We start from the raw sequence: 114857 nt of genomic DNA on the forward strand, positions 1-114857 counted from the left end.
CGCCGCCTCGAACCTCTGGAAATCCGCGCGCGCGCCGTAGGAGACGGAAAGCCGCCCGGTCAGATCCTGCCGTGCCTGCGCGAAGACACCGATATCATACAGAACTTCCTCGCCGGAACTGTCGAACGGCCCGGGACCGCGCCCCTCGCCCTCCGCCGTTTCGCGGAAGAAGTCGATACCGGTCGAGACCATGCCGCTGGCAACGCTCCAGTCGTTTTTGAACACACCGCTCAGGCTTGTGTTGGTGCCTGTCACGCCGACAACGTCGATTTCCTGTTCGTTGTAGCTCAACTGCGCTGTCGGTGCGAACCAGCCCTCCGGTTTCTCGTCGGTGTAGGTCAACGTGAAGGACTTGCGCCGTGACAGCGCCGCAATGCTCTCACTCGTCGCACCCACGACCTCGCGGAAATCGGGCCGTGAAATCAATATTCCGCCCGGCCCCGCCTGAGCAGAGCGCCGGCCATTGTCCTCGGTCTGCGACGCCGAGAACGACAGCCTTTCTCCACCCTGCGCCGTAAACGCCAGCTTGACCATGTAATCCGTCAGGTCCGCTTCCGTGCCCGGCACCTCGATGCCGTCACCATCCTCGTAATCATCGCTGATATGGCGGGTACCGCTCAGCAGCCATTCGAACCCACCGGTCTGTCCGAACAATGCCAGCGTGCTCCGAAGTGCCACGCCGTTGTCCGATCCGGAGATGGAGGCAAATCCACCGAAGGGATCGCCGGGGTCGAGAAAATCGCGCGCGTCCTTTGTCTCATAGGCAAGGGAGCCCGCCAGCGCACCCGCGCCCGCACCGGAATCGGCGGGTGCTATCCCCTCGCTGACTTCCACAGACTTCAGCATCGCGGGATCGAGCAGGACGTTCCCTGTATGGTGAAAGGCCGACTTGTTCTGTCGCGCTCCGTCGATGGTCACAGACAGCAGGCTCTCCTCGAGACCATTCACGTAAACTTTCTGGGCAATACTTGCCCCGCCACTGGCCTTCACGGAGGATTCCCCGGCAAACACATCCTTCGTGGTCACAGGATTGCGGTTCTCGATGTCCTCCTCGTCGATGACCTCGTTCCCGAGCACCGACTGCGCGCCCGTCGATTCGATTCGCAACGTTCCCAGATCCACGGCATTCTGTGCCTGTACCGCCGTCGGCAATACGGCCAGACACGCCGGCAGAAGCAGGTAACCCCCACGCAACTTTTCCATAATTTTCCCCTGATCAATGGCGCTTGCTGGATGGCACGTCAGGGACGTGTGGTCTGGCTGTGGCCGCACACATTTTCACGCATCCGTTACCTTACTAATTTAGTCAAATCAACGCGCCGCCTTAGCCTGTTTCGTGCCAGTTGCCAAAATGAACCGTTTTCGACACCGATACGGGGTTTCCATCACCAAATAAGTTGATAAAAGGAATCGGGATTTATCCTGACAAGTAAAGTCAACAATGATGAAAAACCACGCACTTCCATCCCGGGCGAGCCGCATTTGCGGTGCCGCCGTCTTCGCCGCCGTCAGTTGCGCCCTGCCCGCCCACGCACAGGACGACACGTCCGGCGGGACATTGTTGATCGAACTCAACACCGTCAGCGACAACAACGGCAACTGCCGTATGACCTTCATGGCTCAGAACCAGTACGAAACGGAGATTGAGCAAGCCGTATTCGAAACCGTCATCCTCACCACTACCGGTGAAGTCGCGCGTCTTTCGCTCTTCGATTTCCAGTCGCTGCCGGCCGCCAAGCCGCGTGTCCGTCAGTTCGACCTCGCTGACATGGCCTGCGCCGACATCGGCCGCGTCCTCATCAACGGCACCGCCACCTGCACTGTGGAAGGCGCTGCCTCCGACGCCTGCGAAACCGGTCTCGAGCTCAAGAGCCGCATCGACGTGGAACTGCTCGGATGAATGCTTTCACCGACATCACCGAAGTTCTCCGCCGCATAATTGATCTCGGTGGCCCGGTCGTCGCCATCCTCATCGGCATGTCGGTCATCACCGGCGCCGTGACCCTCTATAAGCTCTGGCAGTACCGCGCCGCCGGCGTAGGCCGCCATCTCGTGCTATCCGAGGCCATGGGCATCTGGGATTCCGGCGAGGCCCGCGCCGCCAGCCGCCGGCTGGACGACAGTCGCAGCTACCTGGCGCCGATGATCGCGTCTGCCATGCGCGGCAAGGGCGGCAAGCATCTGCCCGACCGTCTCACCGCCGAAGCCGGCGCCGCGTTCGAAAGGCTGGAAAGCGGTTTCCGCATTCTCGACAGCATCGCCCAGCTTGCCCCCCTGCTCGGCCTTTTCGGAACCGTGCTCGGCATGATCGACGCCTTTCAGGCGTTGCAGAATGCCGGCAGTTCCGTCGATCCGTCAATTCTCGCCGGCGGCATCTGGGTGGCGCTCATGACCACCGCCGTCGGTCTTGCCGTCGCCATGCCCACCTCGCTCATCCTGACGTGGTTCGAAAGCCGCATGGCCAAGGAACGCGCCTTCGCGGAACTCGCCCTCAGCACCATCCTGGCCCCACGCGGCGAGGCGCAGACGGCAGAGGTGCCCGCAGGTGTACCCGCCTATGCCGGCTAGCAAACCCTTTCAGCGCCGCCGCCTGTCGATGACGCCGCTGATCGACGTCATCTTCCTTCTGCTGCTCTTCTTCATGCTGTCCTCGACCTTCTCAAAATTCGGCGAGATCGAGTTGACCCATGCCGCAGCGGGTGCCGGCACGCAGGCGGAAAAGCCGTGGTTTCTGCAACTGTCAGAGGATGGGCTGCGGCTCAACGGTGCCGACACTCCGCTGGAGGCAGTGGCCGAGACTGTTGACACCGGCATCATCCTCGTCAGCCTCGCCGCCGGGACATCTTCCCAGCGACTTGTTGATTTGCTCGCGCAGCTGCGCGGCAAACCCGGCCTCAGCGTCACAGTTCTGGAATAGCCCCATGATTCCGCGCCCCGCCCCCAGACCGAAGAAGGATGCGACCATCGCGCTGATCAACATCGTCTTCCTGATGCTGATCTTCTTCCTGATCGCCGGCACCCTCGCCGCGCCGCTGGATCCGGATCTGCAACTGGTCGAGACGGGCGATCTCGAAGGCCGCGAGCCGCCGGATGCCTTGGTCCTCAAGGCCGACGGCAGTCTCACCTATCGCGGCGAACCGGTCACCGCCGAGGCGCACATCGCCGGGCTGGAGGACCTGTCCGCCATTCGCATCGTGCCGGACCGGGCGGCTGCGGCCGAAACCCTCGTCTCCGTCGCGGCCACCTTGCGCGACGCCGGGGCCGGAAAGGTCATTGTCGTGACAGAAAGGGCCCTGCAATGATCCCAGCCTCACGTCGTATCGCTACCGCCGCTCTGCTTGGCTCCGTCGCCCTCCACGCCTTCGGCGCCACACTCGGTCCGGGTCCGGACCCGGTTCAAATCGAAGGCGGCTCCGGTGCCGCAGTCGCCATGCTGGGCGACAATTTCGCCGATCTGACAGCCGGAACCGAAGCACCGGTAGAACCTGACGTGGCAGAGCCGTCGGAAACGCCGGAGACAACCGAGCACACTCAACCCGATCAGGTTCGCCCCGTGACCGAACCAGTGCAGCCCCGGACCCCGACACCGCCGACCGTCACGCCGCCCGCCGAGGCGCCACCGGTGGAGGTCACGGCGGCCCAGCCGGAACGCAGCGTCCCGGTGACCGCGGCTGAGCCGGTAACGGCCGTGGAAACCGCGCCGGTGGAAACAGTGCAACCGGCAGCCAACCAACCGGTCGAACCGGAACCGCAGGTGGCAGAACCGGTGACACCGGAGACGACCGTAACCGCCACCGATGCCCCACCCCGTCCGCGGACACGGCCGAAGGACTTTGCCGAAACCCTGCCCGAGCCTCCACCCGAACCGAAACAAACGCCCAGACGTGTCGTCGAGAAGCCGAAGCCACAACCCGCGGGCAACGCCCAGGCCAACGCCACGCGCGGCAGCACCCAAGGTGCCAGCACTGCCCGTGAAGCCAATGCCTCTACTGGCCAATCACGGGCGCAGGCGCAGGGCAATGCCGCCGCCTCCAATTATCCGGGTCAGGTGATGCGCAAGCTCACCGGCGTGCGTAAACCGCGCCTGCGGGCGCGCGGTACTGCCGTCGTGACGTTCACCGTTTCCAACAGTGGCGGGCTCGCCGGCCTCAGCCTCGCCAGCAGTTCCGGCTCCGGCGCACTGGACGAAGCAGCACTCGGCTGGGTCCGTCGTGCCGCGCCCTTCCCGCCACCTCCGCCCGGCTCTCAGCGTTCCTTCCGCGTCAGCATCAAGGGTACCTGAAAACCGCCGTAAGCCCGGCAGCCTTCAGACCTGCACGACCGGTTTGCCATTCTGGACGATAACCGCCGCATCGGTGCCGAACACGTCGCGCAGCAGGCCGGCATTGACGATTGCCCCCGGCGCACCCTGTGGCCCCAACCTCCCATTGCGCATGGTCACTATGTTGTCGGCGTAGCCACTTGCATAGTTGATGTCGTGCAGCACGATCACCACCGTCCGGGAGTGCTGCTCCGCCAACTCCCGCAACAGCGCCATCAATGCACGCGAGGCAGCGATGTCCAGGTTGTTGAGCGGCTCGTCGAGCAGAATGTAGCCGGTGTCTTGCGCGTAGGTCATTGCCACCAGCGCCCGTTGCCGCTGTCCACCGGAGAGCGTCGTCAACCGCCGCTGCGCCAGGTCTGTCAGGTCGAAAGTGGCCAGTGCCGCCTCGACAATTGCCCGATCTTCCGTCGATGGCCGCCCCTTGTGATAGGGATAGCGCCCGAAACTCACCAGTTCCCGAACCGTCAGCCGCAGGCCGATCTCATGGCTTTGCGGCAGGATCGACAGTTTCCGCGCCAACACGTCGCTGGCACAGACGCCAACTTCCAAACCGTCGACCGTGATGCGTCCCGTCTGCAGTGGCAGCAGGCGGGCGATCAGCGACAGCAGGGTCGACTTCCCGGCGCCATTCGGTCCGATCAGTGCCGTCACCTGCCCCTTCGGCAAGGTGAGGTCGATGTCGGCAAGAATGGGCTTGCCCTCGATTTCATATCGCACACCCTCAATCTCGATCATCGCACCCCTCTCCGCATCAGCACCACCAGAAACACCGCCCCGCCAATCAGGTCGATCACCACTGACAGCGGCGTCGCCAATCCAAGTATCCGCTCCAGAACGATCTGCCCGCCGACCAGCGTGATCCCCGCGATGAGCGCCGCCGCCGGCAGCATCACCGCGTGATTTGCTGAAGGCACCAGCAGGTACGCGAGGTTGACCACCAGCAATCCCAGGAACGCAACCGGCCCTACCAGCGCCGTCGAGGCAGCCACCAGCACAGAGATCAGCAGCAGTGCCTCCATCTGTCGCCGGCGCGGATCCACGCCGAGATTGATGGCCGCGTCATTGCCCAGCGCCAGTACGTCCAGCACATGGCGCAGCCGCCAGGCTCCGAAGACCGCAACACCGCAGACCGCGGCCGTTATTCCCAGCAACTCCGTCTCGATGGCATTGAACCGTGCAAAACTGTCCACCTGGATGACACTGTACTCGTTCGGATCGATCATCCGTGCCACCAGACCGCTGAGAGACCGGAACAGAACCCCGACGATCACCCCGGTGAGCACCATTCGCATCAGGTCCTCGCGGGAGCCTGACAGCAGGGTCGAGAACAGCGCGAGTGCACCCACTGTCAGCGCCACCAGCGTCACGAAGAACAATGTCAATTGCGAAAGGCCCAGATAGCTCTGCGCTCCGAGGAAGAACACCGCCAGCGACAGCAGCAGCACGTAGAGCGCATCGAACCCCATGATCGAGGGCGTCAGGATGCGGTTGCGGGTCACCGTCTGGAACAACAGCGTTGACGTCGCCACCGCCACGCCCACCACCAACAGTGCCGCCAGCTTTGCCCCTCGGAACGGCAGCACGAAACTCCAGCTGCCCCGTGCTCCGATCGTCATATAGAGGACGGAACACACAGCCAGCATCGCGGCCAGCACCAGCAGGCGCCTACCCTGCATCGCGCGCGGGCCTGTACAGCAACCAGAGGAACATCACCGTGCCGACCACGCCGAAGACGGTACCCACCGGAATCTCGAACGGGAACCGCAATACCCGCCCGATTACGTCCGAAACCAGTACCAGTGTGGCCCCCATCCAAGCCGTGACGGGCAATGTTGCCCTCAGGTCATCGCCCCATATCCGCGAGACAATGTTCGGCACCACCAGCCCGACGAAAGGGATCATGCCCACTGTCACCACCGTCAGTGCAGTGACGATGGCGATTGCCACCAGCCCCAGCAGCATCACCTGACGGTAGTTCAGGCCCAGGTTCACACTCACCGTCTGCCCCATGCCGACGATGGAGAATTGATCGGCGGCGAAATAGCTGATCAGGGCGACCAGCGCCGCCAGCCAGAGTAATTCGTACCGCCCCTGCAAGACGCCGGAGAACTCGCCGCTCATCCACACGTCGATGTATTGCAGCAAATCGGCCTGATAGGCGAAGAACGTCACAACCGCGCCAATGATCCCGCCGTAGGCCAGCCCCACCAGTGGAACGAAGAGCGGTTCTGTCGGCGGCAGGCGCCGCACGATCGCCAGGAACCCGAGGCTGGTTACCAGCGCGCAGGCCGCCGAAACCGCCATCTTCACCAGGATGGCTGCTCCCGGCGCGAACATCGTCACCAGCAGGATGCCCAGCGCCGCGCCCTGCCCGGTACCTGCGGTCATCGGTTCCACGAAGCGGTTGCGGACCAGCATCTGCATGATCGTGCCACAGATCGCCAGCGCCGAACCGGTGATCAGCACGGCGAACAGGCGCGGCGCCCGGCTCTGGATCATCAGCGGCAGTGCATCCGGGTTGGTCAAGAGATCGCCGGGGGTCAGATCGATCACCCCGACGAACAGGGACAGGATCGCCAGCGCCACCAGTCCTGCCACCGACAGAAGCTTGGAAAACAAGGGTCAGTTTCCGGGGAAAGCCGCCTGAATTTCATCCATGACAATGTTGAGGGACTGAATGCCACCTCCGGAAATGTAGACGGGCGCGGCACTCAGGAACACCACTTGGCCGCTCTTCCACGCCTTGGTGTCACGTATCAGTGCGTTGTCCAGGGTCGTCGCAGCACTGTCGCCCTCCTGCCCCGTGGCCGACAGGCGGTCGATCACCAGCAGGATGTCGGGATCGACCTCGCGGATGAATTCGAAGCTGATAGCCTCGCCATGTGTCGTCTGTTCGACAGCTTCCACGGCTTCCGGCAATTCCAGCGCCGTATGCAGCCAGCCGAACCGGCCCGCCGCGCCGTAGGCGGAAATCTTCGGCCCGTTGGTCAAAACGATCAGCGCGTTGCCCTTTCCGCCAACGGCGGCCTTTGCCGCCTCCAGCTTCGCCTCGAACTCCGCGTGCAATTCCGCCGCCTCATCTTCCTTGCCGAAGATCTTGCCATAGGCTTCCAGACGCGCCAGTCCCTGGCCGATCGTGTCCTCCCAGATCGTCATGTCCAGCGTTGGAGCCAGCTTCGCCAGATTCGGCACCTGTTCCTGCGAACGCCCGCCCGCGATGATCAGATCCGGCTGCAAGGCGTTGACCGCTTCGAAATCCGGCTCGAACAGCGAGCCGACAGGCTCCGTCCCCTCGGCGGCATCCTCCAGAAATGGCAGGTAATACGGCCGCACCAGCCCTGTCGGCTTCACCCCCAGCGCATCGAGCGTATCGAGCGCAGCGATGTCGAACACGGCAATTGTTTCGGGTGCCGTCTCCACCGCCACTGGTCCGGCATAAGTTTCGACGGTTACTTCCTCGGCAACCGCGGGTGCGGCAGCCAGCGTCAACGCAAGCGCAAGTTTTCTGAGCATATCAAGGCTTCCCCATGGCATTGGATGGCTCGTTTGCACTGGCTCTCCGGTTTGGGTCTTCCTACTGCCGCCTTTTTGCGGAGTCCAGCGTACCTGATAATTTCAGTCGGAAAAGGTAGTGTCCGCCCCTCCGGATTCGCGGTCACGTCCAGCGGCGCACGGGAAAAACCGTTGGATTCAAATGTGAGAATGCGGCTTTCCCTACGTCCGCACTCCGTCACCCAACTGTCATTCAACCGTCATCAAAGCTTCCATCAGCCCTCGTATTGCGCCTAAGATCAGGCACCATTCAACATGAGGGGGATTCCATGCCAATCACACGCCGTTCCGCAATGAAGCTCACGGCCGTTGGCGTCGCCACACCTGCCGTTCTGCGCGCCACGGACGCGCTCGCGTCATCGGGCACCGTCAAGGTCTTCGCTTGGCAGGATTACGTCCAGCCCAACATCGCCGAGAAGTTCGAGGCCGATACCGGTATCACGCTGGAACTGACGACATTCGGTTCCAACGATGAAGCCGAATCCACCGTCCGCGCCAACGGCGGCAAGGGCTTCGATGTCGTTTTCCCGACGATCACCAACGCCGGCAACTACACTGATGACGCCGGTGAGAGCTTCTTCGCCCCCATCCCCGCCGCCGTCAACAGCGGCAACGTAATACCCTCCTTCCTGCGTGACAGCGCCGGTCTCGGCGGTGTGCAGAACGGCGAACAGATCGTGCTGCCGTTCGACTGGGGCACCGAAGGCATCACGCTCAACCGCGCCGAACTGAACATCTCGGACGCCGATCTCTCCTTCGGTGATCTATGGCGTCCGGAGGCGGCCGGCAAAGCTGCCTTCCGCCAGAAATCCGCGCTTTTCGGTGCCGGCCTCTACCTAGACGCCACGGGCGAGGTGCCTTCCAACCGGATGCTGGATGTCTACAAATCCGAGGAAGATGCCCGCCGGGTCTTCGGCGACATCGCCCGGTTCATCGTCGCCAACAAGCAGAACTTCGGCGCCTTCTGGAACAACGCCACGGAGGCCACGTCCGCGTTCAAGGAAGCGGGCTGCGTCATTGGACAGACATGGGACACAACGGGTCTCCTGCTCAGCCGCGAAAACAGCGATTATGTTTATCGCGCGCCCAAGGAAGGCATCATCACCTGGCTCGACAGCTTCGGTATCCTCAAGGGTGCGGATAACTACGATCAGGCCGTCGAATTCATGAACTTCATGCTTCAGCCCGAAGTAGGTGGCATGTTCGCCAACAACACCGGCTACAACTCCGCCGTCACCGGCGCGGCGGACTTCGCATCTGACGAGTACAAGGCGCAGTTCAACGACACCTACACGCAATCGGTGCTTGGCAACATGTGGTGGTGGCAGGCAGAACCACCGTTCCTCGCACCCGTTCAGAACGAGTTCGTCGAAGTCATCACCAACGCCTGATCCACACAGGTTCAGGGTGGCCCGCAAATAGGGCCACCCGTTTCACGTCAGGGGGAGCCATGCACGGCAAGGATGTGCGCCTTGAGGGCGTTTCCATCACCTATCCCAACGGGTTCACGGCGGTTCAACCAACCGATCTCGAAGTCCGCGCCGCCGAATTCTTCTCCATCCTCGGCCCCTCCGGCTGCGGCAAGACGACGATCCTGCGCACCGTCTCGGGCTTCGTCGAGCCGACGGCGGGCCGCGTGCTCATCGGCGGCGAAGATCAGGCCGGAATCGGCCCCAACAAGCGCCCCACCGCGCTTATCTTTCAGAATCTGGCGCTGTTCCCACTCATGAAAATCTGGGAAAACGTCGCCTTCGGTCTGGAGGCCCGCGGCGTTTCCCGCCGCGCCCGCCGCGCCAAGGCCGAAGAATTGCTCAGTCTCGTTGCCCTCGCGGATCAGGCCGACAAGACACCGGGTGAACTTTCGGGCGGTCAGCGACAGCGCGTCGCCATCGCCCGTGCCCTCGCCGTCGAACCGGCAGTGCTGTTGCTGGACGAGCCCTTGTCTGCACTGGATCTGAAGTTGCGCCAGCATATGCGGGCGGAATTGCGCGCGATCCAACAGAAGACCGGGGTCACTTTCATTTACATCACACACGATCAGGGTGAGGCACTGACAATGTCGGACCGGATCGCCGTCATGAACAACGGCGTGGTCGAGCAGGTCGGAACCGGCGATGACGTTTATGCTGCCCCAACCTCCGCCTTCGTCGCCTCGTTTGTGGGCGAGGCCAACCAGTTTCCGGGCCGTATCACAGCCACCGAAGGCGGCATGGCGCAGATTGAAACCGCCCACGGCCAATTCACCGGCCGAAACACCACCGGTCTGCGAGAGGGCGATGCCGCGATCCTGTTCGTCCGGCCGGAGCGTCTGGGCTTCGGCGGCGACTTCTCCAACACGCTTCACGCCCGGATGGAGCGGCGCGACCTGGAGGGTGCCTTCGTCAACTATGCTTTGCGCACGGACACCGGCCACAGCCTCATGATGCACCAGACAAACGCGGGCATGACCACCGCTCCGTCCGATAGCGTCACCAGAATCGGCTTTGACGCAGACAGTGCCCTTGTTCTGCCCGAAGGGCCTGTCGCCCGCACCGGCGCGGAGATCGCAGCGCAATGAGTGGGCTGCTGCGCGGCTACGGGCGTGGCCTCACCGCCACTTTCTTCGCCCTCGTGGCCGCCTGGGCGCTGCTGCTAATCGCCTTCCCGCAAATTACCATGCTCGAACGGGCACTCACGGCTCCGAAACGCCAACTTGACAGTTCCATCGCCCTGCAACTTTCCCGCGATGCCAGCACCTGCATATCCGTACTTGAAACCAATGCAGCGGCAGCGGCGGCACCCGCTCCGTCCGGCGGCCTCACCGTCCCTTCGCCATCGGGTGTGGCCGTTCCATCGCCGTCCGGCATCGGCGTTCCGTCGTCCTCCGGCATGGCGGTCCCGTCCGCCAGCGGCGGCAGCGATCGTCCTTATGTCCTGCAATGTGACCGCGCCAGCACCCACACCCGTCTCGTGCGGGATGACGGCATCATCGCCTGGCTGGACGAAACCTATGACATTCCCACACTCACCGTTCCGCAGGACGCCTCCGTCGAGGAGCAGAAGGAAGTCGCCTCTGAAATCTCCGCCCTGAGCCAAGACCTCTACAGCACGTTGCGTCAGAGGGAGGCCAACGCCTTTCCCTTCACGCTTGCAAATTTCAACGCTCTCACAGCCCCGCGCCTCATTCCGATCTCACCTGAACAGAAGGCAGTGGAGGATGCGCAATTCGGCACCCGCCTCCTCTCCCTCTCGGGGCTGAGATATGAGCGTGACGGCGAGGTCTACATGCGCCTCGGCCTAGTGACCCTGGCCCGTACACTCGTCTTCGCCATTCTCGCCACCGCCCTCGCCCTCGTCATCTGCTACCCCATCGCCTACAAGGTCGCGCTCGCCACCCCGCCAAAACAAGCTGTCTGGCTGTTTCTTGGCCTGATCATCCCCTATGCCATCGTCGAGTTGATGCGCATTTACGCTTGGACAACGATCATTGACACTCAGGGGCTTATCAACGGCCTCCTCGGCAGTCTCGGCCTGATCTCGGAGCCGATACCGTTCAAGCGCTTCCCCGCTACGGTCTTCGTGGTAATCGTCTACACCTATGTGCTGTTCATGGTCTTTCCGATCTACAACGTGATGTCGACGCTGGACAGAAACCAGATCGAGGCCGCCCGAGACCTCGGCGCCACTTCCCTGCGTGTACACCGGCGTATCGTCATTCCCCACGCCAAGCCCGGCATCGCCGTCGGCTGCATCGCCACTTTCATGCTTGCCGCCGGTGCCTTCTCCGTTCCGCGCATTATCTCGCGCGGGCTGCAGGCGGAATGGTTCAGCCAGACGATCTACAGCAAGTTCTTCGAGAGCGAAAACTCCAACATCGGCGCCGCCTACTCCTTCGCCTACACCATTCTCTGCTTCGTTATCGTCGGCCTGTTCATGTGGATCATGCGCACCCGCCTGAAGGACTTCGCGAGGAGCCAATGACGTCCGACCGCCTCCTTACCCTCTACACCTGGGCCTTCCTGATCTTCATGTTCGGGCCGCTGATCCTGATGATCATCTCGTCGTTCAACGACATCTCACCCCCCTCCGTCACCGACTGGCAGGGCCTGACCGGCAAATGGTACGCCTATTTCTGGATGCCGGAGGAGGCACTGCGGGCAGACCCCGTGCTGCGCTCGCTCGACCGGCCGCGTTTCATCGCCTGTTTCGGAAATTCTCTGAAAGTTGCGGCTATTGTCGTGCCTTTGGCCCTGGCACTGGGGCTCGCTGGCGCTGTTCTGCTCACCCGCTGGCGCAGCCGTGCCAACGGTGTACTCTGGTGGGTGCTGCTGTCGCCGATGCTTGCTCCCGGCATCGTTCTCGGCCTTTCCGCCCTCGTCTTCTGGGGGCGTCTCGGCGTCAGCGCCGGACTGTTCACCATCATCATGGCGCAGGTCACCTTCATCGCCGGCTACCCGATGCTGATCCTCATGGCCCGTCTTCAGCGTCAGCCGGTGGAGCTGGAGGAAGCGGCACTGGATCTCGGGGCCACGCCCATGCGCGTCTTCCGCCGCCTCACCCTGCCTTATCTCTTCCCGGCACTCGCCTCCGCCGCCGTCATCGCCTTCATGGCGTCGATGGAGAATTACAACACCACCATGTTCGCGAAGGGCGGTGCCTGCACCTTCGCCACCGAGATCGGCGCGATGGCCCGCAATCCCAACGGTCACCCGCCGGTAATCAATGCCGTTGGCACCGTCATCATCCTGCTCACCGTGTCCGCGGCCCTCGCCCACACATTCCTTCTGTCGCGTGAGGCGCAGGACAAGTGATCCGCGCCCGCTGCCACCCCGCACTGGAAGCCATACTGCCAAAGCCGGTACCTGCGAAGTCAGCCCTACCCGACTGGTTTCGATCCATGCCCTCTGAATCGGTGGCGGACAGCCTCGGGGGCGCTTCCGTCCGCACCCTCAAGCATTGCCCGCCCTTCATCGACGCACTCTCCACCGGCATTCTGATGCCCCTTGCCGCCGACCTCCGGTTCGACGACGGACATGTTTCGTGGGACTGGGATCCACCGTTCCTGCCCGACACCGCCCTCGCCCGCGCACCCGTCTCCGTCCACGTGCCGGAACAAGCCAGCGGCGCGCCGCTCGAAGACACCATTCTCAAGTTCATGAATTTCTGGGCTTTGGAGACCCCGCCCGGCTGGTCGCTGCTCTTCACGCATCCGCTCAACCGAGAGGACCTGCCGTTCCGCACCCTCTCCGGTCTCGTCGATTGCGATAGCTTTGCTGACGGCTACGTGCATTTTCCGGCACTTTGGCTGCAACCCGGCTTCTCAGGCATCCTGCCCGCCGGCACGCCGGTCGCACAGGTCATCGCCGTCCCACGTGACGGCAGCGGGCTGATCGTCGAAACCATGACCGATGGCCAGATTTCCGTGAACCGACAGGTGCAGGAAGCCATAGGCGCCGAACCCGGCGTCTACCGCAAACGCTTCCGCCACTAGAAGCGGAGCGGCAACCGCCCCTTGGAAGCCCGCACAGACGCAACGATCGCGTGTTGCCGCCGCGCCGGATCATCCCAAAGCTCCGCCCGCAGGCTCTCGGCCTCCGGCTGCCTCCCCTCTGCCGCCGCCCGGTACAACAGCATATCCACCTCCGGATCCGTGCCCTGCAACGGCAGCAATGCTTCCCATGCGTCCGCCACCCGGCCCAGCCGCAGCGCCACCCGGCCGAAATTGCGCCGCGCGTCACCATCCTCCGGCACCAACATCAGGGCACGCCCGAACGCATCGGCCGCCTCCGTCAGATCACCTGCTTCCAGGGTAGCGCGGCCAAGCTCGAACCATGCATTCGCGTGCCCGGGTTCCACCTCCACCGCCTGCCGAAGCCTCTTGCGGGCCGGCGCCCACTTACCCTGCTCCATCATCACCTTGCCCAGATTGTAGAAAACCGCCGCCGGTGCGTCCTTTCGCTCCGCCGCCCGTTTCAGCATCCGTTCCGCAGCCGGCCAGTCGTGTCGCGCCAGCAGGTCCGGCAATTTCTCCAGTCCTTGCATGGTGACGACAATGTTGCATCCGTTTCCGCTTGGCAATGGCGTCACAATAGCATTGCAATACCACGGTAGTTACGGTCGCCAACGGAAAGCCTGCGATGATACCCTCTGTCTTCACCAGTCCCGGTCGCTTCTGGCGCGGCAACCTTCACACCCATTCGACCCTGTCGGACGGCGTACTCGACCCGGCCGAGGTCTGCCGTCGCTATCAGGCCGAAGGCTACGACTTCATTGCCCTCACCGACCATTTCATCGGCTGTTTCGGATATCCGATCGCCGACACGCGTCCTTGCAGAAACGATGCCTTCACCACATTGCTCGGGGCAGAAATCCACTCTGGCGCCATGGAGAACGGCGATCTTTGGCACATTCTCGCCGTTGGCCTGCCGCAGGACTTTACCCCGCCCGATGCGCCGGATTTTCAGGCCACCGCGGATCAGGAGTCCGGCCCGGCCATCGCCGCGCGCGCCCGCAAGGCCGGGGCCTTCGTCGCCATCGCCCACCCGCAGTGGTCCGGCCTGACACTTTCCGACGCCGCCAGCATTGAGGCCGCGCACGCTGTGGAGGTCTACAACCACGGCTGCGCGATTGGCGCCGAACGGCCAGACGGCTTCCACACGCTTGACCTTCTGCTCTCGCAGGGGCGCGACCTGACGCTGATCGCCACCGACGACGCACATTTCACCGAACCGGATCATTTTGGTGGATGGGTAATGGTCAAGGCGGAGCAGAACACGCCAGAGACACTGCTCACAGCGCTGAAGTCCGGCAACTTCTATTCCTCGCAGGGTCCGGAACTGCGAGGAATCGAAGTCAGCGCCGATACCATCACGGTCACGTCTTCAGCTGTCAGCCGCGTCATCGTTCAGGGCCATGGTTGCGCCGCCGTCGCTCATCACGGCCACTCGCTCACCCGCGCCGAGATCCCTCTCGGCCGCTTCACCGGCAGCCCGTGGCTGCGCGTTACCATCGCGGACGCCGCCGGGCGTCGCGCTTGGAGCAACCCGCTCCACCTCTGACGACACAAACGCCGGAAATTATGCACTCCTCAAGCGCGGCCTTGAGGCCTTTCTTTTCCGATCTTTGCGGGCATTCACGCTTGCATTGCCGCCACATCACTGCATAATCTTCACCAATAAGCGGAATCAACGCAATCAGGGGGAAATTTTGCAAAGTGTTGGCGAGGCCTTTTCCCTGGCAATATCGCTGGTCCTTTCCGGCGATCCCGACCTGCTGGAAATCGTCCTGCTGTCCCTCCGCGTCAGCCTCACCGCCACCATCGTCGCCGCCGCGATAGGCCTGCCGCTCGGCGCCCTAATCGCCATCAGCCGTTTTCGCGGCCGGAACGTCCTTCTCATCCTGATGAACGCCCTCATGGGCTTGCCGCCGGTGGTTGTCGGCCTCCTCGTCTACATCCACTTTTCCCGCGCCGGACCGCTCGGCTTTCTCGGCCTGCTCTACACCCCGACAGTGATGATCATCGCCCAGACGATCCTGATCACCCCCATCGTCGCCGCTCTCTCGCGACAGGTGTTGGAGGATTTGCATGCCGAATACGCCGAACAGTTTCGCTCGCTCTGCCTCGGTCGCTGGCAATCGGTTCAGGCTTTGCTCTGGGATGCCCGTTACTCTCTCCTCACCGTCGGTCTTGCCGGCTTCGGCCGCGCCGTGGCGGAAGTCGGCGCTGTCATCATCGTCGGTGGCAACATCGACCATCTGACCCGTGTGATGACCACTGCCATCGCGTTGGAAACGTCCAAGGGTGATCTTCCACTGGCTCTCGCTCTCGGCATCATCCTCATGACAATCGCCCTTGGCGTGAATGCCGCCGTGCAGGCTGTGCGCCTGACAGCGCTGAGGCAGGCCTATGTCTGAGGTAATCTCCCTGCGCGTCGCCGCACCGGGCACGCAGCGCGCGTCTGAGCTGCTGCCTCTCACGGTTGAGGGATTGACCCTCGCGTTCGGGGCTGAAATCGTACTCAACGCTCTGGATCTGGAACTCGGGCCCGAAGGCTGCACCGTCATCATGGGTCCGAACGGTGCCGGCAAGAGCCTGCTCCTCAAGGCCCTCCACGGCCTCATCCCCCCGACCGCCGGGCGGATCGACTGGAATGGTACGCCCGCAGCGCAGGCCACGCGCAGACAGGCGCTCGTCTTCCAGAAGCCCGTGCTCCTGCGCCGCTCCGTTGCGGCCAACCTTGATTTCGTCCTCAAGGCCCGCGGCAAGGATCCGGCCCGCCGCGCCGAACTCCTCGCCCGCACGGGCCTCGCCCACAAGGCCAGCCAGCCTGCGCGCCTCCTGTCCGGCGGTGAAGCCCAGCGCCTCGCGCTCGCCCGTGCCCTCGCCACCGATCCGGAGATCCTCTTCCTCGACGAACCCACCGCCAGCCTCGATCCGGCGTCTGTGCTGGCCATCGAAGGTATGGTCACCGCCGCGCGGGATCAGGGCACCCGTATCATCTTCGTCACCCATGATATCGGGCAGGCCCGCCGCATGGCCGACGATGTCGTCTTCATCCACCGAGGCCGCGTTGCCGAACACCGGCCCGCGCCCGCCTTTTTCAACGCCCCGCACAGCGAGGCGGCACGCAATTACGTCAATGGCAGGATCGTCGTCTGAACGATCGAATTAGGGAGATACCAGACATGAGAACCACATTTGCGGCAGCGGCCATGCTCGCCCTCGCCACCGCGGCACCGGCGCAGGACACCTCGATCATCGTCCAGTCGACGACATCCACCGCCAACTCCGGCCTCTATGATTACCTCCTGCCGATTTTCACCGAAAAGACCGGCATCACCGTCAATGTCGTCGCTGTCGGCACCGGTCAGGCGATCAAGAATGCCGAGAACTGCGATGGTGACGTGTTGCTCGTCCACGCCAAGCCGTCGGAGGAGAAATTCGTAGAGGCCGGCTACGGCACCCACCGCACTGATCTGATGTACAACGATTTCGTCATCGTCGGTCCGGAAGCAGATCCGGCCGGTGTCGGAGGTTCGAACGATGTGCAGGCCGCGCTGGCCAGCATCGCCGAACAGCAGGCCCTCTTTGCCTCCCGCGGCGACGATTCCGGCACCCACAAGAAGGAAGTTTCCCTCTGGTCCGCAGCCGGGGTCGAACCGACCACCGGCTCCGGAGACTGGTATCGCGAAACCGGCTCCGGCATGGGCGCCACCCTCAACGCCGGCATCGGCATGGGCGCCTACGTGATGACCGACCGCGCCACATGGATCAGCTTCGAGAACAAGCAGGATTACAAGGTTCAGGTCGAGGGCGATGAGGACATGTTCAACCAGTACGGCGTCATTCCGGTGAACGCCGACAAGTGCCCGACCGTAAAGGTGGACGCTGCTAACACCTTCGCCGACTGGCTGATCTCGGATGAAGGTCAGGCCGTCATCGCTGCCTACAAGGTCGCCGACCAGCAGCTTTTCTTTCCAAACGCACCGGAAGACTAATAGACTGCGGGGGCGGCGACATTCGTCGCCCCCACAGATCGAGCCAATGAACCAGATCACCAGCACGGCCCCGGAGTTTCTGACTGTCCGCGAACTCGCCGACCTCCTGCGCATCAAGGAACGCAAGGTCTATGACCTTGCCGCCAACGGAACCGTTCCCTGCTCACGTGCAACCGGCAAACTGCTGTTTCCCACCGCCGAAATACGCGACTGGATCGAAGGCGCGAAGTCCGGCGGCACCACCGCCCCCACGCCGCGCCCGCCAATCCTGCTTGGCAGTCACGATCCCCTGCTCGACTGGGCGATCCGCCAATCCCGTTGCGGTCTCGCCTCCTATTTCGACGGCTCTCTTGATGGTCTTGCCCGCTTCGTGCGTGGCGAGGGTATCGCCGCCGGTCTGCACATCTATGATGGCCCAGACGACGCCTGGAATACGCCTGCCGTTGCGGCTGCCGCCGCAGACGCCAACGCCGTTCTCGTCACCTTCGCCAGCCGCAAGCGTGGTATCCTGACCTACCCCGGCGGACACGAACCAACCGGTATCGCAGATCTGGCCGGGCTCACTCTCGCACCAAGGCAAGCCGAGTCGGGCACGGCCATCCTCTTCCGCAACCTCGCGGAAAAGGCCGGGCTGGACCTGACGCAAATGAAGTTCACCGAGGTCGCCCGCACCGAGGACGAGGCCGCACAGGCCGTCGGTCGCGGCGAGGCTGACGCCACCTTCGGGTTGGAAACCGTCGCCCGCACCTACGGTCTCACCTTCCTGCCGGTTCTCGAGGAACGCTTCGACCTCCTCGTGGACCGCAAGGCGTGGTTCGAGCCACCCCTGCAGGCCCTCGTCACCTTCTGCCGATCCCCTGCCTTTCGCGAACGTGCGGACATCATCGGCGGCTACAATGTCGCCGACTTCGGCACAGTGATCTGGAACGCCTGAACGAAAACCTGCACCTGCAAGGGGCGCAGGCGCAGGCTCGACTTCGCAATCACGCTGGCAGCCAGGATCGGGGCAAGGCCGCCCTACTCGTTAATCCCCCCTCACTCCCGGAATGGGAGCGAACCCTACTTGACCACGTGCCAGACACCGCCGACACCGTCGCCCGACGTATCGCCCGGTGCGGAATCTCCGGCCCAGTAATACAGCGGCATGCCGCCAAACGCCCACTGCATCTTGCCATCCTTGCGCTCCACAAGCGTGAAGTCCCCGTCGGCGGCCGCTCCGGCGGCAGCAAAGAACGGTGGCCAGGCCTCGGCGCAGTCATCGTAGCAATTGCTCACGCCCTTGCTGTCCTTGTCGAAGATGTACAGCGTCATCCCCGCCTCGTCGGCCAGCACGCCGGCGCTGTTGCGACTTACGCTCGCCGCTGTCGCCATGCTTGCCAACAGTGCCAGCCCCGTGGCGGCAATCATCGTCTTCATCTTCATCATCCAGTCTCCTGATCTCGTACGCCGCCCGTGTCCGGCCCGGCCATTGCATTGCGCAACGTGCCCCCAGACGGTACCGCGCTGCCGCCTCTCTTGTGACCGGCCATCGTTGGCATGAGCGTTGAAAGATCAGTGGTATCGGGCCGGCGCGACCGTTGTTTTTCCCGCGCGCGCCATCCGAAGTGTGACAGAAGTTACACTTTTGCGAACCTTTCCATAATCTTACCACGGACGGCCAGGTATTTTCTTGTTATCTTACAACGCTCACTCACACGCCGCACGCCTCATAGTATCGTCTCTGGCTGCATCCATTCGGGACGCCGCCCATTGCAAAAAAAAGGCGCCGGGAACTGTGCGCCATGAACAGGAGAATACCCAATGCCAATTCTAATCGGCGACGGAACGGACCCGATCGTAATCAATGATCCCGACCTCGATTTCAAACTCATCACAGGTGCACTGCTGGACACGGGCACATCCGACGCCTTTTTTGTGACCGCGGATGATGCCACCATTACGATTGACGGCACTGTTCTGTCGGAAGATGACGGCGTTGACGGCGGCGGCAACAGGCTCCTCCTGCACGTTGGCACCAATGGCGTTGTCAACGTAGGCTCGGACGGATTGCGTACCGTTGGCACCAACGCGACCGTCATTGTCGAGGGTACGGTCAACGCCGTCGATCAGGGCATAGAGATGGAAGGCACCAACGGCACGCTCCTCAATTCCGGTTACATCTTCAGTGCCGAAGAGGCCGTGGAAATCGCGACGACCGGCGCCACGGTCTTCAACTCCGGAACCATCGAATCCACAAACACGGCCTTCGATGTCAACGGCGGGAACGCCGTCATCACCAACACCGGTACCATTATCGGTGGTTCGGAGGCGATGGACTTCTCCGATGTCGCGGCGGAAAGCTCGATCACCTTCTTCAATTCGGGCACCGTGGAGTCGACGTTCGGCCCCCGCGCAATTCTCGGCAGCGCTGGTCGTGACTTCATCTTCAACACCGGCACGCTCGATGGCAATGTCGCACTCGGTGGCGGCAATGACGTTTTCGACGGCCGCGGCGGCACCGTGATCGGCACTGTCTACGGCCAGGGTGGCAGCGACACCATCTATGCTGGCGCTGGCGGTGGCGAAATCAATGGCGGCGGCGGCGGCGACAGGCTCATCGGCGGCGCGGGCGAAGACATCCTTGCCGGTGCCTCCGGCGCGGACGTGCTTCGTGGCAATGGCGGCAACGACGATCTGCGCGGCGGCGGCGGTGATGATCTGATGTTCGGCGGCGCCGGGAGCGATTTCCTGAAAGGCTTTGGCGACGACGACATCATGGACGGCGGCCGCGGCAACGACAACCTCAACGGTGGCGCGGGCGACGATACGTTCGTGTTCCAGCTCAACGCCGGTGATGACAGGATTTTCGCCTGGGAGAACGGTGCGGATGTCATTGACCTCTCGGCTTACGAACTCGGCAGCATCTTCGACGTCTCGGCCGCGATCACCGATGTCGGTGCCGATGCTGTCGTGGACCTTTCCGCCCTCGGCGGCAATGGGTCGATCACCATCGTCGGCCAGGCCGGCAACATCGATGCCTTCGATTTCATCGTCAACGACGATCTGATCCTCGTACTCGCATGATCTCTTGGACAGCGCGGCCGGTCGGCCCGCGCTGCCCAACCTTCGGGCAAATTGATGGCCTGCCAGTTTCGCGGAGCTGGCAGGCTAAACTTTTCTGTAAAATTTTTTAAACTTTGCGAATAAAGAACGGGGGAGATGCGTAATCCCTTCAGCCGCCAGTTCTGCGCAGTTGCCGCTCCGGTAAGCCAGTTCCCGTGACTCTCAGCCCAAAGGCTCGAATATTCGCTCATGATCTCCATCCAGACACTCGGACCGCTGCGCATTTCCTTCAACGGCAAGGACCTCCCGCTGCCCAAATCCCGCAAGACGCGGGCGCTGCTCGGCTATCTCGCCCTGTCCGGCGCACCCCAGCGCCGTGACCGTCTGTGCGAATTGTTCTGGGATGTTCCAGACGACCCGCGCGGCGCCCTGCGCTGGTCCCTCAGCAAGCTCCGCCCGATGCTCAACATCGAGGAGGAACGGCTGACCGCCGACAGGGAACGGGTGCAGATCGACAGCACCAGGTACACCGTCGATTTTCACAGCGTCCGGGCTTGGGCCGACAGCGACGAAGCCCCGGTCGCCGATCTGGAGGAAGCATGGGAACTCGCCAACCATGTGCTGATGGAAGACTGCGAAATCCCCAATCAGTCGGATTACACCGTCTGGCTTGAACAACAGCGCAACGAACTGGCCCGCCTGCGCATCCGCCTCGCCCGGCGATTGGCCACCCTGCCCGATGCCAATACCGAATCCGCCGAACGCTGGGCGGAACGTTGGCTGATGGATGCACCGTTCGATCCCGATGCCGCCCTCTACGCCGTCTCGGCAAAACGCCGTCTCGGCCGCCAGCGAGAGGCCATGGCCCTCGCCGAGTCACTCGAACTGGCATTCACCGAAGCGTCGATCACCCCGCCAGACTGGTCGCATGACCCGAAACCGGACGCCCCGGCAATGCAACCAGCAGCCTTGCCGGACCTCGCTCCGGCACCGCGCCAGATCGTCCGCTTCCTGCAGACGGACGACGACACCTCCCTTGCCTGGGCCTCCACTGGCGATGCCGCCAACCCGCCGCTCGTCAAGGCGGCGAACTGGCTCTCGCATCTGGAACTGGACTGGGAGGCCCCAATCTGGAGCCCCCTCTTCCGCCAGCTCTCCCGCACCCACAACTTCATCCGCTACGACGAACGCGGCTGCGGCCTGTCCGATTGGGACGTGCCGGAAATCAGTTTCGAAAGCTTCGTCAACGATCTCGAACTGGTTGTCGACGCCGCGGGGCTGGACAGGTTTCCGCTGCTCGGCATCAGTCAGGGCGCCGCGGTGTCCATCGAATACGCCGCCCGTCATCCTGATCGGGTGTCCCACCTCATCCTGTTCGGCGGCTACTCCGCCGGCTGGCGCCACCATGCGTCGGAGGAGGAGGTGCGTGAACGGGAGGCGGTAATGGTCCTGACCGAAACCGGCTGGGGCCGCCCCAACCCCGCCTATCGCCAGATCTTCTCCCGCAGCTTCATGCCGGATGCGACACCGGAGGAACTCGAATGGTTCGATGAATTTCAGCGCCGCACCACCTCGCCCGCCAACGCCGTCCGCTTTCTGGAGGCCTTCGCCGATCTCGACGTCCGCCACCGTCTCACCGACGTAAAGGCTCCCACCCTTGTACTGCACAGCCGCGGCGATCTGCGCATCCCCATGTCCTCGGGCCGGGAGCTTGCTTCCCAGATCCCCAACGCCGAATTCACGGGCCTCAACAGCAGCAACCACCTGCTGATCGGTCGCGAGCCGGCATCGGCGGAATTCATCGCCGCCGTCACCGGCTTCCTGAAAGCTCACTGACAGCGCCGCCCGTCGCCGTCTGCGACCATTTCCCACGCGCGAGATCGTCCAATCCAACGGTGCCTACAACGGTCGGTCCCACTTCACGGCCTCATGGTGCGAAGTCCAGGCACCGTTGAAAGGACCCTGCGATGAATTTTGCCGAGTATATCTGGCTGGACGGCACAGCCCCGACCCGGCAACTCCGCTCCAAGAGCCGGATCGTGTCTCTGGACAAGGAAACACCCGGCGCGGACGATTTCCCGCGTTGGAGTTTCGACGGTTCCGCCACCGGACAGGCCGAGGCAACGGACAGTGATTGCGTACTCAAACCTGTCGCCGTCACTCGCGATCCGCTGCGCCCGGAAGGCAGCTACCTCGTCCTCTGCGAAGTGTTCGACCCGGACGGCTCTGCCCATATCACCAATTCACGCGGCACCCTGCGCGCAATCCTCGCCGCCGGCGCGGACGAGCACGAACCGTGGATCGGTTTCGCACAGGGATACACCCTGATGCAGCACGGCCGCCCGTCTGGCTTCCCCGCCGAGGCCGGACCCGCGCCGGAAGACGGATGCTATTGTACCGTCGGCTCGGGCAAAAGTTTCGGTCGCCACGTCGCGGAAGATCATGCCCGCCTTTGTATCGACGCCGGTCTGCTCTTTTACGGTCTCAACGCCGAAGTCATGCCGGGACAGTGGGAATTCCAGATCGGTTACCGCAGCATCGAGGGCGACGACCCTTCGATCCTCAACGTCTGCGACCATCTCTGGATCGCCCGTTACCTCCTTCATCGCGCATCCGAGAACGCGGACATAACCGTGTCTTTCGACAGCAAGCCGATGGCTGGCGACCGGAACAGCGCCGCCATGCACACCAGTTTCTCCACGATGGCCACCCGTTCGCCTGATGGCATCGCCGCCATCCACGCGGCAGCCCCCCTGCTCGCCGCCAGTCACGACGCCCATGTCGCCGTCTATGGTCACCGGCCGGAGGCACAGCTGGCCGCCTGTGACGAAACCTGCGCCGTCGGAGAGTTCCGCTTCGGCAACGCCGACCGCGATGCCTCCATCCGCATTCCCGTCGGTGTGGAGGAAGCCGGCTGCGGCTATTTCGAGGACCGCCGCCCCGGCGCCAACGCCGACCCTTATATGGTTGCCGCCCGCCTCGCCGCGACCGTCTGCGGCATTGCCGAGGAAAAGCTCAACCGCGGGCGTTCCGCCGCCTGATTCTACCCCGTCATCGGATTGTACCCGGCGGTGCTCCCGACAAACGTGCCATCTGTCCAACACACGCGGCCACCCTTCAGTGTCCACGAACAGGCCCCGCCCTAGGGCGGATTGCCTTCCATCTGCGCTGCGGTCCCATCCACCCCCCGGGGCACGCAGTGGCAGGGGCGGGCTCTCCTTCTGGGGGGCCCGCCTGTTCCGGGAACTACCGCCACAGGTATCGTTGTCAGCCGCCCGGGCGTGGGCTAAGAGGCGAGAAACCGGCAACAGGAGATCCGCCCCGTGACGACACTCGACATCATCAAAGCCTACTACGCCGCCTTCAATCGCGGCGACACCGACGCGATGCTGGACTTGCTCGCCGATGACGTCGAACATCATGTCAATCAGGCTGGCATCCGGCGCGGAAAAGCCGCCTTCGCCGAGTTCAACACCCACATGACCCGCTGCTATCGCGAAGAACTGACCGATCTCGTGCTTTTCGCCGAGGGTGATCGCGCCGCCGCCGAATTCACCGTCAACGGCACCTACCTCGCCACCGACGAGGGCCTGCCGGAGGCCAACGGCCAGACATACCGCCTCCCCGCCGGCACCTTCTTTGCCCTGAAGGACGGCCACATCACCCGCGTCACCACCTATTACAACCTGACCGACTGGATGGCTCAGGTCGGCGCATGATCAGGGTGGAGGTCTTGGAGGGCGCAGCGCTCGACGCGGTATTGGACGATCTCGCCCGCCTGCGCATCGCCGTGTTCCGCGACTTTCCCTACCTCTACGAAGGCGACATGGCGTATGAGCGCAAATACGTGCAGGTCTACCGCGACAGCGCCGACGCCATTGTCGTCGCCGCCTACGACGGCCAGCGCATGGTCGGCGCGTCCACCGGCCTGCCGCTGGAAGATCACGAGGATGATTTCGGCGCACCGCTTGCCACTCACAACATAGCCGAGGAGACTGTATTCTACTGCGCCGAATCCGTCCTCCTGCCGGAGTATCGCGGCCACGGCCTCGGCCATGCCTTTTTCGACCGTCGCGAGGAAAAGGCCCGCGCGCTGGGTCGCAGTCACGCCATGTTCTGTTCCGTCGTCCGTCCAGAAGAGCACCCCGCCCGCCCGGCGGACTACCGCCACCTCGGCCCTTTCTGGCGCAAACGCGGCTACACTCCTCTTGACGGCGCGGTCGTGACGTTCGACTGGAAGGATATCGGCGACGCCGAACAATCCGCCAAACTGCTGCAAGTCTGGATACGTGCTCTATGAAAATCGCCGCCGCGGCCTACCCGATCGACTGGCTGGATAGCTGGGATGCCTATGCGGCCAAGCTTGAACGCTGGGTCGCGGAAGCACAGGCCGACCTGCTGGTTTTTCCGGAATACGGCGCGATGGAACTCGCCTCCCTTGCCGGACGCGAAGCCGCTGCCGATCTCGACGCCTGCACGCAGGCGGTCTCAGATCTCCTGCCGGAGGTCGACGCCCTCCACGCACGCCTCGCATCCAGATACGGCTGCCACATCGTCGCCGCCTCCGCCCCGGTAGCGACATCGGAGGGTTTCGTCAATCGCGCCCGCCTGATCTCGCCCGACGGCGGAATTGGCATTCAGGACAAGCAGATCATGACACGATGGGAGCGGGAGCCGTGGGGCATCCTGCCGGGCGGCCCCTTACGCGTGTTCGAGACGGCACTAGGCCGCATCGGTATCCTGATCTGCTACGACAGCGAATTTCCGTTGCTCGCCCGTGCCCTGTTTGAGGCCGGAGTGGAGATCCTGCTGGTACCCTCCTGCACCGAAACCCTGTCAGGCTACTCACGCGTCCGCATCGGCGCGATGGCCCGGGCTCTGGAAGGTCAGTGCGTCGCCGCCCATTCCTCCACCCTAGGCGATGTACCATGGTGTCCCCCGGTGGAGGCCAACACCGGCATGGGCGGCATCTTCGGTCCGCCCGACAACGGCATGCCGCCCACCGGTATTCTCGCCGAAGGCACACTGAATCGGTCCGGCTGGACCACGGCCGAGGTCGATATCGCGGCTCTCCGCGAAATCCGCCGCGATGGCCAGGTCCTCAATCTCGCCCACTGGCCAGAGCAATCCGGCCGCATCACTGCCGTAGAGGCCGTCACTCTCTGAGCCATGTCCCCTTGGCCATCGGCCCTCTGCTCGGCGTTCCTCACGAATCCACGGAAAACAAAAGTTCCACGTACCGCCGCAGATGCCGCACGCTCTCCCGCGCGGCCTCCACGTTCCCCGTTGCCTTTGCGATCACGAATGACCCCTGCAGCACCGCCTGCGTGTGCAGCGCCAGGCTCTCCGCTGTCCAGTCGCCCGCCAAATCCCTCGCCTCCATTGCCGCCGCGATGTCCGGCACCAGCGTCGCCGCATGGCTGGTGATCGCGTCGCCACAGGCATCACGCACCGCCGGATGCAGTTCATGCACCTCCTGCGCCATCGTCCCGGCGACACAGGTGAAGGCGGCCATCTCGCCACCGATCATTTCCATCCGGAAATCGATATAGGCCAGCACCCGGCCCAGCGGGTCTTCCGACTCGTGATACGGCGCCCTCGCGAACAGGGCACCGGTCGTGTCCCGCCAGTCCTCGGCAGCGGCGATACCCAACGCTTCCTTGCTGTCGAAATGATGAAAATAGGCGCCTTTGGTAACCCCCGCGGCCCCGCACAGGTCCGCGACAGTCGTGGCAGTGAACCCCTTGCGGCGAATGATTTCGCGGGCCGCGTCAAGCAGACGGGTCCGGGCATCCCCCTTCTCGGGGTCTTTCAATGTTTTTCTCGGCATGGCGCAAGGTACAAACCATCCGGTATGTTCGTCAAGCGCCGATCGTCGCAACGTGACATGCCCCGGCATACCTGACACTCTGCCGCCAAATCACATCAACCTGACGGAGCTTTCATGTCCGCCTCTCCCGCAATCGGCACCGACGATCCCGCAACCTCGTGGCTGGTCGATCCGCAGCACCTCGAGTGGTTGCGCGCCGAAGCCACTGCCCAGCTCGATTTCTTCCGTCCCAGCCTGCGCAGCGATGGCGGTTTCGACACCCTCGCCCGCTCCGGCGCTCCCCTCCCCCGCGGCCCACAGGAACTGCACGTTACCACCCGGATGATCCACTCCTATGCCCTCGGCAAGGCCTTCGGCGCCTCCGACTGCGATCCGATCATCGACGCCGGCATGGCCTATCTCTGGCAACATCACCGCGATCCCGAGCACGGCGGCTACGTCTGGTCCACCGGCCCGCAAGGCGATGCGACAAAGCTCGCCTACGGCCATGTCTTCGTCCTTCTCGCCGCCGCCTCCGCCAAACTTGCCGGCCACCCCGACGCCGACCGCCTGCTTGCCGACATCGCCGAGGTTCTCGATACCCGTTACTGGGAAGACTCCCACGGCCTCTTCGCCGATGAATTCACCCGTGACTGGCAACCTTTCTCCGCCTATCGCGGCATGAACGCCAACATGCACGGCACCGAAGCCCTGCTCGCCGCCTTTGAAGCCACGGGAGAGCAGATCTACCTTGCGCGCGCGGGCCGCATCCTCGATTTCTTCATCACCCGCATGGCCCCCGCCCATGCGTGGCGCCTGCCCGAACACTACACGGTTGCCTGGCAGGTAGACCCCGACTATGCTGGCAACCCGATGTTCCGCCCTGCCGGCACGACGCCCGGCCACTCGCTGGAATTCGCCCGCCTCGCCCTGCAACACTGGGATCTCTCCGGTCGCCCCGGCACGCCGCCCGATGGTCCGCGACGACTGATCGAACAGGCCCTGGCCGATGCCTGGCTGCCAGACGGCGGCATCGCCTACACGCTCGCCCATGACGGTTCCGTCGCGATTGCGGATCGCTACTGGTGGCCGGTCACGGAGGGCATAGGTGCGCTCGCCACCCTGCTCAAACTCTGCCCGGAACCACAGGACGAAGCCACCTACCGCCGCCTCTGGCACTTCGCCGACAGCCACTTCATCGACCACGCCAACGGCGGCTGGTATCCAGAAATCGACGCCGAGGGCCATGCCACCGAAACCCAGTTCACCGGCAAGCCGGACATCTACCATTCGCTGCAGGCGACACTCTTTCCGTTGGTGCCCGAAACCACCCGTTTCATGGCCGCCCTCGCCCGCGCTGACACCACCGGCTGAGCCGGCCAGGCGGGCAGCGCAGCCAATACAGCCCCAACGGTTTCGCCGCCATACCGAGTTTGGCCAAATCGGTGTCCCCGCCACCTCACGTTCCCGCCATCCACAGGAACAGCCGCTTCCGGTGCGCGTTCATCTGTCAGGCAGGGCCGCAACTCGGTCTGCGCAAGCGTAAGGAACAGGAGTACTGACAATGACCACCGCCCATCTGCACGTCGAGGACCGTGTCGGCACCGGCCGCCCGATCATTCTCATCCACGGCTGGCCCCTCTCCGGCGAAGCCTGGAAAAAGCAGGTTCCTGCCTTGCAGGAGGCTGGCTTCCGCGTCATCACCTATGACCGTCGCGGCTTCGGCCGCTCCGACAAGTCCACCTCCGGCTACGACTATGATACGTTGGCCGCCGACCTCGCCGGCCTCATCGAAGAACGCGACCTGCGGGATGTCACCATCGTCGGCTTCTCGATGGGCGGCGGCGAAGTTGCCCGCTACATTGCCAATCACGGCGAGGACCGGCTGCTTTCCGCCGTCTTCGCCTCCGCCGTGCCACCCTACATGATGCAGACGGAAGACAACCCCGATGGTCCGCTCACCAGCCAGGCCGCCAAAGACATGGAGAACAAGCTCCGCGCCGGGCGGGAAGAGTTCTTCGATGGCTTCACGCGCGACTTCTTCACCGCCAACGGCGAACTGAAAGTCACCGAGGAAGAACGTCAGAAAGCCGTTGCCCTCTGCCTCCAGTCCAGCCAGACCGCAGCGCTCGGCTGCATGGAGGCGTTCGGCACCACCGACTTCCGGGACGACCTGAAGAACATCACCGTGCCCACGCTCGTCCTCCATGGCGATGCCGATGGAATCGTGCCCATCGAAGGTTCCGGCCAGCGCACCCACGCCGCCGTGGCGGGCAGCCAACTGGTCACGGTCTCCGGCGCCCCGCACGGGTGCAACATCAGTCACCCGCGGGAATTCAATGCCGCCTTGCTGGGTTTCCTGAACGGCTGATCCGCCTGATTGCCCGGCAGAAATCTGTTCCGGGAACCTGTTCCGGGGCAAACCGTGCCCCGGATAACTCTCACGCCAACACCATCGTTCCGGTCGAAAGAGAGGACGGCGCGACAGGCAAGAACGTCGCATCAATCCAAATGGCTCAGTGCGAAATCACCCGGCACGCCTTCGCGGAAAACGGCTTGATACCGCCCTTTTTCAACGCCTGCCGAAGTCGGTCAGAGAGAAAAAAGTTATCTACGACTCTTTCTTCAATCCAAAGATCCACGCCCTTAAGCGCGCCCGCCGTCATCGCCGTGTCATCGTCACTCGGCATGAACTTGGGCCACCATTCCCCTGGCCGGTTTGCAAAGAGTTCATACTCACGGGATTCCTCCGGAACAAAACAGTTTTTGACCTCGGCAATGTTTAGAATGAAGTACCTTTCTTCCAATTGCGACTTGCGGTCATAGCGCATCAGCGGGATCTCGACGAAATGCGAGCGCCCGAGATCGAACTGCTCCATCACCACCTTGCAGGCTTCCGACACGAGAATGTAGGTGGAACAGGTGATCGGTTTTGGCGGCTTTTCGTGGGAATCGTGGTATCGTTCGACCGCAATGTTCGGCATGTCTTCAGCGGACACGAACTCACCTGCCAGATACCGATGCATCTGTGATCGCCGAACCTCATAGGGAGGTTCCGGATCCCATGTTATCACAAATTTCAGTGAGTATCCGGAATTTCGTGGAATATCGCTGATCCAGACGTCAACTTTCTTGGCCAAATCTCTTTCCTTCTCGAAATCGGGTCCAACTGAAACCCAACGCACCCTATCGTTCGACCCAGCACAAGAGACCGGAGGGCATCGCCCGAACCGAGGGGTGGGAGCGCTAACGGCTCAGTGCGAAATCACGCGGCACGCCTTGGCTGAAAACGGCTTGACGCCGCCCTCCCGCAGCCCCTGCCGCAGCCGGTCCGACAGGAAGAAATGGCCATAGACAAGCGTATCCCACCAGAGATCAACACCCTCGAGCGCCCCGGCGCTCAGTGCCGTTTGCCCGTCGTTCGTGTCCGACGAGACGGGCCGCCATTCACCCGGTTTCTGCTTGAACCTCAACTTCCAACGCTTCGACAGCTCGGGCAGCAAGCACGTCTTCACCTCGGCGATGTTCAGGATGAAATACCGCTCCTCCAATTGCGACTTGCGGTCATAGCGCATCAGCGGGATCTCGACGAAATGCGAGCGCCCGAGATCGAACTGCTCCATCACCACCTTGCAGGCTTCCGACACGAGAATGTAGGTGGAACAGGTGATCGGTTTTGGCGGCTTTTCGCGACGGTCATGGTAAAATTCAACTGCCAAGTTCGGCAAGTCTTCCGGTGCAACGAATTTGCCCGCCTTATATCGATTTATCCGTGACCTCACAATTTCATGGGATGGTTTCGGGTCGAACTTCAACTGGAATATTGGATCGTATCCGGAATTTCGTGGAATGCCGCTGATCCAGACGTCAACTTTCTTGGCCAAATTTCTTTCCTTCTCGAAATCGGGTCCAACTGAAACCTAACGCACCCTATCCTTCGACCCAGCACAGCAGACCAGAGGGCATCGCCCGAACCGAGGGGAGGGCGAAATCGCCCGCCCCGTGGGGGCGGTTCGGGCGATGCCCGGCGGTGCCGGGCAGGTGCCAGGCCGGAGCGGTGTGCGGTGCCAGACTGCCTCCGGCACGAGGCCATCTGGCCACCCACGGAAAAGAAAAAGGGGCGCCGCAGCGCCCCGTTCCCTCACCCGATGATCGCGTTCAGCGTCGCGCTCGGCCGCATCACCGCGGCCGTCTTCGCCGGGTCGGTGTGGTAGTAACCGCCGAGATCCGCCGGCTGGCCCTGAGTCGCGCCAAGCTCGGCAAGGATCGCATCCTTGCCGGAGGTCAGCGCCTCGGCCACCGGCTTGAAATGCGCCGCAAGCTCCGAATCAGCCGTCTGCGCCGCCAGCGCCTCCGCCCAGTACATGGCGAAGTAGAAATGGCTGTCGCGGTTGTCCGTCTGGCCAACCTTCCGGCCCGGAGAGTTGTCGTTCTCCAGCAGCTTCTGCGTCGCCACTTCCACGCCTTTGGCCAGCACCGCGGCCTTCTTGTTGCCCTTGGCATTGGCGAGGAAGTTCAGGCTCTCGCCCAGCGCGCAGAACTCGCCCAGCGAGTCCCAGCGCAGGTGACCCTCCTCCACAAGCTGCTGCACATGCTTGGGCGCGGAGCCGCCGGCCCCCGTCTCGAACAGCCCGCCGCCCTGCATCAGCTTGACGATGGACAGCATCTTGGCTGAGGTGCCAAGCTCCAGGATCGGGAAGAGGTCCGTCAGGTAGTCGCGCAGCACGTTGCCGGTGATGGCGATGGAGTTTTCGCCCTTGCGGATCGTCTCCAGCGTCTGCCGTGTCGCCTTGGCGGGCGAGAGGATCTGGAACTTGTCCGCCACGCCCGCGGCTTCGAGGATCGGTTTGACGTAACGGATCAGTTCCGCGTCATGCGCGCGTGCCTCGTCCAGCCAGAAGATCGCCTCGCAGCCTTCCGCTGCCTGCCGCTCGATGGCAAGCTTCACCCAGTCCTCAATCGGCGCCTTGCGCGCAGAGGCGGAGCGCCAGATGTCACCGGCAGCAACCTTGTGCTCGTGCAGCACGTCGCCATTCTCCAGCACCATCCGTACAGTGCCCGCCTTCGGAATTTCGAAGGTCGTGGGGTGGGAGCCGTATTCCTCCGCCTTCTGCGCCATCAGGCCGATGTTCTGCACCGTGCCGGAGGTGGATGGATCGAGCGCGCCGGTTTGCTTGAAATACTTGATCGTCTCGTCATAGACGGGCGCATAGGAGCCATCGGGGATGACGCAGTTCACATCCGCCTCTTCGCCATCCGGCCCCCAGCCCTTGCCGCCCGCGCGGATCACCGCCGGCATGGATGCGTCGATGATCACATCGGAAGGCACATGCAAGTTGGTGATGCCCCTGTCGGAGTTCACCATGTACATCGGCGGCCGCTCGGCCGTCACCTTCTCGATCGCCGCCATGATCTCCGGCTTGCCCTCGACCCGCGCCAGCAGATCGCCCAGCCCGGAGTTTGGCGTCACGCCCAGCGCCTTCATCTCCTCGCCGAACTGCTCGAACACCGGCGCCAGCCACGCCTTGACCGCATGGCCGAAGATGATCGGGTCGGAGACCTTCATCATCGTCGCCTTCATGTGCAGCGAGAACAGGATACCGTCCTTCTTCGTCTCTTCGATTTCCTTTGCAAGGAAGTCGTCCAGCGCCGCGGCCGACATGAACGTGGCATCCACCACCGTCCCCGCCGGATAACTCACACCGTCTTTCAGCACGGTAACGGAGCCGTCTTCGCCCACCAATTCGATCTTCGCCGTCGCCGCAGCGTCAAGCGTCGCCGAAACCTCGTTGGAGCAGAAATCGCCGCCGTCCATGAACGAGACATGGGTCTTGCTGTCCGCGCTCCACTTGCCCATCCGGTGCGGGTTGGCCATGGCATAGTTCTTCACGGCCACGGCCGCGCGGCGGTCGGAGTTGCCCTCGCGCAGTACCGGGTTCACGGCAGAGCCCTTCAACCCGTCATAGCGCGCGCGCACATCCTTTTCCGCCTCGCTCTCGGGCGTTTCCGGATAGTCCGGCAACGCATATCCCTGCCCCTGCAATTCCTTCACCGCCGCCACAAGCTGCGGCACGGATGCGGAGATGTTCGGAAGTTTGACGACATTCGCATCAGCCGTCTTCACCAGTTCACCAAGCTCTGCAAGATGATCGGCCTGTTTCTGATCGTCTGAGAGATAGTCAGGAAACGCCGCGATGATCCGCCCCGCCAAAGAGATGTCCCGCGTGCCGACCGTCACGCCCGCCGCACCGGCAAAGGCCTGGATGATCGGCAGGAACGAGGCGCTGGCAAGTTCCGGCGCTTCGTCTACCTTTGTATACACAATATCGGGCGTGTTGTTGTCTGACATCTCTCTAAAGGTCTCCCCAATCTGGAATTCTGGCCGAATTCGGCGCGCGGGATACTGCGCTGGCACCGCATCTGGCGGGCTCCCGGGCCGTTAAATAACGCTCCATCGCCTAAATCACCGAGGCCATGAAGGCAACCCAATCTTGGCCCGCTGCCTGCTCACGTGCCACTCTCCGCCGCCAGAACGGCCCGCGCACCGGCCCAGATCAACCGCGCCGCCAATAGCGCCAGCACGCAGTTCAACACCAGCCGGAACCGCGCCTCGTCAATCCGCATCAGGATCTGCTTGCCCGTCAGCGTCCCCAGAAAACCGGCCGCCACCAGCAGAACCACGATCCCGGCCCAGCCCGAAAACGCGAACCCCAGCAACCCGAACACCACCGATTTCAGTAGATGCTGCACCGTCATCAGGCCCGCATGGGTGGCGACATACTCCATCCGCCCCAGTCCCAGCGTCTTCACATAGGCCGCCACGAACGGGCCCGTCGCCCCGAAGAACATCGTCAGCAAACTGGAAATTCCACCCGACAGCGCCGCCGATGCCCGCAGAAAGGCCGGCGGCCTGAAAAAGATCGACCACAGGATGAATACCCCCACCCCGATCTGCACCAGTCCCGCATCCATTTGCACGGCAAACGCTCCGCCCGCCGCCACGCCGATTGCCGCGCCCAGCAGGAACGGCAGAAACACCGGCTTGTGAAAATGGCGCAGCAAGATGGCCGCTCGCCCGCAATTGCTGCCCAGTTGCACCAGGCCATGCACGGGAATGATCGCCGGCGGCGGCAGCAGCGAGGCCAGCACCGCAAGCATGATTGTGCCGCCACCGATACCGAACGCCGCCGTGATCAGCGACGAGGCGAAGCTCACCGCCAGCAGCAGCCCGGCAATTCCCCAGCCAAGTCCGCCATGCAGCAGGTCCGCCGTCAAACCACGGCCACCGCCAGCGGCGCAAGCCCGGCGATGCGCACCTCCAGCTTGTCACCGCGCTGCACCGGGCCCACCCCCGCCGGTGTGCCGGAGAGGATGACGTCACCTGCCGCCAACTCGAAATACTCCGACAGGTAGGCGATCATCTCCGGCACCTTCCAGATCATCTGGTTCAGATCGCCTTCCTGCCGCGTCTCGCCATTTACCGTCAGCGTAATTGCCCCCGCTCCCGGATGTCCAACTTCCGTCGCGGGATGCACCGGCCCCACCGGCGCGGAGCGGGAGAAGGCCTTGCCAATCTCCCACGGCCGCCCGGCCTTCTTCATTTCGCCCTGCAGGTCGCGCCGCGTCATGTCCAGCGCCGCCGCATAGCCGTAAACGCATTCCAGCGCCGCGCTCACCGGGATATCCGTCCCGCCCGCGCCCAGCATGACCGCCAACTCTGCCTCGTAATGCACGTCCGCACTCTTCGGCGGATAGGGAAACTGTCCGCTGACGTCGAGGTCATCTGGGTTTTTCTGAAAGAAAAACGGGGCCTCCCGATCCGGGTCATGCCCCATCTCGATGGCATGTGCCGCGTAGTTGCGGCCGATGCAGTACACCCGGCGCACCGGAAACCGCGCGTCGCTTCCCGCCACCGGCAGCGCCACCCGCTCCGGCGGTACGATTGCAAATTCCATGGCACACCCTCCTGTTCAGGCGCACCATAACGCCGCCTCAGACGAAGTCGATATGTCTCGCGAACGGCATTTCCCGCAGGCGTTGGCCTGTGGCAGCGAAGATGGCATTGGCCAGTGCCGGCGCGGCAGGCGGCACCGGCGGCTCGCCGATACCCCGGATCTTCGCACCATTCTCCAGCCCGCGCACGACGATCTCCGGGCACTGGTACAGCCGCAGGCCCTCGGCGTCGTAGTAGTTGCGCTGCTCGGCCATGCCGTCGGCATAAGTGATCTCGCTGTTGATCGCGTGACCAAGGCCCCAGATCACCCCGCCCTGCACGAGATTCTCGAAGTTCACGGGGTCGACCACCCGGCCGACATCGGCGGCGACGAACACCTTGTCCATGCGGATGCCCGCATCCGTCGCCGTCACCTCCACGACCTCCGCCACCGGCACCCCGAAGGACAGTACGAACGCCACGCCACGGCCGCGCCCCGCGCCCATCGGCGTACCCCAGCCGCTCATCTCCGCCACCGCTTCCAGCACCTTGCGGGATGTCTCGTCCTGCACCATTCGCAACCGCTCTGCCATCGGGTCGGCGCCGGCGGCATGGATCAACTCGTCTAGCATCCCGTCGGCGAAAAATCCGTTTGATGATGCCCCGACCGAACGCCACGAACTCGCCGGTGCCAGCCCCTCCACCGCATATGCCCGCATCCGGTAATGCTCCGGCAGGTAAGGCATGTCCCATGCCCCCGCAGCCAGTTGCGCATCCGGTCCCGGTACCGGCTGTCCCAGCCGTTCTGCCTGCGACCGCGCGGCCGACACGCTGGCGATTTGCAGATCCAGCGCGGCCACCTGCCCGTGCCGCACTATGCCGCGCCCCCGCGCCATTGCGATCTGGCGCGGGTGATCCTGTGCAAAATCCTCTTCCCGGCTCAGCGTCGTCTTCACCGCGACGCCCGGCATCGCCAGCGCCACTTCGACAGCCCGGTCGATGAAGTCGAACTCCAGCCGATGCCCGAAGCTTCCGCCCGCAAACTGGTTGTGAAACCGCACCCTCCCGGCCTCCACCGCCGCAAGTTTCGCAACCCGCTGCTCGACAAAGCGCGGCATCTGGTGGCCGGCCCAGACATCGACCGTATCATCCGCCACCCGCACCACCGCACTTAGTGGTTCCAGCGGCTGATGCGCCACATAGGGGGCACGGTACTCCGCTTGCCAAATGTCGCCCTCCAGTACCGCCTCCACGTCGCCCTCGCTCCGCCACTCCTTGTCCAGCGCCGCTGCGGTGAACGACCTCGCCACCGCCGCCCAGTGGGCCTCCTGTTCCGCCGGGTACGGCGCAGGCCCCCAGTCATACGCAATCTCGTCAAGCGCCCGCATCGCGTACCAGGTGTTGGAGGCAATGACCGCCACACCGCCACTCACCGGCACCACCTTCTCCACCCCCGGCATCGCCTCCGCCGCACTGGCAGCGTAGCCGAGCATGTCACCGCCCTTGCGCGGATTCATCCGCACCGACGCGTGGCGCATGCCATCCAGCCTCAGGTCGATGCCATAAATCTGGGTACCCGTGGATTTCGCAACGATGTCCAGCCGCTGCATCTGGCGGCCGAGCAACCGCCACTGCTCCGGCCGTCGCAGTGCCACCTCCCGCACCGGCTCCTTCCCTGCGGCCCGCGCCGCCAGCGCCGGGTAGTCGATCCGCCCGCCATCCGGCAACACCACCGCGCCAGCCTCGGTCCGCAGCTCGGCCACCGGCACGCCCGTCTCCGCCGCCGCCGCCGCCTTCAGCGTCTCCCGCGCCACCGCCCCGGCCTCGCGCAACTTGTCGAAACTGTCGGGAACAGCGCTGGAGCCGCCGGTCACCTGCAGGCCCAGCAGCTTCACAGCCGCACCGGCGGCCCCGCGCAGCGTTTCCGCAAGAAACGTGTCGTCGGTGGACAGGAACGGCACGGCTTCACCCGCCAGCGCCCGGTTGTAATAGGCCGCACCGGGCACACCGAAATCCGTCTCGAAGCCACCGAACTCCAGATCCATCTCCTCGGCGATCAGCGCGGCCTGCATCGACACCACACCCTGCCCCAGATCCGCATGCGGTGTGATCAGAACCACCTTCTCCGGCGTCACCAGCACCCACGGATTGAAGGTTGCCGCGTCAGGTTCCAGCCCTGCCGCCAGCGGGTTGTCATGCGGTGTCCGCACCTTCCATGCGCCGAAGGCCACGCCCCCGGCCACGGCGGCGGAGCCGATCAGCAGCGTGCGTCGTGCAATCTTCCCTGCCCGCCCCATCACGTGCCCCGCAGGTTCTTGGCCGCCGTGTGCACCGCAGCCCGGATCCGCGGATAGGTGCCGCACCGGCAGAGGTTGCCGGACAACGCGCGATCTATGTCCGCGTCCGAGGGTTCCGGGTTCGCCGCCAGCAAAGAGGCCGCCTGCATCACCTGCCCGCTCTGACAATAGCCGCACTGCGCCACCTGATGCGCGATCCACGCCGCCTGCACCGCGTGCAGCGTCTCGGGTGTGCCCAGCCCCTCGATCGTGGTGATCTCGCCATCCACATCACCCACCGGGTACTGGCAGGCCCGCACCGCCAGCCCGTCCAGATGCACGGTGCAGGCGCCGCATTGCGCCACCCCGCAACCGTACTTGGTGCCCATAAGTCCCAGTTCGTCGCGCAGCACCCACAACAGTGGCATATCTTCGGCGACATCGACCTCGTGTTCGGTGCCGTTGACGATCAGCTTCATCCCGGCAACCGCGCTCCCGCCGCTTCCGGCGTGTATATCACCCGGGTATCGTCCCGGAAGTCATCCAGCCGCATCGCCCATTTCGCCTTCGGCCAGCGCAATTCCATCTCGCCCAGCCGCGGCCGGTAGACCGCCGTGAACAGCGTCCCGAACCCCTGATCGAAAGCCGAGGAGTACAGCGGAGGCTTCAGGAACGCGCCAATGAATTTCTCTTCCGGCTCCACATGCAGTGTCAGGCGCTGCAACAGAAACCGCTCCCGCTCCACCGTCGCGGTGAAACGCGCGTGGCTCGACCATTCGACCTTTTCCTGGTGGTTGGTGGCCACTGCCGCATGAGTGATGCTCGCCGGCCGGTCAGGCGCCATCATCGCCGTCAGATAGTGCCGCTGCGCATCGAGGACGGTGACATTGTAGCTCATGTGGGTCGGCACCCGCGCCAGCACCGCCCCGGCCTCCTCCGCCGTCTCGCAGGTCTGCAACACATAGCGCAGGATCAGCGGCACCCCGAACCCGTCGCCCACGACCCGGCGTCCCCCGAATGTCAGCGAAACCGCCAGTCCCGCATCGTTCATTCCGTCCACCAGCCCCCACAGCCCGTCCGAAGTGCCGATCACGTTGCGCCCCTGCCAGCCCGTCCGCAGAACGAGGCTGTCGAACGCCTTGGCGTCGTAATCGTAATTGCGCACCAGCACCGGCTCCTTGCCGGGCCAGATCGCCTGTGAACAGGCACTCATGTACGGGGGCGGACAGTGAAAACTCAGAAATCGGGAGGCGAGGTCAGTGCCCCCCGCAAGCTCGCACAACCGGTCGTAGAGAGGTACGATCTCGGGCATGTGCGTCGTCAGCGCCTGCCGTCCCTGCCAATAGGTCGGCCGGGCCGCTTCGCCTTCCTGCAACCACCAGCGCTGGTAATCCGGCCAGTATTCCGCAAACAGCCCCGCCCATTTCGGGCCCGGCTCGTCCTCTCCCACCGCACGCCAGTGAAGTTCCATTGCAGCCTTTTCGTCCGGTCTTGCCCGGGGCACCGGCGCACCGTTGCCCCGGAAGTCTCTTACATGATCTTGAATGCCGGGTCGGCAAGGGCCGGACCCGCCTCGGCCGACGGCAGCGGCTTCGCCGCGAAACTCGCCTTGATGCCGTGGATCCACTTCTTCGCCCGTTCATTGAGCTGGAACGAACCCGTCATCGACCGGCCGCGCGTCACCAGAATGCCAAGGTCGGCCCCCTCGTAACGATAATCGCCCGGTTTCTGGATACGCAGGAAGAACGCCTCGTTCTCGCTCTCAACCGCCCGGCGGTGATAATCGAACCGGTCGAACACCACGCGCCCGTCCTCCAGCATCTTGTAGATGCCCGTCTCCGGCGCCTCGGTGATGATATCCACACTGTCCTCGGTGTGCTTGATCACCATCTGCGACCAACTGTCGATCATATCCGGATCGGCCCAGCGCGCATTCAGTTCCTCGACATCGAGGCTGAACTTCTTGCGCGAGAACTCCAGCAGGTGGAACAGGAACAGCGGCGCATCCGCATGGGCGAAGGCCGCGTGGTTGGTCATCGAAGAGGCCCCGGTGATCCGCGGGTTCAACTCGCCCAGCCACAGGTCTCCCGTCTTCTTGTCGATCAGGAAATCGAGCTCGAAATACCCGCGATACCCTTCCTTGCGAAGCTGCTCACCGAATTTGAACGTCAGGTCGCGCGCCTTCTCGCGCACCTTCGGCGGAAAGGCCGTGGCCAGGATCTCGTTGCCGCACCAGCCGCCGCGATAGGGCGTCAGCTCCTTGAAGCCCACAAGCTCGGTCATCAACGGCCCGACGATCGTGCCCTCCTTGGTGGCGCAGGCCTCGATCGCCGATCCGCGGCAGTCGATCCGCTTCATGATCTTGATCTCGCCCTCGCCGACGATCTCGTGCTCATGCCGCCGGAAATCGGCCTCGGATTTGATGAAGAACGTCGTATGCCCGCTGTCGCCGAAGGCAGACTGCAGCACCAGATCATGCCCGATGCCGGCCTTTTCGCAAGTCTTGCGCAGGTCCTCGTAATCCTTCACCTCCGCCAACACGTTCGGCACGGAGGGAACGCCCGCCTTGTTACCGATCCGCACCGTCTCGATCTTGTTGTCCATATTCGTGCGCAGCTTGGCCTTTGGGAACCACACGTCGCCGCCCAGCTCCTTCGCCAGCCGCTCCGTCTCCTCGTCGAACATCAGGAACACGAACTTCGGCTTGCCGCCCCGTCGCTTGATCAGGTCAACCACTTCCTTGTGCTGCAACAGGTAGTTGTTGATGTCCTCGATCGATTGAAACTCCGCATGCGGTTGCTCGGAGGGGCAGAACACGTTCGGATGCTTGCCGTCATAACAGTCGAGGTAGCAGATGTACTTGAAGTTCTTGGCCCATTCGTCCAGCCCCAGCAGGTTGAAATTGGTGGCCGACACAAAATAGATCGGGTCCTCGTTCCGGTGAAAATACCGCCGGATTTCCGAGATGTTGTTCAGTGTACCTTTGGGCATTTCTTGCCTCCCTGTTTATTCGGCAGCCTTGAGTTTGGGTGAAGCATGGGCCTTCAACGCCTCCTGTGTGAAAACGCGCAGGCCGAGATCGGGCCTGTATCCGTGGATTTCATCGACATCGAGCGCGCGCATGAAATCGAGGATCTCATGGCTCACCACCTGTCCCGGCACGAGGATCGGGAAACCCGGCGGATACGGAATGATGAACGACGCACTCACCACCTCCTGTCCGCTGGCCATCGCATCCTTGATGGAACCGTCGAGCGCCAGGTAGTCGCAGTTGTTCTCGTCGTAGGAGAGGAAGAACGCGCTGCGAATATCCCCTTCCGGCGTGATGTTGTCGGTCCGGAAGGCATCGTGGAACCGGCTGAAATCCGGCAGCGGCGGCAAATCCTCCATCAGGTTCTTCACCCGCCGCTCGAACCCCAGCTTCTCCATCTTCGAAGCATCGTCGAGAAGGTCGTCGAGCCCCTTGGCGATCTCCACCAGCACCTCGATCAGATAGGCGACAGATGACCGAGTGGTCCCGATGTTGGTCATGAACAGCACAGAGTTGCGCGAGGTCTTGTTGATCTGGATGCCGTACTTGTCCATCAGGATCTGGGTCTTGAACGTGTCTCCGTCCCAACCCGTCCCGCCGACAGCCAGCGTCACCCGCGTCGGATCGAGCACGAACTCGTCCTTCTCCCAGCACTCCCACATGTCGGTGAAGCCCTGCTCGGGGTCATAGTAGCTCTCCACCCCGCTTTCGCGGTGCCGCTCGGGGATCATGTCACCCGCCGCCAGCACCTTGAAATACTTACGCAGCAGTGGATGCGTGGAAATCGCCCGGCGCATCGCCATCGCCGCCTCCACCTGCCGCTGCACGAACTCGAACCCTTCCAGCTCCACCTGCCGTCGCCCGACGTCGAGTGAGGCGATGATCTGATAGTTCGGGCTGGTGGAGGTGTGGGTCATGTAGGCCTCGTGGAAACTCTGCTCCACCTCGCCCTTGAAGTCCTGATCGTTGACGTGGATCATGCTGCCCTGCCGCAGGCTGGTCAGGGTCTTGTGCGTCGATTGCGTCGTGTAGACCCGCACCCGCGCGTCCGGCGACGGGATCAGCCGCGTCTTCAGCAGCACGTCGTCGTCCGCATCCTTCAGCTTCGCCTGCTGCTTCTCGTAGGCCTTGATGTGCGGCTCGGATTTCAGGCGTTTGCGCAGGTTGTTGGCTGCATTCATTCCCGTCCGCTGCCGGTATGTGGGATTGAACCGGGCAAAGGCGAACCATGCCTCGTCCCACAGGAAGATCAGGTCCGGCTTGATCGCCAGACACTCTTCCATCACCCGCTCGACATTGTAGACCAGCCCGTCGAAGGTGCAGTTGGTCAGCAGCAGCATCCGCACCCGGTCCAGCTTGCCCGCCGCCTTCAGCTCCAGCAACCGGTGCTTGATCTCGTGCAGCGGCACCGCCCCGTACATCGAGTATTCGTCCAACGGATAGCTGTCGAGATAGACGACATTGGCCCCCGCCAGCACCATCCCGTAGTGGTGTGACTTGTGGCAATCGCGGTCCACCAGCACGATGTCATCAGGGCGCACCAGCGCCTGAACCACGATCTTGTTGCACGTCGATGTGCCATTGGTGGCAAAGAACGTCTGCTTCGATCCGAAGGCGCGGCTGGCCAGTTCCTGCGCCTCCTTGATCGGCCCGTGCGGCTCCAGCAGGCTGTCGAGCCCGCCCGAGGTGGCCGATGTCTCCGCAAGGAAAATGTTGGGCCCGTAGAAGGCCCCCATGTCCTGAATCCAGTGGGATCGCGAGATGGATTTGCCGCGGCTGATCGGCATGGCGTGGAACACGCCCGTCGGCTGCTTGGAATACTCCTTCAGCGCGTTGAAGAATGGCGTCTTGAACCGCGCCTCCACCCCTCGAAGGATGTTCAGGTGCAGTTCAAGAAAATCTTCCTGATTGTAGAAGACCCGCCGGCACACGCCCAGATCCAGCCCCGCGATCTCCTCGACGGAGCGGTCGGTCACAAGGTAGGCATCCAGTTCCGGTCGCACCTGGTCGATCAGGCGGCACAGTTCCGGCCCGAGATGTTCCGGCGGCAGCGCCTCCAGTTCGGCCTCGCCGCCCACATGGCCCAGATACTGTTTCAGGATCGACAAGTCGGTGTTGGATTTCAGCACCAGTCCGGGCCGCACCACCACCGCCTGGATGTTGTGATTGAACAGGATCGCGATCAACGCATCCTCTAGGCTCGGCACCACTACCGGCTCATAGATGCACTTGTCCTCCGCCCGCCGCATCGACGCCACGCTCTTCTTCAGCCAGCGCTCCTGATGCTCGTTGACCTGATCGACGATCAACACCTCGAAATACGGCTTCGCCAGCGCCCGCGCCTCCAGCGACTGCATGGACTCGTCCTCGTGGTCGTCCGCATCCGAGTCGTCCCGGTCCAGCAGGATATGCCGCCGCCGATAGGCGCCGGAGGCCAAAGCCCTGACCACCTTGCGCACCATGTAATTCAGGTCGTCGAAATTGCCGTGCTCATACTGGCGTCGGATGTAGTCGAACGCGGCCATGTTCGGAAAGGCCCAGTAAGCCTCGATTTCGGACAGCGAATCGAGCAGTTCCTCGACCTTCCTGGCCGCCGTCGTCTCGGCCTTGCCACCCGGCCTGCGGGCGAGGCTTGCCGTCGCCTCGCGCAGCGCACTCCAGCGGTCGGACCGTAGCTGGATGGCCGAGTAGTACTCACTCATGGATTGCATCGTTTCGCTCCCTGTTCTCGCCGAGCCACCGATGCAACCGCCCCCGCGCGGGGGCAACCGCTCAGCCGCTGACGGTTTTTCCGGAAAGGGGTGTCACGTTCTCCGGTGCCACTCCACTATCCGTCATTCCTGTTGGCGCACCCGGTAGCGGCGCTCCGGCGGGCACCGTACTCAGTGGCACCGGTGTTTCCGGCATCGCCGCCTCGGTATGAAGACCCGCGCGCGATCCCTGCGTCGGGATCTCGAGCGGACCCAGCGTGCCGAGATAGGCATCCGTCCCGCTCGCCCGGTCATACACAGGGAAATCCACGGGCCGGTCGCGGAAGCTTTTCAGCACCTGCCCCAGCCCTTTCATTCCCGTCTCGCGCTGGCGTCGCACTTGTGCGAGGTCGATCTCGATCGGAAACATGTCTTCCTGTCCGGCAGACTGGTGCAGTACCGTCGAAGACGGGTCGATCACGCAGGACCGTCCCACGCCGCCGGCACCAAGGCCGTTCACGTCGATCACGTAGCACTGGAACTGCGCCGCCGTTGCCCGCGCGATGGCAAGTTCCGCATCCCTGTCTGTCGTACCCGTCAGCACCGGGTGCAGCAGCACCTCCGCACCCATCGAGGTCAGATGACGCGTCGTTTCGGGGAACCAGATGTCATAGCAGATCGACAGCCCAAACCGCCCCACCTCCGGCACGTCGAACACGCAGAACTCCGTGCCAGCCTCGATATCCTGTTCATAAGGGCGGAACGGAAACATCTTGCGATAGGTCGCCACAACTTCACCCTGCGGATTGATCACGCTGGAAGTGTTGTAGATCCGGCCATCTGCCGCTTTCTCGAACATCGAACCGGGAATCAGCCAGATCCCGTGACGACGCGCATCCTCGCGGAACAGGTCCAGTGCCTCGTTCTGCAACGGCTGCGCAAAACGCGGCAGCGGGCCATAGGGTGCCAGTTCGCTGAACAGCACCATCTGCGTCCACGGGAAACGCGCCATCAGGATGTTCAGCCGCTGTCGCATTCCCTCCACGTTCGAGTGAAGGGCATCCACGTTCATCTGTACGCCAGCGATTGCAAAGGGGGTCATTTGCAGCATGTCTCCAAAAAAATCTGTCCCCCGCTATCTATTGCTTCCCACACCGGTCTGAAAGCCGAATGCGCACATTTTCATCACTTCATCTTTACCGTGTTCTGCGCCCTGCCCGCTTTCCGGGCAGTCCCCCCGGCACGCGACGCCGTACGCAAACACTGGGTTCCGATCCGGCAAGTCGGTGTTCTCACGCCGCCACCGCCTCCTCACGCCGGGGCGCCGGGGCCCGCTGTTTCTGCAGGAAGACCACCAGCGCCAGCAGCAGAAGTGCCGGGATGAACATCAGGTACTTGCTCGGCTGGCCAATCGGCTTCAGTACCCGCAACACCTCCTGGTCCCAGTCCAGCCCCGCACCCTCGGCGGCACTACCGAAGGAAACGTCGTCGATGATCATCTTGTCGCCTTCCTCGCGGAACATCAGCCCCGCCGCCTCCAGCTTCTCCTCACCCGTCGCGCCCTCGCCGATCGGCACGATCGCCACGAACTCGATGGGATCGCCAAGGTCGTTGACCCCGGCCACACGCACCCGCAGTTCCTCACCGGCAGCGGTTTCCCCGGCAGCCGAGACGATCTCCGTCGGCGCCTCCTCCGAATAGGGCGGGAAGACCATGTCCATCCAGAAGCCCGGCCTGAACAGCGTGAAGGCCACCAGAAGCAGCGCAATGGTCTCGTAGAACCTGTTCTTCGCCAGGAACCACCCCTGTGTCGCCGCCGCGAACAGCAGCATCGCAATCGTCGCCACGACGAAGACGAAGATCCCCTGCGCCCAGTTCACCCCGATCAGCAGCAATTCGGTGTTGAAGATGAACAGGAACGGCAGCGCCGCCGTCCGCAGGCTGTAGAAGAACGCCACGAACCCCGTCTTGATCGGATCACCGCCCGAGACGGCGGCAGCCGCGAAACTCGCCAGTCCCACCGGTGGTGTCACATCAGCCATGATACCGAAGTAGAACACGAACAGGTGCACCGCGATCAGCGGCACGATCAAACCGTTCTGCTGGCCCAGCGTCACGATCACCGGCGCCAGCAGCGCCGACACCACAATGTAGTTGGCCGTCGTCGGCAAACCCATGCCAAGGATCAGCGAAAGCACCGCCGTCAGCAGCAGGATCGCCATGATATAGCCGCCCGAAAGCACCTCCACCACATCCGCCAGCGCCGAGCCCACGCCAGTCTGGCTCACCGCGCCCACGATGATCCCCGCCGTCGCCGTGGCGATGCCGATACCGATCATGTTGCGCGCACCCACGACCAGCCCGTCGATCAGATCGAGGAAGCCTTCCCGGATCGATCCGCCGAGGTTGCCCGCGCCGCGGAACAGGGCCATCAAGGGCCGCTGCGTCAGCAGGATGAACACCATGTAGGCCGCCGCCCAGAAGGCCGACAGGCCGGGGCTGAGGCGGTCCACCATCAGCGCCCAGACCAGCACCACAACCGGCAGGATGAAATGCAGGCCGGAGCGCACGGTCGGCCCAGGAAGCGGCAGCGAGGTCACCGGCGCGTTCGGATCGTCCAGTTCCAGCGGTTCCTCCTTCGAGGCCACGTAAAGCAGCGCGACGTAGATCGCCGTGAGGAACGCGAAGATGATGTAGGCCGCCGTCTCCGGGAACGCCGGGCGGATCCAGCCCATGCCGTAGTAGACGGCGAAGGACAGCGCGCAGATCACCGCAATGGTGAAGGCGATGCCGACCAGCCGCTGCACGATGGGCTTCGGCTCATACGCACGCGGCAGCCCTTCCATTCCGGCTTTCAGCGCTTCGAGATGCACGATGTAGACCAGCGCGATGTAGGAGATCACGGCCGGCAGAAAGGCGTGCTTCACCACGTCGAAATAGGGAATGCCCACGTATTCCACCATCAGGAAGGCCGCGGCCCCCATCACGGGCGGCATGATCTGCCCGTTGACGGACGAAGCGACTTCCACCGCCCCCGCCTTCTCGGACGAGAAGCCCACCTTCTTCATCAGCGGAATGGTGAACGTGCCGGTGGTGACAACGTTGGCGATGGACGAGCCCGAGATCAGGCCGGTCATGGCCGAGGAAACCACGGCCGCCTTGGCCGGCCCCCCCTTCATGTGGCCCATCAGGCTGAAGGCCACCTGGATGAAATAGTTGCCCGCACCCGCCCGGTCGAGCAGCGAGCCGAACAGCACGAACAGGAACACGAACGAGGTCGAGACCCCCAGCGCGATGCCGAATACGCCCTCCGTCGTGATCCACTGGTGGTTCACGATCTCCGAAAGGTTGTTGCCCTTGTGCGCGATAATGCCCGGCATGTACGGCCCGAGCACGGTATAGACGAGAAACACCGTCGCCACGATCATCAGCGCCGGGCCCAGCGCCCGGCGCGTGGCTTCCAGCAGCAGCATCAGCCCGAAGACGGACACGATGAAATCCTGCGTGATCGGCGCGCCGACCCGCTGCGAAATCTCGGCATAATAGACGTAAAGGTAAAGTGCGGTCGCCGCGCCCACCAGTGCCAGCCCCCATTCCCAGAACGGGATGCGATCCTTGGGCGAGCCGAGCAAAATTGCGCCAACCACGAGCAGAGCCACCAGCGGAATCCACCAGGTCGAAGTGCCGTCCTTGGCACCGACGAAGAACAGGAAGGCCAGCAGCAGCGGCACCACCACGCCCAGACCAAGCTGGAACGGCGTGCGCGCGGCCGGATAGGCCGCGAAGGCGAGGAAGATCGCAAAGCCGAGGTGGATGGAGCGGGCCTCGGTGTCGTTGAACACCCCGAAACCGACCATGAAGGGAATGGGAGAGGCGAACCAGAGCTGGAACAGGGACCACGCCAGCGCCACCAGCATGATGAACACGCCCACCGGCCCTGCAGGCGAACGCCCGCCCGTGTCCGAGGATGCCACCATTTCGTCAAGCTCGGCCTGGCTCAATCCGCCATGGCCTGCGGCTTCGTTTTCCACGGCCGCTGCCTGGAATTGGTCCTTGTCGTCGGTCATGTCCCCGTGCCCCCTCTGTACTTTTGGGTGTTTTCGGGTCTGGCGCGGTAGCCGCGCCAGACCTTTTTCACGGCCGGCGCGCTTGCGTGCGCACCGGCTTCACGGGCTTACATCCAGCCTTTTTCCTTGTAGTACTTCTCGGCGCCGGAATGCAGCGGAGCGGACAGACCGTCCTTGATCATTTCCTCTTCCTTGAGGTTCTCAAACGCCGGGTGCAGGCGCTTGAACCGATCGAAGTTGTCGAACACGGCCTTCACCACCTGATAGACGGTGTCTTCCTCGACATCATCGGAGGTCACGAAGGTCGCCTTCACGCCGAAGGTCGTCACGTCGCTGTCCGTGCCCTTGTACATGCCGCCCGGAATCGTGGCCTGCGCGTAATAGGGGTTGTCGGCGATCAGCGCGTCAATGGCGTCGCCCGTCACCGGCACCAGCACCGCGTCAACCGTGGTCGTCGCTTCCTGGATGGAGCCGTTGGGGTGGCCGACGGTGTAGATGATCGCATCCACCTTGTTGTCGCCCAGTGCCGCGGCCTGCTCGGCCGGCTTCAGTTCGGATGCCAGCGCAAAATCGTCCAGCGTCCAGCCCAGCGCGTCCATCACCACTTCCATCGTCGCCCGCTGGCCGGAGCCGGGGTTGCCGATGTTGACGCGCTTGCCCTTGAGGTCATCGAAAGTCTCGATGCCCGCATCGGCACGCGCAATCACGGTGAACGGTTCGCCATGCACGGAGAAAACCGCCCGCTCCTTGTCGAAGGCGTCACCCTCGAACTGGGAGGAGCCGTTGTAGGCATGGAACTGCCAGTCGGACTGGGCGACGCCCATGTCCATGTCACCCGCCTTGATGGCGTTGATGTTGGCGATGGAACCACCGGTGGACGGCGCGGTGCATTTCAGGCCGTGGTCGGCGGAGCCGCGGTTCACCAGCCGGCAGATCGACTGGCCGACAACGAAGTAGACGCCCGTCTGGCCGCCCGTCCCGATGGTGATGAACTTCTCCTGCGCCTGGGCCGCGACGGTGGAAACCGCCATGGCGCCCGCAAGAGCGAGTGTGGTGAAAATCTTCATTCTAGACTCCCTGTCTACATTTGAATTCTACGCGCGGCGGGGCGGTCGTCCGCTCTTGTCGTCGCGCTCTTGGTCTCCGCTCAACTCGTCTGGGTAAGTGCATCCTCCAGCATGTCCAGGCCTTCATCCAGATGACCCATATCGATAGTGAGCGGGGCCAATAGCCTGATGGTATTGGCATAGTACCCACAAGACAACAGAATGAGCCCGGCGTCCAGTGCCGCACTGGTCACCGCCTTGGTGGCGTCCGGATCGGGCTCGTGCCCGCCGCGTTCCTTCACCAATTCAAAGGCCACCATCGCACCCAGACCGCGCACGTCGCCAATGGGGCGCAATGTGTTGGAACGACGGAAATCATGCAGCCGTGACAGCATCTTCGCGCCCACCTCGTCGGCGCGCCGGCACAGCCCCTCTTCCTCGATCACATCCAGCACTGCCAGTGCCGCCGCACAGGAAATCGGGTTGCCGCCATATGTTCCGCCCAGTCCGCCCGGGTCCGCCGCGTCCATGATCTCCGCCTTTCCGATCACTCCGGAAATAGGAAATCCGCCGCCCAGCGCCTTGGCAATAGGCATAAGGTCGGGCTCGATATCGTAATGCTCGGTTGCGAACATCCGCCCCGTGCGTGCGAAGCCGGACTGCACCTCGTCCGTCACGAGGCAGATACCATACGTGTCGCAAATCTCGCGCAGCTTGCGCATGAAATTCGTCGGCACCTGATAAAAGCCACCCTCGCCCTGCACCGGCTCGATCACGATCGCCGCCACTTCCTGCGGCGTCACGTCGGCCTTGAATACGTGTGCCAGCGCCCGCAGGCTGTCTTCCTCGGTCACGCCATGATGCGGAATCGGGAACGGCACGTGAAATACGCCGATGGACGGCGGCGCGCCCTTGGTGCGGTAAGACGCCGCCTTGCCGGTCATTGCCAGCGTCAGTTGCGTGCGTCCGTGAAATGCCCCTGTAAACGTGATGACACCCGGCCTGCCGGTATGTGCCCGCGCGATTTTCACCGCATTTTCAGTTGCTTCCGCACCCGTGGTAAAAAATATCGACTTGGCGTCGGCGATGGGTGCCAGCGCATTCAGCCGCTCCGCCAGCTCCACATAAGGTTCATAGGCCATCACCTGGAAGGCGACATGCCCGAATTTTTCGGCCTGCGCCTGCGCCGCCGCCATCACCTTCGGGTGCCGGTGGCCGGTGTTGGTCACCGCGATGCCGGAGGCGAAGTCGACAAAGCGCCGCCCCTCCACATCCCAGATCTCGCCATTCTCGGCACGGGCCACCGCCAACGGCGACGCCGTCGCGATACCACGTGGAATCGCCTTGGCGCGCCGGTCCAGAATGCTCTGATTGCTCGTCATCGGGGCCGTTCCTTCTCGGTTTTACGGATTCTGTTTCACGCCACGACAAGGGGAGTGAGTCGCAGCGTGCTTAAAAAAATGATAGAAGCGTTTAATATAATAATCAACAATCCGTCACCTGAACGCCGATTTCGCCATTGGCGGATGGAATCACCGCGGCGGATGTGCCTACAAATCCGGCGAAGCAGCAGGAGCGACAGTTTGGATTTCGACATCGGCAAGCGCCTCAAGGCCATCCGCACCGAAAAGGGCCTCTCCCAGCGGGAGCTTGCCACCCGCGCCGGCGTCACCAACGGCCTGATTTCGCAACTGGAACAGAACCGTTCCAGCCCCTCCGTTGCCTCGCTCAAGCGCATTCTCGACGTCATCCCGATGACCCTCTCGGAATTCTTCTCCGGCGTGCAGGCCGAACCACCCGGCTTCGTCTTCCGCGCCGACGAGTTGCAGGAGATCAACCCGGCCCATGTCTTCGGCCTCACCGGCCGCAAGGCAGAGGCGCTCTCCTTCCGCCAGGTCGGAGATGCCACCCGCCACAACCTCCAGATGCTCCACGAAACCTACCTCCCCGGCGCCGACACAGGCGAGGAACTCTACGCCCATGAGGCGGAGGAGGCGGGCATCGTCATCGACGGCGAGATCGAACTCACTGTCGGCCCGGAAACCGCCACCCTCGGCCCCGGCGACGCCTACATCTTCGACAGCCGCCTGCCTCACCGCTTCCGCAACACCGGCGCCCGGCCCTGCATCATCGTCAGCGCCTGCACCCCGCCCTCCTTCTAGGCCCCGCCCTTGCAGCCCCGGCGGCAAAGGGGCACTAAAGAGGCGCGGCCCGACGTCGCCAATCGCAAGCCGAAAGAACTGCCTTCATGCGCGCCTACCCCCTGGATGCCGCCCGCGCCCGCGTGGCGGACCTCCGCTCCGTCTTCGCCGTCCCTGCCTTCCGAACCTACATCTTCGGCAACTTCGCCATGACCAACGGCTTCTGGATGCAGCGCATCGCCGTCGGCTGGATCACGTGGGAAGCGACGGGCAGCGAGGCATGGCTCGGCCTCGTCGCCTTCGCCGAACTCTTCCCCTCGATCTTCACCGCCTTGCTCGGCGGCGCCCTGGCGGATCGCTATCCCAGCCCGCGCGTCTTGTTCTGGGGGCAGGTGCTCAGCGGTCTCATCGCCCTCGCCTTCTGCCTGCTCCACCTCACCGCCACGCTGACACCCTACCTGATCCTTGCCCTGATGTCGGGCATGGGCGCCATTTCCGGCGCCGTTATCCCCGCCCGCCTTTCAATGGCCTCCTGGCTGGTGCCCAAGCCTCTTTTACCCACCGCCCTCGCCGTCAACTCCACCAGTTTCAACCTCTCCCGCTTCCTCGGCCCCGCCTTCGCCGCCGGCCTGCTGATCGCCGGTTCCGCAGCGCTGGTGTTTCTCGTCGCGGCCATGTCCTTCGCCGCGCTCTCCGTGGCGCTCTGGCGCATCCGTGACGTGCCCCGCACCGGCGAGAGCAGGCGCACCGCCCCGCCAGCAGGAATGGCCACCGTTCTCCGCGACGTCATCGCCACCCCGGCGATCATCGGCATCATTCTCCTGCAACTCGCGCAGGGCATGCTGGTACGCCCCGCCAGCGAACTGTTCCCCGCCTATGCCGAAGCGGTCTTCCAGCGCGGCGAATTCGGCCTCGGCGCCCTCTCAGGCGCTCTGGGCGTCGGTGCCGTCATCGGTGCCCTCGCTCTCTCCGGCGCCCGCGAAACGCGTGAGGCCGTCCGCCAGATCTTCACCATGTCCGTCGTCTTCGCCGTCTCGCTCATCGCTTTCGCCCTTACCGGCACGTTCTGGCTGGCGCTCGTCATCCTCGTGGTTCACGGCATCGCCATGTCCGCGTCCAACATCTCCGCGCTCGCCTTCGTCCAGCTCAACACCGCACCGGAACGGCTTGGCCGCGTCCTCAGCCTCTACACCATCGTCTTCCGCGTCGGCCCTGCAGTCGGTGCCTTCCTATTCGGCATCACCGCCGAGGCCACCTCGCTCATGGCCACCGGTATCGGCTGTGGCATCGTCGCCCTCGCCGTCACCGCAGCGTTGTTCGCCTTCATCACTCGCAACTTGCCGCGAACGTAAACGGAACCACACTCATTGCCGATACGTTGTGCAGCAGCAGGCGTTCTTGCCATTCCGGCCCTCGCCGCGCTACGCTCGAATCAAAAGCAGGAGGCCGGGGCAGCATGACAACCACAAGGCCCATCGACACAGGTGATTTCGCAGCGTGGCAGCCGCTCTGGCAGGCCTATCTTGCCTTCTATGAGGCCAGTTTGGCGGAGGAAATCTACCGCACAACCTTCGCCCGGCTGACAGACCCGGAGGTGAGCGATTATGCTGGCTTCATCGCCGAAAGTGACAGCGGAGAGGCTATCGGTCTTGTCCACTACATCACCCACCGCCACGGCTGGCGGATTGAGAATGTCGTTTACCTGCAGGACCTTTATGTTTCCGAGGCCGCCCGCGGCACCGGTGCCGGCCGCGCCCTGATCGAGGCAGTCTACGATGCCGCCGACGCGGCGGGCACGCCGACGGTCTACTGGCTGACGCAGGAGTTTAACTCCACCGCCCGCAAGCTATATGATTACATCGCCGACCTGACGCCCTTCATCAAGTATCAGCGGAGACCGAAACCCTGAAACCGATCCTAGCCAGCTTCGCGGCGCTCGCCCTGTTCGCCTGCGCCCCGACCCAGCCCAGCGTCACCCGTGCGCCCGCGACAGATGAAATCCCCGCCGTGGATGATGTCGCCTTTGCGGCGGCCTCCCTGCCCCGGGGCGTCACCCGATCCAACACCCTGCTCGCCGAGGACTTTCTCGATCTCACCTTCGCGCTCGAAAGCGGCCAGCAACTGCCCGGCCTGCTCCGCTACGAAGGTCCCGTGCGCGTGTCGATGCCCAGTCCCCGGCTGGCGGCCTACAGGCCGGATCTCGAAAATCTTCTTGCCCGCCTCCGCTCCGAGGCCGGTATCGACATCCGCAGCACAACCAACCCACTGGCAGCACAGCTTCATATCGAGGGCGTGCCCGCCGCCGAGATCCAGCGGGCCTTCCCCGGTGCCGCCTGCTTCATCATTCCCGGCGTCACCTCGTGGAACCAGTTCCGCGGCTCCCGCGGCCGCGTGCGCTGGTCCGATCAGACGACCCTCGGCCAGACCGGGATTTTCGTGCCGACCGACAGCACCCCGCAGGACATCCGTGACTGCCTGCACGAGGAAATCGGTCAGGCGCTCGGCCCTGCCAACGACATCTACCGCCTGCCGGATTCGGTGTTCAATGACGATAATTTCCACGCCATCCTCACCTCGTTCGACATGCTGATGCTGCGCACGCTCTACGACCCCGCGCTCCGCTCCGGCATGCCCCGCTCCGCCGCCGCTCGTGTGGTTCCGCAGGTGCTTGACCGCATCAATCCCGCCGGGCGCGGCGTCGGCAACCAGCCCCGATCACCCGAAAGCCTCGAATGGAAGCAGCAGATCGAGGCCGCCATGACCCGGCGCAACAGCCGCAAGGCCCGCGTCGCCGCCGCCGACCGTGCCGTCTGGCTCGCTGGCCAGATGAAACCGGTCGATCACCGCCTCGGCACCGCCCTCGTCACCCGCGGCCGTCTCACCTTCCGGTCCCGTCCTGAACAGGCGGCGGTCGATTTCGCCAATGCCTACCAGTTGCTCTCCTCTCGCCTCGGCGCGGGCGACATCCGCACCGCCCAGGCTGCCCTGCACCTCGCCATCCTCGGCTTGAAACGCGGCGACTTTCCGCAGGCCCTCAGTCTCGCCCGCAACGCCAAGCCCGCCGCCCGGCGCGGCCAGAACGCCGTTCTGCTTTCCGGCCTCCTTGCCGTCGAGGCGCAGGCCCAGTTTGGCATGGGCGACAAATCTAAAGCTCGCGCCACCCGCATCGACAGCCTGAAATGGGCCCGCTACGCCTTCGGCGACATCAACGGCACCATTCAGCGCGAACAGGCGGAGCTTGAGCTTATCGGCGAGATCGCACCGCCCACGCCCGTGGATCTGCCGCGATGATCCCTCTCGTCTTCGCCATTGCCGGTGCCCTGCTCGGCTGGTTCCGCGCCGCCCGTGCCGGTGGCCGCACCGCCGACAAGCTGCAATACGCCACCGCCCACGCCATCGCCTTCGCCATCCTCGGCCTGTTCGTCGGCATCGTCGCGGTGCGCACCGGATTGCTCTGATGTTCACGCGCCTGTTCGCGGAAATGCGTGCCGGCGGCCTGCCCGTTTCCCTGCGCGAATACCTGTCCTTCCTCGGTGCACTGGAGGCGCAGGTGGTCCTCTACGACGCCGAGGGCTTCTACTACCTTGCCCGCGCCACCCTGGTGAAGGACGAGCGCCACCTCGACCGGTTCGACCGGGCCTTCGCCACCGCCTTCAAGGGCTTCGAGAGCGCGACAGCGGAAGATATCCTCAATGCCGTCGAGATTCCCGAGGACTGGGTGCGCAAGCTCGCCGAGAAACACCTTACCCCCGAGGAACGCGAGAAGATCGACAGTCTCGGCGGCTTCGAGGAACTGATGAAGACGTTGGCCGAACGCCTGCGCGAGCAGGAAAAGCGCCATCAGGGCGGCAACAAGTGGATCGGCACCGCCGGCACCTCACCCTTCGGCGCCTACGGCTACAACCCGGAGGGCATCCGCATCGGCCAGGACGAAAGCCGCCACCAGCGCGCCGTCAAGGTCTGGGACAAGCGCGAGTTCCGCAACCTCGACGACACCGTCGAACTCGGCACCCGCAACATCAAGGTGGCCCTGAAACGCCTGCGCCGCTGGGCCCGCACCGGGGCGGAGGATGAACTGGATCTAGACGGCACGATCCGCGCCACCGCCGAACACGGCTACCTCGATGTCGTCACGCGGCCCGAACGCCGCAACACCGTGAAAGTGCTGCTCTTTCTCGATATCGGCGGCTCGATGGACCCGCATGTGAAAGTGGTCGAGGAGCTTTTTTCCGCCGCGCGCAGCGAGTTCAAGTATCTTGAACACTACTATTTCCACAACTGCCTCTACGAAGGCGTCTGGAAGGACAACCGCCGCCGCTGGAACGAACAGATCCCGACGATGGACCTCCTGCACACTTTCGATGCCCAGACCAAATGCATCTTCGTCGGCGACGCGGCGATGAGCCCTTACGAGGTGCTTTACCCCGGCGGCGCCAACGAACATCACAATGCCGAAGCCGGCGCCACATGGCTCGCCCGCGCCCGCGACACCTGGCCAAAAAGCCTCTGGATCAACCCGGTGCCGGAACCCCACTGGCCCTACACCCACTCCACCCAGCTCATTCGCGAAATTTTCGAAAACCGCATGGTCCCGATGACACTCGAAGGCATCGACCGCGGCATCAGGCTGATCGATTAGGCTGCGCCCATCAAACTGTGGGGCAGCCCACCAAGGCCCGTCACCGATCCGCCAGCGCCGCCTTCAGCACCTTGCGCACCGCGCCCATGTCCACATCCCGCGCCACGAAAGCCTCGCCTATCCCGCGCGCCAGAATGAAGGTGATCTGCCCGTCCCGCACCTTCTTGTCCTGACCCATCAGCGCGATCAGCCCGTCAGCATCGGGCAACTCACCGGGAATGTCGGCCAAGTCTTTCTTCATGCCCATCGCGTCCAGATGCGCCCGCACCCGGCTCGGCGCTTCCTGAGAGCAAAGCCCGAGTTCCTGCGAAAGCTGGAACGCCAGCACCATGCCCACGGCCACGCCCTCGCCATGCAGCAGCCGCTGCGAATATCCCGTCGCCGCCTCCAGCGCATGTCCGAACGTGTGGCCGAGGTTCAGCAGCGCCCGGTCGCCCCGCTCCTTCTCGTCCCGCGCCACGATGCCCGCCTTCATCTCGCAGGACCGGCGCACCGCCCGCACACGCGCAGCCACGTCGCCCGCCGCCAGCGCCGGCCCGTTCGTCTCCAGCCAGCCGAAGAAATCCGCATCGCCCAGCAGCCCGTATTTCGCCACCTCGCCGTAGCCGGAACGGAACTCGCGCGCACTCAGGGTGCCCAGAACGTCCACGTCCGCCAGCACCAGCTTGGGCTGGTGGAACGCCCCGATCAGGTTCTTGCCCAGTGGCGAGTTGATCCCCGTCTTGCCGCCGACGGAACTGTCCACCTGCGCCAGCAGGCTCGTCGGCACCTGCACGAAATCCATGCCCCGCCGCACCACCGCCGCCGCGAAACCCGCCAGGTCACCGATGACGCCGCCACCGAAGGCCACCAGCAGGTCGTCACGTTCCGCCTTTTCGGCGATCAGCCACTCCACCGTGCGCTCCAGCATGGCCCAGCACTTCGTCCCTTCGCCCGGCGGCAACGTCAGCGCCGGTCCGGCGATCCCCTCCGCCGCCAAGCCGGCCTGCAACGCCGCCAGATGTGCCGCCGCCACCGTCTCGTCAGTCACGATGAACACCTTGCGCCGGTGCAGGTGCGGCGCGATCAACGCGCCCGCCTCGGCCAGCAATCCGGTGCCGATCTCTATCCGGTAATCGCGCCCGGGCAGCGCCACCTCAACCGTCTCACGCATCCCTGGCAATCCTTCGCAATGTCGCCGTCTCTTCCGGTCGCGCCCGGTCATGGGCCACCACCGCTTCCAGAATGCGACGCACCATCGCATCGTGGGTGCCATCCGCCTCCGACATCACCCGAATGTCCGCCTGTGCGTAGACAGGCGCCCGTCCTTCCTTCAGCCGCGCCAGCTCGGCCTTGGCATCCGGTCGCTGCAGCAGAGGCCGCGACGGCTTGTCCTTCACCCGTGCCCAAAGCGTATCCAGATCGGCGTCGAGCCAGACCGACACACCCTTCTCGGCCACGTTCTGGCGGATCTCCGGGCTTAGAAACGCCCCGCCCCCGGTAGCCACCACCCCCGGCTTGCCCTCCAGCAAACGCGCGATCACCCGCCGCTCCCCGGCCCGGAAATATGGCTCGCCGAAGCGTTCGAAGATCTCGCGCACCTCCATGCCGGACGCAGCCTCGATCTCGGCATCGGAATCGCAGAAAGCCACGCCCAGGAACTCCGCCAGCCGCCTGCCGACGCTTGTCTTGCCGGCGCCCATCAATCCGACCAGCACCAGAGGACGCGTCAGTTGCAGCGCCAGCCTGCTAGTGGTTTTCGGATCGCCCGCAATTGGCATTTTTCTGCTCTTTTCCCTGTCGTGGATTGATGTACCCCAAATGCGGCGCTAAGTTCCAGAGCAATCGAGCCAACGGAATCCGCGGCACCGGGGCCAGACCCGCAGGGCAAGTGAAAGCGGATCCGACACTGAAGAGCAGGGCCACCGGCAGCGGCGGTATGAGGCAAGCATGGGACGGCTGATCAAGTATCTCTTCTATCTCGCGCTGGTCGCGGCCGTCGGCATCGCGGGCTATGCGCTCGTGTCCGATCTGCCGCCGCCCGAGAACGAAGTCATCATCGACGTAACGCCGCCTCCGGAATGACGCGCGCGCCCCGCTCCCTGCTGCTCCCGCCAATGCGGGCACTGGCCACCGCGGCGCTGCTCGCGGCTTCAGGCGTTGCCGCACAGGCCGAAGCCCCACGCAGCGCCATTCCCTGGTTGTCCGAAAGCCTGCGCACGGCCCCCACCGTTGCGCCGCCCGCTCGCCCGTTCACCTCGGGTGCCAGTCAGGGCGAAATTACGACGACCACGCTCGAAACACCCTCGCGCGATGGCGTCGGCATTGTCACCACCCGCCAGACGGGCTTGCCCGCCAACCTCTGGGGCCAGACATCGGCGCTGCGGGTCCGCGCTCTTCTGGCCGACCATCCCGGCACCGGCGTGCCCGGCGCCCGCGCGCTCTTCATCGCCATCCTGCTGGCCGAAGTCACGCCCCCGCCCGGGGCCTCCGGCTCCAACGCCGTTCTGCTCACCCGTATCGACAGGTTGCTGGGTCTCGGCCATCTCGAACAGGCCGAAGCGCTGATCACCGCCGCCGGCATCACCGACCCGGAACTCTTCCGCCGCGCTTTCGACATCGGCCTGCTGACGGATCGGTCGGAGCCGGTGTGCGAAACTCTCAGCCAAAGCCCCGGTCTGTCACCCACCCTGCCCGCCCGCATCTTCTGTCTGGCGCGGCGTGGAGACTGGAACGCCGCGGCCCTGACGCTCAACACCGGGCTGGAAACCGGCGACATCTCGGAAAGCGAGGGCGCAATCCTCGCCCGCTTCCTCGATCCCCAGATCTTCGAGGACGCACCGGCACCGCCCCTGCCCGACCCGCTGACGACGCTCGATTTCCTGATCCGCAATGCCGTCGCCCTGCCCCGGCCGCCAGATCCGCTGCCGCTGGCCTTCTATCACCTAGACCTGCCGGAACATCAGCCCCTTCGCACCCGCATCGCCGCGGCCGAGAGGCTCGTGCGCACCGGGGCCATCCCGCCGACGCTGCTGTTCTCCATCTACCGTGCCGGCAGGCCCGCCGCCTCCGGCGGCCTCTGGGATCACGCCACCGCCGCCCAGCGCCTCGATCGGGCCCTGAAGGGCGAGGATCTCGCCGCCATCGAAGACGCGCTGACCGCCGCCGACGAAACCTTCGCCGCCATCGGCCTGCGCCGCGAACTCGCTGTCGAATACGGCTCCGAACTCGCGCTGCTCGACCCGGCCAGCCTTTCGCTCGGCATGCGCACCCGCACCTCCCACCTGCTGCTGCTCGCCGGCCTCTTTTCCGAAGCGACGGCCATGCTGCCCGACAGCAACGACCCGGCGGAGCAGGTGCTGCGCGCCCTGACCCAGCCCGGCACGTCCTTCCCGGAAAGCGCCGCCCTCAGCCCGCTGGAACGCGCCGCCGCCCGCGGCCTTACCCGGCCCGATCCGCCGACACCCGCCGCCGCCTTCGCCACCGAACGCATTGCCGAGGGCTTCATCGGCGAGGGCATCCTCGAAGCCCTGTCCCTGCTCTCCGCCGGTTCGGAAGTCGATCCCGGCGATCTGGAAGCCGGCCTCTTCCTCCTGCGCAACGCCGGCCTGTCCGACTGGGCGCGCCGCATCGCCGCCGACACGATGCTGCTCCTGCCCGAAGCCTGATCGAACCGCGATGAGCGCAGCCTGGATCCAGCCCTTTCTTGAAGCTCTCCGGGCCGAACGTGACGCCGCCGACAATACCCTGATCAACTACGCCCATGATCTCGAACATTTCATGGCTCACATTGCCGGCCTCGGCCTCAAGGCCGAAACCCTCGCCCGCAAGGACATAGAGCAATATCTCATCAACCTGGAAAACGAGGGGCTGAAGCCCGCCACCCGCGCCCGCCGTCTCTCTTCGATCAAGGGCCTCTACCACTTCGCGTTCAGCGAGGGCTGGCGCGGCGACAACCCGGCAGCGCTGATCCGCGCCCCGAAGACCGCGCGCAAATTGCCGGCCACGCTGTCGGAAAATGATGTGGATCGCCTGCTGGAAGCCGCCGGCAGCACCGGCCGGACGCTGGAAGAGAACACCCGGAACGCCTGCCTGTTCGAAATTCTCTACGCCACCGGCCTGCGGGTGACAGAGCTTGTCAGCCTGCCCGTCGCCGCCGTCCGCGGCGACCCCTCGATGATCCTCATACGGGGCAAGGGCGGGCGCGAACGCATGGTCCCCCTCTCGGATCCCGCCCGCGACGCCCTCGCCAACTGGCTGTTGCTTCGCGACCGTGAAGAGGAAGCGGCGCGCAAGAAACGCGGCACCGCCCCCTCACTCTGGCTGTTTCCCACCCGGTCGAAAGCCGGCCACCTGACGCGCGTGCAGTTCCATGGCCTCGTCAAATCCGTCGCCGCCACCGCCGGTCTGAAGCCCGAGGATGTTTCTCCCCACACACTCCGCCACGCCTTCGCCACCCACCTGCTCGCCAACGGCGCCGATCTCCGCGCCATTCAGACATTGCTCGGCCACGCAAGCGTCGCCACCACCGAGATCTACACCCATGTGCTGGAGGAGCGGCTCAAGGCACTGGTGCTGGAAAAACACCCGCTGGCGAAGGACGACTGACGCCTCCCCGCCATCACGACCTCTCAGGCCACGACTCCCGCCGGTCGCGCCCCGCCGGCGTGTGCCGCCAGCTTGTCCAGCGTCTGCGCCCCGTACTCAACCGCCCCAAAACCGATGACGATCACGCGCCGCTCCGGCGTTGGGTGCATCTGGCGCAGCGTCACCACCGTCTTGCCATTCGCCTGTTCATCGAAGGTCACCAGCATGCGGAACCGGTCCGGGTCGTCGTCCGCGTCGGCACCATGATCAACGACGATCAACTTCGGTGCCTCCACCCGGCGGAAGGTCATGCGGTTGCCAAAACGCGTGCCGTCCGGCGCCACCATCGTGAACCGCCACATACCATCGGGGCGGATGTCGATCTCGTCTGTTTCCAGCGTGAACCCCTCCGGTCCGAACCACCGGACGATCTGCTCCGGGTCCGTCCATGCCCGGAACACAGTTTCCCGGTCGGCATCGACGACGCGGGCAATGACGATTTCCCGTTCCAGAAGATCCCCGCTCCAGTCCATATCTTCAATATCAGTCATCCTTTTCCTCTCCTTTGCGTGTCGTTGCGAGATGCGCCTCCAACCTGTCGAGCCGCGCCTCCCACTGGCGCCGATGGCCGGCCAACCATTCCTCCGCCGCCAGCAATGCCTCGGGGTTGAGCGAGCACACCCGCGCCCGCCCCTCCCGATGCGAAACGATCAGCCCAGCCTTTTCCAGAACGCCCAGATGCTGGGTGAACGAGGGCAAGGCCATGTCGAACGGCGCGGCCAGGTGCGAGACGGTGGCCGGACCGAGGCTCAAGGCCTGCACCACCGCCCGCCGTGTCGGGTCCGCCAGTGCGGTGAAGGTCGATTCGACAGTCGGATATTGCTTAGGCATAAACCTAAGCGTCCACGAAAATAACACTTAGGTCAATACCTAAATAAATGCAGACCGCCGCTCACCCCGCCCGCTCCATCCGGATGTTGCCGTCATGCAGAAAACACAGCCGGTCGAACAGCGACAGGTCCAGCGGGTTGGGCAGCCGCACGTCGTCCACTGCCGGCCAATCCCGCTCTGTCAGGTCGAAAGACCGGTCGACCTGCGAGATCAGGCAGACCACCGCGCCCTTCGCTCGGGCAAAGGCCCGCAGATCCCGCACCTGTGCCTCCAGTGGCGGATGGCTCCGCCTCTGGTCCAGCAATTGCAGGTAGTCGATGACAGCCAGCGCCGCACAGTCACGCTGCTCGATGATCTTGGTCACATGCTCCGCACAAATATCGTCTGAAGTATCGACGATCAGTGCGCCAGTATCCGACAGGTTGGCCGCCCCCAGCGCAGCCAGCCGCCTCTGCACATCGCTTTTGGTGTATTCGAGGCTGAAGAAATATCCCTGCCGCCCGATCTCACCCGCCAACACGGCCAGTTCCAGTCCCAGCAGCGTCTTGCCATGCCCCGGACGTGCCGCGATCAGCACCATCTCACCTGCCGAAATGCTCCTCAGTATGCGCCGCGCCGGTGTCGCGTCCGCGTAGCCGGCGGCCATATGGCTCCAGCTCTCGAAACCCTCACCGGCTGCAATCCGGTTCAGCGCTTCATGCAGGCGAATGCCGTCGGCACGGGCCAGCATCCGCGCGCGGCGTTTCAGTTTGTAGATCGGGGATGACAGCTTCATCCGAACCTCCTCCTTCCGGGCAGTCGCCGCAATCCCTCCTTATGCGCCAGCCCGGTCAGGTTGGGTCCGAAGTCGTCCACTCCACATGTCAGATGCTTTCCCGTCGGAGGGGGGAGGCCCGAGCCAGGCCATGCCCGCAGTTTAACCTCACTCCGCGCGCCACTCAATGTCCTCCCGCCTGTCCGGTCGGGCATCAGCTTCAGGCCAGTCGCCGCTCAACCACCGCCTCCCGCCAGCAGAGCGCCACGCCCAGCGCCATTACCAACGGCCCGATCTGCAGCCCGAGCGCCACCGCCAGCGCCGGGGAAAGCGCCGGCGCAATCCACACCAGCAGCATGATCAGCTTGTCTCCCGGTCGCATCCCGCGCCTCAGCAGCACCTGCGCCAGAAGCGACAGCCCCAGCAGCGTCAGCACCATGTCGTAGCGAAATGCATAGGGCGACACCAACAGCGTCGCCAGAAACAGCATGGCCAGCTTCAGGTCTGCCACCACCTCCCGGCGTCGCCAGACGTCTGCCACGGCAACAATCGCCACCATGGCCGAAATCGCCTGCGCCACCAGCGCCAGACCGTTGCCCGCACCCAGCATCTTCAGTGCCACATACGCCGTCACCTGCTGCGCCCACAGGTCGCCCGTTGCCATCGCCACGCGCAGCAGCGGCGTGTTGTTCAGCGCCGCCAGCCACACATCCGCCCCCAGCAGCAGCGTCACGGCGCCCAGCAACCCAAGGCAGGTGACGCAACAGCGCCAGAACAGCGGCCAGTCCCGCGCCGCGATCAGCGCCACCGGCACAAGGATGCTCAGATGCGGCTTGCCGAGACCCAGCGCGATCAGGCACGCCGCCAGCCACAGCCGGCCCTTTGCCCGCGCCTGAAACGCCAGCCCGCTCAGCGCCGCGAAAATCAGGCCGTTCTGGCCCTGAATAAGCGTCAGCACCACCGCCGGCGCACCGAACAGCACCACCCAGCCCAGCGGCTGCGGCACCGCCCGGTAATAGCGCACCGTCATCGCCCACAAGGCCAGTCCCAGTGTCGTGAAGGACAGCAGCGCCACCGGATAGCTCAACCAGCCAAGCGGCATCACCATGGCCAGATAGGTCGGCGGGTAGTGCCACAACAACACCGACTCCTGCGGTGCCAGCGGCAGTTGCAGCGCGATGAAGGCCTCGACATCATAGACCCCGGCAATGCCTTCCGTCAGGAACAGCCGCGCCGCCACCCAGAAGGCCGGAAAGTCATAGCCGAACGGCATGTAGTTCAGGCCGTCCGGCGCCATCAGCGACGCACCCACCTCACCGATCACCACTGCCAGAAACAGCCCGATGGATGCTGCAAATGCTGCCTGACGCCTGATCCGCGTCTCGATCCGCCGGATTGCACCCATGGCCAACCCCGGCGAGCGCGCACCGCCTTCGGCCGGCAAATCGGGGCGTTGATCCTGTTTCAGCTTGGCAACCTTCCCCGACAATGGGCATCAGACCGGCACGGCATCGCCGCCGCCAGCAGCCAAAGCGCTAGCATGGCACAATTTTTCAGACAACCGCCGCCGCCGTTATCGGCGCCGCAAGGCCATCGGCAGCACGTCCTCGCTCGGCCACCAACCACTCTCCAGCGCCCGCTCATACCCCTGCACCAGCCCTGCCTCCCGCATCGCCGCGGCGGCCGCGCCATGATCATAGGCCAACCGCTGCAGATGTACGCCATCGTCGTCCAGCACCGCGAATTCCGTCTCGCACAGTCCGTCATGCGGCGGCATGCCGATAACACCCGCGTTCACCCAAATGTGCCGCCCGATCTCGCGCACGAACCCGATACCGCAATGTCCGGCGATCACCCCGTCCACCGCCCCGATCTCGGCCTCCAACGTCGCAAGTTCGTCCGCCAGGTCCACTGCGTCACTCACCGCCCACAGGAACCGGCTGATCTGCGAGGCTCCGCCGTGGATCACCGCCCAGCGCCGCCCCGCGTGGGTGAACACCAGCCGTCCCGGCAGGCCGCCCATCCACTGCCGCAACTCCGGCCCGACCGCCGCATCCGCGGCCGCGTACCAGCCGCGCGACAGCAGGTCGCAAACGCTATTCTCGCCAAAGCCGCAGCCGCAGTCCGAAGCCCCTGCCGCCAGTTGCACCTCGCAGTTGCCCTGCACTACGGGCAGCTCCAGGTCCCGCACCTGCTCGGCTACGGCTACAGGGTCGGCGCAATAGGCCACCAGATCGCCGGTGCAGATGCAGCGCTCCGGCGGAATACCCAGCCGCCCCGCCTCCGCCAGCAGCGCCTCCAGTGCTTGCAGGTTTGAATATGGCCCGCCGAACAGCAGCACCGGTCCCTCCAGCACTCCCAGATCCCGCACCTCCATCGCCCCCTCCTTGCAGCCGTGCCCGCGACACCCCATAACAACTGTCAACGCGCCGCGGAGGGGGCAACACATGGAATCTGAAATCGCATCACAATTTTGGGACAGCGCGCTGTGGCTGACCATCGTCGCCGTGCTCGGCCTGCTCTGTCTTTCCGCCTTCTTCTCCGGTTCCGAAACCGCGCTGACCGCCGCCTCCCGCGGCAAGCTGCACGGTCTGGCGGACAAAGGCACGCGCGGCGCCCAGCGGGCGCTGAAGCTGACCGAGGACAACGAACGTCTTATCGGCGCCATCCTGCTCGGCAACAACCTCGTCAACATTCTTGCCACCTCCCTAGCCACCTCGATGCTCACGGTCATCGTCGGCGACAGCGGCGTCGCCCTCGCCACCCTGGTGATGACGGCCCTCGTGCTGATCTTCGCCGAGGTCATGCCGAAGACCTACGCCATCACCAACCCCGAGGCCGCGGCCACCCGCGTCGCCCCCGTCATCGCCATTGTCGTCCGCGTCCTGGCACCCGTGGTCAACACCGTCCGCTGGATCGTCCGCCTCATCCTCCGCCTCTTCGGGGTGGAGACGGACCCGGCCGCCAACCTGCTCGCCGCACAGGAGGAGATCGCCGGCGCCATCGCCCTGCACCACTCCGAGGGCAGCGTCGAGAAGGACGACCGAGACCGTCTGCTCGGCGCGCTCGATCTCAAGCACCGCGAGGTGGAGGAGATCATGCTCCACCGCCAGAACATCGAGATGATCGACGCCGACTGGCCGACGCAGGAAATTCTCTCCCACTGCCTGAAAAGCCCCTACACCCGCCTGCCCGTCTTCAAGGAAGAACCGGAAAACATCGTTGGCGTCATCCACGCCAAGGATCTCCTGCGCGCCATCGACGCCCTCACGCGCGGCACCAAAGACGGCCTCGCCAGCCTCGAGAACTTCCAGATCCTGGACGTGGCGATGGAGCCCTACTTCGTCCCCGACACCACCACGCTCGACGACCAGATGCGCGAGTTCCTGCGCCGCAAGACACACTTCGCCCTCGTGGTCGACGAATACGGCGCCCTTCAGGGCCTGATCACGCTGGAAGACATCCTCGAAGAAATCGTCGGCGAAATCTCCGACGAACACGACGAGGAGGAATCGGAGATCCGCATGGCCGCCGACGGCTCCGTCACGGTCGATGGCTCCACCACCATCCGCGATCTCAACCGCGCGTGTGACTGGAACCTGCCCGATGAGGAAGCCAACACCGTCGCCGGGCTGGTCATCCACGAAACCCAGACAATCCCCACCCGTGGCCAGGTATTCACCTTCCACGGTGTCCGCTTCGAGGTGATGGCCCGCGAACGCAACCAACTCACCCGCCTGCGCCTGCGCCGCATTGGCGCGCGCGTCAGCGCCCTCTGAACAGGCTGCCCATCACGCCGCGCAGGAACTTCCGACCAGATCGTGTGCCGGCGGTGCGGATCACCTCTTTCACCAGCGTCTCGCCAATGGAATCGCTGCGGGAGGAGCGGGACCGGCTGCTGCTGCTGCTGCGGCTGCCGTCATAGCGGCGGGCATTGCGAAACTCGCGTTCCTCTTCCTCCGCCCGCTCCGCCGCGGCCGCCTCGCGTTCGGCTTCTTCCGCCGCCGTCTCCGCCCGCGCCCGCAACTTCTCGAACGCGCTCTCCCGGTCCACCATCTCGTCATAGAGGCCCGTCAGCGGCGAAGACGCCATGATCCCCTTCCGCTCCGCATCGTCCAGCGGCCCCAGCCGCGAAGACGGCGGGCGAATGAGCGTGCGCTCCACCACGCTCGGCACGCCCTTCTTCTCAAGCGTCGAAACCAGCGCCTCGCCGGTGCCGACATCGCGGATCGCGTCCTGCGTATCGAACCGCGGGTTCGGCCGGAACGTCTCCGCCGCCGCCCGCAACGCCTTCTGGTCGCGCGGCGTATAGGCCCGCAGCGCGTGCTGGACGCGGTTGCCCAACTGCCCAAGGATATCGCTCGGCACGTCGTCGGGGTTCTGCGTGATGAAATAAACCCCCACCCCCTTGGAGCGGATCAGCCGCGCCACCTGCTCCACCTTGTTCACCAGCGCCTTCGGCGCATCCTCGAACAACAGGTGTGCCTCGTCGAAGAAGAACACGAACTTCGGCTTGTCCGGGTCACCCACCTCCGGCAGCGTCTCGAACAGCTCCGACAGCAGCCACAGCAGGAAAGTGGCATAGAGCCGGGGGCTGGCCATCAGCCGGTCCGCCGCCAGCACGTTCACCCGCCCCTGACCACCAGGCGAGACATGGATCATGTCCGAAAGTTCCAGCGCGGGCTCCCCGAAGAACTGCGTCGCGCCCTGGTTCTCCAGCACGATCAAGCGCCGCTGGATCGCTCCGATAGAGGCGGTGGAAATATTGCCGTAGCGCAGCCCGACATCCTTCGCGTTCTCCCCCAGCCAGACCAGCAGCGCCTGCAAGTCCTTCAGGTCCAACAGCGGCAGGCCCTCTTCATCGCTCATCCGGAACGCGATGTTGAGAATGCCCTCCTGCGCCTCCGTCAGTTCCAGCAGCCGCGAGAGCAGCAGCGGCCCCATCTCGGAAATCGTCGTCCGCACGGGGTGGCCCTTCTCGCCGAACATGTCCCAGAACACGACCGGGAAATCCGAATAGGCATAATCGCCGAAGCCGATCGTCTCGGCCCGGCCGATCAGTGCGTCGTGCAGCTTTGCTTCCGGCGATCCGGCAACCGCCAACCCCGAAAGGTCGCCCTTCACATCCGCAAGAAACACCGGCACACCCTGCGCCGAGAAGCTCTCGGCCAGAATTTGCAGAGTAACTGTCTTGCCAGTTCCGGTCGCCCCGGCGATCAACCCGTGACGGTTGGCGTATTTCAGAAGCAGCGATTGTGGATCGGAGTAGTTTTCACCACCTCCACCAACAAAAATGCGGTCCGTCTCACTCATTGCCTGCTTCCCTGCTCTTCTGTGACTTCTGCAACATACAAAATTAACTAATTCCCGCCATAAAGGAATCGCAAACTGCTTCTATAGCGGTTTTGCAGACTTCCTCCCTGTTGAACTGGCCGCGCCTTCGGGCGCGGCATTTTTTTTGCGCCGCACCAAGATTCATCCTTAAAAAATTGGGGTTTTCACGCCGGATTGGCTTGACGGCAGATTTTCGCTGGCCTAGCCTCCGCTGCATAAGTTGGCCGGTCCGACAGGGAGAGAGCTGCAAAGCAGCCAGTAAAAGGCACCCATCGCGGGTGCCTTTTTCTTGACCGGAACACATTTTCCGGCGACGGGCCGCCTTCTCCTCCGGTTCTGCAGCGTCCATCACCTTTTCGCCGGTCGCTTCGGCAGCGGCAGCCATAGGGTCCTCATCCCGGAAAAGGGCTCGACGGCAGGGCAAAACACGTTAGTTTGCGACCAAAGGCGCCGATCCGCCACTCGACGCTACCCGCGTTGACAGTTCCGCGGCTTCCTGACACCAAGGCCGAAACCATCAAATGAAAGAGGCATCAAATTGCACCCTTTCCGAATTCTACCTTTCGCAACCGCCCTCCTGCTGGCCAGCACGTCGCTGCCGGCCCTTTCTCAGGATACCGGCACGGACGCCAACTCAACCGACGCTGACGTCGAGGTTCCGGCACCCGTGGAAACGGAATCCGTTGCAGAAGAAGCAATCGAATCCGAAGGGCCTTCGACCCTGACGACCGAGGAACCGGCAGAGCCCGCGGCCGAGACACCCGAGCCGGCGACGACCACAGCCGAACCGGCGACAGTCGAACCCGCGTCCGAAGAGCCGGCAGCAGAAGAAACTGCAGCCGAGGAACCCGCTACCGATGTCGCGGCCGACCCGGCCCCCGAAGCGCCCGCCGAGCCAGAGATCGAGACCGAGGTTTTCGGCGATTGGGAAAAGCGCTGCGCGGTGGCCACCAACCAGTGCTTCATCTATCAGATCGCCCGTGACGAGGCCGGCAACGCCGTCGCTGAAGTCACCATTGTCTCCCTGCCCGATGGCGATCAGGCCGAGGCAGGCGCCACCATCGTCACCCCGCTCGGCACCCTGCTGCCCTCCGGCCTTGTCATGCAGGTCGACAGCGGTCAGGCCCGCAAATACGAATACAGCTGGTGCACCCGCTCCGGCTGCTTCGCGCGCTTCGGGCTCGAAGCCGGCTACATTGCCAACCTAAAAGCCGGGAACAAGGCGATCATGCAGCTCTCATCAGTCGCAGCGCCGGAACGGCCGATCCGCCTGAACCTGTCGTTGTCCGGCTTCACTGCCGCCTACGAGGCACTGCCGTCACCGGAGTGACCCCGCGACTTGGGAAAATTGACCAAATGGTAAAAGGCCCTCTCCGGAGGGCCTTTTTCATGTCTGGTTCCGGCATTTAGCCATACCAAATCCATACCGAAACCATACCAAACCCATATTGGGGTCAGGCTCAGATCCGCGCCACCGTCAGCACCGCGTTCAACCCTCCGAACGCAAAGGCATTGGACATTGCCACCTGCACGTCCGCCTCCCGCGCGACGTTCGGCACCACGTCCAAATCGCACTCCGTATCCGGCTCTTCATAGTTGATCGTCGGCGCGATGATCCCGTCCCGAACGGCCATGATACAGGCCAGAAGTTCCACTGCGCCAGTTCCGCCGATCAGGTGCCCATGCATGGATTTCGTACTTGAAATCAAAAGGTTATCGGCGTGGGAGCCAAAGGCTTCCCGCACTGCTGCGCATTCCGTCTTGTCGTTCGCCGCTGTGCCGGTGCCATGGGCATTGATATATCCCACCGCTTCCGGCGCGATCCCCGCATTCCGCAACGCCCCCTGTATTGCACGTCGCGCACCCATCTTGTTGGGCATGACGATATCCGAAGCGTCGGAAGTCATAGCAAATCCAATGACTTCCGCGAGAATATTTGCCCCGCGAGCCTTCGCGTGCTCGTACTCCTCGAACACGAAAACCGCAGCCCCCTCGCCTTGGACCATGCCGTTGCGGTTGGCGGAAAACGGTCTGCAACCGTCCTTCGACATCACCCGCAAGCCTTCCCAGGCCTTGATGCCGCCAAAACACAGCATACTCTCTGAACCGCCCGCCAACATCACCTTTGAAACCCCGGAGCGGATCAAGCCAAAGGCCTGTCCCATCGCGTGGTTGGACGATGCGCAGGCAGTCGCCACAGTGAAACTCGGCCCCTGGAGATTATATCGCATGGAAACATGCGACGCCGCCGCGTTGTTCATTAATCGTGGAACAACAAAGGGATGCACGCGATTCTTCCCAGCCTCGTAGACGCTGCGATAGTTTTCGTCCTGCGTCTGCAACCCGCCGCCGGCAGTGCCGAGAACCACCCCCGCCTCACCTGCCAGTTGCTCCGTCATCTCAAGCCCGGACTGCTCCATCGCCTCCCTGGCGGCCAGCAGTGCAAACTGCGTAAACTTGTCGTAAAGCGTGATTTCCTGCCGGCTGAAATGTGCCTCCGGCTCATACCCGATGATCTGCCCACCGATGGAGATGGATAACCGCTCCACATCCTGGAAATCCAGCGGACCGATACCGCACACGCCATCCGCCATCGCCCGCATCACGTCGGTCGCACTGCGCCCCAATGCGCAAATGGCTCCCTGCCCGGTTATGACTACGCGATGCATATGCTTGATCAGGCGTTCTTTTTCGCAATAAGCGATTCCACCGCCGTCACCATTGAGCGCACATTCGAAATGTCGAACTCGGATTGCGCCGGATCGTTGGCGTTGAACGGTACGGAGATGTCGAACTGCTCCTCGATCGCGAAGATCGCCTCCACCAGCCCAAGGCTGTCGAGCCCGAGTTCTTCCAGCGTCGCCTCAGGAGTCACCTCTTCCGGCTCCAGGACAGCCTGCTCAGCAATGATTGCGATAACCTTGTCAGCAACGGAGCCCGCCATGACGTCCCTCTCTCAACTTCCCGCTCTGATCTACTCTTTCAGACCGGCCTTTGAAACCCGTTTTTCTGCCTCCTGCAGCTTGGTCAACAGCCGCGGCAACCGACGCGTTGCCTTGTAGACATTTACGGAGACATCCATCGGCATCGCCGGGGTGCCCATCATTATCTTACCGGAGGGCACATTGGCGTTGATCCCGGTCTGTGCCGTGATGATTACATCCGAACCAATGTTGATGTGATCGGCAATGCCCGCCTGCCCAGCGAGAACCACTCGATCACCGATTACCGAGCTGCCCGCAACGCCCGACTGCCCGCACAAAAGGCAATGGTTTCCAATAGTTACATTGTGGCCAACCATCACCAGTCCATCCAGCTTCGTACCGTCACCGATCTTCGTGTCGGCCACCGTACCACGGTCCACCGCGGAATTGGCGCCCATTTCCACATCGTCTCCGATTACCACACCGCCCATGGAATTGATGCGGGCAAAACCGGCCGTCCGGCTCGCCTCTGAAATCTTGCCAGTGCTGCGCGCCTCTTCGACCGCTCCCGGCTGCGGAGACACAAAAGAGAAGCCGTCACCACCCACCGAAACACCAATCTGGCCGATGAAACGATTGCCAATCCGCACGTGGGGCCCGATATGGGCACCCGGAAACAGCAGTAGATCGTCCCCGATCACGGTGTTCTCGCCAATGGAACAATGGCTCGAGATCCGCGCACGCACGCCGATCCGCGCCCCTGATTGCACATGGACAAACGGCCCGATTGCCGCACCCGCACCGATTTCCGCTCCATCCTCGATCACTGCCGTGGGATGTATTCCCGGCGCAATTTTCAGCGGTCTCTCAAACAACTTGCCAATGCCCGCCATGACGTAGCGAGAGCGTGGCGCAAAGATCGCTGCCCGGAGGCCCAGCGCTTCCCAGTCCGTCCCTTCGGCGACAATGGCCACCAGTGCCTTGCCATCCGCCAATTGCCCGACGAACTTTTTCTCCATGGCCATAGCGACATGCTCAGGCCCGGCTCGGCCCGGCTCTGCCGGCGCGGTGACACGAAGACCAAGATCGCCCGCCGCTTCGGCGCCGAGGGCTTTCGCCAGTTCTTCCACGGAATAACTCATGCGCGCCTCTCCTTCCGCCCAAACCAAAGGCGGCGACAGGCTCCCGCCCGTCGCCGCCACACCTGATCTAGTGGAATACGGATCAGCCTTCAACCACACCCAGCGAAACGCCTGCGTTCTCAAGCGCCTGGAACACCCGCGCATCCCGACCATAGATGTCGGCGCGATACTGCGGCGTACCGTCTTCGGCCACCCACGCTGAATTGTACGACAGGTATATCGGAAGCGGTTGTTCTAGGTTCAGGTGCCGCTCACTGCCACTGTTCAAGACAGATTGGAACAAGGCATCCGGGTTATCGGACTGAGGGGCCAGCAACACACGGGCCAGTTCGAACGGCTTCTGCACCCGGACACATCCATGGCTGTAGGCCCGCGCATCCCGATTGAACAGCGATTTGGAGGGCGTGTCGTGCAGGTAGATGTTGTACTGGTTGGGGAACATGAACTTCACACGGCCCAGCGCATTACCGCCGCCCGGTTTCTGCTTGATGATAAACGGAAAATTGGACTGGCTGAATTTCGAAAAGTTCACGAACTTCGGATTAACCCGCGTGCCGTTGCGCGTCATGACCTGATAGGTGGAGCCGAGGGCACCGGGATTCCGCTTCAATTTCGGCAGCATCTCCTCGGTGGTAATAGAGCGCGGAACATGCCACGTCGGGTTCACCACCATATGGGTCATGGTGTCGTTGAATTCCTGCGTGCGATGCTTGTTCTTACCGATCACGGTGCGCGACCAGAAAATCGTCTCACCGTCCTGGATGACGGAAACGGAAAAGTCCGCCTGGTTCACATAGACGTGCCTTGCGCCGCGTTCGACGTTCAGCCACCGCTGGCGTTCCAGATTCACGAGGACTTGCTTCAGCCGATCCTCCGCGGAGGCGTTGATGGCCTCCAGTGTCATCGGCCCCGCCACGCCATCGTCATTGAGGCCATGCGTCAGCTGGAAAGCCTTCACCGCTTCGATAAGAAGGTCGTCATAGAGAGGCGAGTCTCCGTAATCCTGCCCGCTGATCCGCGAAAGCCGACTGCGGATATCGACGACACGAGGAGACGAATTCCCCGCCTTGATGGACGGCCCACCGGAAACCTTCGCGCCCCAGTCCCCTGCAGCGATTATATCCTTCAGTCTGATCAGTTCTTCCTGAAGCTTGGCATACTGCGGGTGAGCCGGTGCTAGCGCCCGGAAAAAACCCGCCACGTCCGTCGTCGCTTCGAGTTCAGCCAAGAGAGCCACAGCTTCAGGGCGCGGAGGCTTGATGGCGATGTCCCGATCCACGCTCCGCGGTTCCAGCAAGCCGGACGATACGTCACGCGCATACGTAAGAAACGCCTTTCCGGCTGCGATCTCAGCCTCGGCCTCGGCGACAGATCCATCGGAAAAAAGCTCGGCCAGTTCGGCGATGCCATAGCGATCTTTCGGCAAGCCATGTTCGTCGGCTGACAGAAGAACGTCCAGAAGCGCAGCTTTGCGGGATTCGTCCCAAATCGGCACGAAACCATTTTGCTCGTAGTATTCGAACAGGCTGTCGGAAACTCCCGCAGTCTCCAATGCAGTCCGGAAGGCACGAGCCTCCCGCGTCAGAACCAACTCGGGCTCCGCATTCATCACGGCCGAAACCACCTCACCGCCGACCGTGGCCGCCTCAGTGGTGGCCAGATCCTGCGCATAGGCGCTGCCTGCGACGATGAGCGCCACGAAACTTGCCGCCAGCCGACGAAGCGGGAAACGGTGTACGAATTCCGAATTCATTCTCACAGCTCGACAGTCCTCTATTACCGCGATGTTCTTGCCTGAAGACTTAATATATCCCTCACGACGTCAACAGATGCGGGTGAAGCTTCGCATTCAATTCTGCGGCAGCGTGTGTTTTTCGCCGCATTCACGCTGATTTGACCGATCCAATCGTGTGAAAACGGCCCTACTGTGGCGATTCGGCAAGAATCCGCTCATCTTTTGTCACCGAGGGAACCAAAATCTTGGCAGTTAACCAACGGTTTGCCATAGTCCCTTACATGCGGTGACGCAAAGCTGCCAATCGGCTGTTAGATGCCCAAAAAAGATGACGTGAAGCAGGCAAATGAGCAAAAATACACTTCCTGAAATCGGTCGCCGGGCGTTTCTGGGTGGAATTTTCACCCTCACCGCCACAGCGTCCGCCCCTTACTACGCAAATGCGGCCGGTTTCCTTCGGGGTGCCGGCGATGTCCGCCGGATCAAGCTGCGCTCCCAGCGTACAGGCGAGGCTGTCGATACGATCTACTGGGTCGAAGGCAGCTACATCAAAGAGGCTCTCGCAGAGATCAACTGGTTCATGCGCGACTGGCGCGAGAACGAGGCCATCGGTTATGACCGTCGCAACATCGATATTCTCGCAGCAACACTGCGGTTGATGGATACCGATGAGCCCTATCACGTGGTCTCCGGCTATCGCAGCCCGAAGACGAATGCGATGCTCAGCCGCTCAAATCGCGGCGTTGCCCGCAATTCCTATCACATGAAGGGAATGGCCGCAGATTTGAAACTGTCCACGCGCTCCATCAACCAGATGGCAAAGGCCGCAGTTGCCTGCAACGCGGGCGGTGTCGGCAAATACGGCCGTTCAAATTTCGTGCATATGGATTGCGGTCCCGTCCGCACTTGGCGCGGCTGACCTCCGCCCGCCGCGCCCTTCAGGGGCGAAGCGAGCCGTTACCCTCGACCAGATATTTGAAACTTGTCAATTGACGAGCGCCGACTGGCCCGCGCGCATGCATCTTGCCAGTGGCAATACCGATCTCCGCCCCCATCCCGAACTCTCCACCATCCGCAAACTGCGTCGAGGCATTGCGCATAAGAATGGCGCTGTCGAGTTCCGCGAAGAAGCGTGCTGCAGCCGCATCGTCCTCCGTCAGAATGCAATCCGTATGGTTGGACCCATAGCGAGAGATATGCTCAATCGCGCCATCCAGCCCATCGACCAGTTTTGCCGCAACAATCATGTCGAGATATTCTCGCCCCCAATCAGCCTCGGTCGCGGGCACGGCACCAGCCAGGTCGATCCCCTCTCCGGCTCGCACTTCCACGCCTGCCGCCGCGAGATCGGCCAGAAACGGCACTCCATGCTGCGCGTAATACGAACGATCTATGAGAATACATTCCACCGCCCCACAGATTCCGGTGCGACGAGTCTTGGCATTGAGGATCACCTTGCGCGCTGTCTCCGTATCAGCCTCGGCATCCACGTAGATATGTACGATACCTTCCAGATGCGCGAATACCGGCACGCGCGCATCGGCCTGCACCTTGGCTACCAGGCCCTTCCCACCACGTGGCACAATCACATCGATGTAGCGGCTCATCGTCAGCATTTCGCCAACCGCCGCCCGGTCGCGGGTCGGCACCAACTGAATTGCGGCTTCCGTTAATCCGGCTGTCCGCAGGCCTTCCATCAGACACTCATGGAGGGCTCGTGCGGAGTGAAAACTCTCGGATCCGCCGCGCAGGATCGCTGCATTGCCCGCTTTCAGGCACAGAGCGCCGGCGTCCACCGTTACGTTGGGACGGCTCTCGAAAATCACGCCCACAACACCAAGTGGGGTGGCCACTTTGCGGATATGCAGTCCGGAAGGCTGATCCCACTCTTCGAGTAGCGCACCCACCGGGTCGTCCTGACCGGCGATTGAGTTGAGACTATCGACGATTCCGTCCAGACGGTCTTGCGTCAGTTTCAGGCGGTCGAGCATTGCCGGTGTCAGACCTTTAGCCTCCGCCGCAGCCATATCCTCGGCGTTGGCGGCGAGGATGTCTGCACTGCGGGAGCGGATCGCGCCGCCCGCGTTGCGCAGCGCGGCGTTCTTCTGCTGCGACGTCGCGACCGCGAGTTTGCGTGAGGCCGCCCGCGCAGCCTCCCCTATTTCACGCATGATCTCCGCGACGTTCAAATCCGTGCCGTCCATAGCCATTTTTCCCCCCTAAATCACCATATCGTCCCGGTGAACGAGCGCCGCCCGGCCCGGATGGCCGAGGCGCGCCTCGATCTCACTCGACTTGCAGCCCTGGATCAACCTTGCTTCAACGGCATCATAGCCTGCAAGCCCCCGCGCCAGCACTTGCCCCGCAGGTCCAGTGATCTCCACAGGGTCACCACGCATGAAATCACCGGTCACACCGGTAACTCCTGCAACCAGCAGCGATTTGCCCCGACCGAGCGCAGCAACGGCTCCATCGTCCACACGTATTTCCCCGCGTGCCTTCATCGCGGCGATCCACTGCTTCCGTGCTGCCTTCGGAGACTGATCTGATCGGAACCATGTCGCCTTCGCTCCGTTCGCAAGCGCGCTCAGCGGCTGGATCACATCACCTTTGGTAATCACCATGCTGCACCCTGCCTGCAGTGCCATTTCCGCTGCCAGCAACTTTGTCTTCATCCCACCACGCGATGTTTCACTGGCCGCTCCGCCCGCACTCGCCATGATGTCGTGTGTCAGCTTCGTCACGAATGGAATATGGGTGGCAGCCGTATTCTTGCGCGGATCGGCCGTGTAGAGGCCATCCACGTCGGATAACAATATCAGGACATCGGCGCCAGACAGTACGCTCACCTGCGCCGCAAGCCTGTCATTGTCACCATAGCGGATTTCATCAGTCGCCACGGTGTCGTTCTCGTTCACCACCGGCACAGCTCCCAGATCCAGCAGTGTGGCAAGTGTTGCACGGGAGTTGAGGTATCGCCGCCGGTTCTCGCTGTCCTCTAGGGTCACCAGCACCTGCGCCGCCCGGATACCATGTGAGGCCAGACCCTCTGAATATGAATGCGCGAGCTGGATCTGGCCGACCGCAGCCGCCGCCTGGCTTTGCTCCAGCGCCAGCGCACCTGCTGGCAAACCCAGTTGCCGCCGGCCGAGCGCAATGGAACCAGAGGAAACCAGCAGCACGTCCTTGCCGCTACTACGCAGCGCCGCGACATCGGCGACGAGGCCGGCCAACCAGTCCCGGCGCAGGTTGCCGGTTGTCTGGTCCACCAGAAGCGCAGAACCCACCTTTATGACGATCCGCCGAGCCTGAGAAAGGATCTCCGTCGAATTCAGGGCATCCACGTCCCGTCCTCCGCCTCATCCTCCGAACCTGAATCACCCATGATCTCGCGCCGCAACTCCCGCAAGACCTCCCTGACGCCATCGCCACTTACGCTCGACAATGGCAGCACCCTGCCATCAGACGCTTTTGTCAGAACATCCATCGCCCCCTCCAGCGCTTCCGAATCCAACGCGTCGGCCTTGCTCAAGGCAGTGACACGCGGTTTCTCGGCCAATTCGGGGCTGTAGGCCGCCAGTTCATCGAGAATGGTTCGGTAATCCTCGGCAATCGTCTCCGAAGTTCCGTCCACAAGGTGCAGCAGGACCGAGCACCGCTCTACATGACCGAGAAACCTGTCACCAATCCCGCGTCCTTCATGGGCACCCTCGATAAGGCCCGGAATATCGGCGATGACAAATTCCCGCCCATCAATCCCAACCACCCCCAGATTGGGATGAAGCGTCGTGAACGGATAATCTGCGATCTTGGGTCTTGCGTTCGATGTCGCGGCCAGAAATGTCGATTTTCCCGCGTTCGGCAGTCCGAGCAATCCAGCGTCGGCAATAAGTTTCAACCGAAGCCAGATCGTCCGCTCCACCCCCTCCTGGCCGGAGTTGGCACTGCGCGGCGCTTGGTTGGTGGAAGACTTGAACCGAAGGTTGCCCCAGCCACCATTGCCGCCCTTGGCGATCAGCACCTTCTGCCCCACCTCAGTCAGGTCGGCCAGCACCGTCTCTTCGTCCTCATCGAGAATCTCCGTGCCCACCGGCACTTTCAGCACCTTGTCTTCACCGCTACGACCGGTACGCCCCTGCCCGCGCCCACCCTGACCGTTCTCTGCAAAGAAATGCTGCTGATAACGATAGTCGATCAGCGTATTGAGGCCGTCCACGGCTTCAGCCCAGACATTGCCTCCGTTTCCACCATCTCCGCCATCCGGACCTCCGTATTCGATGAACTTCTCACGGCGAAAACTCACCGATCCGCCGCCACCGGAACCGGAACGGATGTAGACTTTGGCTAGGTCGAGGAATTTCATGGAACTGTCCCGAAAGCGTGCTGGTCTGCGATACTTCATTGCCGCCACCGCCTCAAGCGGCCGCGGCACCGGATCATGGTGCCTTGCGGGTATATGTCCAGAGATCGACCTTTGCCCCACGGGCGATCGAATAGGCTTCGGCTTCTCCAAGGTAGTTGAAACCGGCTTTCGTCAACACTTTTGCAGAGGCCGCGTTATCCTGAAAGACGCTCGCATTCAGCAGCTTATGGCCGATCGAATGCCCGAATGACACCACGGCCTCCACCGCTTCTGTGGCAAAGCCGGTGTTCCAGAACGGCGCACCGATCCAGTAGCCAAGTTCGCCATCGGGTCGCAGGGTAATGACACCCAGCAATTCTCCGGCACTGGAAGCTTCCTGCACGATAGCCCAGTGATATTCTTCCGGGTCTGCGATACGCGCGATGAACGAGGCCCCGCCTCCCGGCGGATAGGGATGCGGAATGGAAGTCGTCATCCGGGCCACACGCCTGTCACCGGCATAGAGTTCCAGATGACCGGCATCGCGCGCTTCCAGCGGGCGCAGCAACAGCCGTTCCGTCCGAAGTATCGGTACCTTGGTCAGTACAGGCTCAGTCATCGCTCAGCCTCCTTGTGCAATTGCCCGTGTCGGGCTGTACCCGTCTCCGGCGTTCTCCGGAAACGAAAAGGGCCCGGTCCTTTCAGACCGGGCCCCCATTTTCTGGATCGGGCTGCGGCCTACTCGGCTGCCTCCGCCACTGGCAGGACGGAAATGAAGGTACGGCCCTTCATGCCTTTGTGAAACGTCACCTGGCCTTCGCTCGTGGCGAAGATCGTGTGATCACGGCCCATGCCGACGTTCTGGCCCGGCCACCATTTCGTGCCGCGCTGACGCACGATGATGTTGCCCGGAATGACCGCTTCGCCACCGAATTTCTTCACGCCAAGGCGGCGGCCGTCACTGTCGCGACCGTTTCGGGATGAACCGCCTGCTTTTTTATGTGCCATTGGTCTCTCTCCTTATTCGTCTGCTGCGGCGGAGAATTCCTTCGCCTGCGCAATCCAGTTGTCGCGTTCGATCCGCCCCTTGAAGGACAGCCGGTCGTCCATATAGGCGATCTCTTCCGGACCCCATTCAGCGATCTGCCAGAAGTGATAGACACCGATCTCGTTCAGCGTGCCCTCCAGCTTCGGTCCGACACCGGAGATCTTTTTCAGATCATCTGCCTTGCCCTTGGCTTCCGTCAGCAGGTTCTGAGGCTGGGCGCCCGCAGGTGCCTCGGCCTCTGCTTTCGCCTTCGGCTCTTCCTTCTTCGGCGCGGCCTTTGCCTTCTTGGGCGCAGCCGCGGCAGTGGCGACAACACCGGCAACGGACCCGGCGCCGATTGCTGCCTTCACGCCGGACTTATCACCGCCGGAGGCCAGAATATCAGTCACGCGAACAACGGTCAGGGACTGACGATGTCCCTTCTTGCGCTGCGAGGAATGCTTCCGGCGACGCTTCTTGAAGCTGATCGTCTTCGGTCCGCGGATCTGGTCCAGAACTTCCGCCTGAACGGCAGCACCTTCAACCAGCGGCGCGCCAACGGTGACCGTATCACCACCCAGCATCATCACTTCGTTGAACTGGATCGTCTCACCCGCCTCTGCGGCAAGTTTCTCGACGCGGAACGTATCGTCCTTGGCAACTTTATACTGCTTGCCACCAGTCTTCAGTACAGCGAACATCCGCCACCTCTGTTTCCGTCGCGTCCTGCGGCCCCGCTAGGCGGCGTTTCGCGGGCCAGCCCCGCGCCTCGAACTGCGTACCCTTGTCCGGGTAATTGCATTACACCGCCCCGGCCAAAGGGCCGGTTCGGAAGCTGCCTTATGATTGCAGAGGGTCAGCCTGTCAAGGCCCGCCGGGAGCATTTTGCTCTTGTTTCCGCCGAGAGCTGTGCCTAAACAACCGCCACTGCAACAAGCAGCCCGTGGAGAGGTGCCGGAGTGGTCGAACGGGGCGGTCTCGAAAACCGTTGTGGGCGCAAGCCTACCCAGGGTTCGAATCCCTGTCTCTCCGCCATTACCCCCTCAGATGCACAGATTCGCCCTAACACATTGAAAGGTAATGTGGTTTTTGGGGTTCGAAGTCCTTCATTTCGGCAGTAGGCCACACGTTCTTCAAAGGCCAGTTTCAGCACCACGCGGCGCATCGCCAGATGGCCTGTTTGCCATATTTTACAAGGGCTTGCGAGAAACTGACAGGCGAGTTCGAACATTTCCTCGAAGGGGCGCTGCGGTTTGACTGTTGAGCCGAGTTGTTCCTTCATCACCAGCCGTTCTTTTTCAAGCGCATCGATTTTGGCCTCATAGGCCGAGATCACACGCGGGCTGGACGCGTCTACGATCCGGTCCAACAAAGCGGCAATCTGGGTTTCCAACTCACCCAGCTTGCGGTTCATGGCCTTGGCGGCGTCCTTCACCTGTTTGCCGCGCATCTCCCAAGCGACCTTGAACATATCGCGGATCAGGCCGTATGCCGTCTCGGAGGGCTCCAGCTCTTGCAGGAGCTCTTCAAACTCGCCTTCAAGCGCATCGCGGCGGATCGACTTGCCTTTGCTCTCGCAGCCCTTGGTGAAGCACAGATAGTACGGATGTTGCTTGCCCGTCTTGCTTTTTGACCAGCAGGCTGTGAGCGGGCTGTCACAGTCATTACATGTAATAAAGCCACGCAGCGGGAAGTCCTGGTTCAGATCAGGCCGCGCTGCGGCTTTAGGTTTTTCGTTCAGACGGTCTTGAATTGCCTGATAGGTCTTGAAGCTGATCAGCCCTTCATGATGACCTTTGCGCAAGGACACATCCCAGCTTGGGAACTCGATATAGCCTGCATAATGCGGCCTGTTCAGGATGCGGTTGACCGTCTCATTGGTCACATGCCCGTGGCGGGTTTTGGGGAAGTCGGGCTGGCTTTCCAGATAGCGTTTCACTTCGGCCTGTGTCTCGAAGCGTCCGCAAGCATAGCCTTCGAGGGCTTCCTGCACGATTGAAGCCAGCGGCTCATCGCGTACCAACAGCTTGCCGTGCGGTTTTACCCGCTCATATTTGAAGCCCACAGGCGCATGGCTTACCCAATAGCCGTTCATGACGCGGGCGCGCATGCGGTTTTTGGTTTGCTCGCCGTTCTTCTGGCGTTGATGCTGGGAGACTGAGGCCAGCAGGTTCTCAACAAGGATGGAGTCCGAATCCTCACCAAAGGTCACGGATGGGCTTTCCAGCGTCCCGCCCATGTCCTTGAGCGTGCGCCTGAGCGCCCAATGGCTTTCAATGTCGCGTGCAAGGCGGCTGATATCGTCAATGACGACGACCACGGGTTCACTCTGCGCTTTGATAAAGCCGAGCATCGCGTTGAAGGATGGCCTGTCTGCCACCCCGCCCGAGACGGCGCGTTCATAAAAAGACTCGATGACGCAATAGTTCTTGCGGGTGGCATATTCGCGGCAGCGCGTCTCCTGACTTTCCAGCCCGTGGCCTTCTTCGACCTGCGCCACCGAGGATACACGGCAATAGATAATGGCGTTCTGACTCATGGGCGGGCTCCTTCCTCAGCGCGGTCTTGTGATGGCTCTGATTGTAGCGAATCGGAGGGCAAAACGCCTTCTTTTTCGAAACTTTTGCTGAGATGCCCACAAGCCATTTGCGTGGCGCTGAGCCCATAGCCGAGATCAACAAATGCCATGACGAGGTTCCAGAATATCCCGAGATATTCCTGCTTCTCATCGTCGCTTAAATCGCAGCCGTCCAGATGATGGGCAAATGCCATCAGATCGACATCGAGCGTCATTGGCTTGCCGCTTATGGTGGTGATTTGTGTGTTTGGTGTTTCAGGTCCTTGTTTTGTGTTCACGTCTTTGGCTTTCTCTTGGGCGTTTATGTTTGGGTCATATGTTCAAATCCTTTCTCAAAAGAACATAAGTGGAACAAACTACCGTTTCCACATGTTCTTTGCAAGAAAATATTCCTATTTTACATAGGATTAGCGTGTGTGTTCTCGGCCCTTATCGGCGCTCGCACCGCCACGGCTCTTGCGAAACTCCATTCTGCTTTGCGTCTCGCGGCTTTGATCTCGGGGCTGTTCTTGTGCGTGCTCCTGAGCATGTTCACGGCGCAGCTCGTTGGTACGATGGTATGCAGCGCGTGACAGCTCACCGAGACGCAGCATGTCTGTGCCCGCATAGCTCTGGCTGTCATGAAAACGCCCCTGATCATCACGCCATGTACGGGCGAAAGTGGTGGAGTAGCTTGGGCCGTTCTCGCTGTCATTGCGCCAGATCGACGCCTTGAGGTTGCCGTCACGCAAGGTCTCGACAGGCTTGTTGCTCTCCTGCGTCTGATCGTCTCGCGCTTCTGTGTGGATGTGTCCGCTTTCTTTCATGGTCGTCCTTTCTTTGGGGTTATCGGCTTTTGGTTTGGCTCTGGCCTTGCGCTGCGTCGTCGAAACGCTGCGCAAGGAATTGGTCTTTGCTCATCGGCCTTGCTTGCGGCGCGCGGGGCTGATCCCCAAGAGCCGCCGCATGTTCTTTGCGCTGCAATTCTGTGTGCTTGGCCCAATCGATCCGCTGGCGGTATGGCAGTGGCGCGTTCATGGTCAGCTCGGGCATGGGCTGGTGCGGTCTGCGCTGCGCCATAAAGGCCGCGCGGTTCATTTGCGGCTGCGAAAACGCCGCTCTGCGCTCTGCCTCTGTCTTGCCCAGATCGGCATGTTGCGCCTGCGTGGCGGGATCGCGCGTTTGCGAGAAATTACTGCGCACATCGGGCACATTTACCTGTGGCGGGCTTTTTCCGGGCAGGCGATCTGCATTGTTATGGGCGAATGATCCGGGGCCGTGATTGTAACCCCCGCCTGATCCGCTCTTTGTCTCGCTCATGGCCTACCTTCCGATGCGGCTCCACAGGCCGCTCTGATATTGCGGGTAATGGGCAAAGCGCTTTGGGACGCGCTGCGCGATTACGCGCCGCCATCTTTTGCCGAGCCGCGTTTGCACGCGCACTTTGCCCGATGGCGGATGAAACGGGTTCGGGTGATAGCGCCCCGCCCACAGGCGGTGATCAAAATAGTGCCGCCGCTCGACCTTCACCGGATATTGCACCCCATCGACAAACATGAAGGCTTCACGCTCCGGCGCATTCAACACCTCATCGGGCGTATAGAGCGGCCTGCGTTCCTTGGCCTGATGAATGGAGGCGCTGCGCAAGTGATTAAGCCGCGCGCTCATGGCAAAGGGATCGGCCCCTTCGATCATGCCGTTCATCAACTCGCGCCGCACAACATCGGCTTCGCTTTGTTTGAGGCGGTTATCATAAGACAGGGTCTGCACGCCAAGCATCTTGGACAGCCGCGCGGCATCTTCGATATCGCGCGCCGCGAAGCTGATTTGCAGTCCCGCGCTGGAGGTCAGGATGGCGCGTCCGTTCGCACCGAGCCCGTTCATCTGCTCTGAGGATTGAAACACCGCAACAGGTGTGATGCCCAGACCCGCGCCAAGGGTGAAGAGCTTGATCAGGAGCGGGAAGGCTCCGATCTGTCCGGCCTCATCGATGATCCAGACCTGACGCGGGGCATCGGGGCGGCGGGCTTTTTCGATCATCGCCCCGACAAAGAAACTGCGCAGGATCGGTGCCCAGTTCTGCACGCTTTGAGCGGGTGGCATGAAATAGACCTGATAGCGCTGCGCCCCGTCGCAAAGCTGATCGAAGCTCAGATCAAAGGGCGGAGATAAAGCCGCTTGCAACTGCGGATCGGCCAGCGCCGAAAGCGCCTTGAGCATTTCACCGATAATGCCCTTGAAGCCGCCGCTGGTATCATCGCGGCTGGCGGCAATCTCTTCTTCTACATGGTAGGCCAGATCAAAACCCGATGAATGCATGTCATAGGCCACATCAAGCCAAGATTCCCCGCCGCCGGGGATCAGCGAGACCGCGCGGTAGAGATCAGGCAAGGTCAGCACGTCATTCTTGGCCACCAGCGCAAGGATGATCGCGCTCAGATAGCTTTGCGCCCGCAGCTCAAAATACGCCCCTTGCGGGCTGTCAGAACGCGGGCAGAGATTTTCTGCGAGGCTTTGCGCATCGGCTACCAATGAAGGGTTGTTCTTGTTTAAAAATCCCACAGGATTGATGCGGTGCTGCGCAAGGCCGTGCATCGCTGTGGGGTTCCAATAGATACAATATTTGCGATCAGGGGTCTGGTTCTGACTGATCGCCGCGCCTTCGCCCTTGATATCAAGCATGATGATCGAGGTCTTGGGCAGAACGCCGTGAAACAGGTTTGGCCCCAAGAATTGTGTGAGCTTGCCGCTTCGCGCGCCCGCCTGAATAAGTGCGCCCGCTGCGCCGCTATACCAGAGCGGCTTGCCATCGATATAGCCGCAAAACAGGCTTTCGGGTCTTTGCCGAAACATCCCCGCGCGGGCAATCTCTGCGCGGGTTGCAAAACGGGCCGATCCAAAGCGCGTATGATCATCATGCACAGTCATATCACCGGGTCTCTGGCGGCAGGCTTGGCGCAGGCGCGCAGTGCCCATCAAGCATTATGCCGTTGCACGCCGCCGCGCCGTCACGGCCTTCACCCGAAAAGGCGCTGATCAGCCAGAGCCCTGCAAAGATCACCAACACGATCTGCCATGCAGACACTTGGCTTTCCTGGCTCTGGATTGGTTGCACGGTAAAGCCGGGATTTTGTTGTTTATTGCCGAACATAAATAAACTCCTGTTGTGAGATGGAAATCAGGCAAAGCGTGCGATGAAGGTCATCGCCGCCATGATCAGACCCGTGGAGAGCGAAGCCCGCGCTCCGAAGAAAATCGTCAGGCCGCACACAGCCCACCAGACAAAAGCCACGGGTTCTTCAAAGCCGTCCGCGTAGTAGCGCGCAGAGAACGCCTGCACATGTGGCAGGCTGTAGGCATAGGCGATGGGCGTGGCAAAGAACGCCACCACAAGCGCCAGCACATTAGCGAGCGCAACGACGCTCGACATGAAGACATTTTGGGAGGCTTGGTCGTACTTATTCTGTGGAGGGGATTGCATGGGCGCTGCTCCTGAAAAAAGATGTGCGGGATCGGCGCACGAGAGCGTGCCCCCATGCGCAAAGTTGTGGATCAGGGATGAAAAAGCTGAGCGGCTTAGCTGCGCCGCATCAGCCCGCCAAGCGCGTACCAGAGCAAACTCATGGCTAGCACCGCGCCTATAACGGCTGCGCCTGCATTCTCTTCCTGGACAAGGTCAAGCGTTGCCAGAGCCGTCAGAACCGCAACGCCAACAGCGATGGCGCGGTGTTCCAGCTTGCGTGCGGGCTTGTCGCCAACAGTAAGTTGGTCAGTGTTGTGAGGAATGTTCGTTTGATCTGTCATCATATTCTCCAGTGACAAGAGCGCACGGAGGCGCTAGTTCTGGAGTGACGCTGACCGCCAAGTTAAGCGTCACCCCGATGCCCGACAGGGTGTCGGTCTTTGGAAAGGGCCGTGCGAAAGCGCGGCTCTTTTGCTTTGTGAGAGGTACGCGGAATCGGTTGTCCCAGCTCACATTTAAGAGCTACAACGCATGGCACTAATATGTCAATAGTGCCATTTTATGGTGCGGGTTCGTCGTCATTCCTTGATGCATCTACGATATGCAACTCGGCAACGACCTTGCTGAATGCATCAGCCATGTCCTCAATGCGTTCGCGTAAGCTGTCTGACACATCAGCAGGTAGTGGGATCATAACTGGCGAAGGCCCACCTTCGCTTCGAAGCCGTTCTGCACACGCATCAACGATCCATTTGCTTAGCGACTCGTTCCGTGCTCCAGCCGCAGCCTTCATGTCGTCCGCCATGCTGACCGGGAAGTTCACTTGCTTTGGCTTAGTTGACTCCCCTGGAGTTCTTCTTGTTCTTCTTGGTCCGTCCTCAGAAATACCTTTGGCTTTCTCTTCGTTCTCAAATTCAAAAAAAGCGGTTATGTCACGCGCCGTATTTGCGGCTCTTACCAATGCTGCAATGACGGGAATAATCGCTTTGCGCTCCAAATTTTCTCGCGCAATATCAATCTGTTGTGTAGCATTTTGTGCAGATTTTTGCAAATTTTTTGAAGCGTTTTGGTACTGTTCTGAGTCCAAGCAGGCACGCAGTAGGCCATCCAATTGATCTGCATGCCGCCGAAGTATTACAATATCGACAGATTTATGGTTCGCATCCATTTTTATTATGGACAGGTGTAGCTTTACCGCTCGTTCATAGCGGGAATGCACATCCTTGGGGAACATGCTGCTTGGTAGATATACTTGGCTCATGCTCAACTCCCATGGCTCTATTGGCTCAATAGTCGTATAAGCAGAATCCTCCAAACTCACAATGCCGGGCTGCTTTCAGCTTGACCGTGATCGCCTCACGACTTTCGGGCATCAGGCTCGGCGGGTTGGGCTTCGTTCTCCGCCGCCATGCGGTGGATGATCGCGCTGAACGTCGCGGCCATCTCTTCGACGCGCGTGCGCACCGAAGGCGTCAGGCGGTCGGGCATAGAAATAACAACCGGTTGGCCAAGCGGTGGATTTGACGAAACATCGGCTTTGGGCACTTTCACCATGAACTCGTAATGTGCCGCAACATCACGCAGACGCCCTGTGGCTTTGACCAGCGTTTCCACCACAGGAACAAGCGCATTGCGCTCCAGAAAGTCCCGGTTGCGGAAGACGCAATGCCTGACAAACATTACCGCTGCCTGCAAAGGGCGCGTCCTGTCCCGATACGGATCGGCGGTGAGGCATTCATCAAGCAGCGTCTCGATTTCGTCATTCATGCGCTCAAGGATCGGTTTGCTCAGCGTTACCCGTCTGGCTGCGATATTGGCTGCACCTTTCTGGAGGGAAATTGCATGCAAGTAGCGCGCTTGTGTTTTCGGGAGCTCACACATTTCCGCAAAGCCTCACTCTAGGAATTGGGGTGCAAGCGCGAGACGGCTTTGCGGGCGCGGTGCAGGATTGCACCCTGATCCTTGTAGTCAAATTGCCGGAAACGCTCCGCGCCGTTTGTCTCGAAAGGGCTCTGCGCCAGTGTAAGCAGATGGCCGAGCCGCTCGCGTGATCCGACCACCTGAGAGAGGGTAATGCTGATTGCGCATTCGATCAGCCGTAGCGCTGCCTCGTCCGTGACGTTTACGGGTTTGGGAATGGCGCGCTGTGCGACAGAACGCGCCATTTGTTTGATGTGAAGTGAGTTATCCATGCCCAGACCTTCGCTACCTCGCCTAATCGCCAGAACCCAGCATTTCTTCCAGTAAAATATCGCCGTTGGGGCTGTAGAATTTGAACGGGATATTTTGAGTAAACCCACTCAAGCGCAGCATCAACGAGCTGGCCTTCGCGCAGGCGTTCAGATCTTCCCCAGCCGTTTCTGAGGTTTGAAAGGCCATCGAACTGGCGACGACAGCTATGCCGCTTTCCAAAGACAGCCAGCCCGTGAAGGGCTCAAGACATTCCACTTCAAGCGCGAAGCCTTGCCCCGCCAGAAACGCGGGCATTGTGCTTCGTGCGGACCCTGTATTTGCAGCGTCCACCTTGGCATAGACCGGGCCGGACTGGCGTTCCAACACGGCGACATTGTTCTCGATATAGCTCAGGATAAAGGCTTCTTCGAGATGAGGTTCGGTGATCGCTTCGATCCCGTCATAGAGAGGGTCCAAATAATCCCCGATGAGAACTTCCAGCCGATTCGGCGTGCTGCGCTTCAACAGGATGATCGCGTTGCCTGCATTTGAGGCTACAAAGCCATGCGGTTCTATGTTGATGAGTGCGACAAAGATATCAGAGGTGCCAACCCTGCTGACCACAGCCTGTCCGGGTGCACGTTCTTTTCCCCACTCGAAACGTAGTAAGTCCGTCGCAGCATCTGCCCGCTGGACCGTGAGGATCGTCGCGTCATTCGCCGACTCCTCACGGTAGGTGCCGACCAGTGCGTCGAGTTCCGCAGAGGTGAGCCGCCCGGCATCAAAGACCGGGGTGGAGTCGACCTCCTTACAGTTGCTCAGTAGGATAAGGGCAAGAAAACAGGCCAGAACTCGGAGCAGCGTCATGTCATTATTTCTCTCATCTGGGATTTACCGTCTGGCTTCTAACCAATGATCTTCACAAGGTTCGAGGCGGTGATCAAGTTGTTGAACGGGACGGGACTATTGCATCAGTTGCGCACGAGAATATCCGCAGCGCCCGCCAAGGCCAACGCTGCCCCAAAACCCCATGATTTCATCATCGCCTCTCTCCCTTTATACGATCTGCTTGCGGGTTGCGGCCCATCCAAGGCCAAGCAGCCCGAAAGCCAGCATCGGCAAGGAGGCAGGCAAAGGCACCGCCGAGACAGGCGGTTCGCCCGCGCCGCCTGTGATCGTGAACTCACCCGCGCCGAAGAACAGCTCTGTGGTCTCAAAGAAGCGGCTATCGGCCAGCGTGATCGCGCCTGCAAACAGATCGAAATCGGAATCAAGCCCGCTTGCTGCGCCGGAAAAGAGTGAATTGGGATTATCAAACAGATAATCGCCCAGCCCTGTGGCGCTCATGCTTAAGGTAAAGAAACTTGGAGCCAGTGCGCCCATAGTGCCCGTCCAGCCATTGCCAATCAGCCCGCCGCCTATGTGGGATTGTGCCGAGACGGTTTGCTGGCTTGGCGTCTGGATTTGGCCGACTTGAGGCGCGAGTACCGTGCCCGTCACGCTGGCGGGCTCGTAAAGCACAGCTCCGAGTTCGGTTGTCAGTTCGAACGAGACAAGCGCCGTTGTTGCCGCCCCAAAATCGAAGAACGCTCCTGTATTGGGATCAGCGCTTGTATCACCATAGCTGTCATCGAAGACAGCGACAGCAGTAAATGCGCTACCTGGTGAGTACACCAGCGAACCGTACGATTCGCCGGTTGTGCCGTTAACCGTCAGGGTGACCGTCGCGGCGTGTAACGGTGCATACATAAGGATGCAGGCGGCGGTGGAAGACAGAAAAGTTCGCAATGACATTTTGGGTTTCCTCACAACTCAGGGACAATTTTTTCAGAAGAGTTGGGAAGCCGCGCTAGCTGCGGGATATCACGCAAAGATGTAGCAAATTGTGATCGCCGCCGGTCGCCAAGAGCTTGACCTTGATCCATTTTCCATACAACCCTAACTTATCTGAAAAAGATCGTATTGGGATTGACGGCAAAAATCCGAGTCTGTTCAATGGCTTGCAACATGCCCAAAAATCCGCTCATCCCCTCACGCAATCGCAACCATCCTGCCAAGGGATCATCGATCAAGGTCGAGCCGATCCGTTCGCTGGAGGCGATTGCTGCAATCAAAACCCTGCTTGCAGACAACCCGCGCGATCTGTGTCTGTTCACGTTTGGGATCAACACGGCCTACCGCGCAGGAGAAATCCTGTCATTGAGCGTTGATCAGGTTGAACACCTACAGGCAGGTGACAGGCTGGAAATCAAGCAGAGCAAGACAGGGAAGTACCGAGCGACAACGCTGAACGGGACGGTTATTCGCGCGATTGTCGGCTGGCTGGCAGAGCACCCAAACCCTGTGAGTGATGCGCCACTTTTCATCTCGCGCACGGGGAAGAAAGCACTCAAGGTCTCCAGCGTGAACGCCATGATCAAGGCCTGGTGCGCCGAGGTCGGGCTGCACGGCAACTACGGCACGCATTCCATGCGCAAGACTTGGGGCTATCATCAACGCGTCCAGATGGATCGGCCCATCCCTCTGCTTATGGCAGCCTACGGTCATGCCTCACAGGCCCAGACCCTCGACTATCTTTGCATTCAGGATGATGAAATTCGCGACCTTTACGACTTAGAGCTTTGAGGCCAATCAATCGCGTCGAATTGACGAACGATGCTATGCCGATCCTCATCGCTCATGCCGCCGACAATGCGAGGCCGCATTGCGTCAATCACCACTGAAAGTAGATAAGCATATCGCTGTTCGAGAGGTACTGGCACGTCGTGAAATTGCGCGAGTTCTTCCTCCAAATCCGTAAGCTCGTGTTGATGCAGGTTTCTGAGTTCAGAAATGTCCGCATGATTCTTCCGGGCAGCCGAGACTAAAACTTTGATCCTATCGAACTCTTCGATTGTACAGTCGAGATCAAAATCCCCGTCTTCTGTCTCTGTGATCTTGATCATCTTATACGCCCGAATGTTCTGAGTATTCAGAAAGAGCTGTTTGAAGACGATCCAGCGCTTTTCGATACCGCTGCCGTAACGACGCCGACTTATCGTCGGGGAGCAATGCCAGACGCGCAGGATCGCTGTTGTCCGATAAGTCGGCAATCTTCACCTGCAACGCTCCCAACGGGCCGATGCGTGCAAGATGTTCGATGCGCTCGGCATAGGTCTGTTCACCGTCAGCGCGCTTGGTCACGGCCTCAACGATCCTGATCGTCTCATCCGAATACCCACGCCGCCGCAGATTATCAGCATTCACATCGCAATCTTCAATCGCGTCATGGAGCAAGGCCGCATGTTCCACGTCAACGGATGCGTCGGGGAAGAGGCTCAGCAACCGTTCATGCACACGCAAGACATGATGGATATACGGTTGCCCCGCCTTGTCGGTCTGGCCGTGGTGCAACTCACGTACCCAGGCTTGTGTTTCTTCAATGGTTGGCATCTGCTCGTGTTTCATCGTTGTTCACTGACATCGTATCATGATTCCCGAATGTCCAAATGTATGACAAAGGGGCTGTCGTTCCGACCTTACGTTACACGCAAGATGTGCGGTGTATGACACCGCCATGGCTGCGGGCGGCTAAAGCCGTCCTCGGCAAGGGGGCGTGCCGCCCCCTGTGCAACCCCTTGCAAACTGCCGCTGCCGTGTGGATATCCGCTAGATTTTGTATGTCTATGGATGCACACAACAAAGCTAGCTGCTAGGTTCAACCCATAGCTATGGAGTCGTTGAACCTTGAACGCCGTCGAAATTGAAGAAGCCATTTCCGCACTTGCTGAGCAGCCTTTTGACGTTCAGGAGTTTTCGTATGCTTTCCTCGAAGCGTTCGGCAACAAAGCTACTACGCTCAAGCGGCTTCGCACCGGAGCTTCCAACAAGTCCGATCTTGGTGGCGTTCTTCAGACCAACAACATCCATATTGCTGTCTGTGACGAAGGCGATGTCACACAAACTTTGGCAGAGTTGAAGGCCAGTCCTTCAACCACCAAAGCCAAAGCCAAATTCGTTCTTGCAACGGATGGTGCCGACCTTGAGGCAGAAGACCTCACCACAGGCGAAACGATTGCCTGCGCCTTCAAAGACTTTCCCGATCACTTTGGCTTTTTCCTGCCCTTGGCGGGTATAAGCACAGTCAAGCAAATCCGCGAAAGCTCATTCGACATCAAGGCGACGGGCCGCCTCAATCGCCTCTACGTCGAACTTCTGAAAGACAACCCCGAATGGGGCACCGCCGAACGCCGCCACGACATGAACCATTTCATGGCGCGGCTGATCTTCTGCTTCTTTGCGGAAGACACCGACATCTTTGCCAGTGCGGATCAGTTCACCAAAACGATTGAACAGATGAGCGAACGGGATTCCTCGAACACCCATGAGGTGATCAGTGAGCTCTTCCGCGCCATGAATACTAAGGCCGAGGATCGAACTTCCGCAGGTATTGCCCGCTGGGCGAATGCCTTCCCATACGTGAACGGCGGACTTTTTTCCGGTACCACTGACGTGCCGCGCTTTAGCCGGATCGCGCGATCTTATCTGATCCACATCGGCAGCCTCGATTGGACGAAGATCAATCCTGATATCTTCGGCTCGATGATCCAGGCTGTGGCGGATGATGAAGAGCGCGGCGCGCTTGGCATGCACTATACATCCGTGCCGAACATCCTGAAGGTGCTCAATCCGCTCTTCCTCGATGATCTGCGTGAGAAGCTGGAAGAAGCGGGCGAAAATCCTCGCAAGCTTTTGAACCTACGCAATCGCATTGCAAAGATCAGGGTGTTCGATCCTGCCTGTGGATCGGGCAACTTCCTTGTCATCGCCTACAAGGAAATGCGTGCCATCGAGGCTGAGATTAACGAACGGCGCGACGAAGCCGATCGGCGCACGGAAATCCCGCTGACCAACTATCGTGGAATCGAGCTGCGCGACTTCCCTGCCGAGATCGCGCGGCTGGCGCTGATCATCGCTGAGTATCAGTGCGATGTGACATACCGCGGACAGAAAGAAGCTTTGGCGGAATTTCTTCCACTTGATGCCATGAACTGGATTACTTGTGGCAACGCCTTGCGACTTGATTGGCTGAGCATCTGCCCGCCTACAGGCACGGGCGTGAAACACCATGCTGATGATTTGTTCATGTCGCCTGTCGATCAAGCTGAAATCGACTTCGAGAATGAAGGCGGTGAAACTTATATTTGTGGGAACCCGCCATACATTTGGGCAAATAACCAGACCGCAGAACAGAAACAAGAAGTTCTTGATCTGCAAGAAGAGTTTGGGACCAGATTCAGGGGATTGGACTACGTAACGGGCTGGCTTTACAAATATGCTACTTACTCTCGCTTGACTTTGTGCGATGCTGCTTTCGTAACAACGAACTCAATCACACAGGGAGAGCAGGTCGATCCATTGTGGAGCGGATTAATCGGTGATGGATGCGCTCTCAGATTCGCCTTCAGATCATTCAAGTGGCAAAATCTAGCAAAGAGCAATGCCGGTGTTTCGGTCGTTATTGTTGGTTTGACTCGGGAGCAATGTTCTCAAAAGCTATTGTTTGATGGATCAGAACGGATAGTAACGTCAAATATTTCACCCTACCTACTTCCAATGGAAAACGTATGGGTTAAACCATCCACAAAACCTCTAAACCACATGCAGCCGATGATGTACGGTAGCAAACCAGTGTGTGGGGGCGGCCTGACTTTGACCCTCGATGAGGCAAGGGAAATCATCGGTGCTGCCCCTGATGGAGAGCAGTTCATCAAGAATTTTGTTGGTTCCGATGAAATAACATCTGGAAAGATGAGAAAGTGCATTTGGATTGACGATGATAAGGCCGAAAAGGCTAAACAGATTGGTCCAGTCAATTCACGTTTGGAAGTAGTTCGCGAGACCCGAGAAAAAAGCAAAAAGAAACAAACTAGAGATTTTGCTTTACGGCCGCATCGATTTATCGAGCGCCGCAGGAGTGAAGGCAATTTCATTGCCCTTCCTTGCGTATCTTCTGAAGCAAGGGATTTCTTGACGCCAATTTTTTCTACAGACGAAACTGTTGTTTCGAACCGGTGTTTTGGCGTCTACGATGTAGAGCTTTGGTATTTATCAATTATATCTTCTAAGATTCACTATACTTGGTGCGAAACGACAAGTGGTAAGTTGGAAACTAGGTTAAACTACTCCAACACACTCACTTGGAACAATTTTCCAATCCCGAACCTCACCGAAAAAAACAAGACTGACCTGACTCGCTGCGCCGAAGAAATCCTTCTGGCCCGTGAGGCGCATTTCCCCGCGACCATCGCCGATCTCTACGATCCCGAAAAGATGCCCGCTGACCTGCGCGCCGCTCATGACCGCAACGACGAGACCTTGGAGCGCATCTATATCGGTCGCCGCTTCCGTAACGACACCGAGCGGCTGGAAAAGCTCTTTGAATTATACACAAAAATGAAAACTAAGGCCGCCTAAACAATGAAAACCGATGCAACCACACGCCGATTTATCTTGGAGGAAGATAGCTTCCCCGATTTGCCACTCATGATGCTGATCACGCTGGACACACTGCGTGAACTAGGTGGCTCTGGCACCATTCAAGAATTAGTGGATCATGCGATTGAAGCGGAAGGCCTCACTGAAGAGGAACAGGCCTATCTGATGCCAAATGGTCGTGATCGGCGCTTCAACTACTATCTGGCGTGGTCACGGACATATCTGAAACGTGGCGAGGCGCTTGAGAACTCAGCGCGTGGCGTTTGGGCGCTAACTGAACTTGGCGAAGGCATCACGACGCTCGAAGAGACCCAAAAAATCCATGCGAAAGTCAATGAGGAAGAGCGTCAACGCGCCAAGGCCAAGCGGGACGCGAAGAAAGGCGAAAAAGTAGAGGCGGTGCCTGAAGATATCGCTGTTGACGTTTTTGCGCCAGATGAGGATGAGACGAACTGGCAAAATATCTTGCTGGCGCAACTCATGCAGATGGACCCGTCTGCGTTTGAAAGACTAGCGCAGCGTCTTTTGCGTGAGGCCGGTTTTGTCAAAGTCGAGGTTCGAGGAAAAACAGGAGACGGTGGTCTCGACGGCGTAGGAATCTTGCGCGTGAACTTAGTCTCGTTCCAAGTGTATTTTCAGTGCAAACGCTGGGGCAATAGTGTCGGCGCAAAAGAAATTAGAGATTTCCGAGGCGCATTACAGGGGCGCGCAGACAAAGGTTTGTTCATCACGACAAGCAGCTTCACCAAGCAGGCGTCAGATGAGGCGACCCGCGATGGGGCAATCGCAATTGATCTGATCGACGGCGATAGGCTTTGCGAGTTGCTGAAGCAGTTCGATCTGGGCGTCAAAACAGAGACAGTTGAGCGTGTAGTAATCGATGGCCAGTGGTTTCAGGAAGTTTGATTTGAAAGGTTAAATTTATGAAGAAAAGTGTTCCCTCCGTTTCAGTTTCCTACGCCCAGAATGGCAACTCGACCAAATCGAACGAGCTTGGCATGCGGGCGATGCAGGAACGTGCTTATGAGAAGCGAGGTGAGCAGTATCTTCTGATCAAGTCGCCGCCTGCTTCTGGGAAGAGCCGTGCGCTGATGTTCATCGCGCTAGACAAGCTGCACAATCAGGGGCTCAAGCAAGCAATCGTTGTGGTGCCGGAAAAATCTATCGGATCGAGTTTTGCCGACGAACCGCTGAGCAAATTTGGCTTTTGGGCAGACTGGACCGTTCAGCCAAAGTGGAACCTTTGCAACGCACCTGGCGGGGATGACGGTAAGGTCGGCGCGGTCGGCAAATTCCTTGAAAGTGATGACCAAGTGCTTGTTTGCACGCATGCAACCTTCCGCTTCGCCGTCGATAAGTTTGGGGTACAAGCATTCGATGATCGGTTGATCGCGGTGGATGAGTTCCACCACGTCTCGGCTAACCCTGACAACAAACTCGGTCAGCACCTTGGCGACTTCATGGCCCGCGACAAGGCGCACATGGTTGCAATGACCGGCAGTTATTTTCGCGGTGACGCAGAGGCGGTTCTCTCGCCAGAGGACGAGGCCAAATTCGATACCGTCACCTATACCTATTACGAGCAGTTGAACGGCTACAAATACCTGAAGACGCTTGATATTGGCTACTTCTTCTATTCCGGCTCCTATGCAGATGACATTCTGAAAGTGCTTGATGCGAACGAGAAGACGATCCTGCACATCCCCAATGTGAATTCGCGTGAGAGCACCAAGGACAAGCACCGCGAGGTGGAGCACATCATTGATGCTCTGGGTGACTGGCAAGGCACAGACCCAAAGACCGGCTTTCAACTTGTAAAGACAGCGGACGGGCGCATTCTGAAGATTGCCGATCTTGTGGATGATGAGGCGGTCAAACGCGATAAGGTTTCTGCGGCATTGAAAGACCCCGCAGAAAAGAACAACCGCGACCATGTGGACATCATAATCGCTCTCGGTATGGCCAAAGAGGGCTTTGACTGGATTTGGTGCGAGCACGCTTTGACGGTCGGATATCGTGCAAGCCTGACAGAGATCGTGCAGATCATTGGCCGCGCGACACGCGACGCCGAAGGCAAATCACGCGCGCGTTTCACAAACCTCATCGCCGAGCCTGATGCAGCTGAGGAAGCCGTAACAGAGGCGGTAAACGATACGCTCAAAGCGATTGCCGCCAGCCTCCTCATGGAGCAGGTGTTAGCTCCACGTTTCAACTTCACGCCCAAGAGCCCGAAGAGCGGGCCGGTTGAGGGTTTCGACTATGGTGAGGGTGGCTACGATCCGGCGAAAGAAAACGTTGGGTTCAACGAGGACAGTGGTCAGTTTCAAATCGAGATTAAGGGGCTCGCCGAGCCCAAGAGCAAGGAAGCAACTCGTATCTGCCAAGAGGATTTGAACGAGGTCATCACAGCTTTCGTTCAAGACAAAACGACAATTGAGCGCGGACTGTTTGATGAAGAGCTAGTGCCCGAAGAGCTGACGCAGGTGCGTATGGGCAAGATCGTCGGTGCAAAGTTCCCCGAGCTAGATGCTGACGATCAGGAAGCAGTTCGGCAACATGCTATTGCGGCGCTAAATCTGACCCAGAAAGCCAAGGAGATTGCTCTTTCCGCGCCCGACGATGATGCGCAGGCCGGTGGCAATACCGCGCTTATTGATGGTGTTCGGAAGTTTGCGATGGATGTGCGTGAATTGGACATCGACCTTATCGATCAAATCAATCCATTCAGCGAGGCCTATGCGATTTTGGCAAAGACCATGAGCGAAGAAAGCCTCAAGCAGGTTCAGGCGGTCATTTCAGCGAAAAAGGTGCAGCTTTCACCAGAAGAAGCGCGCGACTTGGCGCGGCGTGCCGTGAAGTTCAAACAAGAGCGCGGACGTCTGCCATCCATCACATCTGCCGATGCCTGGGAGAAAAAGATGGCGGAAGGCGTGGCTTACCTTGCGCGGATGAAGCAGGAGGCCGCCAATGGCTAAAGCGTTTACCGAAGACGATGATGCTCTTCTAGCCGAGCTTGGCGTAGATGTTGAAGTCAAGAAAGCAGTGTCTCGCACGCCGCGCGAAGAACGCATCATTGCTGGCTTTGAAGAGATACAGCGTTTTTCTGAAGAATATGGCCGTACGCCCGAACACGGTGAAGCGCGAGATATCTTTGAACGTCTTTATGCCGTGCGTTTGGATCGTATCCGCGAGCTTCAAGAATGCCGCGATCTGGTAGAGTCGCTTGATCATCAAAATCTTCTAAGCGGATCGGCCGCAACGCAACCATGTGATGCCGATGAGCTCGACGACGATGCCTTGCTGGCTGAGCTTGGGATTGAGGTGGAAGCGCCGCCAATCACAGAGCTCAAGCATGTACGATCAACAGCCGAAAAGAAGGCTGCGGAGAACATTGCAAAGCGGGAGAAGTGTGAAGACTTCGAAACCTTCAAGCCATTGTTTGAGAAAATCCAAAAGGAACTAGATGCGGGTCTTAGAGAAACCAGAAAGTTTGAGCTTAAAGCTGAAATTGAACCGGGGCGTTTCTTCATCGTTGGCGGTCAGAAAGCCTATGTTGCGGAAATGGGGGAGACTACTCTAACCGATCAAGGCCGAACTGATGCACGGCTTCGTATCATCTTCGATAATGGCACCGAGAGCAATATGCTCATGCGTTCACTTCAAAGGGCGCTGAATGCTGACGGTGATGCTGGGCGTCGGATTACCGAGCCTAGTGCTGGTCCTTTGTTTTCTGACCAGACCATTGATGGCGATGAAGCGAGCGGTATGATTTATGTGTTGCGAAGCAAGTCCGATCATCCACTTGTCGCCGAAAATCGCGAGCTCGTTCATAAGATCGGCGTGACCAACATGAGTGTCGAAAAACGTATTGCTGGCGCGCATCTTCAACCAACGTTCTTGATGGCAAATGTCGATGTCGTTGCGACATACGAGCTCTATAACATCAACCGCACAAAGCTGGAAAATCTGATCCATCGCATTTTCGAACCTGCACGGTTGGACATCGAGATCATGGATCGTTTCGGTCGGCCAGTTGTTCCGCGTGAATGGTTTTTGGTGCCGCTCTACGCTGTTAATAAGGCGGTGGAGAAGATCAAGGACGGCACAATCACCGACTATGAATACGATCCTGGCCAAGCCCGTTTGATAAGGCGCGGATGACGATATGGCGAAGCGTAAGCCACAAGGAGCTCTGACAGCGGACGAGAAACGCATCGTCAAAACACTGCTCGCCCGAGGCTGGCGCAATCAAGACATTCAGCATCTTATCAACAGAGGCCGCGTCGCCACTATCAACAGCGCGCGGATCACCGAGGTCAAAGACAACGGAAAAATCAAGTCTGCCGCCGATGACTATGTAGATTTCTACATCCGCAAAAAGGACTCCTACGATCCTGTTACGGGCCTCAACCTTTACGATGACGAGAGACTTATTCGCTCACGCGAGGCAATGATTTTGGCTGTTCAGAGTTTCAACAGCCCGAGCCTTCGCTTTAAAACTGAGCAATTTGCAGTACAGGCCAATATTGCGTGGACTTATCTTTTGCACGAATACTATGACCGCAAAGGCGTCAAGATCGTTGGAAAAGATGGGCGCTCTCTCTTGCTGTCGCAAATGATCAAGCGTGATGATTGCCCCCTTAAAAAAGGCGTACGCAACAACATTCGGGACCTGAACGATATTCGAGATACTGTAGAGCACAAACTTTTGGGGCGGTCTGATGTTAAGTTTTTTTCCCTGTTTCAGGCCACATGTTTGAATTTCGATCAAGCGATCTGCGAGCTCTTCGGAGAGAAGCTGTCACTCCAGTCCGATCTTTCAGTAGCTTTGCAATTTGCGAAACTGGATTTTACTCAGATTAGCGATCTTCAAAAGTACGATGTGCCCGATCACATCTCTGCGTTGGATGCCGAACTTGATGGAAGGCTGTCGGACGATGAGAAGGCGGACTTGGACTACCGTTTCAGGGTTGTTTACCTTCTTGAAAGCACCTCTAAAAGCAAGGCTCACTTCGAATTTGTCAAACCTGGTTCCGAAGAAGGTAAGCAGATTCACAATATTCTTGAAAAGCGGGTGATTGCAGATGACGACTACCCCTACAAACCCAGTCAAGCTGCGAAAAAGATAGCAGAAAAGTCCGGCAAGAAATTTTCTTCTCATAATCACACGCAGGCTTGGAAACGATACAATGTTCGGCCAAATTCTGCGGCCAAGCAAAAACACCAAACCAACAAAGACTTCTGTATTTTTCACAAATCGCATGACGACTATACCTATAACGAGGCATGGATCGACTTTGTTGTAGGGAAGATTGTCTCAGATGCGGAATATGCGGCCTTAAAAGGGACAAAATAGTCCGCATTGCGTTCAGAAAACAATTTAGGAAATTTTGAACGTAAGATTTAAGATTATTCTATATCTGTAAAAGAGATTACTTAGGGCTCCGCCCCCGGCGCACTTCAAGAAAAATAGACAAGGCCGTGGCTCCGCAGCCCGTGGGGCTTTGTGCGCCCGCACCAACCTCGTCGATTTTCTCTTCCGTTTGCACCCCCGTTCTCGCCGAAGGGCAAGGTTGCATGAGCAACCCATACCCTATGAAGAGGACAAGAAAATGAAGACATCACAAGGAGATATCCAAATCTACGTGGCCTGCTTGGCCAGCTACAATAACGGCATCCTGCACGGCGCGTGGATCAACGCAGAGCAAGCAGCCTACGCCATCTATGATGAGGTGCAAGCCATGTTGGCCGCCTCACCAATGGAAGATGCGGAAGAATGGGCAATCCATGACTATGAGGGCTTTGAAGGCGTGCGCCTTTCCGAATGGTCAGGCTTTGCCGAGGTGGCGAAGCTTGCCGCCTTCATCGCAGAGCATGGCAAGATCGGCGCGGAGCTGATCACCTATCTCGGATCACTGGAAGATGCGCGCAAAGCCATCGAGGACAGCTACGCGGGAGCCTATCGCTCACTGGCGGAGTTTGCCGAAGAAATGACCGAGCAAAGCACAGATATCCCTGAGAACCTTCGTTTCTACATCGACTATGATCGCATGGCGCGGGACATCGAAATCAATGACGTGTTCACCGTGGAAACAGGTTTTGAACAAGTCCATGTCTTCTGGAGCCACTGACATGAGCATTCAGAAACATACAATAGTATGGGAAGGCATCGAGATTGAGCTGACCTATGACCCCGCTGCATGGGGCGGTGTTATTGCGCATCTGGAGGTACGGAGTATCAACCCCGACTGTGCGCCACTCCCGATTACAGAAACGGGCTACCTCTCGCATTATCACCCCTGCGGCACGGTTGAGGAAAACAAAGGCACGTTGGCTGAACAAGTTACAGGGTGGCTTGATAAGGAAGCTAAGTCGAAAACGTGGAAAATGTACCTCGAAGATTGCCGACAGCTAAGACTTTTCTAATTATTATTCCCGACGACGGTTTTAAAAATGGATACAATGCCTCAGCTATGGCACAATAATTCACCAATTACATATCTGCGAAATTGCGAGTATTTGCTCAAGCGGCCTCGTAAGATTTATACTCTTCGCTTTTATTGAATCAAATTTAACAAAATCTTCATGATCTGTCACTTCAAATGTCACAACGTTATTCAGCCTTGCAGAAATGCTGTAAGAATCAGAAAAAAGATGCCTTTTCACGGAGACCTCTCGAGGTGCGGGGCTAAGACTTTCAGCGTTCACAAGGCACACTATTAAGTCAGCAACGATCAACCCTTCTGGGTCGCCGTCAGAAAAGCCAAATAAAACTGTCTTTCTCAGAAACTCTTCTGATAAGTTCTCTACAGCATCATCGAAAGTTTGCAATGATGCTGGGCTTGGCTTGCGAAGTATTTTTTGAGACCTGTAGTCAAAGTACATCCCATTTTTTGCTATCATCTCTTCCATGATTTTAATTGAGTTGTAGGGCACACCATCGATGTCAGTGTTCGAGAATATTTGGTACCGACCATCCCTGAAGTGACCTAGTATGATAGCGCTTGTAAGAGTGTCGATAACAAAAAAGGCAGCATGCGATCCCCCAGAATGCGGTGCAATGCCAGACCCGAAGACTGTTCGACCGTCATCAGAACTTGAAACTCGAGACGCCACAGAGAGAGCTTTACGTATTTCTTCAACCTGCTCATTAGGGACAAATGCAGAAATGAACTCCGCAAATAACTCGTTTTTAAAGATTGAGCCGGGGTACTGTCCGATTAGTTCTTCGTAGTAAGGATAAAATTTTGATCTAAATATTATCGAGCCATCCTTTCGCGTGTATTTCAACTCTAAGTCTATAAGTCTGCCCGTCACCGAACGTTGGTTCTTGGTTCGCGCACTGATTCTGACTTCATTATCGGTCTTCTCTTTGATGCTTATTGTATCTGGGTCTAATAGATCACCAATAGTCCGAAACGTAGGCGAATGCATACCCAAGTCTATGATCGTGATATCAGGACTCACACCACATGCTGATCCACCGCAGTCAGATGTGATTACAATAAACTCAGGCTTCGTAGTGTTTGGATAAGCTGATAGGAGATCAACGTAGTCATTCTCTATGATAATTTCTCCATTGAGATAAGCCTTCTCACTTCCCGGTTCCCCACCAGGTATTCTCTTATCCAATTCGAGGGTATTGTAGAAGAAGGTGAATATTGACCGACTTCGATCGGTCGCGAAAGCCAAGTTTGCAGCAATAACTAAAATGATTGCAGCCGCCAAGAACACAAATCTTGTAGCTGTTTTTGTGATTGTAAATGGAAAGATCATATCGAACTCAATTCATAAAATTTTATTATAATATTGATATACTTATGTTTTTACAATGATTTATTGGCGGAGCTTTCTATGGACTGTACTCAGGCCCATCTCTCGACCGCCCGCGCTGCGGTCTTGGCGAATTCGGTCGCGTTCGCCGCGCTTTGAATTCTTGTTCTGAATGCCTCGTATCAGCGCTTTTGCGTAAGTCAGACTGGTCTTGGCCGAGCTCTCGCATCACAGCTTCACGGCGTTCTCTGAATGCTTTCTCCTTTGTCTCGACACGATGGCGCATCATCGCTTGCTGCGCTGACAGACGTTGCTTTTCCTTCTGGTCACGAGCCTTGGCTTTCAGCGTAGCCTCGCGGTTCTGCGCTTCGATCTTGCGGCGCTTGCCTGTGATGCGATCTATCAGACCCATAAAGCCCTTACGCACCCGCGCATCGCGTTCTTTGGCTTCACGCTGCTGCCGCAACGTGTGTAGCATCTCCTGTTTTGCACGTTCCTGTCTTTGTTCTACTTCCTGCCGTGCCTTGAGCGTATCCAATCGTTCTTGATCACGCGCGGCTTTGCGCCGTTGTTCTCGGCTTAGGGCGCTCAGGCGATCCGTAACGATCTTTGCCGCTTGTTGATGTGCTTCTTTGACTGATGGTAGAGTATCAGGATCACCGAGACGGGCTTTCACGGCTTTAGTCTTCTGTCCCGTCCATTTGGCAATGGCATAGACTTCGCCTTGATGATCCAGCGCCACATATCCCCGCCGATCACCACGGGCGAGGATAAGGCCACGTTCTTTCAATGCCGCCTGAAACGCTGATCGTGAGTCCGAAATCGCCCAGGCATCCTGAAACATGATCTTGGTCTCTTTGGGATCACGCTCAGCCCGTTTGGCTTGTTGCCATTCTGCAAGGCTGTAGGTTGAAGGGTCTTTCCATTCTGATTTCATCAAACCTTTGGGCATCGTCCAATCATGTTTGAGATAAAGCTCTCTGGAGACATCATTCAGCTTGCGATGATCATGTGCCATGTGGATGGCTTTCATTTCATTGGTATCGATCCTACACCACACCGCATGGGCGTGACGGCGTAACTCGCCATCGGCTCCGATTTTTTTATGGAAGACAATCGCGCGGGGCTGACCTGTCAGGCCGAGACGATCTTCCGCGCGCGCTATCGCATCTTCAAATTCCGAAACAGAAACCCGCTCATCTTTGGGCGGGTTGAGGCTCAGGGAATAAAGGTGCTGTTTGCAGTGCGTGGCACGGCTGATCGCATAGCTTTCCTGAAACGCACCATGCAGGTCACTCGCCACAAAGCCACGCACCTCATGGACGGTGACGTGTTCATTCTCTTCCTTCATCAGATGATTGGCGAGGTCTTTGCCGCCCCCGCGCTGATTGCCGACGAAGATCATGCCCGCAGCCCCAAGGCGCGCAGTACGTCTTTTCGCATCTGAATGACAGACACACAGGCCAGACGAAGTAACTCTTCGCTCTTGGCAGAAAGGCAGACTTGGCCTTCTTCGACCGACCATTGCAGATCACTGAGATCACGCGCGAGATTGGTTTCACCAAGCAAACGCAGCACGTGCGCAAGCTTTGCATGGTCTTTCACGGGAGAACGTCCACGGCTTTTGCGCGGTTTGGTTTCTTCACCGAACATGCGCTCGCGGATATGCGCGCTGAGGGACAGGCCACCCGCTTGCTCTTCAAGGATAGCGCGTTCTTCTTCGCTCAGACGGACAGAGACAGGGGCAACTCGCTTGCGTTTCTTCTTTGGCGGCTTGGCGCAGACCTGTTCGTTAAAGGTCTCGGCGATGTAGTTATTTGTGTCTTCAAGGTGAAAGCTGCTCATAGGTCTAGCCCCTCGAAGTCAGCTGCCTTCAACTGCTCTTCCCAGTCCTCTAAAGTCTCAAACAGGGAGTTCGAACTGAGTCCCGCTCTCTCCGCCATTTCACTGTTCCGAGATTTTTAATAGCGGTCAGCGACCTCACTGTCTCCGGTAAGGATGGGCCGAGGTGCGACGCCCAATGCTCGCCATGGCCGGAACGGCAGGCGCGACGCACTGATTGTGCGTGGTGCGCAACGTCGTCAATGCCTGTATGATCCCAAACAACAGCGCCAATGCAATGTAAACCATTGATCGTTGGCGCGGTTGCCAGTGGCATCGCCGTTGCGGCGGAGGCCGCGGAAAGATCGGAAAGGAAGGGCTGCATGACAATTCCATATTCCCAAAGCGCGTCCCGCGGGCTCTCAAGCCCTGATGTCGTCGGTTTCTATGATGAAGCCACAGGAAGCTGCCAGTATATCTGCATCGACCCGGCAACCCGAAAATGCGCCGTTATCGACGTGGTTCTCGACTTCAATCCGGCCCGCGCCCGCACCTCGACCGAGGCCGCCGACTGGGCGCTTGACTGGATTGAGCGGGAGGGTCTGACGCTCGAAATAATCCTCGATACCCACCCGCATGCCGACCACCTGACGGCCGCCGCATATCTCAAGCAAAAAACCGGCGCACCGAACGCCATCGGCGAGAAGGTTCGCGAGATCGCAGACCTCTGGCGCGATTTCTACAACACTCCCGACGCCTTCGATCCGCAGGCTGGCTTTGACCGCCTCTTTGCCGACGGCGACACTTTCCGGCTCGGCACTCTCGACGTGCGGGTCATGCTTTCGCCCGGCCACACTCTCGGCTCAATCACCTATGTGGTGGGCGACGCGATCTTCGCCCATGACACTTTCATGCAGCCCGATAGCGGGACGGCGCGGGCAGACTTCCCGGGCGGATCGGCGGCCATGCTCTATGACTCGTTGATGGCGATCTTGGCGCTGCCCGACGACTACCGTATCTTCGTGGGTCACGACTACGGCACGGAAGGTCGCGACGAACCGGCCTGGGAAAGCACTGTCGCAGAACAGAGAGCCTCCAACAAACATCTGGGTGGAGGCGCTACTAAAGAGGAGTTCGTCAAGGTGCGCGAAGATCGGGACGCAACTCTCAACCTGCCCGACCGGATGTTGCACGCACTGCAGTTCAATCTGCGCGGCGGCCGCCTGCCGGAACCCGAAGCTGACGGGAACAGCTACTTCAAGATACCGGCGAACAGATTCTGATCACGTGACATCTACGGGGTCGGTCACCGGACCCGGTAGAGGCGGCGCTCGGCGCACAGAAAACGCCAAGGAGACACCGTCTATCAGCTGACGTACGCCACGCTTGATGCTCTCGTCGAGTTACGTCCTTCCGTGTCACTCGCCACGCGGGAAGCGCTGGTTTTCCTCCACCACGTTCAGGTCCATGTGGTTGCGCATGAATCGTTCGCTTGCGACTTTCAGAGGCTGGTAATCCCACGGGAAGTAAGAGCCGTTGCGCAGGGCTTCGTAGACAATCCAGCGGCGCGCCTGGCTGCGGCGGACCTCGGCGTCGAAACGGTCCAGATCCCATCGATCGGCCACCATCCTGCTAAACATTGCCAATGTCTCCGCGTAAGCCTCCTCCTTGGCGAGATTACGCAACTCATGTGGATCGTCCTCGAGGTCGAAAAGTTGGTCCGGGTCCAGAGCACATCGATTGTATTTGTAACGGCCCTGCCTCAGCGAGACGAGCGGTGCATTGGAGGCTTCCGCCGCATATTCCATCGCCACCGGGCTGGTTCGCTCACCACCAGCGGCCAGGCTCACGAGGCTCTCACCTGCCGTCCATGGCAGGACCTCTTCCATCGACACGCCGGCAAGTTCACACAGTGTCGGGCAGACGTCGATATTGGAAACAGGTGTTTCTTCATGACGGGGTTCCAGCCCCGGAGCGCACAGCATCATCGGCACCCGCGCAGATCCCTCGAAGAAGGTCATCTTGAACCACAGGCCACGTTCGCCCAACATGTCACCATGATCGGAAACGAAGAGGATGATCGCCTCCTGCCGTGTTCGTTCCAATGTATCCAGAATCTCGCCGATCTTGTCATCGAGATAGGAAATATTGGCGAAATACGCCCGGCGGGAACGGCGTATATCCTCGTCGGTAATCTCGAAATTTCGCCAATCATTAGCATCGAAGATGCGCCGGGAGTGTGCGTCATGTTCCTCGTAGACCATCGCAGGCACCTCCGGCTGAAGATGCTCACAATCCTCATACAGATCCCAATACTTGCGCCGGGCAACATACGGATCGTGCGGGTGAGTGAAGCTGACGGTCAGGCACCAAGGCCGCGTGTCACGGCCGCGCGCAAGATCGTAGATCTTTTGTGTGGCGTTGAAGGCGACCTCGTCGTCGTATTCCATCTGGTTGCTGGTCTCGGCAATCCCGGCGCCGGTAACCGACCCCATGTTGTGGTACCACCAGTCGATCCGCTCCCCCGGCTTGCGATAATCCGGTGTCCATCCGAAGTCCGCCGGATAGATATCCGTCGTCAGTCGCTCCTCGAAACCGTGCATCTGGTCAGGTCCGACAAAATGCATCTTGCCTGAAAGGCAGGTCTGATAGCCTGCTCGGCGAAGATGGTGCGCATAGGTTGGCAAGTCGGAAGGAAATTCGGCCGCGTTGTCGTATACACCAGTGACCGAGGGCAACTGACCCGACATGAAGCTTGCCCGCCCCGGCGCGCACAGCGGTGACGCCGTGTAGCAGTTCTCGAAACGGACAGAACGGGCGGCCAGCTTTTTGAGGTTCGGGGCATGCAGCCACTCCGCCGGTCCGTCCGGGAACAGCGTGCCGTTCAACTGATCAACCATAAGAATGAGGATGTTTGGCTGGCTCATGTTTGTCTCCCCAACTCGCGATCGAGTGCCATTTGTACATGGGCGGAGGCACTGCTACCGGTAATGTCCTGTGGGTTGATGGCACTGCGCAGATAAAGCCCATCGATCAGGCCGCCGATTCGCTGCGCCACTCCCGGTGCCCGTTCTCCCACGAGGGGTCGAAGTTCATGCACAAGGTTGGATTGCAGCCGGCGGTGATAGATCGACAACAGCCGCTGCGCCTCGTCGGATCGCTGCGCTAACACGTAGAAATTTAGCCAGGATGCGATCACTGCCTTGCGAAAATTCGTTGGTGAAAAGCTCGTGTCGATGATCACCCGCAGCCGATCTTCCGGCGTTTTCTCCGAGCGCAACGCCGTCCTTATTTCCGTGCCGTAGACAGTCAGAACATGGCGCATCGCGGCGAGGAACAGCTGCTCCTTGTCTCCGAAGTAGTGGAACGCAAGCGCAGGTGAGACACCTGCCCGCTTGGCGATCTTGCTGACGGTGACATCGAGAGAACCGGTTGATCCGATCTCGATGATTGCTGCCTTTACAAGCTGCGAGCGCCGCTGCGGTTCGACCGACATCCTACGACCTCCCGAGAAATCCCTTGCATTCCAGCTTTAGGAGTGGCGTGATTGATTAGTCAATCAACATTTTCTGCACTAAGTTTCGGGATGGAGCGAGATATGAAGTTCAATGCACTCAAAACCACCGTGTCGGCACTGGCGTTGATGGTCGTCGGCACGACCACCGCCCTTGCCGCGTGTGACAGTGTGGCAATGTCGGATGTCGGCTGGACGGACATCACCACCACAACGGCCACCGCCAAGCATGTTCTCGAGGGCCTTGGCTATGAAGTGGACGTGAAAGTCCTTTCCGTGCCCGTCACATTTGCCTCACTGGAAAGTGACGACATCGACGTTTTCCTCGGCAACTGGATGCCGGCCCAGACGAGCGCCATCACTCCCTATCTCGAAAGCGGCGAGATCGAACAGATAAACGTAAACCTCGAAGGTACCAAATACACCCTCGCAGTTCCCACCTACACTTATGAGGCCGGGCTCCAGAGCTACGCGGATATCGCCAAGTTCGCCGAGGAACTCGACCGCAAGATCTATGGAATTGAGCCGGGCAATGAGGGCAATGCCTACCTCGTCAGCCTCGCAGAGGAAAACAAGCACGGCCTTGAAGACTTCGAGGTTGTCGAAAGTTCAGAGCAGGGAATGCTCGCACAGGTGGCCCGCTTTTACGATGATGAGGAGCACGTGGTCTTTCTCGGCTGGGAACCCCATCCGATGAACGCCAATTTCTCGCTGAAATATCTGCCGGGCGGTGAGGATTTCTTCGGCGGCGAAGGTGTGGTCCATACTGTGACGCGTCAGGGCTTCTCCGAGGAATGCCCCAATGTGGGCCAGTTGCTGGCCAACATGGATTTCACGCTTGAGATGGAGAACTCCATCATGGGCCAGATCCTCGATGACGGCGCTGATCCGGACGAAGCCACGATGGAATGGCTGAAGGCCAATGCCGGCGTCCTCGACACGTGGCTTGAAGGTGTGACGACGAAGGACGGTGGCGACGCCAAGGCCGCCGTGACTGCCCACATCGGCCTCTGAACGAGGCCCGGTCCCCGCGCGCAACGTTCGCGCGGGGACAGCCCTTTTCCAAAAAATCGTGACGAGGAGATGCCGGCTTGGATTGGCTTACAGACAACAAGATTCCGGTCGGCAAGGCTGCAAAATCCGTCTTCGACTGGGTGCGCGACAACGGAGAGTTTCTCCTCGACGGCCTGTCGACGGTTATGGAGGCGATGATCGACGCCATCCTGTGGGTCTTGCAAACGCCGAATCCATTAATCGTCGTCGCCGCTTTCATTGGCATCACCTGGTATCTTCAGCGGAGCTGGAAAACCTGCATTTTCGTCTTTTTCGGTTTCCTTTTCATCCTTAACCAGGGCTACTGGGAAGAGATGACGGAGAGCCTCACCCTCGTTCTCTCGGCCTGTGTCGTCTGCATGGCCATTGGCGTACCCATAGGCATCGCTGCCGCACATCGGCCCAATCTGTATGTCTACCTCCGCCCCGTCCTCGACCTGATGCAGACCCTGCCCACGTTCGTCTACCTCATCCCTGCAATCGTGTTCTTCGGTATCGGCATGGTGCCCGGCCTGATAGCTACGGTGATCTTCGTCCTGCCCGCGCCGATCCGGCTGACATATCTCGGAATCCACTCCACACCAAAGCCGTTGCTGGAAGCAGCCCGCGCCTTCGGGGCCTCTCCGCGACAGACACTCTTCAAGGTTGAACTGCCCTATGCCTTTCCGCAAATCATGGCCGGGTTGAACCAGACGATCATGCTCTCGCTTTCGATGGTGGTTGTCGCGGCCCTTGTCGGGGCCGACGGTCTCGGCGTGCCGGTGGTTCGGGCGCTGAACCAGGTGAACACCGCGCTCGGGTTCGAATCCGGGTTTGTCATCGTCGTGGTGGCCATCATTCTCGATCGGATGCTGAACGTGGGGGCACGGAAATGAGCGTCGCAGTAAAGATCGACAACGTTTCAATCGTATTCGGTGATCGTCCCAAGCAGGCCCTGCCGCTGATGGATAAGGGCAAGGAGCGCGGCGAAATCCAGGAGACTACGGGCCAGGTGCTCGGCGTACACGATTGCAGTACGGAAATCGAAGAGGGCGAAATCCTTGTCCTCATGGGTTTGTCCGGCTCCGGCAAATCGACGCTGCTCCGGGCAATCAACGGCTTAAATCCGGTGGTGCGCGGCTCAGTCAGCGTTCACGACGGCGATCAAATGGTCAATGTCACCCAGGCGGACGCCGCGACATTGCGGCGGTTGCGGATGCAGAACATCGCGATGGTCTTTCAGCAATTCGGTTTGCTTCCGTGGCGGTCGGTGCGTGAAAACGTAGGTCTCGGCCTCGAACTGGGCGGAGTGAATAAGACGGACGCCAACGCAAGGATCGACCGGCAGTTGGAACTGGTCGGCCTCTCAGACTGGTCCGAACGGAAGGTTGGCGAACTTTCCGGAGGCATGCAGCAGCGCGTCGGCCTCGCCCGTGCCTTCGTAACCGAGGCACCGATCCTGCTGATGGATGAGCCCTTTTCTGCGCTCGATCCACTGATCCGCACCAAGCTGCAGGACGAACTGCTTGAATTGCAGCAGAAGCTACGCCGCACGATTGTCTTCGTCAGTCATGACCTCGACGAAGCCTTCAAGCTGGGTAACCGTATTGCCATCATGGAGGGCGGGCGCATCGTGCAGGCAGGCACCCCGCAGGACATCTTCCGCGACCCGAAAAACGAGTATGTCGCCGAGTTCGTTCAGCACATGAATCCACTTGGCGTCCTCCGGGCTTGCGACCTCATGCAACCAGTAACCGGCGAGACACAGGGCACCCTTCCCGCGGATCTTTTAATCCGCGACGGCATGGACAGGCTCATCGGCTCTAATTCTCCCATCGGCGTCGAAGAGGGCGGGCGGATCGTCGGCCAGATATCAAAGGACGATCTGCTGGCCAGCATGGCCGCAAACAATCCGAATGTGAAAGTCGCCGAGTAGCGTCCCCGTTCCTGCGGCAGGCCGTTTTCTTGCACGCTCATCGAGTCCCGGCCTGTTTCCCTGTCGAATTCTCGGCCATTGGTGTACGCTGATTGTCGCCAAGCCTTCTGTATCTGTAATCATCGGCCTGCGAGTTACCGTCGGAAGCGATCATTTCAGACATGCGTCAAATTGCGCCCTCAGGCGTGTAGTGCGCGTTCCAGATCGTCACAAAAGCTTCGACGGACACTGCTAGCAACACCTTTTATCCAGCATCGAAGCGTCGCATCCGACCTTCGGCACAGCCAGACACGGGGAGTTCAAGATGACATCCAGACAGCCAACAATGTCCGCTGACGAGTGGGACGAACTCAATTTTCCGCGCCCGGAAGTTCAAGGGTTTGACGAGGTAGTGGAACGGGCAATTTCCCGCCGCGGATTTCTTGGCGGCACCCTCGCATTCGGTTCCGGGGCCGCCGTGATGGGCACTGCGTTCCTGAACGGCGGTTCCGCAATGGCGCAGTCTTCGAGCCGCTTTGCTTTCGAGCAGATCAGCGCCCGGACTGACAGCACAGTCCATGTGCCGAATGGATACAGCTGGGACGTCCTCGTTCGTTGGGGCGATCCGCTGTTTTCTGATGCACCTGAATTCGATCCGGCAACCGGTATCCCGACCGAAGGATCCGATCGCGTGTTCGGCGAAAACACCGACGGGATGGAACTCTTCAGTTTCAAAGGCCACCAGCTTCTGGCCGTTAACAGTGAATATACCAACAACGACACAAACCTGGCCCATACCGAGGATGGCTTGCCGACATCTGCCGAGGATGTTCTGCGTCTCCAGAACTTCCAGGGTGTGTCTGTCATGGAAGTCACGGAAGACGCCGATGGGTGGAAAGTTGTTATCGACAGTCCATACAATCGCCGCATCCATCACAACACGCCGATGTCTCTGGACGGCCCCGCAGCCGGCCACGACCTGCTGAAAACGGCGGCGGACCCCAGCGGCACACAGTCATTGGGCACGTTCAACAATTGCGGCGCCGGCCGTACGCCATGGGGCACCTACCTGACCTGCGAGGAAAACTTCAACGGATATTTCGGCGCAACAGGTGACATGCCAACGGATGAGAAGATCTCAGCCGGATACGATCGCTACGGCATCAATGAGACGGGTTTTGACTACAATTACCACCAATTCGACCCGCGTTTCGATGTCTCCACCAATCCCAATGAGCCGCATCGCGCCGGCTACATCGTGGAGATCGATCCCACACAGCCCGACGCCGTTCCGGTGAAACGCACCGCCCTCGGACGTTTCAAGCATGAGAATGCGGCGACTGCCCTCGCCCCGGACGGACGCGTCGTGGCGTATATGGGCGACGACGAACGCGGCGAATTCATGTACAAGTGGCTGTCCCGCGATGTCTACGTTCCCGGCGGCGATACCTCCACGCTCTTGTCCGAGGGCCAGCTGTTCGTGGCAAAGTTCAATGAGGACATGACGGGCGAATGGGTGGCCCTGACACCCGATGCGACTGGCATGGACGCTGCCGAAATCGCCATTTTCACCCGCACCGCCGCGTCCGCTGTCGGTGCAACTACGATGGACCGCCCCGAGTGGGTCGCAGTCAATCCAACTGCTGTGGAAGCCTATTGCTGCCTCACCAACAACAGCCGCCGCGGTGCCACCAATGACGACGGCTCGGTCCGCAGCAATGCCGGTGGCGACGAGATGACCGTGAACGCGCCCAACCCGCGGAAAACCAATGACTACGGCCAAATCGTCCGCTGGCGCCCCCATGGAGACAACCATGCGGCCAACACCTTCGATTGGGATCTCTACGTCATGGCCGGCAATCCGGACGTGCACACCGAAGGCGCCTACGCCGGCACGGCCAACATCAACGCTGGCAACCTCTTCAACTCACCGGACGGAATGCAGATCGACAGCACTGGCCTGATCTGGATTCAGACGGATGGCGACGACTCGAACGAGGGTGACTTTGCCGGCATGGGCAACAATCAGATGCTCGCGGGCGACCCGGTAACCGGCGAAATCCGCCGCTTCCTTACCGGCCCCAACGGCTCCGAGGTGACAGGTCTCACCTGGTCAGCGGACAAACGCACAATGTTCGTCGGCATTCAGCATCCGGGTGGCTCCTTCCCGGACGGCGAAGGCTCCCTGCCCCGGTCATCCATCGTTGTCGTCAAACGCGACGACGATGCCCTCGTCGGCTGAGGCCGCGGGCCACAATCGGAAACGCCCCCGGGGAACCGGGGGCGTTTTGCCTTACCGTTGGCTCTTCTGCCAGTCCGGATGCATCCACGGCTGGGCGTTTGAACGTGGCAACGTCTCCTTGCCCAGGATGTGGTCGGATGCCTTTTCCCCGACCATGATCGAAGGCCCGTTCAGGTTGCCGTTGGTTATCCGCGGGAAGATCGAGCTGTCAGCCACCCGCAATCCCTCCACTCCGATCACCCGGCACTCCGGATCCACCACGGCCATCGGGTCATCGCGTCGTCCGATCCGTGCCGTTCCGCAAGGGTGATAAGCACTCTCCACGTGTTCCCGCAGGAACCCGTCAAGCTCATCGTCGCTCTGCAATGCCACGCCCGGCTGTATCTCGTGACCGGCATAGGGCTTGAAGGCCTCCTGCGCGAATATTTCCCGCGTCAGCCGGATGCAGGTGCGGAACGCTTCCCAGTCCTCCGGTTGGCTCATGTAGTTGAACAGGATGCGCGGCGCATCGTTCGGATCGGAGGAACGTAGCCGGACGGTCCCGCGAGAGGGGGAACGCATCGGCCCCACATGGGCCTGAAAACCGTGCCCCTCCGCCGCCGCCTGCCCGTCGTACCGAACCGCTATCGGCAGGAAATGATACTGAATGTCGGGGTATTCCACCCCTGCCCCGCTGCGAATGAAGGCCGCAGATTCAAACTGGTTGGAGGCGCCGGGCCCCGTCCGTGTAAACAGCCACTGCGCTCCCACCATCGCCTTGCCGAACAGGTTCCAATATTTGAACAGCGTCACCGGCTGGGTCGCCGTCATCTGCAGGTAGATTTCCAAATGGTCCTGCAAATTGCTTCCGACGCCCGGTCTGTCCGCCACCACCGGAATCCCGAATTCCGTAAGATGCGCCGCCGGCCCGATGCCAGAGTGCATCAGGATTTTCGGAGTATTGAGAGAGGACGCAGCAAGTACCACCTCGCGTCCGGCACGGATCACTTCCAGCTTGCCGCCGCGCTCTACTTCCACGCCCACGGCACGCCCATCCTCGATCACGACCTTGCGGGCGAGCGCGCGCAGTAACGAGCAGTTCTGACGTTTCAGTGCAGGGCGCAGGTAGGCTTTCGCAGCAGACCATCGCTCACCGTTGTGGATCGTCTGCTCCATTGGTCCGAAGCCTTCCTGCTTCTCGCCATTGTAGTCATCCGTCGTCTGATAGCCGGCCTGTCTGCCGGCTTCTACGAAAGCCGTTACCAGCGGGTTGTCGCGCTTGCCCCGCGTGACATGCAATGGCCCGTTCTTCCCGCGCCATTCCGGATCGCCTCCATGGCCGGCGCTGTCCCACGTTTCCATCCGCTGGTAATAGGGCAGAACATCAGAGTAGGCCCAGCCGTCCGCGCCGCTTTCGGCCCAATGGTCGAAGTCCTTGGCGTGACCGCGTACATAGACCATACCGTTGATGGACGAAGATCCGCCGATCACCTTGCCGCGCGGTGTCGCCAGTTCGCGTCCTCCCAAATGTGGCTCCGGCTCGCTCTTCATGCCCCAGTCATAGCGGGCCATGTTCATCGGGTAGGACAGCGCACCGGGCATCTGGATCAGTGGGCCGAAATCACTACCGCCATGCTCGATTACCAGTACAGAGTGCTCACCGCTCTCCGACAATCTGTACGCCATCGCGCATCCGGCAGAACCGGCACCAACGATCACGAAATCTGCCTGCATGACATTTGCCCCTTGTCCCGTCAGAGGCCCGGAGCCCCCGAAACGAACAGGGCCAGGCATGTTGCATACCTGGCCCTGTTCCCGCCGGAAAAACCGGCGTCTGGCAAATCTGTCAAATCGTGGTGATGTCGTCCAGCACCAAGTTCGTTCCGGCCCCGAAACGGGCGACGATTTCCATCTCGGCTTCGCTGCCGCTGCCATCGGCGTCGTAGAAGAGCCGGCCAGTCGGTCGGTCGTAGATCAGCCGGGCATCTGCATCATTGGCAGACGTGCCGCGAACGAATGCATCGCGCAGGTTGTCACCCAGATCGAAAACTGTTTCGTCGAAGGCGATCTGATCGGTTCCCGTCACGAAATGACGGACAGTATCGGCATTGTCCGATCCGAAGAAGTCGAACACGATGGTATCGCGCCCATCGCCCCCATTGATGAAATCGTTGCCGGCGCCGCCATTGATGATGTCGTTGCCGCCATCCCCCATGATCACGTCATTACCATATCCGCCCGAGACCACATCGTGGCCCCAGCCGGCGTGCAATGTATCGTCACCCAGCCCGCCGTCGAGGATGTCGTTGTGGCCACCCCCATACAGGCTGTCATCGCCTTCCTCACCCCGCAACGTATCGAGACCACGTTGACCCGAAAGTACATCATCGCCTTCACCGCCGATCAGGAAATCATGACCGTCGCCGCCTGAGACGTTGTCGTCCCCGCCCATTGACAGGATCAGGTCATGACCACTGGTGCCATTCATGATCTGACCCCAGTTGTTGCCAACGGTGCGCGGCAGATCGAGCGCGTTGATCGAGGTCAGCAACATGCTGGCATCGCCACCGAATTCATCGAACAGTACGGCTTCAACCTCCGTCATGCGACGGTTCAGCAAGGTGACATTCTCGATACTGCCGTCAAAGAACCAGTCGGCGTTGTCCAATCCGTCGCGCCTATAGATGCTGGACCCGCCGATGAGCATATCCTCGGTGTTGCCGACCATGCCTCCTTCGACGCCGTCTTCCACATCGACCAGTTCGCCGTTCACAAACAGGGAAAGCGTCTGTTCGTTGAAGGTGAAGGCAATGTTGTACGTCTCACCTGCCTCGATCCGCTCATCGTGGAAACGCAACTCGCGGGTTTCGTGGGTGCCTTGCATCCGTACCCGCAGATAGCCCTGCTCGTCGATCCAGATCGACAGGTGACCACCACTTTCGTAGCCGAGATGATCCTTGGAGATCAGTGCCATTTCGCGATGGCCGACCTCGTCCGCGGTGAAGGAGAAAGCCCAGGTTCCCTGCGCCCTTGCCATGCCCCGCGTGTGTCCCAGCGTGTCATAGCCACCGCCGAAAAATTCGCGCCCCGGATCAGAGGCGACGACCCACATCGGCGCCGCATCGCCCAGCGTCTGGGTGCGAGCGGAACGCAGGATACCGGCAAGAAATGGGTTCTCGGAAAAGTCCGAGGGATCGGATCCGATCGGATCACCTTCCGTATCGCGGCTGTCATAGCCAGTCAGAGTTGAGCCATCAGGCCCCGTACTGCGCCGCGTCTCACCGGTCGGCGCCACAGCCTCGTTCAACTCGTCGATCGTGTCGACGATTCCGTAGGTCACACCGGGCTGAGTGTTGATGTCCTCCACGTTCACCAAGTCACCATGCACGACGATATAGCCGAGATTGTCCTGATCGTGTGCACCGCCGCCGCCGCCCATCTGCTGGGAATAGACCTCGATGATCGAAACGACAGCATCATCGATACCGTCACCGTTCGTGTCGATGCCCTCATAGGTCACGCGCACGTTTGTGGTGTGCCCGATCACGGAAATCGTATCCTGGCCCGCGTTGTAGTCGGTGATCACCTCGATCCCGAGACTGTCCACCCAATGATCGTGCAGATAGGTGTTTTCGCCCGCCACGCCGGCCCAGTCGATAGTCCGATCCTCGTTGACATGCTCCATGATGATATCGAGCCGAGCGTTGATCCGCGTCTCGAAATAGAAATGGTCGCGCCCTCTGCCACCAACCATCACGTCGTCACCGACAATCGCCTGGTCGACCCAGTCGCGCAGCTGCGCCCGGTTCCAGTTCAGGCTGCCGGGGTCTGCAGGCCGCGTCGGGTTTCCGGTGACAAGCTGTCCGATCCTCGGCTCGCCGACATCGGAAACGGAAATCAGCAGATCGTTGCCTGCCCCGCCCAGAAGCATGTCGGAGCCGCGGCCGCCGTTCAGAACGTCATCGCCATTTCCGCCGTTCAGGATGTCGTCGCCATAGCCGCCTTCGATGAAATCGCGGCCCTGGTTGCCGCGCAACACGTCATCTCCGGCACCACCATCAATCGTGTCATCGCCACGCCCACCGTTGATCTCGTCGTCACCAGCCGCCATCGGCTCCGGCCCGGAGTCTGCGGTCACCGCCTGACCGGGCCCGTGGCTGATCAGCCGGTTGAGTTGCCAGCTGTTCAGCGCATCCCCCGGCTCGAAACCGCCCCAGAACCCGAATTCAGCCAGCGCACCATCAAAAGCACGGTCCAGCCGCGCCGCGTCCGCGCCAAATTCCTGTGCCGTGTCGGCGTTCTCCGAACCGGAGCTGTCGGCCCCCAGAACCCAGGGCTCGTGATTGTTCACGAAGAAGGCCTCGGTGTAGACGCCCGGATTGCCCACGTCGCCCTCCACCGAAGACCAAGCCGAGTTCGGAACCGCCTGCCCATCGAGATAGACCGTCACGCCATTCTCGGTAAAGGAAACAGCGATATGCTGCCAGCGTCCTTCGTTCAGAAGGTCCGGCGATGTCTCCCAACTTACATTACTGCCACCATCGCCCGGTGCCATCCGCAGGAACAGGCCTCCGTCATCGGTGTGGCCCAGACGGAAATGGCCACCGTCGCCGTTGCCGCTGGCATCCTTGGAGAGGAAAATGCTGCTTTCGCCCAAATCGTCGGGCCGAACCCAAAGGGCAATCGTTCCCTGCGTCACTTCGAATGCACTGTCATGCTCGATAAAGGCAAACTGGTTGCCACCGTTGAAATCCAGCGCCGGCACACCGTTGCGCGGACCACCTATGTAGCCGTTGGTCCGGACGAGCGACTGCGCCTCGACAAGGGAATAGGCCACCGCATCGGGTCCGCCCCGTGCATCCTCGAAAATACCGTCACCGCCCTGCCGATTGAACGTCCAGTAGCCCAGCGCACCGGGGATACCTGCCTGGCTCTCCGCCGTTGGCGCCAGCCTGTCGTTGCCGGCACTGCCGTTGATTGTCTGTCCTTCAACTTCTTCCGTACCGAGTTGATCGAAGGAGCCGCGTGTCGTCACCGGGTCCGGACGGCTGCGCCCGGCCACTTCAAGTTCGTCCCACCACGGATTGTCTACATAGTCCTCGGGCGACCCTGTAATGCTGCCAAGGCCACCATTGGTATCCCTGGAGTCATATCCCCGCACCCCGTCATT

111 protein-coding genes, 1 tRNA gene and 1 pseudogene (2 of these 113 running past the window's edge) are annotated in these 114857 nt (G+C 60.9%); 50 read left to right on the forward strand and 63 right to left on the reverse strand.

Features of this window, described 5'->3' with window-relative positions:
* On the reverse strand, positions 1-1203 hold the 5' portion of the coding sequence (locus GO499_RS07990; protein ID WP_161861708.1) for a TonB-dependent receptor domain-containing protein. The gene continues 753 nt to the left of window position 1, outside the view; only the first 1203 of its 1956 coding nucleotides appear in the window; it begins with the start codon at positions 1201-1203; its stop codon lies beyond the left edge, outside the window.
* Between the two features lie 238 nt (positions 1204-1441).
* On the opposite strand from GO499_RS07990, the gene GO499_RS07995 reads away from it, so the two are divergent.
* Genes GO499_RS07995 through GO499_RS08015 form a run of 5 tightly spaced genes read left to right on the forward strand, consistent with a single transcriptional unit; the run spans position 1442 to position 4282 of the window.
* A complete protein-coding gene (locus GO499_RS07995; protein WP_161861709.1) occupies positions 1442-1900 on the forward strand; it encodes a hypothetical protein in 459 nt (152 codons plus the stop codon).
* Complete coding sequence (locus GO499_RS08000; protein WP_161861710.1) at positions 1897-2568, forward strand: MotA/TolQ/ExbB proton channel family protein; 672 nt, start codon at positions 1897-1899, stop codon at positions 2566-2568. The genes GO499_RS07995 and GO499_RS08000 overlap by 4 nt, the downstream gene beginning before the upstream one ends.
* Positions 2558-2917, forward strand: a complete 360-nt coding sequence (locus tag GO499_RS08005; RefSeq protein ID WP_284154932.1) for a biopolymer transporter ExbD — start codon at positions 2558-2560, stop codon at positions 2915-2917. The genes GO499_RS08000 and GO499_RS08005 overlap by 11 nt, the downstream gene beginning before the upstream one ends.
* A gap of 4 nt (positions 2918-2921) precedes the next feature.
* Positions 2922-3302 carry an ExbD/TolR family protein gene (locus GO499_RS08010; protein WP_161861711.1) on the forward strand — a complete coding sequence of 127 codons (381 nt, stop codon included), beginning with the start codon at positions 2922-2924 and terminating at the stop codon, positions 3300-3302.
* The gene (locus GO499_RS08015; protein ID WP_161861712.1) at positions 3299-4282 is read left to right on the forward strand and encodes a TonB family protein; all 984 of its coding nucleotides are present in this window, start codon (positions 3299-3301) and stop codon (positions 4280-4282) included. The genes GO499_RS08010 and GO499_RS08015 overlap by 4 nt, the downstream gene beginning before the upstream one ends.
* Before the next feature lie 24 nt (positions 4283-4306).
* On the opposite strand, the gene GO499_RS08020 is transcribed toward GO499_RS08015, so the two are convergent.
* The 4 genes from GO499_RS08020 to GO499_RS08035 are packed head-to-tail and all read right to left on the reverse strand — an operon-like array spanning position 4307 to position 7837.
* The gene (locus GO499_RS08020; RefSeq protein ID WP_161861713.1) at positions 4307-5059 is read right to left on the reverse strand and encodes an iron ABC transporter ATP-binding protein; all 753 of its coding nucleotides are present in this window, start codon (positions 5057-5059) and stop codon (positions 4307-4309) included.
* Positions 5056-6000 (reverse strand): iron chelate uptake ABC transporter family permease subunit, encoded by a 945-nt coding sequence (locus GO499_RS08025; RefSeq protein ID WP_161861714.1) that lies wholly within the window; start codon positions 5998-6000, stop codon positions 5056-5058. Before GO499_RS08025 ends, GO499_RS08020 begins: the two co-directional genes overlap by 4 nt.
* Positions 5990-6943 (reverse strand): ABC transporter permease, encoded by a 954-nt coding sequence (locus GO499_RS08030; RefSeq protein ID WP_161861715.1) that lies wholly within the window; start codon positions 6941-6943, stop codon positions 5990-5992. The genes GO499_RS08025 and GO499_RS08030 overlap by 11 nt, the downstream gene beginning before the upstream one ends.
* 3 nt (positions 6944-6946) lie before the next feature.
* Entirely contained in the window at positions 6947-7837 is an 891-nt protein-coding gene (locus GO499_RS08035; RefSeq protein WP_161861716.1) for a siderophore ABC transporter substrate-binding protein, read from the reverse strand.
* Between the two features lie 308 nt (positions 7838-8145).
* On the opposite strand from GO499_RS08035, the gene GO499_RS08040 reads away from it, so the two are divergent.
* Genes GO499_RS08040 through GO499_RS08060 form a run of 5 tightly spaced genes read left to right on the forward strand, consistent with a single transcriptional unit; the run spans position 8146 to position 13346 of the window.
* Complete coding sequence (locus tag GO499_RS08040) at positions 8146-9267, forward strand: extracellular solute-binding protein (protein ID WP_161861717.1); 1122 nt, start codon at positions 8146-8148, stop codon at positions 9265-9267.
* A 59-nt stretch (positions 9268-9326) separates the two neighbouring features.
* Positions 9327-10433: an ABC transporter ATP-binding protein gene (locus GO499_RS08045; protein ID WP_161861718.1), complete on the forward strand. Its 1107-nt coding sequence runs from the start codon at positions 9327-9329 to the stop codon at positions 10431-10433.
* Positions 10430-11836 carry an ABC transporter permease gene (locus GO499_RS08050; RefSeq protein WP_161861719.1) on the forward strand — a complete coding sequence of 469 codons (1407 nt, stop codon included), beginning with the start codon at positions 10430-10432 and terminating at the stop codon, positions 11834-11836. Before GO499_RS08045 ends, GO499_RS08050 begins: the two co-directional genes overlap by 4 nt.
* On the forward strand, positions 11833-12666 hold the full coding sequence (locus tag GO499_RS08055; protein WP_161861720.1) for an ABC transporter permease: 834 nt from the start codon (positions 11833-11835) through the stop codon (positions 12664-12666). Before GO499_RS08050 ends, GO499_RS08055 begins: the two co-directional genes overlap by 4 nt.
* Entirely contained in the window at positions 12663-13346 is a 684-nt protein-coding gene (locus GO499_RS08060) for a hypothetical protein (RefSeq protein ID WP_161861721.1), read from the forward strand. Before GO499_RS08055 ends, GO499_RS08060 begins: the two co-directional genes overlap by 4 nt.
* On the opposite strand, the gene GO499_RS08065 is transcribed toward GO499_RS08060, so the two are convergent.
* Positions 13343-13897, reverse strand: a complete 555-nt coding sequence (locus GO499_RS08065) for a tetratricopeptide repeat protein (RefSeq protein WP_161861722.1) — start codon at positions 13895-13897, stop codon at positions 13343-13345. The two genes, GO499_RS08060 and GO499_RS08065, sit on opposite strands and share 4 nt — an antisense overlap.
* A gap of 95 nt (positions 13898-13992) precedes the next feature.
* On the opposite strand from GO499_RS08065, the gene GO499_RS08070 reads away from it, so the two are divergent.
* The 5 genes from GO499_RS08070 (at position 13993) to GO499_RS08090 (ending at position 18287) form a co-directional block, all read left to right on the forward strand.
* On the forward strand, positions 13993-14913 hold the full coding sequence (locus GO499_RS08070; RefSeq protein ID WP_161861723.1) for a PHP domain-containing protein: 921 nt from the start codon (positions 13993-13995) through the stop codon (positions 14911-14913).
* 148 nt (positions 14914-15061) lie between these two features.
* Complete coding sequence (locus tag GO499_RS08075) at positions 15062-15769, forward strand: ABC transporter permease (RefSeq protein ID WP_161861724.1); 708 nt, start codon at positions 15062-15064, stop codon at positions 15767-15769.
* On the forward strand, positions 15762-16514 hold the full coding sequence (locus GO499_RS08080; RefSeq protein WP_161861725.1) for an ATP-binding cassette domain-containing protein: 753 nt from the start codon (positions 15762-15764) through the stop codon (positions 16512-16514). The genes GO499_RS08075 and GO499_RS08080 overlap by 8 nt, the downstream gene beginning before the upstream one ends.
* A 26-nt stretch (positions 16515-16540) precedes the next feature.
* Positions 16541-17353, forward strand: coding sequence for an ABC transporter substrate-binding protein (locus GO499_RS08085; protein ID WP_161861726.1), 813 nt, complete (start codon positions 16541-16543; stop codon positions 17351-17353).
* Between the two features lie 46 nt (positions 17354-17399).
* The gene (locus GO499_RS08090; RefSeq protein ID WP_161861727.1) at positions 17400-18287 is read left to right on the forward strand and encodes a substrate-binding domain-containing protein; all 888 of its coding nucleotides are present in this window, start codon (positions 17400-17402) and stop codon (positions 18285-18287) included.
* 125 nt (positions 18288-18412) lie between these two features.
* Here the strand turns inward: GO499_RS08090 and GO499_RS08095 are convergent, their stop codons facing one another.
* Complete coding sequence (locus GO499_RS08095; protein WP_161861728.1) at positions 18413-18778, reverse strand: COG4315 family predicted lipoprotein; 366 nt, start codon at positions 18776-18778, stop codon at positions 18413-18415.
* Positions 18779-19153: 375 nt separating this feature from the next.
* Here GO499_RS08095 and GO499_RS08100 point away from each other — a divergent pair, with 375 nt between their 5' ends.
* The 6 genes from GO499_RS08100 (at position 19154) to GO499_RS08125 (ending at position 25561) form a co-directional block, all read left to right on the forward strand.
* The gene (locus tag GO499_RS08100; RefSeq protein WP_161861729.1) at positions 19154-20416 is read left to right on the forward strand and encodes a calcium-binding protein; all 1263 of its coding nucleotides are present in this window, start codon (positions 19154-19156) and stop codon (positions 20414-20416) included.
* A gap of 228 nt (positions 20417-20644) precedes the next feature.
* Positions 20645-22231 carry a bifunctional AfsR/SARP family transcriptional regulator/alpha/beta hydrolase gene (locus GO499_RS08105; RefSeq protein WP_161861730.1) on the forward strand — a complete coding sequence of 529 codons (1587 nt, stop codon included), beginning with the start codon at positions 20645-20647 and terminating at the stop codon, positions 22229-22231.
* A gap of 131 nt (positions 22232-22362) precedes the next feature.
* Complete coding sequence (locus tag GO499_RS08110; RefSeq protein ID WP_161861731.1) at positions 22363-23436, forward strand: glutamine synthetase beta-grasp domain-containing protein; 1074 nt, start codon at positions 22363-22365, stop codon at positions 23434-23436.
* Between the two features lie 345 nt (positions 23437-23781).
* Complete coding sequence (locus GO499_RS08115) at positions 23782-24114, forward strand: ketosteroid isomerase-related protein (RefSeq protein ID WP_284154980.1); 333 nt, start codon at positions 23782-23784, stop codon at positions 24112-24114.
* Complete coding sequence (locus GO499_RS08120; protein ID WP_161861733.1) at positions 24111-24695, forward strand: GNAT family N-acetyltransferase; 585 nt, start codon at positions 24111-24113, stop codon at positions 24693-24695. The genes GO499_RS08115 and GO499_RS08120 overlap by 4 nt, the downstream gene beginning before the upstream one ends.
* Entirely contained in the window at positions 24692-25561 is an 870-nt protein-coding gene (locus GO499_RS08125) for a carbon-nitrogen hydrolase family protein (protein ID WP_161861734.1), read from the forward strand. Before GO499_RS08120 ends, GO499_RS08125 begins: the two co-directional genes overlap by 4 nt.
* A gap of 40 nt (positions 25562-25601) precedes the next feature.
* On the opposite strand, the gene GO499_RS08130 is transcribed toward GO499_RS08125, so the two are convergent.
* Positions 25602-26210, reverse strand: a complete 609-nt coding sequence (locus GO499_RS08130; protein WP_284154933.1) for a TetR/AcrR family transcriptional regulator — start codon at positions 26208-26210, stop codon at positions 25602-25604.
* A gap of 129 nt (positions 26211-26339) precedes the next feature.
* On the opposite strand from GO499_RS08130, the gene GO499_RS08135 reads away from it, so the two are divergent.
* On the forward strand, positions 26340-27578 hold the full coding sequence (locus tag GO499_RS08135) for an AGE family epimerase/isomerase (RefSeq protein WP_161861735.1): 1239 nt from the start codon (positions 26340-26342) through the stop codon (positions 27576-27578).
* A 190-nt stretch (positions 27579-27768) separates the two neighbouring features.
* On the forward strand, positions 27769-28575 hold the full coding sequence (locus GO499_RS08140; RefSeq protein ID WP_161861736.1) for an alpha/beta fold hydrolase: 807 nt from the start codon (positions 27769-27771) through the stop codon (positions 28573-28575).
* A gap of 145 nt (positions 28576-28720) precedes the next feature.
* Here the strand turns inward: GO499_RS08140 and GO499_RS08145 are convergent, their stop codons facing one another.
* The 14 genes from GO499_RS08145 to gabT form a co-directional block, all read right to left on the reverse strand.
* Positions 28721-29344 (reverse strand): imm11 family protein, encoded by a 624-nt coding sequence (locus tag GO499_RS08145; RefSeq protein WP_161861737.1) that lies wholly within the window; start codon positions 29342-29344, stop codon positions 28721-28723.
* A gap of 114 nt (positions 29345-29458) precedes the next feature.
* Positions 29459-29923 carry an imm11 family protein gene (locus GO499_RS08150; protein ID WP_161861738.1) on the reverse strand — a complete coding sequence of 155 codons (465 nt, stop codon included), beginning with the start codon at positions 29921-29923 and terminating at the stop codon, positions 29459-29461.
* A 422-nt stretch (positions 29924-30345) separates the two neighbouring features.
* The gene (locus tag GO499_RS08155) at positions 30346-32553 is read right to left on the reverse strand and encodes an NADP-dependent isocitrate dehydrogenase (RefSeq protein WP_161861739.1); all 2208 of its coding nucleotides are present in this window, start codon (positions 32551-32553) and stop codon (positions 30346-30348) included.
* Between the two features lie 158 nt (positions 32554-32711).
* Entirely contained in the window at positions 32712-33479 is a 768-nt protein-coding gene (locus GO499_RS08160; RefSeq protein WP_161861740.1) for a sulfite exporter TauE/SafE family protein, read from the reverse strand.
* Positions 33476-34159: a fumarylacetoacetate hydrolase family protein gene (locus GO499_RS08165; RefSeq protein ID WP_161861741.1), complete on the reverse strand. Its 684-nt coding sequence runs from the start codon at positions 34157-34159 to the stop codon at positions 33476-33478. Before GO499_RS08165 ends, GO499_RS08160 begins: the two co-directional genes overlap by 4 nt.
* Positions 34160-34196: 37 nt before the next feature.
* Positions 34197-36434: a molybdopterin cofactor-binding domain-containing protein gene (locus tag GO499_RS08170; protein ID WP_161861742.1), complete on the reverse strand. Its 2238-nt coding sequence runs from the start codon at positions 36432-36434 to the stop codon at positions 34197-34199.
* Positions 36434-36892, reverse strand: a complete 459-nt coding sequence (locus GO499_RS08175; protein WP_161861743.1) for a (2Fe-2S)-binding protein — start codon at positions 36890-36892, stop codon at positions 36434-36436. The genes GO499_RS08170 and GO499_RS08175 overlap by 1 nt, the downstream gene beginning before the upstream one ends.
* On the reverse strand, positions 36889-37884 hold the full coding sequence (locus GO499_RS08180) for a C45 family autoproteolytic acyltransferase/hydrolase (RefSeq protein WP_161861744.1): 996 nt from the start codon (positions 37882-37884) through the stop codon (positions 36889-36891). Before GO499_RS08180 ends, GO499_RS08175 begins: the two co-directional genes overlap by 4 nt.
* A gap of 59 nt (positions 37885-37943) precedes the next feature.
* The gene (locus GO499_RS08185) at positions 37944-39404 is read right to left on the reverse strand and encodes a biotin carboxylase (RefSeq protein WP_161861745.1); all 1461 of its coding nucleotides are present in this window, start codon (positions 39402-39404) and stop codon (positions 37944-37946) included.
* Positions 39405-39419: 15 nt separating this feature from the next.
* Positions 39420-42155 (reverse strand): aminotransferase class I/II-fold pyridoxal phosphate-dependent enzyme, encoded by a 2736-nt coding sequence (locus GO499_RS08190; RefSeq protein ID WP_161861746.1) that lies wholly within the window; start codon positions 42153-42155, stop codon positions 39420-39422.
* A 61-nt stretch (positions 42156-42216) separates the two neighbouring features.
* Positions 42217-43236 carry a carbon-nitrogen hydrolase family protein gene (locus tag GO499_RS08195; RefSeq protein ID WP_161861747.1) on the reverse strand — a complete coding sequence of 340 codons (1020 nt, stop codon included), beginning with the start codon at positions 43234-43236 and terminating at the stop codon, positions 42217-42219.
* A gap of 190 nt (positions 43237-43426) precedes the next feature.
* Positions 43427-46201: a TRAP transporter permease gene (locus GO499_RS08200; RefSeq protein ID WP_161861748.1), complete on the reverse strand. Its 2775-nt coding sequence runs from the start codon at positions 46199-46201 to the stop codon at positions 43427-43429.
* Between the two features lie 107 nt (positions 46202-46308).
* A complete protein-coding gene (locus tag GO499_RS08205; RefSeq protein WP_161861749.1) occupies positions 46309-47268 on the reverse strand; it encodes a TAXI family TRAP transporter solute-binding subunit in 960 nt (319 codons plus the stop codon).
* 80 nt (positions 47269-47348) lie between these two features.
* Entirely contained in the window at positions 47349-48629 is a 1281-nt protein-coding gene (gene gabT, locus GO499_RS08210) for a 4-aminobutyrate--2-oxoglutarate transaminase (RefSeq protein WP_161861750.1), read from the reverse strand.
* Positions 48630-48830: 201 nt separating this feature from the next.
* On the opposite strand from gabT, the gene GO499_RS08215 reads away from it, so the two are divergent.
* The 6 genes from GO499_RS08215 to GO499_RS08235 all read left to right on the forward strand — a co-directional run bounded on the left by GO499_RS08215 (position 48831) and on the right by GO499_RS08235 (position 54027).
* Positions 48831-49409, forward strand: coding sequence for a cupin domain-containing protein (locus tag GO499_RS08215; protein WP_161861751.1), 579 nt, complete (start codon positions 48831-48833; stop codon positions 49407-49409).
* 86 nt (positions 49410-49495) lie between these two features.
* Positions 49496-50740 (forward strand): MFS transporter, encoded by a 1245-nt coding sequence (locus GO499_RS08220; protein WP_161861752.1) that lies wholly within the window; start codon positions 49496-49498, stop codon positions 50738-50740.
* A 104-nt stretch (positions 50741-50844) separates the two neighbouring features.
* Positions 50845-51297: a GNAT family N-acetyltransferase gene (locus GO499_RS08225; protein WP_161861753.1), complete on the forward strand. Its 453-nt coding sequence runs from the start codon at positions 50845-50847 to the stop codon at positions 51295-51297.
* A gap of 98 nt (positions 51298-51395) precedes the next feature.
* Positions 51396-52679, forward strand: coding sequence for a DUF2927 domain-containing protein (locus GO499_RS08230; RefSeq protein WP_161861754.1), 1284 nt, complete (start codon positions 51396-51398; stop codon positions 52677-52679).
* Positions 52676-52846, forward strand: a complete 171-nt coding sequence (locus GO499_RS19685) for a hypothetical protein (protein WP_284154934.1) — start codon at positions 52676-52678, stop codon at positions 52844-52846. The genes GO499_RS08230 and GO499_RS19685 overlap by 4 nt, the downstream gene beginning before the upstream one ends.
* Positions 52846-54027, forward strand: coding sequence for a vWA domain-containing protein (locus tag GO499_RS08235; protein ID WP_161861755.1), 1182 nt, complete (start codon positions 52846-52848; stop codon positions 54025-54027). Before GO499_RS19685 ends, GO499_RS08235 begins: the two co-directional genes overlap by 1 nt.
* Before the next feature lie 40 nt (positions 54028-54067).
* Here the strand turns inward: GO499_RS08235 and aroB are convergent, their stop codons facing one another.
* Both aroB and GO499_RS08245 read right to left on the reverse strand, forming a co-directional pair.
* Entirely contained in the window at positions 54068-55180 is a 1113-nt protein-coding gene (gene aroB / locus GO499_RS08240; protein WP_161861756.1) for a 3-dehydroquinate synthase, read from the reverse strand.
* Positions 55173-55787, reverse strand: a complete 615-nt coding sequence (locus GO499_RS08245; protein ID WP_161861757.1) for a shikimate kinase — start codon at positions 55785-55787, stop codon at positions 55173-55175. Before GO499_RS08245 ends, aroB begins: the two co-directional genes overlap by 8 nt.
* A gap of 169 nt (positions 55788-55956) precedes the next feature.
* Between GO499_RS08245 and GO499_RS19690 the strand changes: the two genes are divergently transcribed.
* The 3 genes from GO499_RS19690 to GO499_RS08255 are packed head-to-tail and all read left to right on the forward strand — an operon-like array spanning position 55957 to position 58614.
* Complete coding sequence (locus GO499_RS19690; RefSeq protein WP_284154935.1) at positions 55957-56091, forward strand: hypothetical protein; 135 nt, start codon at positions 55957-55959, stop codon at positions 56089-56091.
* A complete protein-coding gene (locus GO499_RS08250; RefSeq protein WP_161861758.1) occupies positions 56088-57674 on the forward strand; it encodes a hypothetical protein in 1587 nt (528 codons plus the stop codon). The genes GO499_RS19690 and GO499_RS08250 overlap by 4 nt, the downstream gene beginning before the upstream one ends.
* A 10-nt stretch (positions 57675-57684) precedes the next feature.
* Entirely contained in the window at positions 57685-58614 is a 930-nt protein-coding gene (locus tag GO499_RS08255) for a tyrosine recombinase (RefSeq protein ID WP_161861759.1), read from the forward strand.
* A 23-nt stretch (positions 58615-58637) separates the two neighbouring features.
* Here GO499_RS08255 and GO499_RS08260 read toward each other — a convergent pair whose 3' ends face one another.
* The 5 genes from GO499_RS08260 to GO499_RS08280 all read right to left on the reverse strand — a co-directional run bounded on the left by GO499_RS08260 (position 58638) and on the right by GO499_RS08280 (position 62615).
* A complete protein-coding gene (locus GO499_RS08260; protein WP_161861760.1) occupies positions 58638-59144 on the reverse strand; it encodes an SRPBCC family protein in 507 nt (168 codons plus the stop codon).
* Entirely contained in the window at positions 59137-59484 is a 348-nt protein-coding gene (locus GO499_RS08265) for an ArsR/SmtB family transcription factor (RefSeq protein WP_161861761.1), read from the reverse strand. The genes GO499_RS08260 and GO499_RS08265 overlap by 8 nt, the downstream gene beginning before the upstream one ends.
* Positions 59485-59545: 61 nt before the next feature.
* A complete protein-coding gene (locus GO499_RS08270; protein WP_161861762.1) occupies positions 59546-60259 on the reverse strand; it encodes a DNA helicase in 714 nt (237 codons plus the stop codon).
* Between the two features lie 199 nt (positions 60260-60458).
* Positions 60459-61643, reverse strand: a complete 1185-nt coding sequence (locus GO499_RS08275; protein ID WP_161861763.1) for a glycosyltransferase family 87 protein — start codon at positions 61641-61643, stop codon at positions 60459-60461.
* 168 nt (positions 61644-61811) lie between these two features.
* Complete coding sequence (locus GO499_RS08280; protein WP_161861764.1) at positions 61812-62615, reverse strand: metallophosphoesterase family protein; 804 nt, start codon at positions 62613-62615, stop codon at positions 61812-61814.
* A 70-nt stretch (positions 62616-62685) separates the two neighbouring features.
* Between GO499_RS08280 and GO499_RS08285 the strand changes: the two genes are divergently transcribed.
* Complete coding sequence (locus tag GO499_RS08285) at positions 62686-64017, forward strand: HlyC/CorC family transporter (RefSeq protein ID WP_161861765.1); 1332 nt, start codon at positions 62686-62688, stop codon at positions 64015-64017.
* Here GO499_RS08285 and GO499_RS08290 read toward each other — a convergent pair.
* Together GO499_RS08290 and GO499_RS08295 are read right to left on the reverse strand one after the other, a co-directional pair.
* On the reverse strand, positions 64004-65551 hold the full coding sequence (locus tag GO499_RS08290; RefSeq protein WP_161861766.1) for a helicase HerA-like domain-containing protein: 1548 nt from the start codon (positions 65549-65551) through the stop codon (positions 64004-64006). The two genes, GO499_RS08285 and GO499_RS08290, sit on opposite strands and share 14 nt — an antisense overlap.
* A 43-nt stretch (positions 65552-65594) precedes the next feature.
* A complete protein-coding gene (locus tag GO499_RS08295) occupies positions 65595-65957 on the reverse strand; it encodes a hypothetical protein (RefSeq protein WP_161861767.1) in 363 nt (120 codons plus the stop codon).
* Between the two features lie 153 nt (positions 65958-66110).
* Between GO499_RS08295 and GO499_RS08300 the strand changes: the two genes are divergently transcribed.
* The gene (locus GO499_RS08300) at positions 66111-66902 is read left to right on the forward strand and encodes an invasion associated locus B family protein (protein WP_161861768.1); all 792 of its coding nucleotides are present in this window, start codon (positions 66111-66113) and stop codon (positions 66900-66902) included.
* Positions 66903-67032: 130 nt separating this feature from the next.
* On the opposite strand, the gene GO499_RS08305 is transcribed toward GO499_RS08300, so the two are convergent.
* The 4 genes from GO499_RS08305 to GO499_RS08320 form a co-directional block, all read right to left on the reverse strand.
* On the reverse strand, positions 67033-68241 hold the full coding sequence (locus GO499_RS08305) for a beta-ketoacyl-[acyl-carrier-protein] synthase family protein (RefSeq protein ID WP_161861769.1): 1209 nt from the start codon (positions 68239-68241) through the stop codon (positions 67033-67035).
* A gap of 8 nt (positions 68242-68249) precedes the next feature.
* Positions 68250-68516 carry an acyl carrier protein gene (locus tag GO499_RS08310; protein ID WP_161861770.1) on the reverse strand — a complete coding sequence of 89 codons (267 nt, stop codon included), beginning with the start codon at positions 68514-68516 and terminating at the stop codon, positions 68250-68252.
* A 30-nt stretch (positions 68517-68546) separates the two neighbouring features.
* Entirely contained in the window at positions 68547-69638 is a 1092-nt protein-coding gene (lpxD, locus tag GO499_RS08315; RefSeq protein ID WP_161861771.1) for a UDP-3-O-(3-hydroxymyristoyl)glucosamine N-acyltransferase, read from the reverse strand.
* Between the two features lie 82 nt (positions 69639-69720).
* Complete coding sequence (locus GO499_RS08320; RefSeq protein ID WP_161861772.1) at positions 69721-71391, reverse strand: L,D-transpeptidase family protein; 1671 nt, start codon at positions 71389-71391, stop codon at positions 69721-69723.
* Between the two features lie 328 nt (positions 71392-71719).
* Between GO499_RS08320 and mepK the strand changes: the two genes are divergently transcribed.
* The gene (gene mepK / locus GO499_RS08325; RefSeq protein ID WP_161861773.1) at positions 71720-72292 is read left to right on the forward strand and encodes a peptidoglycan L,D-endopeptidase MepK; all 573 of its coding nucleotides are present in this window, start codon (positions 71720-71722) and stop codon (positions 72290-72292) included.
* Between the two features lie 19 nt (positions 72293-72311).
* Here mepK and GO499_RS08330 read toward each other — a convergent pair whose 3' ends face one another.
* From GO499_RS08330 to GO499_RS08355, 6 genes are all read right to left on the reverse strand, one after another.
* On the reverse strand, positions 72312-73577 hold the full coding sequence (locus tag GO499_RS08330) for a glutamate-5-semialdehyde dehydrogenase (protein WP_161863879.1): 1266 nt from the start codon (positions 73575-73577) through the stop codon (positions 72312-72314).
* A gap of 15 nt (positions 73578-73592) precedes the next feature.
* Positions 73593-74693, reverse strand: a complete 1101-nt coding sequence (gene proB, locus GO499_RS08335; RefSeq protein ID WP_161863880.1) for a glutamate 5-kinase — start codon at positions 74691-74693, stop codon at positions 73593-73595.
* An 11-nt stretch (positions 74694-74704) separates the two neighbouring features.
* On the reverse strand, positions 74705-75736 hold the full coding sequence (gene obgE / locus GO499_RS08340) for a GTPase ObgE (RefSeq protein ID WP_161861774.1): 1032 nt from the start codon (positions 75734-75736) through the stop codon (positions 74705-74707).
* A 73-nt stretch (positions 75737-75809) separates the two neighbouring features.
* On the reverse strand, positions 75810-76334 hold the full coding sequence (locus GO499_RS08345; protein WP_161861775.1) for a GNAT family N-acetyltransferase: 525 nt from the start codon (positions 76332-76334) through the stop codon (positions 75810-75812).
* 119 nt (positions 76335-76453) lie between these two features.
* A complete protein-coding gene (gene rpmA / locus GO499_RS08350) occupies positions 76454-76723 on the reverse strand; it encodes a 50S ribosomal protein L27 (protein ID WP_161861776.1) in 270 nt (89 codons plus the stop codon).
* Positions 76724-76735: 12 nt separating this feature from the next.
* Positions 76736-77443: a 50S ribosomal protein L21 gene (locus tag GO499_RS08355; RefSeq protein WP_161861777.1), complete on the reverse strand. Its 708-nt coding sequence runs from the start codon at positions 77441-77443 to the stop codon at positions 76736-76738.
* 244 nt (positions 77444-77687) lie between these two features.
* On the opposite strand from GO499_RS08355, the gene GO499_RS08360 reads away from it, so the two are divergent.
* Positions 77688-77777 (forward strand) — tRNA-Ser (locus tag GO499_RS08360).
* A 235-nt stretch (positions 77778-78012) separates the two neighbouring features.
* Positions 78013-78375 carry a hypothetical protein gene (locus tag GO499_RS19695; RefSeq protein ID WP_284154936.1) on the forward strand — a complete coding sequence of 121 codons (363 nt, stop codon included), beginning with the start codon at positions 78013-78015 and terminating at the stop codon, positions 78373-78375.
* Here the strand turns inward: GO499_RS19695 and GO499_RS08365 are convergent.
* The 13 genes and pseudogenes from GO499_RS08365 to GO499_RS08425 form a co-directional block, all read right to left on the reverse strand.
* Positions 78319-79281: pseudogene (locus GO499_RS08365) on the reverse strand (recombinase family protein); the annotation flags it as partial. The gene GO499_RS19695 and the pseudogene GO499_RS08365 overlap by 57 nt on opposite strands.
* Entirely contained in the window at positions 79278-79598 is a 321-nt protein-coding gene (locus tag GO499_RS08370) for a hypothetical protein (RefSeq protein WP_161861778.1), read from the reverse strand. The gene GO499_RS08370 and the pseudogene GO499_RS08365, both read right to left, overlap by 4 nt.
* A 129-nt stretch (positions 79599-79727) precedes the next feature.
* Positions 79728-80126, reverse strand: coding sequence for a hypothetical protein (locus tag GO499_RS08375; RefSeq protein WP_161861779.1), 399 nt, complete (start codon positions 80124-80126; stop codon positions 79728-79730).
* A 19-nt stretch (positions 80127-80145) separates the two neighbouring features.
* Positions 80146-80619 carry a hypothetical protein gene (locus GO499_RS08380; RefSeq protein ID WP_161861780.1) on the reverse strand — a complete coding sequence of 158 codons (474 nt, stop codon included), beginning with the start codon at positions 80617-80619 and terminating at the stop codon, positions 80146-80148.
* A 3-nt stretch (positions 80620-80622) separates the two neighbouring features.
* Positions 80623-82227 (reverse strand): type IV secretory system conjugative DNA transfer family protein, encoded by a 1605-nt coding sequence (locus GO499_RS08385; RefSeq protein WP_161861781.1) that lies wholly within the window; start codon positions 82225-82227, stop codon positions 80623-80625.
* Position 82228: 1 nt separating this feature from the next.
* On the reverse strand, positions 82229-82384 hold the full coding sequence (locus tag GO499_RS08390; RefSeq protein ID WP_161861782.1) for a hypothetical protein: 156 nt from the start codon (positions 82382-82384) through the stop codon (positions 82229-82231).
* A 93-nt stretch (positions 82385-82477) separates the two neighbouring features.
* The gene (locus tag GO499_RS08395) at positions 82478-82729 is read right to left on the reverse strand and encodes a hypothetical protein (RefSeq protein ID WP_161861783.1); all 252 of its coding nucleotides are present in this window, start codon (positions 82727-82729) and stop codon (positions 82478-82480) included.
* A 146-nt stretch (positions 82730-82875) separates the two neighbouring features.
* Positions 82876-83103, reverse strand: coding sequence for a hypothetical protein (locus tag GO499_RS08400; RefSeq protein WP_161861784.1), 228 nt, complete (start codon positions 83101-83103; stop codon positions 82876-82878).
* 218 nt (positions 83104-83321) lie between these two features.
* Positions 83322-84023, reverse strand: coding sequence for a hypothetical protein (locus GO499_RS08405; protein WP_161861785.1), 702 nt, complete (start codon positions 84021-84023; stop codon positions 83322-83324).
* 95 nt (positions 84024-84118) lie between these two features.
* Entirely contained in the window at positions 84119-84610 is a 492-nt protein-coding gene (locus GO499_RS08410; protein ID WP_161861786.1) for a hypothetical protein, read from the reverse strand.
* A 50-nt stretch (positions 84611-84660) separates the two neighbouring features.
* Positions 84661-84954, reverse strand: coding sequence for a hypothetical protein (locus GO499_RS08415; protein WP_161861787.1), 294 nt, complete (start codon positions 84952-84954; stop codon positions 84661-84663).
* A gap of 22 nt (positions 84955-84976) precedes the next feature.
* Entirely contained in the window at positions 84977-85801 is an 825-nt protein-coding gene (locus tag GO499_RS08420) for a hypothetical protein (RefSeq protein ID WP_161861788.1), read from the reverse strand.
* A 189-nt stretch (positions 85802-85990) separates the two neighbouring features.
* Positions 85991-86728: a hypothetical protein gene (locus GO499_RS08425; RefSeq protein ID WP_161861789.1), complete on the reverse strand. Its 738-nt coding sequence runs from the start codon at positions 86726-86728 to the stop codon at positions 85991-85993.
* 213 nt (positions 86729-86941) lie between these two features.
* Between GO499_RS08425 and GO499_RS08430 the strand changes: the two genes are divergently transcribed.
* Positions 86942-87559, forward strand: coding sequence for a tyrosine-type recombinase/integrase (locus GO499_RS08430; RefSeq protein WP_161861790.1), 618 nt, complete (start codon positions 86942-86944; stop codon positions 87557-87559).
* On the opposite strand, the gene GO499_RS08435 is transcribed toward GO499_RS08430, so the two are convergent.
* Both GO499_RS08435 and GO499_RS08440 read right to left on the reverse strand, forming a co-directional pair.
* Positions 87541-87879, reverse strand: coding sequence for a hypothetical protein (locus GO499_RS08435; RefSeq protein ID WP_161861791.1), 339 nt, complete (start codon positions 87877-87879; stop codon positions 87541-87543). The genes GO499_RS08430 and GO499_RS08435 overlap by 19 nt on opposite strands.
* A gap of 1 nt (position 87880) precedes the next feature.
* Positions 87881-88381, reverse strand: coding sequence for an HD domain-containing protein (locus tag GO499_RS08440; RefSeq protein WP_161861792.1), 501 nt, complete (start codon positions 88379-88381; stop codon positions 87881-87883).
* Positions 88382-88660: 279 nt separating this feature from the next.
* Between GO499_RS08440 and GO499_RS08445 the strand changes: the two genes are divergently transcribed.
* The 7 genes from GO499_RS08445 to GO499_RS08475 all read left to right on the forward strand — a co-directional run bounded on the left by GO499_RS08445 (position 88661) and on the right by GO499_RS08475 (position 97837).
* Positions 88661-91390, forward strand: coding sequence for a class I SAM-dependent DNA methyltransferase (locus GO499_RS08445; RefSeq protein WP_161861793.1), 2730 nt, complete (start codon positions 88661-88663; stop codon positions 91388-91390).
* A 3-nt stretch (positions 91391-91393) separates the two neighbouring features.
* Positions 91394-92317, forward strand: coding sequence for a restriction endonuclease (locus tag GO499_RS08450; protein WP_161861794.1), 924 nt, complete (start codon positions 91394-91396; stop codon positions 92315-92317).
* A 17-nt stretch (positions 92318-92334) separates the two neighbouring features.
* Entirely contained in the window at positions 92335-94386 is a 2052-nt protein-coding gene (locus tag GO499_RS08455; RefSeq protein ID WP_161861795.1) for a DEAD/DEAH box helicase, read from the forward strand.
* Positions 94379-95572, forward strand: coding sequence for a GIY-YIG nuclease family protein (locus tag GO499_RS08460; RefSeq protein ID WP_161861796.1), 1194 nt, complete (start codon positions 94379-94381; stop codon positions 95570-95572). The genes GO499_RS08455 and GO499_RS08460 overlap by 8 nt, the downstream gene beginning before the upstream one ends.
* Positions 95573-95576: 4 nt before the next feature.
* Entirely contained in the window at positions 95577-96767 is a 1191-nt protein-coding gene (locus tag GO499_RS08465) for a DUF3644 domain-containing protein (protein WP_161861797.1), read from the forward strand.
* A 217-nt stretch (positions 96768-96984) separates the two neighbouring features.
* Positions 96985-97542, forward strand: coding sequence for an antirestriction protein ArdA (locus GO499_RS08470; protein ID WP_284154937.1), 558 nt, complete (start codon positions 96985-96987; stop codon positions 97540-97542).
* Position 97543: 1 nt separating this feature from the next.
* Positions 97544-97837, forward strand: a complete 294-nt coding sequence (locus GO499_RS08475; protein ID WP_161861798.1) for a hypothetical protein — start codon at positions 97544-97546, stop codon at positions 97835-97837.
* A 60-nt stretch (positions 97838-97897) separates the two neighbouring features.
* On the opposite strand, the gene GO499_RS08480 is transcribed toward GO499_RS08475, so the two are convergent.
* The 3 genes from GO499_RS08480 to GO499_RS08490 form a co-directional block, all read right to left on the reverse strand.
* Positions 97898-99187, reverse strand: coding sequence for a hypothetical protein (locus GO499_RS08480; protein WP_161861799.1), 1290 nt, complete (start codon positions 99185-99187; stop codon positions 97898-97900).
* Positions 99188-99263: 76 nt separating this feature from the next.
* Complete coding sequence (locus tag GO499_RS08485) at positions 99264-100589, reverse strand: relaxase/mobilization nuclease domain-containing protein (protein WP_161861800.1); 1326 nt, start codon at positions 100587-100589, stop codon at positions 99264-99266.
* Positions 100586-101029, reverse strand: coding sequence for a plasmid mobilization protein (locus tag GO499_RS08490; protein ID WP_161861801.1), 444 nt, complete (start codon positions 101027-101029; stop codon positions 100586-100588). The genes GO499_RS08485 and GO499_RS08490 overlap by 4 nt, the downstream gene beginning before the upstream one ends.
* A 359-nt stretch (positions 101030-101388) precedes the next feature.
* Between GO499_RS08490 and GO499_RS08495 the strand changes: the two genes are divergently transcribed.
* Complete coding sequence (locus tag GO499_RS08495) at positions 101389-102288, forward strand: MBL fold metallo-hydrolase (protein ID WP_284154938.1); 900 nt, start codon at positions 101389-101391, stop codon at positions 102286-102288.
* Positions 102289-102423: 135 nt separating this feature from the next.
* On the opposite strand, the gene betC is transcribed toward GO499_RS08495, so the two are convergent.
* Positions 102424-103932 (reverse strand): choline-sulfatase, encoded by a 1509-nt coding sequence (betC, locus tag GO499_RS08500; RefSeq protein WP_161861802.1) that lies wholly within the window; start codon positions 103930-103932, stop codon positions 102424-102426.
* Complete coding sequence (betI, locus tag GO499_RS08505; protein WP_161861803.1) at positions 103929-104501, reverse strand: choline-binding transcriptional repressor BetI; 573 nt, start codon at positions 104499-104501, stop codon at positions 103929-103931. The genes betC and betI overlap by 4 nt, the downstream gene beginning before the upstream one ends.
* Positions 104502-104603: 102 nt before the next feature.
* Here betI and choX point away from each other — a divergent pair, with 102 nt between their 5' ends.
* The 4 genes from choX (at position 104604) to GO499_RS08525 (ending at position 109708) form a co-directional block, all read left to right on the forward strand.
* Positions 104604-105533 carry a choline ABC transporter substrate-binding protein gene (gene choX / locus GO499_RS08510; RefSeq protein ID WP_161861804.1) on the forward strand — a complete coding sequence of 310 codons (930 nt, stop codon included), beginning with the start codon at positions 104604-104606 and terminating at the stop codon, positions 105531-105533.
* Between the two features lie 77 nt (positions 105534-105610).
* On the forward strand, positions 105611-106447 hold the full coding sequence (gene choW / locus GO499_RS08515; RefSeq protein WP_161861805.1) for a choline ABC transporter permease subunit: 837 nt from the start codon (positions 105611-105613) through the stop codon (positions 106445-106447).
* Positions 106444-107487, forward strand: coding sequence for a choline ABC transporter ATP-binding protein (gene choV, locus GO499_RS08520; protein WP_161861806.1), 1044 nt, complete (start codon positions 106444-106446; stop codon positions 107485-107487). Before choW ends, choV begins: the two co-directional genes overlap by 4 nt.
* A 304-nt stretch (positions 107488-107791) precedes the next feature.
* Complete coding sequence (locus GO499_RS08525; RefSeq protein WP_161861807.1) at positions 107792-109708, forward strand: PhoX family protein; 1917 nt, start codon at positions 107792-107794, stop codon at positions 109706-109708.
* Between the two features lie 51 nt (positions 109709-109759).
* Here GO499_RS08525 and betA read toward each other — a convergent pair whose 3' ends face one another.
* Both betA and GO499_RS08535 read right to left on the reverse strand, forming a co-directional pair.
* On the reverse strand, positions 109760-111421 hold the full coding sequence (gene betA, locus GO499_RS08530; RefSeq protein WP_161861808.1) for a choline dehydrogenase: 1662 nt from the start codon (positions 111419-111421) through the stop codon (positions 109760-109762).
* 112 nt (positions 111422-111533) lie between these two features.
* Positions 111534-114857 carry the 3' portion of a LamG-like jellyroll fold domain-containing protein gene (locus tag GO499_RS08535; protein ID WP_161861809.1) on the reverse strand. Its footprint extends 1509 nt past the window's final position, so only the last 3324 of its 4833 coding nucleotides appear in the window; the start codon falls outside the window, past its right edge; it ends in the stop codon at positions 111534-111536.

It is taken from the genome of Algicella marina (genome assembly GCF_009931615.1).
GTDB lineage: Bacteria > Pseudomonadota > Alphaproteobacteria > Rhodobacterales > Rhodobacteraceae > Algicella > Algicella marina.

Excerpts from the sequence above, each read along its gene's own strand:
- GO499_RS07995 (WP_161861709.1), top strand. The coding sequence starts at position 1,442 with ATGATGAAAAACCACGCACTTCCATCCCGGGCGAGCCGCATTTGCGGT.
- GO499_RS08000 (WP_161861710.1), top strand. The coding sequence starts at position 1,897 with ATGAATGCTTTCACCGACATCACCGAAGTTCTCCGCCGCATAATTGAT.
- GO499_RS08005 (WP_284154932.1), top strand. The coding sequence starts at position 2,558 with ATGCCGGCTAGCAAACCCTTTCAGCGCCGCCGCCTGTCGATGACGCCG.
- GO499_RS08010 (WP_161861711.1), top strand. The coding sequence starts at position 2,922 with ATGATTCCGCGCCCCGCCCCCAGACCGAAGAAGGATGCGACCATCGCG.
- GO499_RS08015 (WP_161861712.1), top strand. The coding sequence starts at position 3,299 with ATGATCCCAGCCTCACGTCGTATCGCTACCGCCGCTCTGCTTGGCTCC.
- GO499_RS08020 (WP_161861713.1), bottom strand. The coding sequence starts at position 5,059 with ATGATCGAGATTGAGGGTGTGCGATATGAAATCGAGGGCAAGCCCATT.
- GO499_RS08025 (WP_161861714.1), bottom strand. The coding sequence starts at position 6,000 with ATGCAGGGTAGGCGCCTGCTGGTGCTGGCCGCGATGCTGGCTGTGTGT.
- GO499_RS08035 (WP_161861716.1), bottom strand. The coding sequence starts at position 7,837 with ATGCTCAGAAAACTTGCGCTTGCGTTGACGCTGGCTGCCGCACCCGCG.
- GO499_RS08040 (WP_161861717.1), top strand. The coding sequence starts at position 8,146 with ATGCCAATCACACGCCGTTCCGCAATGAAGCTCACGGCCGTTGGCGTC.
- GO499_RS08045 (WP_161861718.1), top strand. The coding sequence starts at position 9,327 with ATGCACGGCAAGGATGTGCGCCTTGAGGGCGTTTCCATCACCTATCCC.
- GO499_RS08050 (WP_161861719.1), top strand. The coding sequence starts at position 10,430 with ATGAGTGGGCTGCTGCGCGGCTACGGGCGTGGCCTCACCGCCACTTTC.
- GO499_RS08055 (WP_161861720.1), top strand. The coding sequence starts at position 11,833 with ATGACGTCCGACCGCCTCCTTACCCTCTACACCTGGGCCTTCCTGATC.
- GO499_RS08065 (WP_161861722.1), bottom strand. The coding sequence starts at position 13,897 with ATGCAAGGACTGGAGAAATTGCCGGACCTGCTGGCGCGACACGACTGG.
- GO499_RS08070 (WP_161861723.1), top strand. The coding sequence starts at position 13,993 with ATGATACCCTCTGTCTTCACCAGTCCCGGTCGCTTCTGGCGCGGCAAC.
- GO499_RS08080 (WP_161861725.1), top strand. The coding sequence starts at position 15,762 with ATGTCTGAGGTAATCTCCCTGCGCGTCGCCGCACCGGGCACGCAGCGC.
- GO499_RS08085 (WP_161861726.1), top strand. The coding sequence starts at position 16,541 with ATGAGAACCACATTTGCGGCAGCGGCCATGCTCGCCCTCGCCACCGCG.
- GO499_RS08090 (WP_161861727.1), top strand. The coding sequence starts at position 17,400 with ATGAACCAGATCACCAGCACGGCCCCGGAGTTTCTGACTGTCCGCGAA.
- GO499_RS08095 (WP_161861728.1), bottom strand. The coding sequence starts at position 18,778 with ATGATGAAGATGAAGACGATGATTGCCGCCACGGGGCTGGCACTGTTG.
- GO499_RS08100 (WP_161861729.1), top strand. The coding sequence starts at position 19,154 with ATGCCAATTCTAATCGGCGACGGAACGGACCCGATCGTAATCAATGAT.
- GO499_RS08105 (WP_161861730.1), top strand. The coding sequence starts at position 20,645 with ATGATCTCCATCCAGACACTCGGACCGCTGCGCATTTCCTTCAACGGC.
- GO499_RS08110 (WP_161861731.1), top strand. The coding sequence starts at position 22,363 with ATGAATTTTGCCGAGTATATCTGGCTGGACGGCACAGCCCCGACCCGG.
- GO499_RS08115 (WP_284154980.1), top strand. The coding sequence starts at position 23,782 with ATGCTGGACTTGCTCGCCGATGACGTCGAACATCATGTCAATCAGGCT.
- GO499_RS08120 (WP_161861733.1), top strand. The coding sequence starts at position 24,111 with ATGATCAGGGTGGAGGTCTTGGAGGGCGCAGCGCTCGACGCGGTATTG.
- GO499_RS08125 (WP_161861734.1), top strand. The coding sequence starts at position 24,692 with ATGAAAATCGCCGCCGCGGCCTACCCGATCGACTGGCTGGATAGCTGG.
- GO499_RS08135 (WP_161861735.1), top strand. The coding sequence starts at position 26,340 with ATGTCCGCCTCTCCCGCAATCGGCACCGACGATCCCGCAACCTCGTGG.
- GO499_RS08140 (WP_161861736.1), top strand. The coding sequence starts at position 27,769 with ATGACCACCGCCCATCTGCACGTCGAGGACCGTGTCGGCACCGGCCGC.
- GO499_RS08155 (WP_161861739.1), bottom strand. The coding sequence starts at position 32,553 with ATGTCAGACAACAACACGCCCGATATTGTGTATACAAAGGTAGACGAA.
- GO499_RS08165 (WP_161861741.1), bottom strand. The coding sequence starts at position 34,159 with ATGGAATTTGCAATCGTACCGCCGGAGCGGGTGGCGCTGCCGGTGGCG.
- GO499_RS08170 (WP_161861742.1), bottom strand. The coding sequence starts at position 36,434 with ATGGGGCGGGCAGGGAAGATTGCACGACGCACGCTGCTGATCGGCTCC.
- GO499_RS08175 (WP_161861743.1), bottom strand. The coding sequence starts at position 36,892 with ATGAAGCTGATCGTCAACGGCACCGAACACGAGGTCGATGTCGCCGAA.
- GO499_RS08180 (WP_161861744.1), bottom strand. The coding sequence starts at position 37,884 with ATGGAACTTCACTGGCGTGCGGTGGGAGAGGACGAGCCGGGCCCGAAA.
- GO499_RS08185 (WP_161861745.1), bottom strand. The coding sequence starts at position 39,404 with ATGCCCAAAGGTACACTGAACAACATCTCGGAAATCCGGCGGTATTTT.
- GO499_RS08190 (WP_161861746.1), bottom strand. The coding sequence starts at position 42,155 with ATGCAATCCATGAGTGAGTACTACTCGGCCATCCAGCTACGGTCCGAC.
- GO499_RS08195 (WP_161861747.1), bottom strand. The coding sequence starts at position 43,236 with ATGACCCCCTTTGCAATCGCTGGCGTACAGATGAACGTGGATGCCCTT.
- GO499_RS08200 (WP_161861748.1), bottom strand. The coding sequence starts at position 46,201 with ATGACCGACGACAAGGACCAATTCCAGGCAGCGGCCGTGGAAAACGAA.
- GO499_RS08205 (WP_161861749.1), bottom strand. The coding sequence starts at position 47,268 with ATGAAGATTTTCACCACACTCGCTCTTGCGGGCGCCATGGCGGTTTCC.
- gabT (WP_161861750.1), bottom strand. The coding sequence starts at position 48,629 with ATGACGAGCAATCAGAGCATTCTGGACCGGCGCGCCAAGGCGATTCCA.
- GO499_RS08220 (WP_161861752.1), top strand. The coding sequence starts at position 49,496 with ATGCGCGCCTACCCCCTGGATGCCGCCCGCGCCCGCGTGGCGGACCTC.
- GO499_RS08225 (WP_161861753.1), top strand. The coding sequence starts at position 50,845 with ATGACAACCACAAGGCCCATCGACACAGGTGATTTCGCAGCGTGGCAG.
- GO499_RS19685 (WP_284154934.1), top strand. The coding sequence starts at position 52,676 with ATGATCCCTCTCGTCTTCGCCATTGCCGGTGCCCTGCTCGGCTGGTTC.
- GO499_RS08235 (WP_161861755.1), top strand. The coding sequence starts at position 52,846 with ATGTTCACGCGCCTGTTCGCGGAAATGCGTGCCGGCGGCCTGCCCGTT.
- aroB (WP_161861756.1), bottom strand. The coding sequence starts at position 55,180 with ATGCGTGAGACGGTTGAGGTGGCGCTGCCCGGGCGCGATTACCGGATA.
- GO499_RS08245 (WP_161861757.1), bottom strand. The coding sequence starts at position 55,787 with ATGCCAATTGCGGGCGATCCGAAAACCACTAGCAGGCTGGCGCTGCAA.
- GO499_RS19690 (WP_284154935.1), top strand. The coding sequence starts at position 55,957 with ATGGGACGGCTGATCAAGTATCTCTTCTATCTCGCGCTGGTCGCGGCC.
- GO499_RS08250 (WP_161861758.1), top strand. The coding sequence starts at position 56,088 with ATGACGCGCGCGCCCCGCTCCCTGCTGCTCCCGCCAATGCGGGCACTG.
- GO499_RS08255 (WP_161861759.1), top strand. The coding sequence starts at position 57,685 with ATGAGCGCAGCCTGGATCCAGCCCTTTCTTGAAGCTCTCCGGGCCGAA.
- GO499_RS08260 (WP_161861760.1), bottom strand. The coding sequence starts at position 59,144 with ATGACTGATATTGAAGATATGGACTGGAGCGGGGATCTTCTGGAACGG.
- GO499_RS08265 (WP_161861761.1), bottom strand. The coding sequence starts at position 59,484 with ATGCCTAAGCAATATCCGACTGTCGAATCGACCTTCACCGCACTGGCG.
- GO499_RS08270 (WP_161861762.1), bottom strand. The coding sequence starts at position 60,259 with ATGAAGCTGTCATCCCCGATCTACAAACTGAAACGCCGCGCGCGGATG.
- GO499_RS08275 (WP_161861763.1), bottom strand. The coding sequence starts at position 61,643 with ATGGGTGCAATCCGGCGGATCGAGACGCGGATCAGGCGTCAGGCAGCA.
- GO499_RS08280 (WP_161861764.1), bottom strand. The coding sequence starts at position 62,615 with ATGGAGGTGCGGGATCTGGGAGTGCTGGAGGGACCGGTGCTGCTGTTC.
- GO499_RS08285 (WP_161861765.1), top strand. The coding sequence starts at position 62,686 with ATGGAATCTGAAATCGCATCACAATTTTGGGACAGCGCGCTGTGGCTG.
- GO499_RS08290 (WP_161861766.1), bottom strand. The coding sequence starts at position 65,551 with ATGAGTGAGACGGACCGCATTTTTGTTGGTGGAGGTGGTGAAAACTAC.
- GO499_RS08295 (WP_161861767.1), bottom strand. The coding sequence starts at position 65,957 with ATGGCTGCCGCTGCCGAAGCGACCGGCGAAAAGGTGATGGACGCTGCA.
- GO499_RS08305 (WP_161861769.1), bottom strand. The coding sequence starts at position 68,241 with ATGCATCGCGTAGTCATAACCGGGCAGGGAGCCATTTGCGCATTGGGG.
- GO499_RS08310 (WP_161861770.1), bottom strand. The coding sequence starts at position 68,516 with ATGGCGGGCTCCGTTGCTGACAAGGTTATCGCAATCATTGCTGAGCAG.
- lpxD (WP_161861771.1), bottom strand. The coding sequence starts at position 69,638 with ATGAGTTATTCCGTGGAAGAACTGGCGAAAGCCCTCGGCGCCGAAGCG.
- GO499_RS08320 (WP_161861772.1), bottom strand. The coding sequence starts at position 71,391 with ATGAATTCGGAATTCGTACACCGTTTCCCGCTTCGTCGGCTGGCGGCA.
- mepK (WP_161861773.1), top strand. The coding sequence starts at position 71,720 with ATGAGCAAAAATACACTTCCTGAAATCGGTCGCCGGGCGTTTCTGGGT.
- GO499_RS08330 (WP_161863879.1), bottom strand. The coding sequence starts at position 73,577 with ATGGACGGCACGGATTTGAACGTCGCGGAGATCATGCGTGAAATAGGG.
- obgE (WP_161861774.1), bottom strand. The coding sequence starts at position 75,736 with ATGAAATTCCTCGACCTAGCCAAAGTCTACATCCGTTCCGGTTCCGGT.
- GO499_RS08345 (WP_161861775.1), bottom strand. The coding sequence starts at position 76,334 with ATGACTGAGCCTGTACTGACCAAGGTACCGATACTTCGGACGGAACGG.
- rpmA (WP_161861776.1), bottom strand. The coding sequence starts at position 76,723 with ATGGCACATAAAAAAGCAGGCGGTTCATCCCGAAACGGTCGCGACAGT.
- GO499_RS08355 (WP_161861777.1), bottom strand. The coding sequence starts at position 77,443 with ATGTTCGCTGTACTGAAGACTGGTGGCAAGCAGTATAAAGTTGCCAAG.
- GO499_RS08375 (WP_161861779.1), bottom strand. The coding sequence starts at position 80,126 with ATGAAAGAAAGCGGACACATCCACACAGAAGCGCGAGACGATCAGACG.
- GO499_RS08380 (WP_161861780.1), bottom strand. The coding sequence starts at position 80,619 with ATGAGCGAGACAAAGAGCGGATCAGGCGGGGGTTACAATCACGGCCCC.
- GO499_RS08385 (WP_161861781.1), bottom strand. The coding sequence starts at position 82,227 with ATGACTGTGCATGATGATCATACGCGCTTTGGATCGGCCCGTTTTGCA.
- GO499_RS08395 (WP_161861783.1), bottom strand. The coding sequence starts at position 82,729 with ATGTCGAGCGTCGTTGCGCTCGCTAATGTGCTGGCGCTTGTGGTGGCG.
- GO499_RS08400 (WP_161861784.1), bottom strand. The coding sequence starts at position 83,103 with ATGACAGATCAAACGAACATTCCTCACAACACTGACCAACTTACTGTT.
- GO499_RS08405 (WP_161861785.1), bottom strand. The coding sequence starts at position 84,023 with ATGAGCCAAGTATATCTACCAAGCAGCATGTTCCCCAAGGATGTGCAT.
- GO499_RS08415 (WP_161861787.1), bottom strand. The coding sequence starts at position 84,954 with ATGGATAACTCACTTCACATCAAACAAATGGCGCGTTCTGTCGCACAG.
- GO499_RS08420 (WP_161861788.1), bottom strand. The coding sequence starts at position 85,801 with ATGACGCTGCTCCGAGTTCTGGCCTGTTTTCTTGCCCTTATCCTACTG.
- GO499_RS08425 (WP_161861789.1), bottom strand. The coding sequence starts at position 86,728 with ATGTCATTGCGAACTTTTCTGTCTTCCACCGCCGCCTGCATCCTTATG.
- GO499_RS08430 (WP_161861790.1), top strand. The coding sequence starts at position 86,942 with ATGCCCAAAAATCCGCTCATCCCCTCACGCAATCGCAACCATCCTGCC.
- GO499_RS08435 (WP_161861791.1), bottom strand. The coding sequence starts at position 87,879 with ATGATCAAGATCACAGAGACAGAAGACGGGGATTTTGATCTCGACTGT.
- GO499_RS08440 (WP_161861792.1), bottom strand. The coding sequence starts at position 88,381 with ATGAAACACGAGCAGATGCCAACCATTGAAGAAACACAAGCCTGGGTA.
- GO499_RS08450 (WP_161861794.1), top strand. The coding sequence starts at position 91,394 with ATGAAAACCGATGCAACCACACGCCGATTTATCTTGGAGGAAGATAGC.
- GO499_RS08455 (WP_161861795.1), top strand. The coding sequence starts at position 92,335 with ATGAAGAAAAGTGTTCCCTCCGTTTCAGTTTCCTACGCCCAGAATGGC.
- GO499_RS08460 (WP_161861796.1), top strand. The coding sequence starts at position 94,379 with ATGGCTAAAGCGTTTACCGAAGACGATGATGCTCTTCTAGCCGAGCTT.
- GO499_RS08465 (WP_161861797.1), top strand. The coding sequence starts at position 95,577 with ATGGCGAAGCGTAAGCCACAAGGAGCTCTGACAGCGGACGAGAAACGC.
- GO499_RS08475 (WP_161861798.1), top strand. The coding sequence starts at position 97,544 with ATGAGCATTCAGAAACATACAATAGTATGGGAAGGCATCGAGATTGAG.
- GO499_RS08480 (WP_161861799.1), bottom strand. The coding sequence starts at position 99,187 with ATGATCTTTCCATTTACAATCACAAAAACAGCTACAAGATTTGTGTTC.
- GO499_RS08485 (WP_161861800.1), bottom strand. The coding sequence starts at position 100,589 with ATGATCTTCGTCGGCAATCAGCGCGGGGGCGGCAAAGACCTCGCCAAT.
- GO499_RS08490 (WP_161861801.1), bottom strand. The coding sequence starts at position 101,029 with ATGAGCAGCTTTCACCTTGAAGACACAAATAACTACATCGCCGAGACC.
- GO499_RS08495 (WP_284154938.1), top strand. The coding sequence starts at position 101,389 with ATGACAATTCCATATTCCCAAAGCGCGTCCCGCGGGCTCTCAAGCCCT.
- betC (WP_161861802.1), bottom strand. The coding sequence starts at position 103,932 with ATGAGCCAGCCAAACATCCTCATTCTTATGGTTGATCAGTTGAACGGC.
- betI (WP_161861803.1), bottom strand. The coding sequence starts at position 104,501 with ATGTCGGTCGAACCGCAGCGGCGCTCGCAGCTTGTAAAGGCAGCAATC.
- choX (WP_161861804.1), top strand. The coding sequence starts at position 104,604 with ATGAAGTTCAATGCACTCAAAACCACCGTGTCGGCACTGGCGTTGATG.
- choV (WP_161861806.1), top strand. The coding sequence starts at position 106,444 with ATGAGCGTCGCAGTAAAGATCGACAACGTTTCAATCGTATTCGGTGAT.
- GO499_RS08525 (WP_161861807.1), top strand. The coding sequence starts at position 107,792 with ATGACATCCAGACAGCCAACAATGTCCGCTGACGAGTGGGACGAACTC.
- betA (WP_161861808.1), bottom strand. The coding sequence starts at position 111,421 with ATGCAGGCAGATTTCGTGATCGTTGGTGCCGGTTCTGCCGGATGCGCG.